Origin of the sequence: Streptomyces sp. NPDC048479 (genome assembly GCF_040651435.1) — a bacterium.
Classification (GTDB): Bacteria; Actinomycetota; Actinomycetes; order Streptomycetales; family Streptomycetaceae; genus Streptomyces.
This window is the reverse complement of sequence record NZ_JBEZKA010000002.1, coordinates 56551-171893: the sequence shown is the minus strand read 5'-3', so window position 1 is coordinate 171893 and position 115343 is coordinate 56551. Positions and strand designations below refer to the sequence as shown.

The window sequence follows — 115343 nt, the reverse complement described above, 5'->3', positions numbered from 1 at the left end:
TGGGTCGTGCTGGTCTCGCTCGGCCTTTGGGCGCTGGCCGTTTCCGCAGGCAGGGCCGCACTTGTGGACGACACTTCGCCAAGCATGCCGGAGCGCTCCGTCAGCCGGGCCGAGCGACCGTTCCTGATCATGAATCCGCTCTCAGGCGGCGGAAAGGTCGAGAAGTTCCACCTGGCGGAGCGAGCCAGAACTCTTGGTGCGGAGGTCGTCGTGCTGGATCCGGCTCAACGGCAGGATGTGGCCGAGCTGGCGCGGCGGGCCGTCCGGAGTGGAGCCGACCTGCTCGGCGTCGCGGGTGGTGACGGTACGCAGGCCTCGGTCGCCGGTGTGGCTGCAGAGCACGACATTCCCTTCATGGTGATCAGCGCCGGCACCCGCAACCACTTCGCCATGGATCTGGGTCTGGACCGGCAGGATCCCTCCAGATGTCTGGAGGCACTGACCGACGGCGTCGAACTGCGCGTCGACCTCGGCTACCTCCATGCGGGGGAGCCTGTGGACGTGAGCCCGGGGCAGGTCTTCATCAACAACGCCTCGTTCGGCGTGTACGCGGAAGTCGTGCAGAGTCCCGCCTATCGCGACGACAAGGCCCGCACGATCCTGGAGATGCTGCCGGATCTGCTGACTCACCACAGCGGCGCGCGGCTGAGTGTCCGTGCCGGTTCGCTGACCATGGACGGTCCCCAGGCCGTACTGGTGAGCAACAACCCCTATGAGAGGGGCGACTCGGCGGGACTGGGGCGCCGAGAGCGACTGGACTCCGGCGAGCTGGGAGTGCTTTGTGTCGGCGTCGGCAACGCCGCCGAAGCTACGGAGCTCCTGCTGCGTGGCGGGCAGGGCCGCGGGCTGACCGCGGCCACCGCCCGAGAGGTCGTCGTCGACGCCGACGCTCTCCTCATCCCGGTCGGTGTCGACGGCGAGGCCCTGATGTTGCCCACCCCGGTGCACTGTCGCCTCGCGGCCGGCGCTCTGCGCATGCGCGTGCCCCGGCACCGCCCCGGCGTGCCGCACGGCGCCCCGCCGATGGACTGGCGCCGGGTGCGGCGCCTGGCGCTGACGATGGGGCGGGTCGCGGCAGGACGCGGTGCCGCTTGATCAACGGCTGGTGTCGGTCCGGCCGCGACGTTGACGAGGGCCAATCTGCGAAGGGCGGATTTGACGGGGGCCTACCTGGTCGGGGCGACGCTGACGGGGGCCAAGTTGGGCAAAGCGACGTTAACGGATGCCGCCCTGAAGGAGGCGACGTTGACGAAGGCCGCCCTGCCCGAGGCGACGTTGACGGGGGCTGACCTGTCCGGGGCGATGCTTAGGGGGGCCGACCTGTCCAGGGCGGTTACGACAGGCATCGTGACTGACAAGCGCACGAAGATGCCGGAGGGGTGGGCCCCGGAGGCGTAGCGGTGGCGAATGGCGGTCAGGGCCGGGTGGCGCCGTAGTAGGCCCCGGAGTCCTGGCCCAGACACCAGGGAGCAAGTAACCCACCGGTAGGTTTCAGGGCCTCATGACGGTGGTCTTCTTCGGCTGCCGGAGGACGGTCTCGACCATGATCAATCTCAGCGGCACTTTCTGTACCGCAACTACTCACACCCGGAAACCGGGGGCGCGCCCGCCGCTGCTCGGTGGCGCGTCCGGTGTGGCCGGGGCACGTGCCTTCGGTGGGGTCGGGGTCAGCGGGCGAGGGAGACGGCGAAGGGGGTGAAGCCGTTGCGGCGCATGATGTGGGGGACGACGAGGATCATGGATTCGGTGGCGCGGGCGGTGGTGATGTCGCCGAGGTCCTCGATCCAGGCGGGCTGCCAGCCCAGGTCGCCGAGGAGGCCGGTGACGGTCTTCTTTGCCTGCTCGTCGTCTCCGGAGAGGTAGGCGGTGGGCGGGGTGGTCAGCGTTCCTGGGGCGGTCATGACCATGAACAGCATGGTGTTGAGGGTCTTGACGACGTGGGTGTCGGGCAGGGCGGCCTGGAGCTGTTCGGCGAGGCTGCTGCCTGGGTAGCACAGGTCGCCGGGCAGCCCGTCGGCGGCGTCGTGGGTGGCATTGGAGACATCGATGAGGATCTTGTCCGCGAGTTCGGCCCGCAGGGCGGTGAGCCGGCTCAGGGTGCTGTCGCCGGGGGTGGCGTTGATCACGATGTCCGCAGCGCGGGCGGTGGTGGAGTGATCGGCGTAGCGGATTGCGGTTCCCTCCATGAGCGGCGTGCCCGTCTCGTCGCCGTTCTCGCGGCGGCCGAGGGTGACGTGGTGTCCCGCCGCGGCGAGGGTGCGAGCGAGGTTGGTGCCGACGCGGCCGGCGCCCAGAATGCCGATGCTGGTCATGATGGGGTGCTCCTTGCGGACTGGGTGGTTTGGGTGAGGGGCCGGTCAGATCGAGGACAGGACGTCGAGCGCGGCGGTGTGGATGTGGGGGGCGGCGGCCAGGAAGTCGCGGCTGGCCGCACTCCAGGGCTTGCCGTCCAGGTCGGTGACGGTACCTCCGGCCTCGGTGACCAGCAGGGCGCCGGCGACGAGGCCGGAGCGGACGTCGGAGAACTGCCAGAAGGCGTCCATGCGTCCGGCGGCGACGTGGATAAGCTGCAGCGTGGCCGGGACGGATACGCGCACGACGAGGCCGGCGGTGAGCATGGCGGTGACCGATGCGCCGATCCGGCGGAAGGTGCCGGTGCTCTCGCCGGGCCGGGCCTGTCCGGTGCCGATCAGCGCGGCACCCAGGTCGCTCTTGGCCGACACGGCCAGGGGACGGCCGTTGAGGTGGGCGCCGCCGCCGGCGGTGGCGGTGTAGATGTCGCCGGTCAGCGGGAGGTGAACGACCGTGAGGACCGGCTGGTTGTCGCGCACCAGGGTGGCGGTGACGGCCCAGTCCGGCATGCCGTGGACGTGGTTGATGTTGCCCTCGGCCGGGTCGACGACCCACCACTCGCCCGGCGGGAGTGCCCCGCCGGCCAGCTCGTCCTCCGCCCATTGCGACCCCGGCCTCGCCTTCAGCAGCGGCTCACGCATTACGGCGAGGACCGCGTCGTCATTCGCGTGGATCTCGCCGACGACCTCCTCCAGGCTCACGCCCCGGGCATGGGTCGTGTAGCGCTCCCGCAGGGTGACCCCGGCGTCCTTCGCCGCGGCGGTCACCGCGGACTGGAGCGCGGCGTCGAGGTCAAAAGGCATGGCTGTGGTCATGGCGTGCTCCCTGGATTCGGCAGAAGCGGGGCGACTGTGGGTGCTTCCCTCGGCCCCGCACCTCGAAGGTAGAAGCCTCAAGCGTTAACAACAAGTGCATGGTATTCACTCGTACAGTTACTGTCATGCAACTGGATTTGAATCTGCTCACCGCCCTGGACGCCCTGCTGGAAGAGGGCAGCGTGGCCGGGGCTGCAGCGCGCCTCCACGTCACCGCACCGGCGATGAGCCGCTCGCTGGGCCGTATCCGCAAAGCCACCGGCGACCAGATCCTGGTCCGCACCGGACGCCACATGACCCCCACCACCCGCGCGCTGGCCATGCGCACCCAGGTCCACGCCCTGGTGCAACAGGCCCACCAACTGCTGTCCGCTCAGACGGAACTAGATCTGGCGGCTCTGGAGCGGGTGTTCACCGTCCGCTGGCACGACGCCCTCACCACCACCTGCGGGACCGCCCTGATCGCCGCTGTGCACCGCCAGGCCCCCGGCGTGCAATTGCGTCTGACCGCCGAGCCAGGCGACGACACCCCCGAGCTGCGCCGCGGCGAGGTCGACCTCGCCTCCAGTGCCGGCCCGCCGTCCCTGCCCGATATCCGCCACCGCCTCATCGGCCGTGACCGGCTCGCCCTGGCCGTCCGCCCAGGCCACCCGCTCACCGAACAGCCCGTGACCGCCGAGAGGTACGCGGCGGCAGAACACCTCACTGTCTCCCGGCGCGGACGCCTGCACAACCGGATCGACGACGCCCTGACCGCACTCGGCCACCGGCGCCGCGTCATCGCCTCCGCCCCCACCACGGCCACCGCACTGCAACTCGCCCGCGACACCGACCTCGTGGTCACCCTCCCCGACGCAGCCACCCGCTCCATCCGCCACCAGCTCGGCCTGACCACACTGCCGGTGCCACTCGAACTGCCCGATGTACCCCTCCACCTGCTGTGGCACCAGCGCCACGACAACGACCCCGCCCACACCTGGCTGCGCGAAACAGCCACCCGAACCCTCCGGGCCCTGTTCACCCCACCACTCACCCCTAACCAGTAGCGGGCCTGGCAGGTCACACCCGGTGGACCTTGCAACCCCACGCTGCGTAGACACGCCCACGACGTCTACCGCGAACAGGTCCGTTCCCGCGTTGTCGTGCTGGCCAGTAGGGGCGCCGTTAACGAACGGCGAACCACGGAGGACCTGTATCCGGCGGACAAGTGCGGCAGGATCACCGCCAAGGGCGGGGCGACCGAGTGGATTCACTGGCAGTGCGGCACCGCCCAGGTGCTGTCCCGCCTGATCGCCCGCCGCACCCGCGGCCCGCTGTTCCTCACCGGCCGCAAGGCCCCGGCCGGAACGCCGACGCTCGATGTGTGCCGGGAGACCGGCCGGGCCCAGCTCTCCTACCGCCGGGCTGAGGAGATCTTCGAGGAGTACCCCCGGCTGCCGGCCAGCCCGCTCGCCTCACCGGAGGACATCGAGGACCTGGACGGCTGGACCCTGCACCGGCTCCGCCACAGCGCCCTGACGCACGACGCCGAGGACGGCACCTCCAGGCCGATGCTGCCGGCCCGCTCCCGCCATGCCTCCGTCCGCTCCCTGGAGCGGTACGCCCGCCCCGGCATCGACGCGGTCGCCCGGCACGTCGCCGAACGCGACCCCGCCGCCGCGGGTGAGTGCGAGTACATCAGGGCTCCAAGATCATCTCGTTGCCCCTTTGACGTGCATCTCGGTCACACCCCATCCTTGACCGAGGGGAGTAAGCGTCGACAGGATATTGTCTACAGTATGCTTTCTAGGGCCAAGGGTCGTCGTACTCTTGGGGAAGCTCCAAAGTCTGGGCCCCGAAGCTGTGGGATCACATGTCCCCGTACCGGGTGGTAGCAGCCAAGACTGGGTGGTTCCTGACTTCTGTACGAGGAGAACGCCATCCATGACCGGTTCACGGATCGTCGCGCTCGGGCACTACCAGCCCGCCAAGGTGCTCACCAACGCGGACCTGGCGGCCATGGTCGACACCAGCGACGAGTGGATCCGCAGCCGCGTCGGGATCGAGACCCGGCATGTGGCGGGACCCGATGAGCCGGTCGACGAGCTGGCCGCGCACGCCGGCGCCAAGGCGCTGGCCTCCGCCGGTCTGACGCCCGCCGACATCGATCTCGTGCTGGTGGCCACCTCCACGGCGATCGACCGCTCCCCGAACACGGCGGCCCGGGTCGCGGCCCGTCTCGGCATGGGCTCGCCCGCCGTCATGGACCTCAATGTCGTCTGCGCGGGCTTCACGCACGCGCTCGCCACGGCCGACCACACCGTACGGGCCGGGGCCGCGAGCCGCGCCCTGGTGATCGGCGCCGACAAAATGGCCGACATCACCGACTGGACCGACCGCACCACCTGTGTGCTCGTCGGCGACGGCGCGGGCGCCGCGGTCATCGAGGCGACCAGGCCGGGCGAGGAGCCCGGGATCGGCCCCGTCCTGTGGGGCTCGGTCCCGGAGATGGGCCATGCCGTACGTATCGAAGGCACCCCGCCGCGGTTCGCGCAGGAGGGCCAGTCCGTCTACCGCTGGGCCACCACCCAGCTTCCGCCCATCGCCCGGAAGGTCTGCGAGCGGGCGGGCGTCACCCCGGAGGAGCTCGCCGCGGTCGTCCTGCACCAGGCGAATCTGCGGATCATCGAGCCCGTCGCCCAGAAGATCGGCGCCGTCAACGCCGTGATCGCCCGCGATGTGGTGGAGTCCGGCAACACCTCGGCCGGTTCGATCCCGATGGCGCTCTCCAAGCTCGTCGAGCGCGGCGAGATCGAGTCGGGCGATCCGGTGCTGCTCTTCGGCTTCGGCGGCAATCTCTCGTACGCGGGTCAGGTCATCCGCTGCCCCTGAGCCCTCGGGGTGCTGACGACCGGAAGGCGGCGCGCGTATCGGATGGCGGCGCGCATTACCCGTGGCAACGGGGACGTGCTGCTCGGGCTGACTGTCGCTGAAGCGGGGCAAACTAACCCGCATGACGGCGAAGCGAAGCGCGGGTCTGCTGCTGTTCCGCAGGCGGGGTACGGACATCGAGGTCCTCATCGGCCATATGGGAGGGCCGTTCTGGCAGGCACGTGACGAGGCCGCCTGGTCGGTACCGAAGGGTGAGTACACCCCGGAGGAGGAGCCGATGGCCGCCGCGCGGCGGGAGTTCGAGGAGGAGCTCGGTCTGGCGCCGCCCGACGGCAGTTGGCTGCCGCTCGGCGAAGCCCGCCAGCCCAAAGGAAAGATCGTCACCGTCTGGACGCTCGAGGGCGACCTCGACACGGACCTCGTCGTGCCGGGCACCTTCACCATGGAGTGGCCTCCGAGATCGGGCCGTATACAGGAGTTCCCGGAGATCGACCGAGCCGAGTGGTTGGGCGTCGAAGCGGCGAGGGAGAAGCTGGTCGCCGGTCAGCGGGTCTTCCTCGATCGGCTGACCGAGCTTCTTGACTCCGGCCGGAGGTGATCAGGATCCCGGCACAGGAGGGATTGCGTTCGGTAGACTGTAGACAATAGCCAATTGTCGCTCGCCGCTGTGTGCCAGAGGGGGAACCGCGATGGTGTCCGCAGGACTGCCGCAGGGAACCGTGCCCAAGCTGGAACGACCCGGTCCACTGCGTGAGCGGGTCTACGAGGCACTGCTCGAACTGATCACGGCCCGCGCGCTGCGCCCCGGCCAGCACCTGGTCGAGAGTGAACTCGCCGGCCATCTCGGCGTGTCCCGCCAGCCCGTGCGCGAGGCACTGCAACGTCTCAACTCCGAGGGCTGGGTCGATCTGCGCCCGGCGCAGGGCGCGTTCGTCCATGAGCCGACCGAAGCGGAGGCGGACCAGCTGCTCTCGGTCCGTACGCTTCTGGAGGCGGAGGCCGCCCGGCTGGCCGCCGCGAACTCCGGTTCCGCGGGCATCGCCGCGCTCGAAGAGCTCTGCGCGCAGGGCGAACAGGCCGTCGCGGACGACGACGTGGACATGGCGGTGGCCACCAACGCCCGCTTCCACGCCAAGGTGATGGAGCTCGCCGGCAATCTCGTCCTGGCCGAGCTGTCCGGACAGGTGGACCGGCGGGTCCGCTGGTACTACACGCCCGTCGCGCGGCAGCGCGGGCGGCAGTCCTGGATCGAGCACCGGGAGCTGATCGCGGCGATCTCGGCCCGCGACGAGCAGCGTGCGACGGAGGTCATGCGGGCGCACACGGAGCACACGCGCGCGACGTACCACCAGCGCGAGCAGCCCTGACCGGGGCTCCGCCCCGGACCCCGCGCCTCAATCGCCGGCGAGGGCTCTTGTTGGGGCTCCGCCCCAAGCCCCGCTCCTCAAACGCCGGAGGGGCTGAGTTTCGCCGCCGGAGGCTGGACTCGGCCCCGTCTCCACGGGCGATCAGACCTTTGTCCCGACTGTGGAGAAAGTCGTACCGGAACTCTGCGCAAGTCCTTCCCAGTTGAGCAAAGCGCTGCTACGTTCCCCTCGAAAGACCGACGGAGGCCGATCAGGCGGGGAGGGGCACGTGAGACGTATGACCGCTCGACCCGCGAACGCGCACCAGGCGCGACTGCTCAGGCTGCTGCGCGACGGCGGGCCCAACTCCCGTGCCCAGCTCGGCGATCAGGTCGATCTGTCGCGCTCCAAGCTTGCCGTGGAGGTCGACCGTCTCCTGGAGACCGGGCTCGTGGTCGCGGACGGTCTGGCCGCCTCGCGCGGCGGGCGCCGCTCGCACAACATCCGGCTCGCGCCCGCGCTCCGCTTCCTCGGCGTCGACATCGGCGCCACCTCGATCGATGTGGCCATCACCAACGCCGAGCTCGAGGTGCTCGGTCATCTCAACCACCCGATGGATGTACGCGAGGGCCCGGTCGCCGTCTTCGAGCAGGTGCTGTCGATGGCGGCCAAGCTCAGGGCCTCCGGACTCGCCGAAGGCTTCGACGGTGCGGGCATCGGCGTCCCCGGACCGGTCCGCTTCCCCGAAGGTGTGCCGGTCGCGCCCCCGATCATGCCGGGCTGGGACGGTTTCCCGGTACGCGAGGCACTCAGCCAGGACCTCGGCTGCCCGGTCATGGTCGACAACGACGTGAACCTGATGGCGATGGGGGAGCAGCACGCGGGCGTCGCGCGCTCCGTGGGCGACTTCCTGTGCGTCAAGATCGGTACGGGCATCGGCTGCGGCATTGTCGTCGGCGGCGAGGTCTACCGCGGTACGACCGGCAGCGCCGGCGACATCGGTCATATCCAGGTCGAACCGGACGGCCGTGCCTGCGCCTGCGGCAACAAGGGGTGCCTGGAGGCCCACTTCAGCGGTGCCGCGCTGGCCCGCGACGCCGAGGACGCGGCGCGCACCGGCCGGTCGGAGGAGCTCGCCGCCCGGCTGGAGACCGCCGGGAGGCTCACCGCCGTCGATGTGGCCGCCGCCGCGGCCGCCGGCGACGCCACCTCGCTCGATCTCATCCGTGACGGCGGCAACCGCGTAGGCCAGGTCATCGCCGGACTCGTCAGCTTCTTCAACCCGGGTCTCGTGGTGATCGGCGGCGGAGTGACCGGCCTCGGCCACACGTTGCTGGCCAGCGTACGTACCCAGGTCTACCGGCAGTCGTTGCCGCTGGCCACCGGCAACCTCCCCATCGTGCTGGGCGAGTTGGGGCCGACCGCCGGAGTGATCGGCGCGGCCCGGCTCATCAGCGACCACCTGTTCTCGCCGGCCTGACCGGGCCGGTCGATCGCAGGACGCCAGACGCGCCGCAAGGCGCGAGCACCACCAGCGCCGCCAGCACCTCCAGCACCGCAAGGCGCGAGCACCACCAGCACCTCCAGCGCCGCGAGCACTAACGAGCACCTCCAGCGCCGCCGGCACCACGAGTGCCACCGCACAGCACGACCACCACGCCCTGCCCGCTCACCGGCCGCACCCGCCGAGGGGATTTGTCATGGCACCAGAACCACCCCTGCTCACCATGTCCGGTATCACCAAGTCGTTCCCGGGCGTCCGCGCCCTCGACGGCGTGGACCTGGAGGTCCAGGCCGGCGAGGTCCACTGCCTCCTCGGCCAGAACGGCGCCGGCAAATCCACCCTGATCAAAGTGCTCGCCGGAGCCCATCAGCCGGACGGCGGACAGATCACCTGGCGCGGCGGAGCGGTCTCCCTCACATCGCCCATCGCCGCCATGCGGCTCGGCATCGCCACCATCTACCAGGAGCTCGACCTGGTGGAAGGTCTCTCGGTCGCCGAGAACGTCTTCCTCGGACACGAACCGACAGCAGCCGGTTTCGTCGTACGGGGCAGGGAGGCCCGCTCGGCAACGGCCGGGCTGCTGAAGCGACTTGGCCACTCCGAGATCGAACCCGCCCGCCGTGTCGGCGACCTCTCGGCCGCGCAGCAGCAGATCGTCTCCATGGCCCGCGCCCTCTCCCACGAGGTACGCCTCATCGTGATGGACGAGCCCTCGGCGGCCCTCGACCCCGACGAGGTCGACAACCTCTTCCGTATCGTCGGCGACCTGACCGCCGACGGGGTGGCCGTCGTCTACATCTCCCACCGACTCGAGGAAATCCGGCGCATCGGCGACCGCGTGACCGTACTCAAGGACGGCCGGGCGGTCGCCGTCGGACTGCCCGCCAAGTCCACGCCGACCGGCGAGGTCGTCGCGCTGATGACCGGACGGAACGTCGAATACGTCTTCCCCGAGCGGCCCGCAGGCGACCGCGCGGGGATCCGCGAACCGGTCCTGCGGGTCGAAGGACTCGCCAGGTACGGGGAGTTCGCGCCCGTCGACCTGGAACTGCGGCCCGGCGAGATCGTCGGGCTCGCCGGACTCGTCGGCTCGGGACGCTCCGAGATCCTGGAGACGATCTACGGCGCCCGTAGGCCCAGCGCGGGCCGCGTTCTCGTCGACGGCAGCCCCCTGCGCCCCGGCAGCGTCCGGGCGGCCGTCCGCGCCGGAGTCGGACTCGCCCCCGAGGAGCGCAAGGCGCAGGGGCTGCTGATGCTGGAGTCCGTCACCCGCAATGTCTCGGTCTCCACGCTCTCCCGCTTCTCCCGGGTCGGCTGGCTCGATCGCAAGGAGGAGCGCAGGGCGGCGCAGCAGGCGACCAGGGAACTCTCCCTGCGACCCGACAACCCCGACGCCCGAATCCGTACGCTCTCCGGCGGCAACCAGCAGAAGGCCGTGCTCGCCCGCTGGCTGCTGCGCGGCTGCCGGGTGCTGCTGCTCGACGAGCCCACCCGCGGTGTCGACGTCGGCGCACGCGCCGAGCTCTACGCCGTGATCCGTCGGCTGGCCGACGAAGGCCTCGCCGTACTCCTCGTATCCAGCGAAGTGCCCGAAGTACTGGGCCTCGCCGACCGGGTGCTGGTGCTCCGCGAGGGCAGCGTCGTGCACACGGCCGACGCCCGGGAGCTCGATGAGCATCGCGTACTCGACCTTGTGATGGAAGGGAGCCCGACGGCATGACGCAGCCAGTTTCTCCGGCGCAGCGGGACGCGCCGATGGCCACCGCCAAGTCCGCACCGAACAACGAGGGTTGGCGTCGACCGCTCGGACTGCGTGCCGATGTCCGCAATCTCTCGCTGCTCGGTGTCCTCGGCGTCCTGATCGCCGTCGGCGGCATCACCAAGCCGGATGAATTCCTCGATACGAGCAACCTTCAACTCGTGCTGACCCAGGCCTCGATCATCGGCGTGGTCACCGTCGGTATGACCTTTGTGATCACCAGCGGCGGCATCGACCTGTCGGTCGGCGCGATCGTCGCGCTCGCCTCGGTATGGGCGACAACGTTGGCAACACAGGAGTACGGCTTCGCGGGCATCCTCTTCACCGCGGTCGTCGTCGGGCTGGGCTGCGGTCTGGTGAACGGTCTGCTCATCGCGTACGGCGGGATGGTGCCGTTCATCGCGACCCTCGCCATGCTCGCCTCCGCCCGCGGACTCGCACTCCAGATCACCGGCGGCAAGACGCAGATGGTCACCGTCAACTCCGTACTCGACCTCGGTATCAAGGACGCCTACATCCTCGGCATCCCTCCGCTGGTGCTGGTCTTCGCGGCGGTGACGGTTGTCGGCTGGCTGCTGCTGAACCGTACGACCTTCGGACGGCGCACCGTCGCCGTCGGCGGCAACGCCGAAGCGGCCCGCCTCGCCGGCATCGATGTACGGCGGCAGCGGCTCTATCTGTATCTGCTCTCCGGACTGTGCTGCGGAATCGCCGCCTTCATGCTGATCGTCCTCGCCGGATCCGGACAGAACACCAACGGAAATCTCTACGAACTCGACGCCATCGCCGCGGCAATCATCGGCGGCACGCTGCTCAGCGGCGGCCGCGGCACCATCGTCGGCTCGGTCCTCGGCGTCCTCGTCTTCACCACCATCACCAACATCTTCGCCCTCAACAATCTGGAGAGCGCCGTCCAGCAGATCGCCAAGGGCGCGATCATCGTCGCCGCGGTTCTGGTCCAGCACCGCACGCTGCGAGGCGCGGAGGCCTGACCCGGCCGGCCGTTCCCTCCCGCTTCCCTCATCTGTCGCACCCCCATCCCTCGCACCGCCCAGCCGAAGGGTTGATCCGTCATGCCAGAAATCCCAGCCACCAGCCGCAGAGGCCTGCTCTTCGGGACTGCCGCGGTCTCCGCCGGCGCGCTGCTGACCGCCTGCACCAGCAACGAGCCCAAGAAGTCGGAAGCGGCGACGAACAATGCGCCGGCCGCCGACGACAAGCCGGGCAAGGCCGTCACCATCGGCTTCGCCGGACCGCAGGCCGACCACGGCTGGCTGAACGCCATCAACGAGAATGCCAAATCCCGGGCGAAGAAGTACTCCGAGGTGACCCTTGAGATCACCGAAGGGTCCAACGACACCGCGGCCCAGATCGGCCAGGTCCAGACGCTGATCAACAAGAAGGTCGACGTCCTGGTGATCCTGCCGGCCGACGGCAAGGCCCTCACCCAGGTCGGTCTGCAGGCCATGAAGGCCGGGATCCCCGTCATCAACCTGGACCGGATCTTCGCCTCGCCGCAGGCGTACCGCTGCTGGATCGGCGGCGACAACTACGGCATGGGACTCAACGCCGGCAACTACATCGGCGAGCAGCTCAAGAACAAGCCCAACGCCAAGGTCATCGAGCTTGCCGGGCTCGACAACCTGGAACTCACCAAGCAGCGCACCCAGGGCTTCGACGACGCGCTGAAGAACTACCCCAACATCAAGAAGGTGGCCCGCCAGGCGGCCGATTTCACCGTCGAGTCCGGCCAGGCGAAGATGGCCCAACTCCTCCAGGCCCAGAAGCAGTTCGATGCGCTGTGGAACCACGACGACGACCAGGGCGTGGGCGCGCTGCGTGCCATCGCGCAGGCCGGCCGCAAGGACTTCCTGATGGTCGGCGGCGCCGGCGCCAAGTCTGCGATGGATGCCATCAAGGCCGACAGCAGCGTGCTGAAGGCCACCGTTCTGTACCCGCCCACGATGGCCGCCTCCGCCGTCGACCTCGCCCGCGCGCTGGGCCAGTCGAAGGGCGTCAGCGGGATGTCCGAACTGGAGATCCCCGCCTCGATCACCCTCTACTCGGCCGTCGTGACCAAGGAGAACGTCGACGAGTATCTGCCCACCGGCTTCAGCTGACCGGCCTGCCCGCCCCCACCGAGCAACCGATGAGGAGGAACCCGTATGGAACAGAGGGACAGTGAGGCCGCTCCGCCGACGCTGGGCGTCGGCATGGTCGGCTACGCGTTCATGGGCGCCGCCCACTCCCAGGGGTGGCGCACCGCGGGACGCGTCTTCGACCTGCCGATGCGGCCGGTCCTCGCCGCGATCGCCGGCCGTGACGCGACAGCCGTGCGGGCCGCCGCCGCCAAGCACGGCTGGGCCGCGGCGGAGACCGACTGGCGCGACCTCGTGACCCGCGACGACGTTCAGCTCGTCGACATCTGCACACCGGGGGACAGCCATGCGGAGATAGCCGTCGCGGCGCTGGAGGCGGGCAAGCACGTCCTGTGCGAGAAGCCGCTCGCCAACTCCGTCGCCGAGGCGGAGTCGATGGTTGCGGCGTCCGAACGAGTCCGGGAACGCGGCCAGTTGGCCATGGTCGGCTTCAACTACCGGCGGGTGCCGGCCATCGCGTACGCCCGTCGGCTGATCGCCGACGGCAGGCTCGGGACGCTGCGGCATGTGCGCTTCACCTATCTGCAGGACTGGCTGGTCGACCCGGACTTCCCGCTCACCTGGCGGCTCGAGCGCGAGCACGCCGGTTCAGGGGCGCTCGGTGACCTGGGCGCGCACATCGTGGACCTCGCGCAGTACCTGGCGGGGGAGCCGCTGGTCGGGGTCTCGGCGTTGTCGGAGACCTTCGTACGGGAGCGGCCCCTGCTCGCCGGGGCGGCGGCCGGACTCTCCGCCTCCGGCGGTATCGAAAGGGGGCCGGTCACCGTCGACGACGCGGCGCTGTTCACCGGGCGGCTGGCGTCGGGCGCGCTCGCCTCCTTCGAGGCCACCAGGATGGCCTCGGGCCGCAAGAACGCCCTGCGCCTGGAAATCAACGGTGAGCTGGGGTCGTTGGCGTTCGACCTCGAGCGGCTCAACGAGCTGTCCTTCCACGACCACACCGAGCCCGCCCCCTCGTCCGGCTTCCGGCGGATCCTGGTCACCGAGCCGGAGCATCCGTATCTGGAGGCGTGGTGGCCGCCCGGCCATGCCCTCGGCTACGAGCACACCTTCGCCCACCAGGCGCGCGATCTGGTCGAGGCGATCGCGGCGGGCAGCGACCCCGCGCCGTCGTTCGCCGACGGGCTGCAGGTGCAGCGGGTGCTCGCGGCAGTGGAGGAGAGCGCGCAAAGGAACGCGGTCTACACACCCGTGGAGACGTCCGTACAGACGGCCGCGAGGACGGCCGCGAGGACGGCCGCGGGGACAGCCGCGAAGGCACCCGCGGAGACGCCCGTACAGGCACAGGCTTAGGAGGTCCGATGCCACGTCCGTTCACACTCTTCACCGGCCAGTGGGCCGATCTGCCGCTGGAGGAGGTCTGCAGGCTCGCCCGCGACTTCGGCTACGACGGCCTTGAACTGGCCTGCTGGGGCGACCACTTCGAGGTCGACAAGGCGCTCACGGACCCTTCGTACCTCGACGGGCGGCACGCATTGCTCGACAAGTACGGACTCACATGCTGGGCGATCTCCAACCATCTGGTCGGCCAGGCGGTCTGCGACAGCATCATCGACGAACGCCACCAGGCGATACTGCCCGCCCGGATCTGGGGCGACGGCGAACCCGAGGGCGTACGTCAGCGAGCCGCCGCCGAGATCAAGGACACCGCACGGGCCGCGGCCGCCTTCGGGGTCCGTACCGTCATCGGCTTCACCGGCTCGTCGATCTGGCATCTGGTGGCGATGTTCCCGCCGGTTCCGGAACGGATGATCGAGCGTGGCTACGAGGACTTCGCCGAGCGCTGGAACCCGATCCTCGACGTCTTCGACACGGAGGGCGTGCGCTTCGCCCACGAAGTGCACCCCAGCGAGATCGCGTACGACTACTGGACCACGAAGCGGGCGCTGGAGGCCGTCGGCAACCGGCCGGCCTTCGGGCTCAACTTCGATCCGAGCCACTTCGTCTGGCAGGACCTGGACCCGGTCGGCTTCCTCTACGACTTCCGGGACCGGATCTACCACGTGGACTGCAAGGAAGCCCGTAAGCGTCTCGACGGCCGCAACGGCCGGCTCGGCTCCCATCTGCCGTGGGGCGATCCGCGGCGCGGCTGGGACTTCGTGTCGGCGGGCCACGGTGACGTCCCGTGGGAGGACGTCTTCCGGATGCTGCGCTCGATCGGCTACGACGGGCCGATCTCGGTGGAGTGGGAGGACGCGGGCATGGACCGGCTGGCAGGCGCTCCGGAAGCGCTTGCAGACCTGAAGCGCTTCGATTTCGATCCGCCCACGGCCTCCTTCGACGCGGCATTCGGAGGCGGCGACTAGCTCAACGGGCCAGCTCCGGGCCCGGTGGCTGACACGCCACCGGGCCGGTCCGGCCTGCCCGGATCCGTCTTTGTCCTGCGGTAGGAAAAAGTTGAACTTCCCTTCTGCACAAGGGCTTTCCGTCCCCGACGAACCCGGATACCGTCCATGAGGTGTACAGGACATAGGTGGTCCCCGGTGTGACGGCGCACTCCGGATTCCACGGCGATCAGCCCGGTGCGCGGTGCAGGACGAGCACCGCCCCGAGAGCACGGAACCATGCGCTCCACCCCCAGCCCGCACGGCGATTGAGGGCAGAACACCGCCCCGCCCGTTCGACCGGCCACTCCCGGAGGACATTCGTGCACAGGAAAAGGCTCAGAGCCCGCAAGGCGCTCGCACTCCTCACCGGCAGTCTTCTCGCCGCCACCTCGCTCGCCCTCACCGCGCCGCAGATCGCGGCCGCAGCCGACCCCGAACCGGACGCGACCGCAGAGGAATTCCAGCAGGTCACTCTCGCCAAGGGCGGTGAGGAGACCGGTGAGCCGATGTCCCTGGCCGTACTGCCCGACCGCAGCGTGCTGCACACCTCGCGCAACGGCGAGCTGCGGATGACCGACAGCGCCGGCAACACCCGCGTCGTCGGCACCATCCCCGTCTACTCGCACGACGAGGAAGGTCTCCAGGGCGTCGGCCTGGACCCCGAGTTCAGCGAGAACCGCTTCATCTATCTCTACTACGCACCGCCACTGAACACCCCCGCGGGCGACGCCCCCAACACGGGCACACCTGCGGACTTCGCGAAGTTCGACGGCGTCAACCGTCTCTCGCGCTTCGTCCTGAAGGCCGACGGCACCCTCGACAACGCCAGCGAGAAGAAGGTCATCGACATCCCGGCGACCCGTGGCATCTGCTGCCACGTCGGCGGCGACATCGACTTCGACGCGCAGGGAAATCTGTATCTGTCGACCGGTGACGACTCCAACCCCTTCGCCTCCGACGGATACACACCGATCGACGAGACGCCTGGCCGCAACCCGGCCTACGACGCCCGCCGCACCTCCGGCAACACCAACGACCTGCGCGGCAAGCTTCTGCGGATCAAGGTCAACGACGACGCGTCGTACTCCATCCCCGACGGCAACCTCTTCGCGCCAGGGACCGACAAGACCCGGCCCGAGATCTACGCCATGGGTTTCCGCAACCCCTTCCGGTTCAGCGTCGACAAGAAGACCGGCATCGTCTACATCGGTGACTACGGCCCCGACGCGGGAGCGGCCGACCCCAAGCGCGGACCGGCCGGACAGGTCGAGTTCGCGCGGGTCACGAAACCGGGTAACTTCGGCTGGCCGTTCTGCACCGGCAAGAACGACCCGTACGTCGACTACGACTTCGCGACCAAGACATCCGGAGCGACCTTCAACTGTGCGGCTCCCAAGAACGAGTCGCCGTACAACACCGGCCTCGTCGATCTGCCGCCCGCGCAGCCGGCCTGGATTCCGTACGACGGCGGTTCCGTGCCCGAGTTCGGCACCGGCTCGGAGTCCCCGATGGGCGGACCCGTCTACCGTTACGACGCCGCCTCGACCTCCCCGGTGAAGTTCCCGGAGGCGTACGACGGGGACTTCTTCGCCGGTGAGTTCGGCCGGCGCTGGATCAAGCGCATCGAACAGGGCGAGGACGGCGCGGTCCAGTCCATCAACCCCGTCCCGTGGACCGGCACCCAGATCATGGACATGGCCTTCGGCCCGGACGGTGCGCTGTACGTACTCGACTACGGCACCGCCTGGTTCGGCGGTGACGAGAACTCCGGGCTCTACCGGATCGAGAACGCCACCGGCGGACGCTCCCCGGTCGCCGAGGCCGCCGCGAACAGGGCCTCCGGCAAGGCGCCGCTCAAGGTCGCCTTCTCCTCGGCCGGCACCAGCGACGGCGACGGCGACACCCTCACCTATGCCTGGGACTTCGGCGACGGCGGCACATCCACCGAGGCCAACCCCACATACACGTACAAGAAGAACGGCACCTACACGGCGACCGTCACCGCCAAGGACCCCAGCGGCCGCACCGGCTCGGCCAGTGTCCATGTGGTCGTCGGCAACACAGCGCCCAAGGTGACCCTGGAACTCCCGGCAGAAGGGGCCCTGTTCAGCTTCGGCGACGAGATCCCGTTCAAGGTAACGGTCACCGACCCGGAGGACGGGACGATCGACTGCGCCAAGGTGAAGGTGACCTACATCCTCGGCCATGACAGCCACGGCCACCCCATCACCTCAGCCAACGGCTGCACCGGCACCATCAAGACCTCCGCCGACGGCGGGCACGACGCAGACGCCAACATCTTCGGAGTCTTCGACGCCGAGTACACCGACGGCGGTGGCGGCGGCCAGGCCGCGCTCACCAGCCACGACCAGGCGCAGCTTCAGCCGCGCCACCGGCAGGCCGAGCACCACAACAACTCCTTGGGCATCAAGATCTACGACAAGGCGAGCGCCCACGGAGGCAAGACGGTCGGCGACATCAACAACAACGACTGGATCTCCTTCAAGCCGTACAACCTGACCGGGTCCACCAAGCTCACCGCCCGGATCTCCTCCGGCGGAACCGGCGGCTTCCTCGAGGTGCGCACCGGATCGGCGAACGGTCAGATCCTTGGCTCCGCGCCCGTCCCCGTCACCGGCAGCTGGGACACCTTCCAGGACATCGACATACCCCTGCGGGCCGTACCGAAGACGACCACCGAGCTCTTCCTGGTCTTCAAGGGCGGCGACGGAGCCCTCTTCGACGTGGACGATTTCGAGCTCTCCAACAGCGCACCGGACCGGACCGCCAAGCGCGTCCTGGTCTTCTCCAAGACCGCCGGCTTCCGCCACGACTCCATCCCGGCCGGTATCGCCGCGCTGAAGGAGCTCGGCAAGTCGAGCAACATAGCGGTCGACGCCACCGAGGAGGCGGCCCAGTTCACCACCAACACCGGCGGCGGTCACACCAAGGAGTCGTACGCCGAACCGGCCTTCCGCACGCACCTGCTGGGCGGACTGCGCTACGCCGCAGGACAGGTCAGGGCCGACTGCAAGCCGAAGGCGGGATACCGGCCGATCTTCAACGGCAGGACACTGGACGGCTGGAAGCAGGCCGGGCCCGGGAAGTTCAATGTCGTCGACGGCGAACTGCGCTCAGAGGGCGGCATGGGCATGCTCTGGTACCAGGCCAAGGAGCTGAAGTCGTACTCGCTGAAGCTCGACTGGAAGATGGCGGGCGACGACAACTCCGGTGTCTTCGTGGGCTTCCCGGCCTCCGACGATCCCTGGTCGGCGGTGAACAACGGGTACGAGGTGCAGATCGACGCCACCGACGCGCCTGATCGCACCACCGGCGCCGTCTACGGCTTCAAGTCCGCCGACCTCAAGGCCCGCGACCGCGTCCTGCGGCCACCCGGCCAGTGGAACAGCTACGAGATCCGGGTTCAGGGCGAACGCCTGCAGATCTTCCTCAACGGCGTGAAGATCAACGACTTCACCAACACCGACCCGGTGCGCAGCCTGAAGGACGGCTGCATCGGCATCCAGAACCACGGAGCCGACGATCAGGTGTCCTTCCGCGACATCCAGCTCAGGGAGTTGCCCTCCTAGGCGCGTCCCGTCAGACGGCGGCGGGCGGGGAGGCGCCGTACCCCCCGCCCGCCGTCCACCACACCGAATGGCAGGGAGGCAGCCCGTGTCCGCTGAAAGAAGTGGCCGTGTCGGAGTCTGGTTCGTCGGAGCACGAGGTTCCGTCGCCACCACCGCGGTGGCAGGATGCGCGGCGGTCACCGCCGGGCTGCACCCGCCGACCGGGATGGTGACCGAAACCCCGCCCTTCGCCGGCTCCGGGCTCCCCCCTCTGTCGTCGTTCGTCTTCGGCGGACACGACACCGCCCACTGTCCGCTGCCCAAGCGGGCCGAGGAGCTGACCTCGGCGGGCGTGCTGCCGCACGGCCTCGCGGCGGCGGTACGCGGTGAACTGACGGCAGCCGACGAGGAGATACGGGCGGGCGGGCCGCAGTCGTCCGGCGACACCAGGACCGACGGGGAACTCATCGGCGCCTTCACCGCTGACCTGTCCGACTTCCGGGAGCGGCAGCGGCTGGCCCGGGTCGTCGTCGTCAATGTCTCCTCCACCGAACCGCAGCCCGCGCCGGACGCGGTACGGCTGCCGCCCAGCTCCCTGTACGCGGCCGCGGCGCTCCGGGCCGGCTGCCCCTACGTCAACTTCACCCCCTCCACCGGGCTGCGCACCGTGGCCCTCACCGACGCCGTCGCGGCAAGTGGACTTCCCCACGCGGGCCGCGACGGCAAGACAGGCCAGACGCTGCTCCGCTCCGTGCTCGCCCCCATGTTTGTGCAACGCGCTCTGTCCGTACGGGCATGGTCGGGTACGAATCTGCTGGGCGGCGGGGACGGAGCGGCGCTGGCCGCCCCGGGCGCGGCGGCCGCGAAGAACGCCGGTAAGGAGCGCGTACTCTCCGACACGCTGGGCCACACGCCGGAGGGTGAGGTCCATATCGACGACGTAGCGGCGCTCGGCGACTGGAAGACCGCGTGGGACCACATCGCCTTCGACGGGTTCCTGGGCTCGCGGATGATCCTCCAGACCATCTGGCAGGGCTGCGACTCGGCGCTCGCGGCCCCGCTGGTCCTGGACCTGGCGAGGCTGGTGGCCCGCGCCCATGAGGCGGGCATCTCGGGTCCGCTCCCCGAGCTGGGCTTCTACTTCAAGGACCCGGACGGCGGCCCGGCGGGCCTTTCCGAACAGTTCGAGTCCCTGCTGACCTTCGCCGACCGGCTGCGGGAGGCCCGGTGACGGGGTTCCTCTCGATGCGCCTCTCGCGCGGGATGCGCCTCTCGCACGGCGGGTCCGGCGCCATGCGGGCCTGGGCCGAACTGCTGCGCGTCTCCGCGCTGTTCACGGTCCCGGGCGACGCACTGGCCGGCGCCGCCACCCTCGGCATCCGCCCGAACCGCGGCACGGCGCTCGCGGTGGGAACCTCGCTGTGCCTCTACGAGGCGGGCATGGCCCTCAACGACTGGGCGGACCGCGAAGAGGACGCGGTGGACCGCCCGCACCGTCCCATCCCCTCGGGCCGCATCACCCCGGCGGCCGCGCTCACGGCGGCCGGCGCGCTGACGGCGGCGGGCCTGGCGCTGGCGTCCCGCGCGGGCCGCCCTGCCTTGGTGGTGGCGACAGCGTTGTCAGCAACGGTGTGGTCGTACGACCTGCACGTCAAGCACACGGCCGGCGGCCCGGCGGCGATGGCTGCGGCGCGGGGGCTGGACCTGGTGCTGGGGGCGGTAGCGACGGGTACGGTGCCGCGGGGCGCGGGCGGGCGCGGTGTCCCCGGCGGGGTGGGGAGCGCCCTGCTGGGCGGGCGTTTGTCGTTGCTTGCGAAGCGCGGGCTGGGCAGGGGAGCAGGAGCAGCCGGCGCGCCCGGCGTGAGCGCGGGTTGGCCACCGCCCGGGGAGGCGCGCCGGCCCGGCGTGCCGGCTGCATGGAGTGCGGCCTCAGGCCCGCCGGGTGCCGGAACGGCAGCCCTGGCCCGGGTGCTTGCCGCAGGACCCGCAGGGCCGGCCCGGGTGCTTGCCGCAGGACCCGCAGGGCCGGTCCGGGTGCTTGCCGCAGGACCCGCAGGGCCGGTCCGGGTGCTTGCCGCAGGACCCGCAGGACCGGGCCGGGTGCTTGCCGCAGGACCAGAGCGGTTGACCGACCGTGCTGTATCGCGCCGGGCCCGTGGCGGCGCCGCTGCGCGTGGTGCGAGTGGCGCGGCGCTCGTCGCGCTGCCGTCCGCCGCCGTGCTCGCGGCGCACACCTACGCCGTCACCGCCGTATCGCGCCACGAGGCGCAGGGCGGCTCAACGGCCGTACCCCTCGCCGCACTTGCTGTGAACCTGGGGCTCGGCGCCCTCGTGTCCCGCGTCCAGCGAGTCTCAGTCTTCGCGCCGCGAAGCGCCGGCGCCGCGCAGCGGGGTCTGCCCCCGCTGCCCATCCCGGCCCCGAAGTCCGGGGGCTTGCCCCCCACGCGGCGGAGCCGCATATCGATACAGCCGGGAAGGGGCAGGTCCGGGGAAAACACCCCGCAGTCACCCCGGCCCCCCGCACCTATGGACCACCTCACCCCCGCCCGGCTCCTGGCCACCGCCCTCGCCGCCACATACATCCGCACCGCGGCCAAACCTCTCCTCCACGCCGCCCTCAACCCCTCCCCACCGCTCACCCAGCGTGCCGTCGGCGGCGGCATCCGGGCCATGATCCCGCTCCAGGCCGCCCTCGTCGCCCGCACCGGCGCCGGGGCCGGCGCCCTCGCGGTCATGGGACTCGTACCGCTCGCCCGCAAGCTCACACGGAAGGTGAGCCCGACATGAGCCCCGACACCAGCCACACCAACCTGCGCCTCGGCTACGGCACCAACGGTCTCACCGACCTCCGCCTCGACGACGCCCTCGCGCTCCTCGCCGACCTCGGCTACGACGGCGTCGGACTGACTCTCGACCATATGCACCTCGACCCGCTCGCCCCCGACCTCGCCGCCCGCACCCGCCACGTAGCCAAGAGACTCGGCGAGCTGGGCCTCGGCGTCACCATCGAGACCGGCGCCCGCTATGTCCTCGACCCCCGCCGCAAACACGGGCCTTCGCTGCTCGACCCAGACCCCGACGGCCGCGCCGCCCGCACCGACCTGTTGATCACTGCCGTGCGGGTCGCCGCCGACCTCGGCGCCCACGCCGTGCACTGCTTCAGCGGCATCACCCCTGCGGACACCCTCACCGACACCGCATGGAAGCGGCTCGAAGGGTCTCTCACCCCCGTCCTCGACACCGCCACCGACGCCGGCACCCCCCTCGCCGTCGAGCCCGAGCCCGGTCACCTCCTCGCCACGCTCGCCGACTTCCACCACCTCCGCGGCCTCCTCGGCGACCCGGAGCCCCTCGGGCTCACCCTCGACATCGGCCACTGCCAGTGCCTGGAACCCGACGCGCCCGCCGACTGCGTCCGCAATGCCGCGCCCTGGCTGCGGCATGTCCAGATTGAGGACATGCGCCGCGGCGTCCATGAACACCTTCCCTTCGGAGACGGGGAGATCGACTTCCCGCCTGTCCTGGAAGCCCTCGCCGCCACCGGCTACCAAGGCCTCACCGTCGTCGAACTGCCCCGCCACTCCCACGCGGGCCCCGAACTCGCCCGCGAATCGATCGAGTTCCTCCGCACACAGGTTCCGCCGAAGGGAGTACCGGCATGGTGACGCCGTCCCGCAAGGAACTCGAGGCACAGCTCGAGGCACAGCTCGACGGAGCCGCCCGCGCCTGGCTCGCCGACGCACTCGCCGAGGCCGCCCGCGCCGCCCGGACGCCACCGGTCGCCCCCTCCCCGTATGCCGCACACACCTGGGAGCTCCGGTTCGCCGCCGCCGGCCGGCACTGCGGCAAGAGCTGGGCCGACTCCGTACGCACCCTGCTCCTCATCGAGGCCCGCGCGGACCTGGACACCCTCACCCGCCTCTACCGGCAGGGCACCGCCGCCGAGCGCCGCGCCGTACTCCTCGTCCTGCACCATCTGGTCGTGGGCCCCGAAGTCCTGCCGCTCGTCGAGGACGCCCTGCGCACCAACGACACCCGGCTCGTGGCCGCGGCCGTCGGCCCGTACGCCGCCGCTCACCTCGATCCGCACTCCTGGCGGCACGCCGTCCTCAAGTGCCTGTTCACCGGCGTGCCCGTCGCCGCCGTCGCCGGACTGCACAGACGCGCCGCAGGCGACGGCGAGCTGGCCAGGATGCTCGCCGACTACGCCGCCGAGCGCACCGCCGCCGGCCGCGACGTGCCCCCCGACCTCAATCGCGTGCTGACCCTGACCGGCGAGCAGTCCGAGGAGTCCTGATGCGCATCTTCGACCCCCACATCCATATGACCTCCCGCACCACCGACGACTACCAGGCGATGTACGCCGCCGGTGTCCGCGCCCTCGTCGAACCGTCCTTCTGGCTCGGCCAGCCCCGCACCTCGCCCGCCAGCTTCTTCGACTACTTCGACGCCCTGCTCGGCTGGGAGCCCTTCCGCGCCGCCCAGTACGGCATAGCCCACCACTGCACGCTCGCCCTCAACCCCAAAGAGGCCAACGACCCCCGCTGCACACCTGTGCTCGACGCGCTGCCCCGCTATCTCGTCAAGGACTCCGTAGTCGCCGTCGGTGAGATCGGCTACGACTCCATGACGCCGGCCGAGGACACCGCGCTGGCCGCCCAGCTCCAGCTCGCCGCCGATCACGGACTGCCCGCCCTCGTCCACACTCCGCACCGGGACAAGCTCGCCGGACTGCACCGCACCGTCGACGTCGTCCGCGAATCGAACCTGCCCGCGGAACGCGTGCTGCTCGACCACCTCAATGAGACGACCGTAAAGCACGCCACTGACAGCGGCTGCTGGCTCGGCTTCTCCATCTACCCAGACACCAAGATGGACGAGGACCGGATGGTCGCGGTCCTCAAGGCGTACGGAACCGAGAAGGTCCTGGTCAACTCGGCTGCGGACTGGGGCAAGAGCGATCCGCTCACGACCCGCAGGGTCGGCGACGCGATGCTCGCCGCCGGTTTCACCGAGGACGACGTCGACCAGGTTCTGTGGCGCAACCCCGTCGCCTTCTACGGCCTCAGCGGCCGACTCCAGCTCGACATCCCGGATCCGGAGTCCCTCCACGAGGGCAACTCCATACTCCGCGGCGGGGAATGAGGAGGCAGACGTATGCGCTTCCGCCATCCCGACGGCGCCACCGTCCACCTCTCCTACTGCACCAACGTCCACCCCGCCGAGACCCTCGACGGCGTACTCGCCCAGCTCCGAGCCCACTGCGAGCCGGTACGCAAGCGACTCGGCCGCGACCGCCTCGGCATCGGCCTCTGGCTCGCCAAGGACGCCGCCCACGCCCTGATCACCGACCCGGCCGCGCTGCGCGCCCTGCGCGCCGAACTCGAACGCCGCGGCCTCGAGGTCGTCACCCTCAACGGCTTCCCGTACGAGGGATTCGGCGCCGAAGAGGTCAAGTACCGCGTCTACCAACCGGACTGGACCCAGCCCGAACGCCTCGCCCACACCACCGACTTGGCCCGTCTCCTCGCGGCCCTCCTCCCCGACGACATCACCGAGGGCACCATCTCCACCCTCCCGCTCGCCTGGCGCACCCCTTTCGACGACACGGCAGCCGGGGCCGCGCACACCGCCCTGACCACTCTCGCCGAACGCCTCGACGCCCTCGAGGAACTCACCGGCAAGTCGATTCGCATCGGCCTGGAGCCCGAGCCCGGCTGCATCGTTGAGACAACCGCGGACGCGATACGTCCCCTCAGCGCGATCGCATCGCACCGCATTGGCATCTGCATCGACACCTGCCATCTCGCCACCTCCTTCGAAGATCCGCAGGCTGCCCTTGCGGCGCTCACCGCGGCGGGCATCACCATCCCCAAGGCGCAGCTGTCCGCCGCACTCCACGCCGAAGAACCACATCTCCCCGAAGTGCGGGCGGCGTTAGCCCCCTTCGCCGAACCCCGCTTTCTGCATCAGACCCGCACCCTCCCCCGAGCTCTCCGAGCAGGGGAGACCCGATCCGCGGGCGGTCTGCGCGGCACCGACGATCTCGACGAAGCCCTCGCCGGCACGGCGCTGCCCGACGACGCCCCCTGGCGTGCCCACTTCCACGTCCCCCTGCACGCCCCGCCCGCCCCGCCCCTCACCTCCACCCTCTCCGTACTCCAGGACACGCTGAACCGGCTCGTCGGCGGCCCCAACCCGCGCACCCGACACCTTGAGGTCGAGACCTACACCTGGCAGGCCCTCCCGCCAGAGCTGCGCCCCCGCAACCGCACCCAGCTCGCCGACGGAATCGCCGCCGAACTCACCCTCGCCCGCGACCTGCTGGTCGACCTCGGCCTCAAGGAGCTGCCATGACCGACGCCGCCCACCCCACGCCCACCCCTCTCCTCGTCCTGGACGTCGTCGGTCTCACCCCCCAGCTCCTCGACCACATGCCGCACCTCAAGACCCTTGCCCAGTCCGGCTCCCAGGCCCCCCTCACCACCGTCCTCCCTGCCGTGACCTGCGCCGCCCAGTCCACCTTCCTCACCGGCACCCTCCCCGCCGAGCACGGCATCGTCGCCAACGGCTGGTACTTCCGCGACCTCGGCGAGGTCCTGCTCTGGCGCCAGCACAACGGCCTCGTCTCCGGCGACAAGATCTGGGACGCCGCCCGCCGCGCACACCCCGGCTACACCGTCGCCAACATCTGCTGGTGGTACGCCATGGGCGCGGACACCGACTTCACCGTCACCCCCCGTCCCGTCTACTACGCCGACGGTCGCAAGGAACCCGACTGCTACACCCGGCCCCCCGACCTGCACGACGAACTCACCGAGAAGCTCGGCACCTTCCCCCTGTTCCACTTCTGGGGCCCGGGCGCCGACATCGTCTCCAGCCAGTGGATCGTCGACGCGACCCGCCACATCACGCGCACCCGACACCCCGACCTGACCCTGTGCTACCTCCCGCACCTCGACTACGACCTGCAGCGCTACGGCCCCGACGACCCCCGCTCGTACCAGGCAGCCGCCGACCTCGACGCCGTCATCGCCCCGCTGCTGGGAGACGCCAGGCGGGAAGGCCGCACCGTCGTCGCCCTGTCCGAGTACGGGATCACCCGCGTCAGCCGCCCCGTCGACATCAACCGCGCCCTGCGCCGCGCCGGCCTGCTGGAAGTCCACACCCAGGACGGCATGGAGTACCTCGACCCGATGGCCTCCCGCGCCTTCGCCGTCGCCGACCACCAGCTCGCCCACGTGTACGTGCGCCGCCCCGAAGACCTCGACGCCACCCGCGCGGCACTCACCGGCCTGCCCGGCATCGAGCAACTCCTCGACGACGAGGGCAAGAAGAGCTACGGACTCGACCACCCGCGTTCCGGCGAACTCGTCGCCATCGCGGAGGCCGATGCCTGGTTCACGTACTACTACTGGCTCGACGACGACCGGGCTCCCGACTTCGCCCGGCTCGTCGAGATCCACCGCAAACCCGGCTACGACCCGGTCGAGCTCTTCATGGACCCTCTCGACCCGTACGTACGCCTCAAGGCGGCCAAGGCGATCGCCCGCAAGAGACTCGGCATGCGCTACCGCCTCGCGGTCGTACCCCTCGACCCCTCACCTATTCGCGGCAGCCACGGCCGCCTGCCCACGAGCGACGAAAGTGACACCGGGCCGCTCATCCTCTGCTCCACCCCCCGCGCTGTCAGCGGCCGCGTCGCGGCCACCGATGTGAAGTCCCTGCTGCTTCAACTCGCTGGACTCCACTCAAGCAGACACCACTGACAATCCGATCCCGGGAGATCCCATGAGCCGCACAAGCAAGGCCAACGACCCCGAACTCGCCCACAAGCTCAGCAGACGCGGCATGCTCGGCGTCGCCGCCGGCGCGACCGCCGCCGCCATCGTCGGCGCCGCTGCAGGCCCGGCCTCGGCAGCCGCGACGAGTGCCGCCGCCCCCGGCAGGGGCCGCCCCGTCCTGCCCCCCGGCCGCCTCGGCACCCAGCTCTACTCCCTGCGCGACAAGGTCGCCGGCCTCGGCTTCGCGAAGGTCTTCGCCGAGCTGGAGCGCTACGGCTACGACGAGATCGAGTACGCCGGCTACACCCAGGGCACCGGCCCCATCACCCTCGCCCAGCTGAAGCAGCTCGCCCGCGACCACGGGCTGCGCGGCATCGGCAGTCACGTCGGCTATTACTCCAGCGACCCGAACGCCTACACCTTCGCCCAGAACCTCGACAAGGTTCTCGACGACGCCCAGGCGCTCGGCCTGCCGCACATCGGCACCGCATCGGGACCCTTCCGCTACGGCTCCACCGTCGATGCCTGGAAGCGGGCCGCCGAGGAGTTCAACACCTATGGAGCCGCCGCCAAGAAGCGCGGTCTGAAGTTCTACCAGCACAACCACGCCGAGGAGTTCTCCTTCGCCACCGACCAGCCGAACGTCCGTCTCTACGATGTGCTGCTCGCCGAGACCGACCCCGATCTGGTCTACCTCGAAATGGACATCTACTGGGCGTTCGTGGGCCAGTTCCGCTTCGGCAAGCGCGTCGACGGCACCCCAGCCCCCTTCGACCCTCTGCGCTATGTCCTCAAGCAGCCCCACCGCTACCCGCTTTTCCACGTCAAGGACGGCACGCACGACGAGTCCGCCCGCGACGGCTACCGGATGGTGGACGTCGGGGACGGAGACATCGACTACAAGCGCTTCATATCCGCGGTGAACAAGACCCACGGCGGCTACCGCGACCACCACTGGCAGACCGAACACGACAACCCGGTCGAGTCGTTCGCCTTCGCCCGCAAGTCCAGCGACCACCTTCACTCGCTGCGCGAGAAGGGCTGCTGAGGGTTCGTACGGCACCGATTCGGGTCCGTACGGCACCGATTCGGGTCCGCGCGGCGCCGATCCCGCATCGGCGCGGAATCCTGCTACCGGCCAGTAGAGGGAACGTAAGGTTCCGTCCATCATGGGACGCGAACATGCCAAAGGCCCTCCGTCCGTACGGGACGGAGGGCTTCCCCTGAGCTGTTCCGAGACGCAGGAGACCCCCCATGCATGCAGGCAAGTGGAGAATCCGGTCGGTGGCCGCCGCCACCGCGCTGGCGTTCACCATGGCCGCCCCGGTGGCGACGGCCGCGGACTCGACCGGGTCGGACCGCCCGGCGACCCCGGCCGCCACCGCGGCGCAGCAGTCCGGCCGCGCCGGTACGCTGCTCGCCGACGTCGACTACGGGACCTGGCAGCGTGATGTCGCCGACGTCATCGCCGTCGCTCGCCCCTACATCGAGCAGCGCACCGCGAACACCTCCGGTGCGAAGCAGGCGATCGTCCTCGACATCGACAACACTTCGCTCGAGACGGACTTCCACCCTTTCTGGGAGTACCCGACCCCCGCGGTCAAGCCGGTTCTCGACCTGGTGCGATACGCGAAGTCCCGCGGTGTGGACATCTACTTCGTCACCGCCCGCCCGGGCATCATCTACTCGCTCACCGATTACAACCTGAAGAAGGTCGGGTACCCGGTCGACGGCCTTTACGTACGGGATCTGCCCGACCTCTTCGACGAGGTCAGCGCGTACAAGACGGGCAAGCGGGCCGCGATCGAGGCGAAGGGCTACACGATCATCGCCAACATCGGCAACAACGCGACCGATCTCGTGGGCGGCCACGCCGAGAAGACGTTCAAGCTGCCCGACTACAACGGCGACCTGTCGTAGCCGTCGGCACAACCGGGCACACAACGGCGGGGTGGCCGTCACGATCGACAACGGTCGTGTCGGCCACCCCGCGCTCATGGTGCTCATCCCGGGGTGCAGGGGTCGCCTCGACGCCACTGGGACGGCGAGGCTCGTCCACGACCGGCTCGCGACGTCACGCGACATCACGCGACATCACGTGACGTCACCCACAATTGACACCGCGTGCGCTGCCACGCCGTCCCACGTTCACTACCGTCCAGTACGAGACATGAGCCATTGCACCTCCCGCCCCGACTGTGCACCGAGAGCGGAGACCTTCTCATGGCACCCACCCTCACCCTCAAGCCCGGCACCGCATGGGCCGACGCCTGGCAGCGCTGCCTGACCGTCGCCCCCGAGTCCTTCCGTGACGACCGCGTACTGAACCTCTGGGCCGCCCAGTGGCAGGCGGACGGCCGCGCCCTGCCCGCCACCAGCCCGGTCGACGGCAGCCCGATCGCGGGACCGCCGCGCCTGGACGCGGCAGCCGCCCGGCAGGCGGTACGCGCCTCGCTCGACCAGCACCGGGCCTGGTGCCACGTTCCTCTGAGCGATCGCAGGGCCCGCGTCGCCGCCGCCCTCGACTCCCTCACCGAACACCGCGAACTGCTCGCCCTGCTCCTGGTCTGGGAGATCGGCAAGCCGTGGCGGCTCGCCCAGGCCGACGTCGACCGCGCGATCGACGGAGTGCGCTGGTACGTCGACGGCGCCGAGCCCATGCTCGAAGGCCGTACGCCGCTGCCCGGGCCGGTCTCCAACATCGCCAGCTGGAACTACCCGATGTCCGTCCTGGTCCACGCGATGCTCGCGCAGGCCCTGGCCGGGAACGCGGTGATCGCGAAGACCCCGACCGACGGCGGTGTCGCCTGCCTCACCCTGGCCTCCGCTCTCGCCGCCCGTGAAGGCATCCCGATCACCCTGGTCAGCGGCAGCGGCGGCGAGCTCTCCGAGGCCCTGGTCCGCTCCCCGGAGATCGGCTGTGTCTCCTTCGTCGGCGGACGCGACACCGGGGCGCGTATCGCCACGGCTGTGGCCGACCTCGGCAAGCGCCACATCCTGGAACAGGAGGGCCTGAACACCTGGGGCATCTGGAACCACAGTGACTGGGACGCGCTCACCGCGGTGATCCCCAAGCTCTTCGACTACGGCAAGCAGCGGTGCACGGCGTATCCGCGCTTCGTGGTCCAGCGCGAGCTGTTCGCCGACTTCCTGGCGGCCTACCTGCCCGCCGTACGCTCCGTCCGTACGGGCCACCCGCTGGCGGTCGAGCACCCGGACGACTCTCTGCCCACCCTTGACTTCGGCCCCCTGATCAACGCGACGAAGGCCAAGGAACTGGGCGACCAGGTCGCCGAGGCGATCGACCGCGGGGCCGTCCCGCTCCACCGGGGCACCTTGGCGGAAGGCCGTTTCCTGCCCGGCCAGGACACGTCCGCCTACCTCCCGCCGGTCACCCTCCTGGGCCCGCCGCCGTCCTCGCCACTGCACCACGCGGAACCGTTCGGCCCGGTCGACACGATCGTCCTGGTCGACACGGAGGCGGAGCTGCTCGCCGCGATGAACGCCTCCAACGGCGCTCTGGTCGCGACGCTGTCGACCGACGACCCGGCGACGTACGAGCGACTGGCCCCGCAGATCCGCGCCTTCAAGGTCGGCCACGGAAAGCCACGCTCGCGCGGTGACCGCGACGAGCTGTTCGGCGGCTTCGGGGCGTCCTGGCGGGGCGCCTTCGTCGGCGGCGAGCTCCTGATCCGGGCCGTGACGGACGGCCCGGCGGGAGAGCGTCTGCCGGGCAACTTCCCCGACTACCACCTGATGGCGTGACCGCCTAGCCGATGCCCTGGCGGTCGGGCTCCAGCGCGAACGCGCGCTCGGCCGCCTCGGGCACCGTGCGCTCCACGGCCTGAACCAGGAGCGTGCGGTGCCGGAGCAGCGGCTCTCTCCGCTCCTCCGGCGCGAGCAGCAGGAGATCGTCGATCCCGGCCACCAGCCGCCGGGTCACCTGCGGATGCCCCGGCGCGTACAACCGCACCTCCGCCAGCCCCAGATCCACCAGATCGGTCCACCCGGGCACGTCCTGCACGAGGCGAACGTCGCCCTGCCGGTCCCGGTGCTGCACCGTCCCGAGCGGCATCCTCACCACCGCAGCCAGAAACTGCACGATCCGGTCAAGGCACTGCACGGCGGTCGTCGGATCGTTCACGGCGGGCGAGAGCGCACGCAGCGCGATGTCCGACAGCTGCCGCAGCCCGAACCCGAGATCCTGGTGAAAGGAGCGCTCCACCCCCACGGACACGGTGTACCGCAAGGCCTGTCGCGACGGCCAACCCTCCCCGTGCACAGCCAGCACCGGCATGCCGGGCACCACGTAGTCCCCGATCCGCGGAATCAGCCGCAGCACGACGCCGTGCCGCCTGGCCACTCGCACCAGCCGCGCGACATTCACATCCCGCAGCACACCCGCCCGCCCGTGATGCGCGACCCACGCCGTCTCGGGAGCGAGCGGCGCCAGGTCATGGCCGCCGGCCGGCTGCCGGCGCAGCATCTGGAAGGACTCCCGGGCGATGTGGTCGACGACCGGCCCGACCTGCATCAGCCGCAGCATGGCGCTCACATAGGCGACGAAGAGCAGCAGACTCAGCCCGACCAGCGCCATGGTCAGCAGACTCTGCACCAGCGGCACCGAGGTGACCCGCTTCGGATCGGTCTCGCTCTCGTACGAGGTCAGCACCAGCAGCGAGAACAGAAAGGTCGCCAGGAACACCGTCAGCGTCAGCTTGCTGATCCGGCTCCTGACGAAGATCCGCACCACCCGCGGGGTGAGCTGGCCACTCGCCATCTGCACGGCGACCAGCGAGATGCTGAAGACGACACCGATGAAGGTCATCATCGCGGCGCTGACCGTCGTCACGATGGTCTTGCTGTCGTCGGCGATCGCGATGAGATCGCTGATCGTTTCGTATGCCTGCTCGCGCTGCAGATACGCGATGATCTCCGTATCCAGCGCGGAGGCTCCCCACCACAGCGCCAAGGCGCACAGCAGCCCGGCGGCCGGCGCGAACCAGAAGGTGTCCCGCAGATGCTCGCGCAGCAGCGAGAGCGCGCGGGGCGGTCGATAGCGGCGATCACTCACGCACGCGAAGGTATGTCCTGCACTGCGCGTATGCGTGCTGCAACAGACCGTGAGCAGGGCGCCGAGTGGTTGTCGAGATCGTCGCGAACGAGTGAGCGGCACCCCACTGACCACCGGATATACAGGTGAGAGGCACCTCGAAGCCCTGGTATTGTTGTCCATGTCGCCACGGGAAACCGGGGCCGACCACCTAGTCCGGGTGGCGGAATGGCAGACGCGCTAGCTTGAGGTGCTAGTGCCCTTTATCGGGCGTGGGGGTTCAAGTCCCCCCTCGGACACCATTACATTGCGGGATATGCGGATCGTGACTCACTTGTCACGATCCGCTTCTGCGTTGTGCCGCCGGTCGGCTGTAGCGGGCTGGTGCAAAGCATCTGCAAGCGGTTCAACTGATCGATACGGTGATCCCTCGTATGTCGAGGGAGGGGCGCACATGCGTGCAGACACGGTCGATCTCAAGCGGATTTTCGGCAGGGACATCCGGTACAGGGTCCCCCTGTTCCAGCGTCCGTACGTGTGGAACAGGGACGACAACTGGACCGCGCTCTGGGAGGACATCCGCCGCACAGCGGAACACGCTGAGCTGGCGGCCGAGACGGGGGACGCCGTTTTTCCGCACTTCCTCGGGGCCGTGGTCTTCGATGAGATCCCCTACCTGTCATCGAATCTGGAAGCCCGTCAGGTCATCGACGGACAGCAGCGGCTGACGACCCTTCAATTATTCGTGTGTGCCCTCAGGCTGGTGGCCCAGGAGCTGAAGCACGACCGTTCCGTACGCCTCCTCAGCAAGTTCCTCGAGAACGACCAGGATCTGTACGACAGCGTCAAGGACCCCGACCACCGGTTCAAGGTGTGGCCCACAAACGCCGACCGGGATGAATTCCGCTCGGTCATGCGTGGAGATGGCGGCACGGGCCGCCTGGCCGGGGCGGTGCTCTACTTCCAGCAGGGCATCAGCAGCTGGGTTACGGAAGTCTCCCGACCCGAGGAGCGGATCGACGGCCTCGTGCAGACCCTGCGCGAACATCTGCGTCTTGTCATCATTGATCTTGAGGAACACGATGACGCCCAGGTGGTCTTCGAGACGCTCAACAGCCGCGGTACGCCGTTGGAGCACGCGGACCTGGTGAAGAACCTGCTCTTTCGCGAGGCAGAACATGGCGGTGCCGACGTACACCGCCTCTACGACTCGTACTGGGCGCCGTTCGACCAGGACGAGTGGCGGACCGACCAGACCACCGGACGGATCACCCGCAGCCGCCTTGACGTCTTCCTCACCCACTGGCTGAGCATGCGCACGCAGCGGGAGTTCACGTTCCCGGCCCTGTTCAAGGAGTTCGAGCGCTGGCAGCGCACTCGCAAGGGGGCTGTCGAGGACATCTTTGCCGAGCTGTCACACTATGCGGGCATCTACGACGAGCTCGATTCGCACACCCCGCACGGGGTCGAGGGCCGATTTCTCTACCGCATGAAGGTCATGCAGGTCTCCACGCCCATGCCGCTGCTCCTCTGTCTGTACGGACTCGGTGACCAGCTCTCCGTACCGCGCCGGCGACGGGCTGTTCGGGCCCTCGACAGCTATCTGGTGAGACGCGCCGTCCTCAACCTCAGCAACAAGGACTACAACCACGTCTTCCGGGAGCTCGTGACGGCGGCGTCTCTGCAGCCGGAACGGGCGGACGAAGCCATCGTCAAGACGCTGGCAGGCATGCAGGGCCACCACCGTCAGTGGCCATCGGACGAGGCCTTCCAGTCCGTCCTCGAAAACGATCCGATCTATGCGCGCCTGTACCGGCACCGTGTCCGCATCCTCCTTGAGGCGCTGGAGGATGCGCTGCGTTCGGATCTGACGGAACAGCTCACCGTCCCGGACGGGGAACACTTCGGCGCCAAGCTCACCATCGAGCACGTCATGCCACAGAGTTGGCAGGACCACTGGCCCATCAGCGACGACAGCACCGAAGGGTGGGCGGTTCGTGATGAGCTCGTTCACACCCTGGGCAACCTCACCCTTGCCACCGGCAAGCTCAATCCGGCGCTCGGCAACATGGGATGGGACGACAAGCGGAACTGGCTCAGCGAGCACAGCCTGCTGCGGCTCACTCACGGCACTCTGCTCACCCCACCGCCCGGCGCCGCCAAGGAGCATTGGGGGCAAGGGTGGGACGAGCAACTCATCCGGCAGCGAGGCCACTACCTCGCGGGGATCGCGCGTCGGGTCTGGCCATCGGCGGCTGAACTGCTCGCCGAGGACGGCATCAGTGGGTAGGGGAGGCCCTGACGTCGTTGTGGGTGTCCACTGGCCGGCATCTCTCACGACGGCCCGTCTGGTTCTGCGTCCCATCGAGACCTCTGATGTGCCGGCCATCTCGCGTCTGTGGACGGATCCAGAGGTGCGCCGCCATCTCGGCGGGCCCGTCGCCGAGGACGAAGTCCGCGTCCGGGAGCAGCGCTGCGTCGCTGCCCCAGGTGCGTTCAGCGTGGTGCGGCGTGCGGACGGCGTCGTCGTCGGACTGGTGACGGTGCAGCCGGGAGCACGGGACGGCCGGACGGAGGTCTCGTATCAACTGCTCCCGGAGTACTGGGGCTGTGGTTATGCCCGCGAAGCAGTGGCCGCCTCCGTCGACTGGGCGCTGGACGAGGTGCCTTCGGTCGCCGCCGCTGTGGTGGCGGTGACCCAGGAGGCCAACCGCCGCTCCCGGCGGTTGCTCGAAGGACTCGGCGCCGTCCTGGTCGACACGTTCGTCGAATGGGGTGAACAGCAGGTGCTGTACGTCCTCGAGAGGCAGAGCATGCCCGCCGCCGACTGACCGCGAGGGCTGAGGCGGCCGCGCGGACGACCGTTCTCAGGCAGGTCTGTGTTCAGGCAGAAAAGGAGGTCGGTCAAGGCCGCTCCGGAGTCCCGTCCCGATCGCTCAACTACGCCGACTCAGGCGCCTGGTTCACGGGGGAGGGGGGCTCCTGGCCGCCGGCCGTGATCCGGTGGCCTGGGGTATGGGCGACGAACAGCAGGCACCGTTCGGACATCATGTCCGCCTCGTGCTGAAGCCGGTCCACATCGATCGGGGTGACCGCACGCGGGAAGGGCAAGACCCCGTCGTCGACGCCGATGACGGGCGGCGATCCGGCGAGGGCGCTGCCTCACCGACTTTGGGTCCGGCCCCTACACGACCTCAGGGTTGAGCGTGTCGAAGTAGACGCAGTCGCTGCTTTGGTCAAAGTGGAATTGCCCCTGGTAGACCGATTTGGTTATATACCGGTCATAGCGGGGGCTGCTCATCCACTCAGGGTGTTCAGGAAGGAATTGCTCCAGCATTTCCGGCACCTTTGGCGGGCTGCCGAGGGCAAAGCCGTACGCCGGACTCCCGACGATCGATGTGGCTGCGCCTGCCGGCAGCTGCGCGATTCCGACAACTCGGATCTGAGGATCCTGGTCGGGGATGGGCTCACGTCCGGAGTCGTTCGGGTTGAAGCCGAGCCAACGTGGATCGGAGAGCTGCCCGACGGGGCGGAATCGACGCAGCAGTGGTTCAGTGTCTTTGCGCACTCTCACGCGATCAGGGACGGGCGAGTCACCGGTGGCGGCATAGACGCCAGTCCCGCCGCCCAGCACAGCCACCCCACTCAGGACGAACAGCATGCGGCGGCTCAGAAAGCTAGGTCTGGTCACTCGCGTTGCCCCCTAGTCCGGAGGGCGGATCTTATCCCGTCACCCAAGTCTCAACCCCGGGACGAACAGATCAGCAGCCCAATCAGGCGCCGCCCTCCCCGGCGAGGCTGTCAAGCCTGTCCAGTTCGTCCAGTACGAGGGCGGCATGCAGCGCGGCGTCCGGGACCGGGTGCAGCAGCGCCCGTACTTCTCCCGAGCGGTCGAGGACAACGGCGGCCCTGGCGAACAGGATCCGGTCGCCCACCTGGACCTCGGGCGCCCCCACCGCGCGGCCGAGCGTCAGTTGGCTGTCACCGACGAGCGGATAGCCGAGGTCGCGCTCCTTTGCGAAGGCGGACAAATGGCCCGGTGTGTGAGCACTGACGCCGAGTACACGGGCGTCGGCCCGTGCGAAACGCGCCGCAGCGTCGCGCACGGAGCACAGCCCGGTCGTGCAGCCGGCCAGCTCAGGGAGCACCTCCCCGATGCCCGGCTCTGTGATGAAGAACAACACGGTCCACCTGTGATCCGGTGAGGGAACAGCAACTGAGCCTTCGGAGGTCTCGACGATGTGGTCCATGAAGGTCCTTGCTGGTGGTTGTTCGGATGGCGGAACGGAATCAGACCGTCTCCGCCTGCTGCCCAGGTTCTCAGGGGTGAGCATGCAGTGCCGGTTGGATGTCCCGTTCGAATCCGGACCATAAACGACAAGATCAGCGCGTGTACAGCGCGTCGATGTCCGCCGCGTACGCCCCCGCGATCGCCCGCCGCTTGAGCTTCAGCGTCGGTGTCATCAGACCGGCGTCCAGACTGAATTCGTTCGGCAGGATCCGGAACGCCCGGATGGACTCCGCCCTCGAAACCCGGGTGTTGGCCCGCGAGACGGCCCGCTGGATCTGCGCCCGCAGGTCCTGGTCGTCCGTCATCGCCGTTGTGTCCGACGGCTGCTTCCCCTTCAGCGCCTGCCAGTGCGCCAGCGCCTCAGGGTCCACCGTGATGAGCGCCGCGATGTACGGCTGGTCGTCGCCCACGATCAGACACTGCGAGATCAGCGGATGGTGGCGCAGCTGCTCCTCCAGGGGCAACGGGGCCACACTCTTGCCGCCGCTGGTGATGATGACGTCTTTCTTGCGCCCCGTGATGACGAGATAGCCCTCGTCGTCGAGGTGGCCCATGTCGCCGGTGGCGAACCACCCGTCGCGCAGCACCGCTTCGGTGGCCTTGGGGTTGTTGAGGTAGCCGGCGAAGACCGTGTCGCCGCGTACCCACACCTCGCCGTCAGTCGCGATGTGTACCGCGCAGCCCGGAATCGGCCGGCCCACCGTGCCGAATCTGACCGCTCCCGGCGGCTGGGCCGTGATCCCGCCCGCGGTCTCCGTGAGGCCGTACCCGTCGTACACGGTGACGCCCATGCCCGCGAAGAACAGCCCCAGCTCCCTCCGCAGCGTCGAGCCGCCGGACACCGCGTTGCGTACCTGGCCGCCCAGTACGGCGCGCAGTTTGCTGTACACCAGGTGGTCGTAAACGGAGTGCAGGACCTTCAGGGTCGGGCTCGGGCCGTGGCCCGAGCCGATGGAGTGGCGTTCCACGGCCTCGGCGTAGCGCACCGCGACGGCCGCGGCCTTGTCGAAGAGGCTGACGCGACCCGCATCCTCGGCGGTGCGGCGGGCCTTGTGGAAGATCTTCTCGAAGATGTACGGCACGGCGAAGAGGAACGTGGGCTGGAAGGACGCCAGGGCGGGGAGCAGCGTCTCGGGCGTCAGATCCGGCTGGTGGCCGAGGCGGACGCCGCCACGCAGACAGGCGACCACGACCATCAGTCCGTAGATATGGGCTACGGGGAGGAAGTTGAGGATCGCCGGCTGCACACCCGGCTCGGCGATGATCCCGCCCCAGCCTTCGAGGAGGATGTCGCATTCGGCGGCGAGATTGGCGTGGGTGATGAGGCAGCCCTTGGGCGTTCCGGTGGTGCCGGAGGTGTAGCAGATCGCGGCGACCTGGTCCGGCAGTACGGCGGCGCGGTGACGGTGGATCAGGTCGTCGTCCATGCCGAGGCCCTGGTGGATCAGGGCCGGCACACAGCCCAGGTCCATCTGCCAGATCGCGGACAGCTGGATCTCCGCGTCGGATGCCGCCGCCACGGTCATCGCATGGTTCTCGTGCTCGACCACGATGGCCCGGACCTGGGCGTCGTACAGGATCCAGCGCACCTGCTCGATGGACGACGTGGGGTAGACCGGAACGATCTCTGCGCCGACGGACCACAGGGCGTACGCCAGAACCGTCCACTCATAGCGCGTACGGGACATCAGCGCGACCCGGTCGCCGAACCGGATGCCGTTGGCCAGGAAACCCTTGGCCACGGCCAGGACTTCGTCGCGGAACTGCTTCGCGGTCGTCGGTTCCCAGTCGCCCGACGGTGTCGACGTCCGGCGGGAGAACTGCACCAGGGAGGGGTCGTGCTCAGCGGTTTCGTAGACCGAGTCGGCGAGACTCCCCGACCGCGGAGGTTCGGCACGGCGCGGAGGACCGATACCCGGCATATGGCGTCTCCCTTCCCCGAGTTGGGGCGCCGCACTGTTCAACTCAGGGAGCGAAAGGTACCTGTCGGAAGCACTTTTGCCTAGTTTCGGGGCACATCGAGCGTCAGCCGGCGGTCGGCTCCTGGACCCTGACGCGCCACAGCCACCGTATGTCCCGTCCGAAGGACCAGATCAGCAGCACCAGTGCCATGAGGACCGCCGCGAAAGCCGGCAGAGGCGGGAGGATCCCCGCGCCGGCCACGAGCAGCACGATCCCTTGCAGCGCGGCCACTGTCTTACGGGCCGTGCTCGGGGGCAGCGGCCCGTACGACAGCCACGGCATCACCCGGGCCGCCGCCACGAAGGCGTACCGCAGGGCGCCGATCAGCAGCACCCATGGGCCCATCGAGGTGGCGACATAGATGCTGAGCACCAGGATGAGGAACGCGTCGACCTCCATGTCGAAGCGTGCCCCCAGGGCGGACGAGGTGCCGGTGCGCCGGGCGACCTTGCCGTCGACCGCGTCGAGGATCAGCGCCACCGTCGTGAGAGCGACCAGAACCGTGACCGGCGGCGGACTCTCGAAGGAGTCCGCGACCAGCGCGGTCACACCCCCGACGAGCGTCGCGCGGGCCAGTGTGACGCGGTTGGCCGCTCCGAAGGACTGGAGCCACGACCGGCGCAGGGCGCGGGTGAGCACGGCCCAGGTGCCGACCGCGAAGGCCAGGCCCGTCAGCCAGCCCGCGGGCCCCAGACCGATTGCCGTGCCGAGCAGGGCCAACAGGAGGACCTGGGCGCCCGCTCCCACGGCGGTCTCGTGCCGCAGCAGCCTCGTGTCGTACGCGTTGTTCAAGGCCACCGTGCATCCTCCGGCCGAGTGACAGATCCATGAGCGCCGCGTACCGTGTGCGCGGCTTCTTAAAGATCAGTACGCGAATCGTCGCCCGATTGCTCAGGAGACGCCAATGGAACGTGAGGCCCGAGCCTTCTGGCTTCGTTCGCCCGGTCATGGCGAGATACGGGATGTCCGCCTGCCGGAGCCCGGCGATGGCGACGTTGTGGTGCGCACCCTCTGTTCCGGTGTGAGTCGTGGAACGGAGACCCTTGTCTTCCGTGGCGGCGTGCCGGAGAGCCAGCACTCCACGATGCGGGCACCGTTCCAGGACGGCGACTTCCCCGGGCCCGTCAAGTACGGCTATCTCAATGTCGGCCTTGTCGAAGAAGGACCGCGGCACCTGCTGGGCCGAACGGTATTCTGCCTCTACCCGCACCAGACCCGGTACGTCGTACCCGCCGGCGCCGTGACGCCCGTCCCGGACAGCGTCCCCGCCCCGCGAGCGGTGCTGGCCGGCACGGTGGAGACCGCGGTGAACGCCCTGTGGGACGCCGCGCCGCTGATCGGCGACCGTATCGCCGTCGTGGGCGGGGGCATGGTCGGCTGCAGCGTCGCCGCCGTCCTGGCCCAGTACCCGGCCGTGCGCGTCCAACTGGTCGACGCGGATCCTCAGCGCGCCGGCATCGCCAGGGCGCTCGGCGTCGACTTCGCGCTCCCCGAGGAGGCCGCGGACGACTGCGATCTTGTCGTCCACGCCAGCGCCACGGAGGCAGGACTCGCGCGCTCGCTGGAACTCCTCGCCCCGGAGGGGACGGTTCTCGAACTGAGCTGGTATGGCGACCGGCGGATCAGCCTGCCGCTGGGCGAGGCCTTCCACTCCCGCCGCCTGGTCGTGCGCAGCAGCCAGGTGGGGACGGTGTCCCCGGCCCGGAGCTCCCGCCGGTCCTTCGCCGACCGGCTCGCGATCGCGCTCGACCTGCTCGCCGACCCCGCCTTCGACGCACTGGTCACCGGTGAATGCGCCTTCGACGAACTGCTGGAGGTGCTGCCGAGGCTCGCCTCCGGAGAGCTGCCCGGGCTGTGCCACCGCGTTCTGTACGACGCAGCCGCAGATCCGGCCTGAACAAGCTGCAGATCTGGCCTGAACAAGGAGGCCAGGTCGGCCGTACTACACGACAGGCCCGGCAAAAAAGGGCCGGACGCGCCGCACCTGGAGGGTCGCCCGTTGTTCAGCATCACCGTCCGTGATCACATCATGATCGCTCACAGCTTCCACGGAGAGGTCTTCGGACCCGCGCAGCGCCTGCACGGAGCGACGTTCCTCGTGGACGCCACCTTCCGCCGCGCCGAGCTGGACGCCGACAACATCGTCGTCGACATCGGACTGGCCACTCAGGAGCTCGGGACCGTCGTCGGCGAGCTGAACTACCGCAATCTCGACGACGAACCCGACTTCGCCGGCACCAACACCAGTACGGAATTCCTGGCCAAGATCATCGCCGACCGCCTCGCCGACCGGGTGCACGCAGGAGCACTGGGCGAGGGCGCCCGCGATCTGGCCGGCGTCGCGGTCACCCTGCACGAATCGCACATCGCCTGGGCGAGTTACGAGCGGACCCTGTGAACCGCGCCGCCGTTACCACCGTGACCGCACGCTCCGTGCACATCGTGATGCCCGGCGGCGTCGACGACCCGGCCGCGCCGAGTGGCGGCAATGTCTACGACCGCCGGTTGTGCCGGGACCTGCCCGGCATCGGCTGGCAGGTCCACGAACACACCGTCGCGGGCACCTGGCCACAGCCCGGAGCGGCCGCTCGCGCCGAGCTGTCCCGCATCCTGGCGGAGTCGGCGGACGGCACCGTCGTCCTCCTCGACGGACTCGTCGCCTGCGCCGTTCCCGACATCGTCGTCCGCGAGACCGAACGGCTGCGCCTGGTGGTACTGGTGCACCTGCCGCTGGGCGACGAGACAGGACTCGTCCCCGCCCGGGCGGCGGACCTGGACGCCCTGGAGCGCGAAACTCTGCGCGCCGTTCCGGCGGTCGTGGCGACCAGCAACTGGGCGGCCCGCCGGCTCGTGGCCCACCACCGGCTCGCCTCCGGCCGGGTCCATGTCGCCGCCCCCGGCGCCGACATCGAGCCTTCGGCGCCCGGCACCGACGGAGCCTCGCGGCTGCTGTGCGTCGCCTCCGTGACCCCGCGCAAGGGGCAGTACCGGCTGGTGAAGGCACTTGCGGCCGTCGCGGACCTGCCCTGGACCTGTGAATGCGTCGGCGGCCTCGACCAGGATCCCGGATATGTCGCCAGTCTGAGGGAGCTGATCGAGAAGTCCGGTCTCGGCGACCGGGTCCACCTCGCCGGACCGCAGGCCGGCGCGGAGCTGGACGCGAGTTACGCCGCCGCCGACCTCATGGTGCTCACCTCGTACGCCGAAACGTACGGCATGGCCGTGACCGAGGCACTCGCGCGCGGTATTCCCGTGCTGGCGACGGCCGTCGGCGGGCTCCCGGAGGCCGTCGGGCGCGCGCCCGACGGCAGCGTGCCGGGCATGCTCGTACCGTCGGAAGACCCCGCGGCACTCCCGACGGCGCTGCGTCGCTGGTTCGGAGAGCCCGGCCTGCGGCGCCGGTTGAAGACGGCCGCACGCGACCGGCGCACCGCGCTGGACGGTTGGGAGACGACGGCGCGGAATCTGGCCGGCGCGCTCGAACAACTCCGACTCGAACCCCGGAGGGCCGCGTGAGTACGACCGACGCGCCTGGATATGCACCCGAGTGGCTGGAGCTGCGGGAGGGCGCCGACGCGGCCGCCCGCGCAGCCGGACTCCTCGAGCCGCTCCAACACTGGTTGACGGGTCAGGAGCGAGGGGCCGACGGGATCGTGATCCGCGATCTCGGCTGCGGCACCGGCTCCATGGGACGCTGGCTCGCACCCCGGCTGAACGGTCCCCAGCACTGGATCCTGCACGACCACGACCCCGGTCTGCTCGACCTGGCCGCCGTGCGAACGCCCCGTACGGCGGCAGACGGCAGCTGCGTGACGGTGGCGACGGAACGAGGTGACATCGCACGCCTGACCGCGGAAGACCTGGACGGAGCCTCGCTGTTGACGGCCTCCGCTCTGCTGGACGTGCTCACCCGCGACGAGGTGGACGGGATCGCCGCGGCCTGCGCGGAAGCCGGCTGCCCGGCCCTGCTGGCCCTCTCCGTGGTGGGGCGGGTCGAGCTGACACCGGCCGATCCGCTGGACGCGGAGTTCGCCGAAGCGTTCGACGCCCACCAGCGCCGCAGCGGGCTGCTCGGACCCGATGCCGTGTCGGTGGCCTCCGTGGCCTTCGCACGGCAAGGGGCGATGGTACGGGTGCTGGCCAGCCCGTGGCGGCTCGGCGCCGATGAGTCGGCGTTGATGGCGGAGTGGCTACGGGGCTGGGTCGGCGCGGCCTGTGAGGAGCGCCCGGCCCTGGCGCAGCGCGCCGACGCGTATCTGCGCCGCCGCCTGGAGGCGTGCGCGGCGGGGGAGTTGCGGGTGGTGGTGTACCACAGCGATCTCCTGGCGCTGCCCCGGCCTGCGGGCGGGACATCATGAGCGCGCAGACGGTCCGGGCCCGGGTCGGCACGATCGCCGGAGCGGGCATCCTCGCGGTGCTGGTGTGGCGTCTTGGCACCGGCGCCTTCCTGGACGGGCTGAGCAGGATCGACGGCCCGACCCTCCTTGCCGCTCTCGGACTCGGCCTGCTCACCACCGTGTTCAGCGCCTGGCGCTGGCGCCTCGTCGCTCACGGCCTGAGCATCCGGCTGCCACTGGGCCGGGCCGTCGCCGACTACTACCGAGCCCTGTTCCTGAACGCGGCGCTGCCCGGCGGCGTACTCGGCGATGTGCACCGCGCGGTGCGGCACGGGCAGAACACGGGTGACGTCGGCCGCGGCGTGCGCGCGGTCGTCCTCGAACGGACCGCGGGCCAGCTGGTCCTGATCGCGGTCGGTGTGACGGTACTGGTCGCCCAGCCGTCCCCGGCCCTGGCGGATACCCATCACCTCGCCACGTCGCCGGTGATCGCTCTGGCCCTCGCCGTGGTGGGCGGGCTGATGGTCACCGTCGCCGTACGTCTCGGCAGGAAGCCGGGCACATCCCGATGGCGTCGGGCGGTCCGAGCCGCGCTGGCCGAAGCGCGGCTCGGACTGCTCGCCCGCAGAAGCTGGCCGGGAGTGGTGGTGTCGTCCGTCGTGGTGCTCGCGGGGCACCTCGGCACATTCCTTCTCGCCGCCCGGGCAGCCGGGTCAACGGCTCCGTTCGCCCAGCTCGTGCCCCTGATGGTGCTGGCCCTGCTCGCCATGGCGCTGCCGCTGAACGTTGGTGGCTGGGGCCCCAGGGAAGGCGTCACCGCCTGGGCCTTCGGCGCCGCCGGCCTGGGCGCCGCCCAGGGGCTGACCGTCGCCGTGGTCTACGGAGTGCTCACCTTCGCCGCGAGCCTGCCCGGTATCGGGGTGATCGCCGGTCAGTGGCTCGCCCGTCTGCGGCGCCCGCAGCTCCAGCTCGAACAGCGTGTCCTCGCCGAGGACGGCGCGTCGCACCGGCGGGCGAAGGGCGTTCCGCATCACCGGCTGACCGGCGAAGCGGAGCCCCGGGATGCCGTCGCCGAGCAGGACCGGTGCCACGGTGACGTAGAGCCGGTGCAGGGCCCCCTCGCCCAGGAAACGCGACACGGTGACACCGCCGCCCTCGATCAGCACCCGGCCAAGGCCGCGCCGGGCGAGCGCCTGCACCAGCCGGTTCGGGGCGAACGCGTCGCTGTCCGGCAGCGTCAGGATGTCGACGCCGTCCGGAACGGCCTCGCGGTGGTCACTGCCCGCGCCCACCACCCACAGGGTCGGTGCTGCCCCGTCGGTGAACACCCGGTGACTCAGCGGTACGCGGCCGTGCGGATCGACGACGACGCGCACCGGGTTGGCCCCGGGGCAGGCACGCACGGTCAGTTGGGGGTCGTCGGCGACAGCGGTGCCTGCCCCGACGACCACCGCGTCGGCGAGCGCACGCAGGCGGTGCAGATGGCAGCGGTCCTCCTCGCCGGTGACATAGTCGGCGTCGCCGGTACGGGTCGCGATGAACCCGTCCAGGCTCTGCCCGAGTTGGGCGAAAGTGAGGTGCGGACCGGCCAGGCACAGCGGCAGATAGCGGTCGGCGAGCAACTCCGCCTCGGGCGAGGCCTCCTGCCTCCAGCGCCGTCCGCCGTCCGCTCCCCGGACCAGCCCGGCGGCCTCGGCGTCCGGCTCGGACCGGATGCCCCGCAGCCGCTCCCAGGCCTCTGCAGCGTCGAGTACGGTGCTGCGGTCGGTCATCGCGTCTCCCGCGGGGTGAGAAGTGAGACGTACTCACCGAAGGAGTCGACAAGTCCGGCCAGCAACTCCTTCCCCTTCTCGGCGGAGGCCATTGACGGACGGCCGATGACACCGGACTCCGTATAGGAAGGCATGCCCAGAGTGAGTAGGTGCTTACGGTCGTCGGCAAGGAAGTCGGCGGTTTCATAACCGGAGCGGACGAGTTCGGGGTGGGCGTGCAGCAGAATCGATGTCTCTACTTCACCCGCGTGCATATCGCTGTGCGACGGGGTCTGGACACCAGCCCTGACCCGTGCCGCATCCCAGTCCGCCGAGCCCGGGAAAAGCGCCATACGGATCCCGCTGCCGGCGGATTCCTGAACCACATTGCGCAGTACGTAATTTCCGCCGTGCCCGTTCACCAGAATCAGGGCGCCGACACCGGACCGGCGGAGCGAGTCGGCTATATCCCGTACGACGGCGTAGAGGGTCGCGGCGGAAATGCTCACGGTTCCGGGCCAGGCAGCATGCTCGTGCGAGCAGGAGAACGTCAGCGGAGGAAGGAGGTGAACCGGATGGGCGGCAGCGACCTCCCCGGCGATGGTGGAGGCGATGACCGTGTCTGTCACCAGGGGGAGAAACGCCCCGTGCTGCTCGAAGCTGCCGATGGGAAGGACGGCGACATCGGCCTGCCGGGTCCTCACGTCCTCCGTGGAGTCCAGTGGCCACAGGCCCCATGGCTGTGGCGTTCCCGAACCGCTCATGTCTTTCCGGCCTTTCGTTGTGCACTCTGCGCGCCCGTGGTCGAACGTGATGAAACGGGCAGCCAGTTGATGTACCTTCGCCATTTTCCCTCACACTGCCGGAAGTTTGCCAGATAGGATCAGGGTCATGACAGAAAGTGATGGCGTGCTCGTTGACAGTGTTCGTCCATCAGGTGTCGAACGAGTGGTGGAAGTGCGGCTGGCCACCATGCACGGCGAGTTTCTCGCTATCGGCTACCTGGACCGCGAAAGCGGCGATGAACAAATGGTGCTGGTATACGGCGATATCGAGAGAGACGGAGCGCTGACCCGTGTGCATTCCGAGTGTCTGACCGGAGATGTCTTCGGGTCCAAGCACTGTGAATGCGGCGACCAGCTGTCCGCCGCGCTGCACACCATCGTGACGGAGGGGCGCGGCATTCTCGTCTATCTCCAGGGGCACGAGGGCCGAGGAATCGGTCTGTTGGGCAAGCTCCGGGCGATGAAGCTCCAAGCGGAGGGTCTTGACACGGTTGAGGCGAATCTCGCCCTCGGGTTCCCGGCCGACGCCCGCGACTACCGGGTCGCGGCGGACATCCTGCACGACCTCGGTGTGCACTCCGTGCGGCTGCTGTCGAACAACCCGCTCAAGAGCGAAGCGCTGCTGCGGTACGGCATCAAAATCGCCGAGCCGGTTCCGCTGCTGATCCCGCCGCGCGAAGAGAACATGGCCTACTTGTGGACCAAGCGGGAACGCCTCGATCATTTCTTGCCGCACTTGGACGGCGCAGCCGACGGTTAGGGGTGCCTCGCGGCTACTCGAACCGCGTGGTGTCGCCGGCCCCTCGGCGTACGATCTCCAGTTCGCCGCCGGAGAAGTCGATGACCGTGGTCGGCTCGGTGCCGCAGTCGCCCGAGTCGACCACGGCGTCCACCACATGGTCGAGTCGTTCCTTGATCTCCCAGCCCTGTGTCATCGGCTCGTCCTCGTCGGGCAGGAGCAGGGTGCTGGAGAGCAGCGGCTCGCCGAGGTCGGCGAGCAGAGCCTGAGCAACGACATGGTCAGGAATCCGGACTCCTACCGTCTTCTTCTTCGGGTGCAGCAACTGGCGCGGCACCTCCTTCGTCGCAGGCAGGATGAAGGTGTAACGGCCGGGCGTCGCCGCCTTGATCGCGCGGAACACGTCGTTGTCGATGTGCACGAACTGACCCAGCTGCGCGAAGTTCTGGCACACAAGGGTGAAGTGGTGACGATCGTCGAGGTTCCGGATCGACCGGATCCGGCTGATGCCGTCACGACTGCCCAGCTGGCATCCCAATGCGTAGCAGGAGTCTGTCGGGTACGCGACGAGCGCGCCGGATCGGATGCTGTCGGCCACATTGCTGATGGTGCGCCGCTGAGGATTCTCGGGGTGCACGTCGAAGTACTTCGCCATTCACCAAGTCTAATGGCCCGTCCCGTAAATGATCTCCGACTGGGTGCGGGCACGGCCGAGTGGTTGGTGATCGGGCTGTCTGTCCGGCGAGATTCCCGGGCACCGCGACCAGCAGCAGCATGTCCTCCAGGGGCCGGCCCCAAAGCCTGCCCCTGGAGGACAGCGCTAGCTCCCTCGCGCCGCAGAACGGTCTCCGGCTTGCGGAACTGACGACAGAGAACTGTGCACCTTCGAGGTTTCGAGGTCTGCCGTCACAAACGGACCAACAGGACCCTTGCTTCATGCGCGGTCAGACGTCGGACGTACTCGGCTAGTCCCGGAAGACGTCCTTGATCTTCTCCTTCGCCTGGCGGGCGTCACCCTTGACCTGATCGGCACGGCCTTCGGCGGTCATCCGCTCGTTGCCCACCGTCCGGCCCGCCGTCTCCTTGGTCTTGCCCTTGGCCTGCTCGGCCTTCGCCTTGGCCTTCTCATCGGCAGCCACAGTGCTCACATCCCAACAATCGACATCAGCAGTTCGTCCTTCGTGTGACCTCAATACGTGGTCGCAAACTCGCGCAGCCCGCGCTTCTGGTAATCGAGGCGAGATCCGGCCATGCGGGTAGCCCAGTGCACACGGGGACGCGCCCAGGGGATCTGCGCCTCCAACGCACCGCCGCCCCGGCCGCTTCAGAAAGAATCTCGTTCTTCCGTGTGAGGAAGAGGATGCAGGGAACTCGGTCGGAGTCGCCGCACCGAAAGGCAGCGCGTCTTATCGGCGTGATGCGCGGCGGTTATCGATTCAACTGTTTTCCCGCGTCTTCAATGTGAGGGAGTTTCTATGAGTGAGCACATCTGGGGCTACGTTCCGACCGCAGGCCACACCCCGGACGACGATCTGACGGGCTACAAGGTCGAGGCCACCGACGGGCACATCGGCAAGGTCGACAAGCACTCCACCGAGGTCGGCTCGCAGTACATCGTCGTCGACACCGGTGTCTGGATCTTCGGCAAGGAGGTCATGCTCCCGGCCGGCACGATCACCACCATCGACCACGCGGACAAGACGATCCGGGTCTCCCGCTCCAAGGACGAGATCAAGGCCTCGCCCGAGTTCGACAAGGAAAAGCACCTCGGTGACCCCGCCTACCGCGATCAGCTCGGCGGCTACTACAGCTCCGGTCACTGACGGAAAATGCATGCGGCCCGGTCCGGGCGCGGATTCCTGACGGGGTCCGCGCCCGGCGCATGCGCAGCCGCGGAACGAAAGGCGTTTCTGACGTTACGGAGGGTGCGTTCGCCTTCAGCTCTGCCTGACCAGCTGATGTGCGCCACATCAGACATAGCACTTCTGGATTGGGATGAAGAGAAGCAGCAGGCGAATTACCAGACCATGTCAAAGGGGCGGTTCGCTGTTGTCGCCGCCGGCCCACGGATTCTGGCCCTGCGCGGCAGGCAGGGAATGAGACCTCCGAACGCAGCTCGGTCATGGAGCCGGTGGCGCCACTCATTGGCGTCCGGAGCGGGCTGGGCCGTCAGCACCGGGTTCGGGCCCGCGATGAAGGCCCGCACTTCGGGTCTCATCTTCGAATGATCGGCCGCTGTGGCCGGCCATCACGCCATCTGGCGGCGCACCAGTTCGTGCAGATGGCCGCCCGCACGCGCAAGCAGTTCGGACGGTGCGCCCTCCTCGACGACCCGGCCGTCCGACATGACGATCACGCGGTCGGCGTCCATGACCGTGGAGAGCCGGTGGGCGATCACCAGCCGGCTCGCGCTCAGCCTGCGGGTGCTCTCGATCACGATGCGCTGGGTCTCGTTGTCCAGCGCGCTGGTGGCCTCGTCGAAGAAGAGGATGCGCGGGCGGCGAATGAGGGCCTGGGCGATCATCAGGCGTTGGCGCTGGCCGCCGGAGATCGCACCGCTGCCGGCGATCATGGTGTGCAGACCCATCGGCATGCGCTTGATGTCCTCGGCGAGGCCGGCCATCTCGGCGGCCTCCCACGCCTCTTCCTGGCTGAAGGCCTCGGCGCCGCAGATGCAGTCCAGGATCGATCCGGTGAGCGGCTGCGCGTTCTGCAGGACCACCCCGCACTGACGGCGTACCGCCGACTGGTCCAGAGCGGCCAGATCCTGGCCGTCGTAGAGCACGCTGCCCGAGGCCGGCTTGTCGAAGCCGATCAGGAGCCGGAGCAGTGTCGACTTCCCGCAGCCGCTGGGGCCGACGATCGCCACGAACTCGCCCGGCTGCACCTGAAGCGACACGTCGTCGAGGACGAGTGGGCCGTCGTCGGAGTAGCGGAAGGAGAGCTTTCGGGCCTCGATCCCGCCGGAGAGTGCGCCGGGCTGCGCGCTGGTGCCGCGGACCTCCGGCGCCTCGTCCAGGACCGGCTTGACCTGTTCGAACATGGGCAGGACGGCAGCGGCCGAGACCAGCGCCCCGGAGATCTGCGTGACCGAGGTCAGCAGCATCGTCACCGAGGTGTTGAAGGTGAGGAACTCGCCGGCCGACATGCTGCCGCGGGCGGGACCGGCCAGCAGCATGAACATGAGGAGCGAACAGAGCGGCAGGTAGACCGCGTCGAGGACCGTGGTCAGGTTCCTGATCCGGCCCGCCCGCTGCTGCAGTTCGCGGGAGCGGGCGAACTCCCGGGCCCAGGCGGCGTACGCGAAGCTTTCCGCCGCGGCGACGCGCAGCTTGGGAAGTCCGCGCAGGGTCTGGAACGCCTGGTTGTTCAGCTTGTTGCCGAGCTCGACCAGCTGCCGCTGCCACCGCAGCTGCCACATGCCCATCCCGAGGAACACGGCTCCGATGACGACCAGCATGGCGATCGCCGCCAGCGCCAGCGGCACGCTGTAGCAGAGCAGCAGAACGAGGTTCATCGCACCGACCGTGCCTGCCTGTACGGCCACCGGGCCGATGCCGGACAGCACCCGCCGGATGGTGCTGATCCCCATCGCCGCACTGGCCAGCTCTCCGGTGGAGCGCTCGGTGAAGAACTTCGTCGGCAGCCGCAACAGCCGGTCCCATACGGCCGGCTGGAGCGCGCTCTCCATACGCCCTTCCATCCGCAGCACGGTCAGGTTCTGCAACAGCATGAAAGCGGCGGAGACAATGCTGGCGATCATGACGGCCAGTGAGAGCTGGACGATGAGGCTTCTCTCGGCCGTCGGTACGTACACGCCGAGCACCTGGCCGGTCGCGATCGGCACCAGCGCACCGAGAGCGACCGTCACCAGCCCGGCCAGGGCCAGATTGCGCACGTCGGTGCCGGAGTCGCGCATGCTGAAGCGGAGCAGCCGCCACGGGGTCATGGGACGTTCCGGCAGCGGGCGGTAGAACATCACGGCGCGCGGCTCGAACTCGTCCGCGCAGTCCTTGCCGATGCGCCGTCGCAGACCCGATGCCGGGTTCACCGCCTCGTACCGCCCACGGCGCCACAGCAGCGCCACCGGTGCTCCGGACTTCGCCCAATGGCCCACCAGGGGACCGGAGTTCGTACGCCACCAGCGGCCGTCGAGCCTGACCGGGCGGGTACGGATCCGTGAGCCGACCGCGATCCGCTCGACCGGACTGACGCGGTCGTTGACCGCGCCGCTCTTCGGGGGCTCGGTGAGGGTGATCCCGGCTGCCTCCGCGACCCGGCGGCAGACGGCGAACGTGGCGTCGTCGGCGGCCCGGTCCACGGCGGCAGTTGCCCGCCCGGCCCGGTCCCGCCTGCCGATGGACGCCAGCAGCGCCTGGTCGGCCCGTGCGCGGACGGCTTCGCCCGCCTTGATGCCGGCCGCCGTACGGTCCTCGTGAGCTCGCTCGAGCTGCTCGATCCAGCGGTCCACCGCGGACAGCAGCCGGTACTGCTGGTTGACCATCTGCTGCCACATCGCGCCGTCGACCAGGAGGTCGCCCGCCGCCTCGGCGCTGTAGGAGGCGCCGTACTGCACGCTGCCCGGCGGGACCGGCATCCACAGGATGTCGTCGTCGGCCACGGCCTCGTCGATGGCCGGGCGGTCCTCCAGCGGGGCCTCGAACAGGACGCCCAGGCTGCGGCCGATGCCGAGCGCGAAGGCATGCTCCAGCGGAGTCGGCGCCTGGTACTGGGTGTCGTACTGCGTTGCGTACGGGTCGTACCCGTCGTACCCGCCGCCGTATTCGCCGTACTCGGGCCGGTACAGCTCCCGCAGCGCGATCCGGCGCAGCAGACAGTCCTGCGAGGGCCTGCCGAGCAGCGTGTGCTGCGGGCCTTCGACCGGGCCGAGCAGCAGAGTTCCCGCCTCGAGACGGCCGAGGAAGTGCCAGTGCCCCTGCTGAGCGGTGTCGACCGCGAACAGATCCAGGGACCCGCCCACGACGAGCCACAGCACGAGCGGCCCCTCCAGCGGCACGCTGCGCAGGCCGGAGCAGTCGACGGGCGTGCCGAGGCCACCGAGCGCGTACGTCACCGCGTCGGCCACGCCCGGCCCCAGGACCCCCGACGGGTGAGTGGACGGTTGAGCGGACGGGTGACTGGACGGTTGAGCGGACGGATGTACGGATGACACGTCAGTGCTCCTTGACCAGCTCGGCGTACGGGCCCCCGGCGGCGACCAGGTCCTCGTGCCGGCCACGCTCGACGACCGAACCGTGGTCGAGGACCACGATCTCGTCGCTGTCGCGCACCGTGCTCAGCCGGTGGGCGATCACGACGCACGCGCAGCCGCGCCGCCGCAGATTGTCGATGATGGTCTGCTCCGTCTGCGCGTCCAGAGCGCTCGTCACCTCGTCGAGGACCAGGATGCTCGGCCGCCGGACCAGCGCCCGGGCGATCTCCAGACGCTGCCGCTGCCCGCCGGAGAAGTTGCGGCCGTCCTGCTCGACCCGGCTGTGGATGCCGTCGGGCCGCCGTGCGATCACGTCTTCGAAGAGGGCGGCGTCCTTCAGGGCGGTGACGACCGCCTCGTCGGTTATCGACGGGTCCCACAGCGCCACGTTGTCCCGGACGGTGCCTTCGAAGAGGAAGACGTCCTGGTCGACGAAGGAGACCGAGGCGGCCAGCGCGCTGCGGGAAATGTCCTCCAGGCGCTGCCCGTCGATCCGGATGGTCCCCTCCCACGGGCTGTAGAGGCCGGAGATCAGCCGCGAGACGGTGGACTTGCCGCTCCCGGATCCGCCGACGAGGGCGACCTGCCGACCCGGACCGACGGTCAGCGAGAAGCCGCTGAGCAGCGGTTTGTCCAGTGGGCTGTAGCCGAAGGTGATGTTCTCCAGCGTCACATGGCCCTTGAGCCTGCGCGTGCTCGCATCCCGCTCCCGGCGCGAGTACAGCGAGTCGACCGGGAAGCTCTCGACGTCCTTCAGCCGGGCCACATCGGCCGCGAAGTCCTGAATCCTGCCCGCCACTCCGTTCAGCCGGGTGATCGGCGCGGTGAAGCGGGTCACCAGCGCCTGGAAGGCGACGAGCAGACCGATCGAGATATGGCCTTCCACCGCCCGCAGTCCGCCGATCCAGAGGATCAGCGCACTGTTGAGCGCCGCGAGGGTGGGGGCGACGACGGCCAGGGCCGCGCTCGGCACGCCCAGCCGCTGCTGTTCCTCCAGCGTGGTGGCGTGCTGGCCGGCCCAGCGCCGGAAGTAGCCGTTCTCACCGCCGGTGGCCTTCATGGTCTCGATCAGCTGAAGGCCGGTGTACGAGGTGTTGGTCAGCCTGGCGCTGTCCGCGCGCAGCTTCTGGGTGTGAGTGGCCCGCAGCCGGATCACGATGCGCATCGCGACCACATTGAGCAGTGCGATCAGCACGCCGATGACGGTCAGTTGAGGGTCGTACGTCCACAGTAGGACGGCGTAGAGGATCACCACGACCCCGTCGACACCCGCGGCGGCGAGGTCTCTCGCCAGTGTTTCGGCCACCGCGTCGTTGGACTGCAGACGCTGGACCAGATCTGCCGGGCTGCGCTGGGCGAAGAACGTGACCGGCAGTCTCAGCAGATGCCGCAGGAACCGGGCGCTGCTGAGCGTGGACGAGATGATGCGTCCGCGCAGCAGGTTCGCCTGCTGGAGACCGGTCAGTACGGCGGTGAGCCCGATCATCGCGGCCATCGACGCGAAGAGTGGTCCCAGCAGCGAGGTCTGATTGCCGATCAGGAACATGTCGATGTACGTGCGGCTCAGCGCGGGCACCGCCGCGCCGACCGCGACGAGCAGGAGGCTGGCCAGCAACGAGGCCAGCAGGGTGCCCTTTGTGCCCCGCAGCCTCGCGGGCACGGCGCCCATGACTCCCGGCTTGCGGCCGCCGCGGCGGAAGCCGTCGGCGGGCTCGAAGACCAGGGCGACACCCGTGAAGCTGGTGTCGAAGTCCTCCATCGCCACAAAGCGGCGGCCCTTGTCGGGGTCGTTGATGTGAACGCCCCGGCGGCCGAACTTGCGTCCCATGCCGTCGTAGACGACATAGTGGTTGAACTCCCAGAACAGGATGGCCGGCGCCTGCACCTCGGCGAGCGCGGTCGGTTCCATCTGCATGCCCTTGGCCTGCAGACCGTAACTGCGCGCGGCCTTCAGCAGATTGCTGGCCCGCGAGCCGTCGCGGGAGACGCCGCACGCGATACGCAGCTCCTCGAGCGGGACATGCCGCCCGTAGTGCGCGAGCACCATGGCCAGCGAGGCGGCACCGCACTCCAGGGCCTCCATCTGGAGGACGGTGGGCGTACGAACGGCCCTCCGCTTCTTGACCTTGGGGGCAGGGGCGGGGGCACGGCGCGCACGGCGCCCAGGGGCCGGCGCGCTCTCGGGGCGGTGCCGGCCGCGGCCCGCCGGTGGCAGTTGCTGCTGCGCGGTCATGGAAGCAGCCAATCGATCGGATGCTGCTCGGCCAGATGGATGGCGCCGGTGGCCAGGGTCATGGAGTCGACCGCGTACGGCGGACCGTCCGAAGAGGACCAGGCGTAACCGGACTTGGTGTGCGACGACCGGTCCAGGCGCACCAGGACCGCGACGGGCTGGCCGTGCTGCGAGAACTGCTCGCCCAGCTGGCTGCTGCCGAGGAGGGCGGTGATCCGCTGGCGGGTCTGGGCGGTCCGGCCGACGGCCTTCACCTTGCCGCGCAGCACGCCGTACTGCTGCGTCGGCACCGACTGGACAGTGATATCCACCGTCGCGCCCACGGGCACCGTCGATCCGCTGTCGGCCGGCACGTACAGCACCGCCATCAGGGGATCGTCGGCCTTGCCGACCCGCTCCACGGCCGCCACATCCGATCCGGTCGTGACCACGGAGCCGATCGTGGCGGCGAGTGTGGTCAGCCGGCCTGCGGCGATCGTGCGGACGACCGTGCTGCCCTGCGCCGTACGGACCTTGACCAGGGGCGTGTTGGCGGGAACCCGCTGGCCTTCCTCGGCGAGTACGTCGGTGACCTGGCCCGCGACGGGGCTCTGCAGGACATAGCTGCCCTGCGCATGAGTGAGGATTCCGGGTGCGCCGATGGTGGACGACACGGAGCCGGTCAGTGCCCAGACGGATGCGGCGATCATGACGATGACCGTGACGGTCAGGACGAGCCAGCCCTGTGGCCGGGCGAAACGCACCGGCAGATCGATGTCCTCGGGCGACTGCAGCTTGGAAAGGGCCTGTTGGCGGAACTGCACGACACTCTTCCCTCAACTGCACTGGTTCTTTGGGGGATCAGCGCGCACCCATGGTGGCGCGCAGGCGGCGGCCGCATGCCCCGGACCCGTGGGGGATCCGGGGCATGAGGTCCGGCGCGTCGGCAGGAGGGGAACGCCGACGAGCCGTAGTCACCGCTTGGCTGTGCCGCTGTCAGCGGCACAGGACCGGCTCAGAGACCGGCGACGAGGCCCGTGACGCCGGCGGTGTTCAGACCGGTGAGGCCCTCGGCGGTGCCGACGACGGAGCCGACGGTGCCGGAGGCGGCGCCGATGACACCGGAGACCGGGACGACGGAGTCGAGGGTGCCGGTGAGGGCGCCCGCAGCCTGGCCCACCAGACCACCGGACACGTTGTCCAGGTCGGCGTCGGAGATTACCTGGGTCTCAACCTGGGGGGTGGAGTTCATGATGAGCTTCCCTTCGCATGACTAACTCGAATTGCTGCGATGGAGTCTTTCGACTCCCGCAGTGCGAAGGATCAAAGCACGCAGGCGCGTTGTGCGGCGAATCGGACAGCTCCAGATCTGGGCGGTACGGGGCCCTTGAATAACGTCGCGTGCACGCGCATCCATGGATTGGGGTCATCTTCTTCACGTATCCGCACAGCTCAATTGCGCTGAACCGGCGCTCCCTTGGCGCCGAAGGGGACATTCCCGCATCAAACGACGGATGGGCAGGTCAGCGCGGGGAGGGCTCGCTGGAGGCCGTGTGACGCCTGCGTATTCCGTGTGCAGATTCACTGAAGAACCCCTCCTTGTGTCAGGTGTCGCACGCGCCGCAGGCGTCTATGTGTAGGGAGTGTTTCCGGCAGGTGTTGAGAGGGTGTTACTCGGTCTTATGGGTGCCCATTCCGGAGAAAGTGGTTCGGCCGCCCGGAGAAGTGAAATAGCCGTATAACGGAGCTGCGCCGGACCCGGGTGGAATGGTCGATTCCGGTCGAAAGTGCGGTGTGTGGGGGTCTCGACACCATTGACAATCTGACGGACCGTCAAGATTGTGGTGGGCATGTCGAAGATGCGCATGCGTCTGATCGGTGTCCTCATCCTGCTGACCGCGTCCCTGACCATCGAAGGCGCGCCGTCCGCCGCCGCGCCGTCCGCTGCCGTGCCGCTGCCCGGCTCACTCTGGTTCGACGAGCAGGCGGCCGCGGCGTTCACGGTCGACCACGGACGCTTCACCGACGGCCTCGGTCGCGAGGTGGTACTCCGTGGCTACAACGTCTCCGGCGAGACCAAGCTGGAGGAGAACGGCGGACTGCCCTTCGCCTCGGTCGCCGACGCCGAGAAGTCCGCGACCGCGTTGCGCGCACTCGGCGGTGGCAACAGCGCGCGCTTCCTGCTGTCGTGGGCCCACGCCGAACCCGTACGAGGCCAGGTGGACCGCGCGTACCTCACCGCCGCCACCGCACAGATGCGGGCCTTCCTGAAGGCCGGCATCCGCGTCTACCCCGACTTCCACCAGGACCTCTACTCCCGGCACCTGTTCAACGAAGGCAGCTGGTACACGGGCGACGGAGCTCCCAAATGGGTGGTGGAGGCGGGTGGCTATCCACGCGAGTCGTGCGGGATCTGTCTCTTCTGGGGTCAGAACATCACTCAGAACGAGGCCGTGAAGCGGGCGGCGTACGACTTCTGGCACAACCGCGGCGGGGTCCAGGACGCCTTCCTGGCGACGGCTCAGGCGACGATGACCTACTTCGCCGAGCACCTCGACGGCGCCGAGTTCGCGGCGGTGGCGGGCTTCGACCCGTACAACGAGCCGCACGCCGGCTCGTACGACTCCGGTCAGAGCAGCCGCATGTGGGAGCGGGACGTGCTCTGGCCCTTCTATACGAGGTTCCGGGCGCGCATGGACGCGGCCGGGTGGCAGAACAAGCCCGCCTTCGTGGAGCCGAACCTCTTCTGGAACTCCAATCTCTTCTTCCAGAAGCAGGAGGGCGGCCTCCTCGACGCCGGCACGCTCGGCTCGCGGTATGTCTTCAACACCCATTTCTACGACCAGAAGGCGATCTCCGGCGTCTTCATGTGGGGCAAAGCCGCCGACGGCCAGTACGCCGGCGACTTCGGGGCCGTACGAGACCGGGCGGCCGCCTCCGCGACAGCGGCGGTCGTCAGCGAATTCGGCCATCCGCTGACCGGGACGGTCTCCGACAAGGCCCCGACGGTCGGCAAAGCGATGTACCAGGCCCTGGACTCCCGGCTGCCGGGGGCGAGCTGGTGGTTGAAGCCCGAGCAGTCGGGACCGGTGCTGTCCGGTTCGCAATGGCAGTGGGACATCTACCACGGCCGCCACCACGAGCTGATGAACGGCAACCCCGACAAGGTCCTGACCGCCGCGGACGCCTGGAACGAGGAGGACCTGTCGGCCGTCCGCCTCGACGACTCGGGCACGGCGGTACTGCGCCAGGACGCCCGGCTGCTGGACCGCCTCTATCCCAGCGCCACCGCGGGCCGCGCGCTCGCCTTCAGCTACGAGGACCGCTCACGCGACGGCTCGACGACCCTGACGTGGAACCCCGTACCGAAGTCGCTGCCGCGGGTCGCCGAGCTCGTCGGCTCCGGCCAGTACGGCGTCCTGCTGTGGCGCTCGGACGGCACCGCCGCCCCCACCGAATTGCACCTTCCGGCCTCCTTCGAGACTCCCCGCACGACGGTGGTCTCCGACCTCGGCGCGGTCACCGGACCTCCGTCGTACACGAGAAGCACACCGATCGCCGTCGCCCCCGAGCCCGGCGGAACGGGCAGCCGTCGCCTTCTGCTCACCGCCGGGGACTCCGGCAGCCTGCACTACGCCCTGGTTACCAACGGCGCGACGGCGCCCTCCGCCGAGCTGCTGCGAGCGGCGCGAGAGGAACTGGCGGAGTGGTCGGAGGGCCGTGGGTGAAGTCCTGATGTCCTCCGGCTGGGACAGGGTGTCGGCGGCGGTGACCAACTCGGCCGGCGCCGAGGCGAGCGCGGTGAGCCCAGGCCCCCACGACCGGCCACCGGCCACGCGGAGCAGCACTTGGCGCGGGAACCGCTGTGGTCTGCTGAGCGGCGGGTTGCGGGAAGACCCCCTGGGGGATGGGGCATTCTGGCGTGACCATGCGGATGCTCATTCTGGCCGTTGTGGTGCTCGCGGCCGCGAATACGCTCGTCAACCGGCTCGGGCCCGTCCTGTACGTCCCTGTCTGCGTGACCACGGCCGCCGCGCTCGTGCTGATCGCCCGGCGGGCCGGGACTACATGGGACGAGCTGGGGCTCGGCCGTTCGTCGGCGTGGAGAGGCCTGCGCTGGGGACTGGTCCTGGCCGGAGCCGTCGTTCTGATCTATCTGGTGGCACTTGCCCTGCCGTTCACCCGTGAGGCATTCCAGGACGAGCGCGTCGCGGAACTGTCGGGCGGGCAGCTGGTGTACCGCGTGCTGGTGCGGGTGCCGTTCGGGACCGTGCTGCTGGAGGAGATCGCGTTCCGGGGAGTGCTGTGGGCCATGATGCGGAGACGGTGGGGCGCCGCCTGGGCCACCGCCGTCTCCGCGGCGCTCTTCGGGCTGTGGCACATTCAGCCGTCCCGCGGGCTCACACGCTCGAACGCGGCAGCGGAAGCGGTCTTCGGTACGGGTGGGACCGGGGTCGCGCTGTCGGTGGCCGCGGCGGTCGTCGGCACTGCCCTCGCCGGTGTCGTGTTCTGCGAGCTGCGTCGCCGGTCGGGCAGCCTGATCCCGCCGGTGGCGCTGCACTGCGCCCTCAACAGCGCCGGTTATGCCCTGGCGTGGGCAGTCGGTCGCTGGTGGGGGGAGTGACTCAAGCGTGCGGCGGAAGGCAGGAGTTCCGCCGCACCGCGGTGTCGGCGGCCGACCGGCGGGCCGGGTTCCGGGCCGTTCAGATCCGGCTGCCCGAGGCCCTGTCGCTCGCCAGGCGCTGGGCGACGTGGATCGGGATTGCCGACAGCAGCACGAGCACGGCGGCAACGACATTGACCACCGGAGCCTGCTGGGGACGGGCCATGTTCGAGAAGGTCCAGACCGGCAGCGTCTGTGCCGAGCTGGACCCCTTCCGGCACCGCGTCCAGCACCTCGTTGCATGCCTGCTCGGCAGCGGACATGCGGGACTGGCCGTCGATGTCGCGTGCGCGCATGAAATTCGGCCGGGTGGCGCTGTCCGCCTGCTCGTCGTCGCCCGGGGTCGAACCACACTCCCGGCCGTCGCCGCGGCGCCCGTTCCGCGCTGAACTCCCGCCGAACGACCCCGTCAGCCGCCAACAGCCGCATCGAAAAGCACGCCCGGGTTGAGAATTCCGGCAGGGTCGAGCGACTGCTTCACGGCCCGGAGGGCGTGGGCGAACGGCTCAGGACGCTGGCGGTCGTAGCCCGGCCGGTGGTCGCGGCCGACCGCGTGATGGTGGGTGACGGTCGCGCCGTGGTCGGTGAGGATCTGCATCGCCGCGGACTTGATCTCGTCCCACATCGCGACTTCCTCGCCGCGCCGCCCCGGCGCGATGACGGTGAAGTACGGCGCGGGCCCGTCCGGATAGACATGGGTGAAGCGGCAGTTGATGGTGCCCGCGGTGCCCGTCACCTCCCGTACGACGTCCCCCAGGTCCCTGCGCACCGACTCGTACAGTCCCGGTGCACGGTCCCAGGTGCAGGCAGTCTCGAACGTCTCGGTGATCACGCTCATCCGGGCGAGCGCGTCACGAAGGTACGGCATCCGCAGGAATGCCGAGCGCCAGGTGCCGGCGGCGGCGTCCTCGGCCGCGTCCGCCGCGTCGGGGGCAGCCGGAGCGGGTGAGCCGCCGTGGTCGCGGGCCAGGGTGACGAGTTCGGCGAGGCGCTCGCCGACGGGGGAGTGGGCCGCCTCCACACCGAGGACGAGCACGCTCTCGCCGTCCCGAGCGACACCTGCCAGTGCGGCTTCCCCGGGGTCGAGCAGCCGGCAGTTGGCCGGGTGCAGGCCCGACTGCGCGATGGCGCGTACGGCGTTCATCGCGGCGTGGACGTCGCTGAACAGCACCGTGGCCGACGCCTTGTGCCGCGGGCGGTCCTGGAGCCGCATCCAGGCCTCGGTGATCACGCCGAGCGTGCCCTCGGACCCCAGGAACATCCGGTCGGGGGAGGGGCCCGCTCCCGAACCGGGCAGCCGCAGCGACTCGTTGACCCCTACGGGCGTCACCACGCGCAGCGACTCCACCAGGTCGTCGATGTGGGTGTAGAGCGTGGCGTAGTGCCCGCCGGCACGGGTGGCCAGCCAGCCGCCCAGGGTGGAGAACTCGAAGCTCTGCGGGAAGTGGCGCAGGGTGAGTCCGTGCGGCCGCAGTTGCGCTTCGAGGTCGGGGCCGAGGGCGCCGGCCTGGATCCGGGCGGCCCGGCTGACAGGGTCGATCTCCAGTACGCGGCCCAGGGACGAGAGATCCAGTGACACCACACCGCGGTGCCGGTCCGCGCGGTACTCGACCCCGCCGACGACCGAACTGCCCGCTCCGTACGGCACGACGGCGACGTCCGCGTCCGCCGCCCAGTCGAGGACATCGATCACATCCTGCTCCGTGCGTGGGTGGGCGACCTGGTCGGGCGCGGCTGAGAGGTCTCCGTTCAGGGCCCGGACCACATCGCGGTACGCCTTGCCGTAGGTGTGCGCTGCCCGGTCCCGTGGAGCGGCCGACATCAGAGGGGCGAGCGCGGAGGGCGGCTCGATGCGCACCTTGGGCAGTTCGAGGGCGGAGATGTCCGGCACCGGCAGCGGGGTGGCCGCCGAGCCCGGGACCAGCCCGCCGAGTGCGGTGCATTCGGTGTCGGGCAGTGCCTTGTCCGCGGTACCCCAGCCCCACCAGGAGCGGTTCCGTGAGGAGTTGGAGCGGGACACGGGCGGAGTCACGGGCGAAGCGCTGTCGACCACGTGTATTGACCTCTCGGTAATTTACCTCTTGGTAAGTTACCGCAACGTATAGTCTCCGCCATGACCACTGCAAGAGCCTCGGCCGCACCTGATCCGGCAGACTCCGTCGCGTCCGCCGGTGGCGGTGCGAATGGAACCCAGGGCCGGAGCCGCGGCGCGGGGACCAAGGGCGTCCCGCGCGCCCGCCGCGAGGAACAGATCGTGGCCGCGGCCCTGGAGGAGTTCGGCAGGCACGGCCACGCCGCGGCGTCGATGGCCGCGATCGCCCGGCGCGTCGGCGTCACCAAGCCGATGCTCTACACGTACTTCGGCTCCAAGGACGGCCTCTACGCGGCCTGTCTCGAACACATCGGCCACCGCCTCCTCGCGGCAATCAACGCGGCCATGACGTCGAGCCCGTCGGGGGACCGGCTGCCCCACGCGGTCCTCACCGCGGTCTTCGAAACGCTGGAAGAACAGCGGCACGCCTGGTTCGTGCTGTACGACCGGACCCTGCCACCCGGCTCCGAACCGTGGCGCGCCGCCCACCGGCACCGCGAGGCCGTCGACGACCTGGCGGCCTCCGGCACCGCCGCGCTGCTGCGCCGCCAGGGCAATGACGACGCCCTCGACGCGGACGCCCTCAAGCATGTGTGGACGGGCACGGTGGGCGCACTCGTCGGCTGGTGGGTCTCTCACCCCGACCTGTCCGCGCACGACATGAGCGCACGCTGTGCCCGTCTGCTCTCCGCCATCCGCGACGGAGCCTGAGACCGCAGGCAGGTGGTCGCCGAGGACCGCTCCCGCGACGGCTCTCCACCACCCTGACCTGGAATCCGGTCCCGAAGTCGCTGCCGCGGGTCGCCGAGCGTCGGCTCCGGCCAGTACGGCGTCCTGCTGTGGCGCTCGGACGTCCCTACCGAATTGCACCTCCCGGAGTCGTTCGCCACATCGGGGACCACTGTTGTCTCCGACCTCGGCGCGGTCACCGGACCTCCGTCGTACACGAGAAGCACACCGATTGCCGTCGCCCCCGAGCCCGGCGGAACCGGCAGCCGTCGCCTCCTGCTCACCGCGCAGCACGCGGCAGCGTGCACTACGCCCTGGTGACGAACGGCGCGACCGCACCCTCGGCCGAGCTACTGCGTGCAGCGCGGGCGGAACGTGCTGCCCGGGCGGCGGGTCACGGCTGAGGCCCCGCCTCGACTACTCGGCGCCCCCTTGAGCGCCCAGCCCGGCGAATGCGGCTGCCGCCAACGGGACAATGAATCGAAGTGGCTGGGAAGGCGCGGGGAATGACCATTTCGGGCAGGTGGTCGCCGGAAGCTGGATGGCAGAGTGACGCCATGGACTATGCCGCGCACTTCCACCGCGAGATCCTTGCGTTCGAGGCCGCCGCCCGCACGGCCGTCGGCGCGGATGAAGCACCCGCGGTCCCGAGCTGCCCCGACTGGACGATGTCCGATCTGGTCCAGCATCTCGGCGGAGTGCACCGATACGTGATCCGCGTCCTCGAAGAACGGCCCACGCAGGCCCTTGATCCCATGGACCCCGTGATCTACCGGCTGCCCGACGACCGCGAGGGCTGGCCGGTCCTGGGCGCGGCCCCCAACCACGGACCGCTGGCGGAGAGCCTGATCGACTGGTTCGCGGACGGAGCCGCCGCCCTGGAGCCGCACTTCAGGAGCAGCGATCCGGGCGAAGCGGTGTGGACATGGTCCCAGGAGCAGACTGTCGGTTTCTGGCTGCGGATGCAGGTCATCGAGGCGGCGGTGCACCGCTGGGACGCCGAAGGCGCGACGGGCGAGCCCGGCCCGGTCGACCCGGAGCTCGCGACGGACGCGATCGCCCAGACCTTCGAGGTCATGGTGCCGGCCGGCCGAAGCCGCAACTCCGCCCCGCGCGGATCGGGCGAGCGATACCGCTTCAGCCGTACCGACGGCACGGACTCCTGGACGGTGCAGTTCGAGGGCGACGACATCCTGGTCACGGACGGCGGCGATCCGTGCGACGTCGAGGTGTCCGGCACGGCGTCGGACCTGATGCTGTTCCTTTGGCAGCGGATCCCGGCGACGCGGATCGACGTAAAGGGCGACCGGGAGGTACTCGACCGCTACTTTACGCTGGTGCCGCGCGTATGACGGCGCCGCACTACACCCGGGACACGGCGTCGACCAGGCCGGCCACGGCGCCGGCGAGTGCCCTGAGGCCCGAACCCGCCGGGCCGCCCGGCTCTGTCATGTAGACGTCCCGCCGGATCTCGATCATCAGGGCGCTGACGCGCGGGTCCTTGCCGTAGTACTTCAGCGGTACGTAGGTGCCTGCGAATGGGCTGTTGATCCCCGTGCCGCCGAAGTTGGCGAACACCTTCTCTGCGTGGGCCAGCAGCTGCGGGGAAGTGTGGAAGTCGTCGGTGCCGAGGCACACCGGCGGACGTGGTCCGTCACCGTGCAGCTCGTAGGGCAGGGGCTCGGTGGGATACGAGTGGATGTCGATGATGACGGCACGTCCGGTGGTTGCCAGCCGCTCGCCGACCGCCGCGGTCATCGCCTCCGCATAGGGACGGAAGTAGCGCTCGATCAGCGGCCGGGGGTCCGCGCCCGGCGGCCGGAGCCGCTCGCGGTGCGTGGTCTGCGTATAGACCGCGCCCATGCCGACGGCCAGCATCTCCTCGCGCTCGTCCGGAAAACGCTCGGGATCGATCACCAGGCGGGACAGGCCGTTGACGAACCGCCAGGGGTGACGGTCGCGGCCTCCGCTGCGGCGGCGGCGATCTCGGCCGTGTGGGAGTCGGTGATGTGGTCCAGCTCCAACTCGAGCGTGCGGTCGTCCAGCATGATTCCGTCGCGCACCGACTCGGGAATGATCCGCGAGGAGTGCGGGACGTGAAGGATTACCGGCGAGTCGGCGGCGCCGGGCAAGAGTTGAAACGAGTCGTCAGCGTCGTACATGGTCGTCCCTGTTGCTGTGTGAGTTGAGCCGGACCATAGGAGATGCGGCACCGCTGGCGGTCGGCCACCAGGAGGGCAGGTCCGGCCGGTTGGTACCGCAGCCGCATCAGCGGGTGTCCGTCGGGACGAGTTGAAGAAGCGGATCCGAGGTCATGCGCACCAGCTGGGTCACAGTCTTAAGCATGTGCCCACCTCTAGCTGACAAAGCCGGGAGATGACAGCCCGTCCACCTCGTGGGTGGATTCCCCTGCTGTGTTCGGCGGCTGATAGCTTCTGCGAACACTTGGCGGGGCACGGGGAGCACGGGGATCGCATGAGCCACCATGAGCAGGACCGGGCAGGCACCCGGCTGCCCGAAGGTGTACCGCCGATACGGCCACGGTGGCTGCCAAGGGTGCCGCCGGTACACGGTCAGGGGCCCTGGCGCGCCCGGGGCAACAAGCTGCTCTGCGCGGTCGCCTTCCTCGGGATGGGGGCGAGCCTGTGGGCGTTCTGGCTCACGTATACAGATGTGCGGGACCGGGCCGCGAGCGAGGAGCGGATTGCCGAGGCCTGCGCCGGGATCGTGGACGCCGAAGCGGTGATGGACCTGCGGGGCGGGGTCGTCAGGGCCAAGCCGGGCAGTGGGGAAAATGACGAGATCCAGCTCGATGCGCTGCCGGAATCGTGTCGGATCTACTGGGTGCCCGGGCCGGGTAAGACCGACTATCTATTCTCACTTGTCGTTCGCACCTCCGCCGACGACGTGCCCATGAACCTGGTGGGTGACGAGTCATGGCTCGAACCATTCGGCCGCCGCGGAGACCTGGCGTCCCGCCCGGACGACGTGACCCGTCATGCCGACCACGCAGAGCCCCGTCCACTGGGCGACGGCACCCTCGGCCGCTACAGCGATGATTCCGTCACGGTCCGGGCCGACTGCGCATCCGGGAAGCCCGCTTCCTTGCAGGTCACGGCCAGAGCCGACTACGACGAGGTGTCGGACGAGGACCGCGGAATTCTTGCCGAGCTGGCCCGCGGATCTGCGGTACAAGCTGCCGCAAGACTGAAGTGCGACTCTCAACTCGAGCAAATTCCGGAGCGGTTGACGACGCCCGCACGAGAGCTCCGCGCACCGAAGTCCGCGAAGGCCTCCTGTGCCTGGTACGGCAGGCACCTCGGAGGCTCCCGGCGTGGACGGCTGCCGGACCGCATGCTGGAGGCACCCACTGGTGACAAGAGCGCGACGGAAACCTGCCTGCTGGCCGTCAGCCCTGCCGGCGTGCGCGAGATCGCCCAGCACTTGGGTGGATCCGAGCGTGAGTACGCGGACAGTGCACTCACGCACTCTCCCTGGTGGATGAGGACCGCCTCGTTCTTCGGTGCCGAGGCGGAGTCGGTCGCCATGGCGGACATCGATGACCACGAGTACCTCAAACCGGGCACCGCAGGTGGCGGGGAGGGGCCCGGCGTCTGGTGGGCCTCGTCAGTCTGTGACGGGCGGCCCGCCATCCACGCCCTCACCGTCAGCTACACCTACGACAGCGTCGTGCTTGACCGCCTGCCTGCTCTCTTCCGGGCGTACGTCAACGACATCACCGAACGTCGCGGCTGCACCGACGTGAAATTCCCCGCGCCCTCTGCCTTCAAGGCGGACAGTAGGTGATGATGACGCCGACGGCGGAGCGGAGGGCCGACCCGCTGGTCGCCGAAGGCGTTGGAGAGCCGGATCCGCAGTCCGCCGACGCCGGTACGGACGAGAGGCGGTAGGTCCGCTCCTGCGCGGCCACCGTACCGAGCCGGTCGGTGCCGACGGCCCAGGTGACGACGGGCGAGGTGCGAGGCGGTGGGAGTGGGGGGCGGGGCGGCGTGTGCTGCCCCGGCCGTGAGGACCGCGCTGATCGTGACGGCGGTAGCAGCACGCCCTTGTAGGCAGGACCTCTTCATGTGGGCATGAACATGCCAGTGGGGTTGCATTCGCTCCCGTACCCGCACCCGGTGTCCATACCGCCTGTCACGGACCGAACGGTCGTGAACTCCCCACGGCACACGAGGAGTTATTTGCCGCCGGAGATTCCTGCTGCGAGGATCGCGTGATCGATCAACCTTTGACACCTTGAGCATCTGGGGGCTTCGTATGACCGGGACCGAGCCGGCTGCCGCGCGGATCGACACCAGCAAGCCGCATCCGGCCCGGGTGTACGACTGGTTCCTGGGCGGCAAGGACAACTACCCGGTCGACGAGGAACTCGGCCGCCACATCATGGGCATCGACAACCGCGCCAAGCATGTCGCCCGGACCAACCGGTGGTTCATGCACCGTGCCACCCGGTGGCTGGTCGGCGAGGCGGGCGTGCGCCAGTACCTGGACATCGGCACCGGCATCCCCACCGAGCCCAATCTGCACCAGATAGCCCAGACCGCCGCCCCCGAGTCACGCGTCGTCTACACCGACAACGACCCGATCGTGCTCACCCATGCGGCAGCACTGCTGCGCAGCACCCCGGAAGGCGTCACCGACTACATCCAGGCGGATGTGCGCGAACCCGGCCGCATCCTCGAACAGGCCAGGAAGATCCTGGACTTCGAGCGGCCGATCGCCCTCTCGCTCGTGGCGCTGCTGCACTTCGTCGGCGACGACGACAGCCCGTACGAGCTGGTGCGCCGGCTCGTGGACGCGCTGCCGTCCGGCAGCTACCTCGTACTGTCACAGCTCACCGCCGACTTCGACCCGCTGGCCGTCCAGCGGGGCGTCGACATGTACGCGGCCGGCGGCGTCACGCTGGTGCCGCGCCCGTATGCCGAGATCGGCCGCTTCTTCGAGGACCTCGAGCTGACGGAGCCCGGCATCGTCCAGTTGACGCAGTGGCACCCGGAGTTCGGCGTGGACGAAGTCACCGAAGGGAACGAGGCGGCCTCGCTGTACGCGGGAGTGGCACGCAAGCCGTAGCCGTAGCCGTAGCCGTAGCCGTAGCCCGCTCGGGCGGGAGCGGGAGTCCCGGTCCCGCGGTACCCAAATTCTGCTTATGATGCGCGTGTGTTCGATTCCCGGCACATCAAAACGTTCCATGAAGTGGTCCGCACCGGTTCGTACTCCGCGGCCGCTCGCGCGCTCGGCTATACACAGCCGGCGATCACGCAGCAGATGAAGGCTCTCGAACGGGACGTCGGCACACCGCTGTTCATCCGGGTCGGCCGCGGCATGCGCCTCACCGAGGCCGGAGAGGCGCTGTCGCGGCACGCCGCGGTCATCCTCGACAGCATGTCCGCGGCCCAGCAGCAGATGGGCGCACTCACCCGGCTGCGCGCCGGACGCGTCCGTGTCTGTGCCTTCCCCAGCGCCAACGCCACCATCATCCCCGAGGCGATGGCCCGGCTGGCCGCCGGCCATCCCGGGGTCCGCGTCGAACTGCTGGAGAACGAGCCGCCGGAGTCGCTGCAGCGGCTGGTGCGCGGCGAGTGCGACATCACGCTCGCGTTCACCTATCCCGGGCTGCACGAACACGTACCCGACGAGCTGGTGGAGATCCCGCTCCTCGAGGACCAGCTGACGGTGCTGCTGCCGGCCGGGCATCCGCTGGCGCGGCGGCGGGCGGTGCAGCTGGCGGATCTGGCGGAGGAGCGGTGGATAGCGGGGTGTCTGCGCTGCCGGGCCAACCTCCTCCACGAGTGCGCGGAACAGGGATTCGCGCCGGACATCGCGTTCACCACGGACGACAATCTTGTGGTGCAGAGCCTGGTCGCCGAAGGTCTCGGCGTCGCCATGATCCCGGCGCTCGTACTGAACTTCCTCTGTCACCGGAAGGTCACCGGGCGGGCGCTGCAGCCCGCCAGGCGGCGGCAGATCTCGGCGTACATCCTGCGGGAGCATCTGCGGATTCCGGCGACGGCTCTGGTTCTCGAGGAACTCAAGGCTGTCGCGGCGAACAAGGTCGGCTGCTGAAGTCATGCGCTGAGCTCATGCGCTGAGCTCATGAGCTGAACTCATAAGCGGGGCTTGGGAAGTCGCGAAGAAACCCTCGTTGGACGTGATGGATCAGGGGGCACGACGCTGCCCGTATGACCACTTCGACCACTTCGACGGCATCGAGTGCATCCGCAGCTTTCCGGGTGACGCGTACGACCGACCGTCTCGACACGCTGATCGCCGAGGTGCGCGAGGCCGTCGGGCGCGGACTGCCACCGGACCTGACGGCGTATCTGGTCGGTGAACGCCTGGCGCCGCATCTCGGAGCGGACGATCTGCTCACACCGGAGCAGTGCGAGAGCGACTCCGCGTGCTACCGCCAGCATCTGCTGCACGCCGAGCACGACGGGAGCTTCTCGGTCGTCGCACTGGTCTGGCTGCCGGGACAGGGCACGTCCGTGCACGACCATGTGTCGTGGTGTACGACGGGTGTGCACGAGGGCGAGGAGCGCGAGCGGCGCTACCGCCTCCTCCCGTCCCCGACGACCGGCACGGCCGCGCGCCTGGTCGCCACCGGCGATGTGATCAACGCGCAGGGCGATGTATGCGGCTTCGCTCCGCCCGGCGACATCCACCGGGTCTGGAACGCGGGCGCGGACCGGGCGATATCGCTCCACGTCTACGGAGCGGACATCTCCCGTCTCGGCACGAGCGTCCGCCGGGTCTACGAACTGCCGGCCGACCGCTGATGGCGCTGCTCCGGGAACGGGCGGCCACAGCCTCACCGTCAGGCTCCGTCTCGGCGCCGACTCGCCGGCGCGGGCTCGCGCTCGCGGTGTTCGGCGTCGCCGTGGCCTGGTCCGTGCATCAACTGGTGCCGGACATACCGATGCTGACCGCTGCCGTGGTGCTGGGCATCGTGGCCGCGCATCTGCCGGTGGCGCGCTCGATCGTCCGGGGAGCGGCCCGCCCGGGACTCTCGTACGCCGCGAAACGCCTGATGCGCATCGGCATTGTGCTGCTCGGACTGAAGCTGAGCCTGAACGATGTGCTCGGACTCGGCTGGGCGACAGTCACGATGGTCCTCGGAGTCGTCACGCTGACCTTCTTCGGCACCTGGTGGCTGGGCCGCCGGATGGGGCTGCCCGGCGACCAGCCGCTGCTGATCGCCGCCGGGTACTCGATCTGCGGCGCGTCCGCGATCGGCGCGGTGAGCGAGGCGACGGACAGCGACGAGCGCGACGCGGCGACATCGGTGGCGCTGGTGACCCTGTGCGGGACCCTCGCCATCGCCGTACTGCCGCTGCTGCAGCAGCCGTTGGGGCTGAGCGACGCGGAATTCGGCCGGTGGGTCGGCGCGAGCGTGCATGACGTGGGCCAGGTCGTCGCCACCGCGCAGACCGCCGGTCCCGGCGCGCTCGGTGAGGCGGTCCTGGTCAAGCTGATGCGGGTGGCGCTGCTCGCGCCGCTCGTCGCTGCGGTGGCCGTGTCCGTACGCCGCCGGCGACGGGCCGGCGCGACATCGGGCTCCGGTACGGCAGGCAGGAAGCGGCTTCCGCTCGTCCCGCTCTTCGTGGTCGGCTTCCTGGCGATGGTGGCCCTGCGTAGCACGGGCCTGCTCCCGACGGCCGCGATCGACGCGGCGCAGCGGGTGCAGGAACTGCTGCTGGCCGCCGCGCTGTTCGGCCTGGGCAGCGCGGTCGACCTGCCGTCGTTGACACGAACGGGCGTGCGGGTCGCGGCGCTCGGACTGTGCGCGTGGGCGGTGGTGGCGGGGGTTTCGTACGCGGGAGTGCTGCTGGTGATGGGCTGAGCCTCGCGCGGACGTGCTTCGTGAAGCCGCCGTGCGTCGCCTTTCGTGCGTCGCCTTTCGTGCGTCGTGCGCCGCGCGTCGTGCGTCCGTGTCCGTCCCGCGTCAGCGCTCGGAGCCTTTGCCGAGCAGCGGTTTCACGTCGATGACGGGTGTGCCGTCCAAGGCTTCCAGGTTGAGCACACGGACCCGTAGCCCCTCGATGGCGACGATCTCCACGCGGTGCAGCCCCACCGGATTGGGACGGTCGGGGGAGCGCGTGCTGAACACGCCCGTCTCCGGCCGCGACCGATCATCGCGCGGGCGCACCGCCAGCACGTCCCGGCGGGCGCGGTCGAGCCAGGTCAGCACGAGCACCTCGGTCCCGGCCCGCAGGTCGCGAATACCCTCCGCCACGCCTTGCTCGAACACCAGCCACGCCTCGGGCGAACCCTCGTCACCCTGCTTCGGAGCCTCGGCGCGACGCAGCAAGGGAGACTCGACCCAGCCGATGGGCTGCAGAACGTACGGCGGCCGCTCAGGGGCGTTCTCGCCGCTCATTCGGGGGTGAGCCATTGTCCGTCGCGCATGAGCTCGCGGCCCTTGAGCTCGTTCTCTTCGCGCCAGGCCTGGAGCCGCTGGGGGTGAATGCGGAAGTAGAGATAGGTGCTGCTGAGCCGGCGCGGGTCGAAGCCGGTTCTGTCGGCGAAGGCGTCGCCGGTCCCGTCCGGGAGATCGGTGGCCGCCAGCGCCTGCACCGTTCCCTCGATGAGGACGACATCGCGGGTGGGCCCGACGGCGAGGCGGACCTTGCCGGTGGCCTGGAGATTGCGGGCGGTCGGGCTGGAAGCTGCTGTGGCCACCAGCAGGGTGGCGCCGTCCCAGAGGAACGACAGCGGAATCAGATAAGGGGTCCCGCTGTCTGCGTCGGCCGTGGCCACCCATACATCGATGTCCTGCTCGAGCCGGCTCAGCACGTCCTGCTTGCGTTGTTTCGCGGTCCGGGCGGGCGGGGTCATCGGGAGCAGCCTCCTGATTGCCGATAGAGATCGAGTCCGGGCGTGATGACGGGCGTGACGACGGTGGTGATGAACGGCGGTACGACGGGCGGGATGACGGGCGGCGCGGTCCTCGCGAGTCTGTCACGATGACCGCGTTCCACGGTGCTGTCCGGCCCAAAGAGCCCGGATCGGACCCGCGTCCACTCTCTCTGGGCCGTCGCCGATCAGCTGAGCAACGTCGGCGCCGCCCGCTCCAGTACTGCGGAGACCCGCTCCCATGTCACCATGTCCCGTTCCACCGGCGGCAGTTCGGCCGCATTTCCGACCTGCCAGCTGCCCGCCACCGCCACCGGATCCTGGCCGGTCGCTGCGCCCGCGGCGAGCGCCGCCGCGCCGAGGGCGACCAGTTCGCCGCTCTCGGGAATCAGCAGGGGGCGGCCGGAGAGGCGGCGTACGGTCTCCACCCAGTGCCGCCCCTTGGCCCCGCCGCCCACCAGTCGCAGCGGGCGGGCGGCGACTTCCCCGTCGTTCGGATCGAGGCCGCAGGTGCGCAGCACCTCGTCGAGAGCGCGCAGTACTGTCACGACCGCGCCTTCGTAGGCGGCGCCGAGGAGTTGCTGGCGGCTGGTGGTGTGGCGCAGCCCGGTGAGCAGACCGGAGGCGGCGGGCAGATCAGGGGAGCGCTCGCCGTCGAGGTAGGGCAGCAGCACGACCTCACCGCCCGCCTCGGCGGTGTCGCGGTGCAGGCCCAGCAGGGCGGCGATCTTGTCGACCGCGAGCGTGCAGTTCAGCGTGCAGGCCAGCGGGAGGTACGTACCGTCGGCTGCGGCGAACCCGGCGAGTGCCGTGGACGCCGGCCGGGTGCGGCTGGCGGCGAAGACCGTGCCGGAGGTGCCGAGGCTGAGGGCCGGATGGTCCAGTAGCCCGGCGCCGCCGAGCCCGAGGCCGACCGCGGCGGCCATGTTGTCGCCGGTGCCCGCGGCGACCGCGATGCCGGCGGGCAGGCCGAGTTCCGCGGCGGCAGCGGCGGTCAGCGAGCCGATATGGGCCGCGCCGGTGGCGGCCACCTCGGGCAGCAAGTCGGCGTCCAGGCCGATCAGTTGGAGGAGTTCGGGGTCGTACGCTCCGATGGCGGTGGAGTACCAGCAGGTGCCCGATGCGTCGCCGGGGTCGGTGGCCGCGATGCCCGCCAGCCGTTCGGTGAGGAAGTCGTGGGGAAGGCGGACCGCGGCCGCTGCCTTGGCCGCACGCGGTTCGTGCTCACGCAGCCACTGCCACTTCGCGGCCGTCATCGAGGCCACCGGCACCGATCCGGTACGCGCCGTCCAGGCGTCCGGGCCGCCCAGCGCCTCGGTCAGGGCGGCGGCCTGCGGAGCCGAGCGGGTGTCGTTCCAGAGCAGCGCGGGACGCACCGGATGCCCGGCGCGGTCGAGGACGACCAGGCCGTGCTGCTGCCCGGCGACCGCGATGCCGGTCACGGCCGACGCGGCGAGACCGGACTCCTTGAGGCCCATGGCGACGGCCTCGCGCAGCGCGTGCCACCACACTTCGGGATCGCTCTCGCGTGCGCCGCTCTCGCCGGTGACCTGGTGCGCGGCCCGGCCGACGGCGAGCGTACGGCCGGTGGCGGCGTCGATGAACGCGGCCTTGGCGGACTGGGTCGAGCTGTCCACGCCGATGACGACCGTCTGGGTCGGCATTGCCTCACCTCTCCCTCCCGGCCTATTTTGGCCGACGCCCAACAAATTACGTCACCCGGTCCCGCGCGAACAGATCAAGAACAGGTACTGATGGGCCCCTGTGATCACATGGGCGGGTGCAGTATTAGTAAGGTAAGAAAACAAACCCTGGATCGAAGGCGGTCATGGCGATGTCGGAACGCTTCACACCCACCCCCGAGGACAGGTTCAGCTTTGGCCTCTGGACGGTCGGCTGGCAGGGCAGGGACCCCTTCGGAGAGGCGACCCGGGCGCCGCTGGACCCCGTTGAATCCGTGCAGTACCTCGCCGGGCTCGGCGCGTACGGCGTCACGTTCCACGACGACGACCTGATTCCCTTCGGCGCTACCGAGGCCGAGCGTGAATCGCACATCAAGCGCTTCCGGCAGGCGCTGGACGCGACCGGTCTGGTGGTGCCGATGGCCACCACCAATCTTTTCACCCACCCCGTCTTCAAGGACGGCGGCTTCACCGCCAACGACCGGGACGTACGTCGTTACGCGATGCGCAAGACCATCCGCAACATCGACCTCGCCGCCGAGCTCGGGGCCCGTACCTACGTCGCCTGGGGCGGCCGCGAGGGCGCGGAGTCGGGCGCGGCGAAAGACGTACGCACCGCTCTGGACCGGATGAAGGAAGCCTTCGACCTGCTGGGGGAGTATGTCACCGAGCAGGGGTACGACCTGCGGTTCGCCATCGAGCCCAAGCCCAATGAGCCGCGCGGGGACATCCTGCTGCCCACCGTCGGCCACGCGCTGGCCTTCATCGAGCGCCTGGAGCGGCCGGAGTTGTACGGGGTGAACCCGGAGGTCGGCCATGAGCAGATGGCCGGGCTGAACTTCACGCACTCCATAGCCCAGGCGATGTGGGCCGACAAGCTCTTCCACATCGACCTCAACGGGCAGAGCGGCATCAAGTACGACCAGGACCTGCGCTTCGGCGCCGGTGATCTGCGCTCCGCGTTCTGGCTGGTCGATCTGTTGGAGACAGGCGGCTACGAAGGGCCGCGGCACTTCGACTTCAAGCCCCCGCGTACCGAGGACTTCGACGGGGTGTGGGTATCGGCGGCCGGCTGTATGCGCAACTATCTGATCCTCAAGGAGCGGGCCGCCGCCTTCCGCGCGGATCCGCGGGTACAGGAGGCGCTGCGGGCCGCGCGCCTCGACGAGCTGGCCCGGCCCACCGCCGAGGACGGGTTGTCCGGGTTGCTCGCCGACCGTGCGTCGTTCGAGGAGTTCGACGTCGAGTCGGCGGCCGAGCGGGGCATGGCCTTCGAGTACCTGGACCAGCTGGCCATGGACCACCTTCTCGGCGTGCGCTGACAGCCCGGGTGCTTGCCGGGACTCCGCCCCGGACCCCGTGCCTCAAACGCCGGCGGGGCTGGATTCCCCTTAGGACACCGCGTACGCCACCGGGTCGGCCAGCACGTCCCGCACCACGAGAGCAGCCGCGCCGCGCGCCGCGTCCGCAGCCGCCGACGAGGCGCGCAACCGCCCGCTGCCCTCGGGCCACAGCCCCGACACCACCCGGTCGGCCAGCTCGCCGCCGGCCGGCGGCGACAGCCAGGGCAGTAGCGGCCGGTAGATCCCGCCGAGCACCACCGCGTCCGGGTCGAAGAGGTTCACCGCGCCGGACAGCACCCGGCCCAGCATCAGCCCGGCCTGTCCGATCGCCGTCACCGCGCGCTCGTCGCCGGCGCCGGCCCGGCGCTCCAGTTCGGCCACGCCCGCCGCGCCGGTGGACTCGTCGATGCCCGCGGCCCGCAGCAACGCGGACTGACCCGCGTACTGCTCCAGACAGCCCCGCGAGCCACAGCGGCACTCGGGACCGTCCGCGGACACCACGACATGGCCGATCTCCCCGGCGAATCCGTGCGCCCCGCGCAGCAGTTCACCGTCCAGGACCAGCGCGCCGCCGACGCCGATCTCGCCCGACAGATAGAGAAAGCTGCGCACCTCGCCCAGACCGCCGAACCACAGCTCGGCCAGGGCCGCCAGATTGGCCTCGTTCTCCGCGTGCACCGGCAGCGCGGGCAGGCCGGGCCGCAGCGCTGCGAGCGCCTCCGCGAACGGAGTCTCGGCCGCGACCCCGGTCCAGCCCAGATTGGGCGCCTGCCGGACCGTACCCGCCGAGATGAGCCCCGGCAGCGCCAGCTCCGCGCCGACCGGCCGCAGCTCCTGCTCGGCGGCCGACGTCAGCGCCCGGGCGGCGATCCCGGCAGCCCGGGCGAGTACCTGGGCGGGCGGTGCGCCACGATGGTCGAGGTGCTCGACCAGACGCACCCGGTCGGTGCCCGCCAGATCCACCACACACACCGACACATAGTCGACGTTGATCTCGACCCCGATGCCCGCGACGCCGGTACGGGCCACTTTCAGTACCGTGCCGGGCCGGCCGGCCTGACCGCTGAACGTCTTCCCGGACTCGGACAGGAAGCCGCTCTCCAGGAGTTGCTCGACCAGCGAGGAGACGGCCGCACGGGTCAGCCCCACCCGCGCCGAGACACCGGCCCGTGTCACCTCGCCCTCGTCGCGGACAGCCCGCAGCACCAGGCTGAGATTGTGCCGTCGCACCGTCTCCCGGTCGGCCTTGGGCTCCAGCGGTGTGTGATTGCCCGCGGAGCCGTTCGTGTCATTGCCGTTCATCTCGCGGCCGAGCCTAGGCGATCGGCTTCCGATCTCACGCCTGGGCCGGGTCGGTCTCCGGCTCGCTGTGGGGTTCCTCGGCGATCTGCAGCTCCTCGTCGGTCAGCGGCGGCCCCGGCAGGCGCGGCAGCCGGGGTCCGCGCAGCGCGGCCAGCACGACCCGTGGCCCGACCAGCGAGGTGAGCGGTGCGGAGAGCGTCATCACATCCGTCAGAGCAGTGGTGACCAGGAAGTTTCCTGTCGAGGTCAGCATCAGACGGTCGACGTAGCGGCCGAGCAGCCGGTCCACCGCGCCCGGCTGCTTGCCGGTCGCCCCCGGGTAGAAGATGTCCTGTCCCGTGGCCAGGTCCCAGGCCGTTCCGGTGGACTTGGAGATGGCCCGCTGTGCCCGCCGGGCCAGCCCCGCCGAGGTGGGCCCGTGCGTCCGGATCTGGTCGCGCAAGGCCCGTACGCCCTGCGCCGCCACGGACATTCCGTGGCCGTAGACGGGATTGAAGGTGGCCACCGAGTCACCCACCGCGACGAAACCGTCGGGCCAGCCGGCGACCTTCTCGAAGTACCTGCGCCGGTTGGATGTGTTGCCGAACGTGACCACGTCGCTGATTGGCTCGGCACGCGAGATGAGCTCACCGACTATGGGGTGCCGCACTCCGCGCGCGAATGCCTCGAAGGCATCGGCCGCTTTGGTGGGCTGCCCGCCCCGGGTGCCGGACAGTGTCACGAGCCAGCGCCCGTCCTCGACCGGGAGGACGAGTGCGGCCTGGCCGGGCCGCTGCTCGCGCGCGTTGGACTGCACATTGACGATGGGGAACTCCGCCGTGCCCCGTGGAGCACGGAAGAGGCGGCTGGCGTACACCAGGCCGGCGTCCACCTGGTCCTCGTGCACCGCATCGACGCCCAGCGCCCGCAGCATTTCCGGCGCGCGAGTGCCGCGGCCGCTGCAGTCGACGACCAGATCGGCAGCCAGAACAAGCTCACCGCCTTCGGGGGTCCGTACCCGCACCCCCGTCACACGGGCGGAACTTCCTTCGAGGGCGAGCAGTTTGGTGTGCTCGAGCAGGGTGATGCGCGGTTCTGCCAGGACCTGCTCGCGTATGACCCAGTCGAGCAGATCGCGGCTGCAGGCGATCAGGTAGTGAGTCTCGGTCCAGCGCCGGTACCAGCCCTGCGGAGACAGTCCGACCATGCCCGTCGGCAGTGGGATGCGGCGGGCGCCGGCCGCCAGCCAGCGAGCGGTGACACCGGGCAGCAGGGACTCGATCGCCTCGACTCCTCCGCACCACAGTATGTGGGCATGAGCTGCCTGAGGCAGGTGCTTACGGGGCTCGGGGCCGGCCGGGAGAGAGTCGCGTTCCACGACGGTGACCTCGTCGGCGAACTCGCCCAGTGCGGCGGCCGCCAGCATCCCGGCCAGTCCTCCGCCGACGACGACGGCGTGACGGAGGGCAGGGCCCGTGCCGGGTCTGTGTGGTTGGCTCATGGGTGGCTGCTCTCCGACCTGGCCGCACAACGGCGGGCTGCTGCAACGACAGGTGAGTGACGCAACGCTTGGGACATCCCGACGAGATCGCGCTGGGCCTGCTCGGGTGCGGCGGAACGGGTGTCCGCCGCGGTGATGATCATCCCCTGTGGGTCGGCGTCCCGGGCGATCACCGCGGCGGCCAGCATCGCCGCCTCGGCGACGGCCTCCGCCTGGTGCGTATCGGTCCCCGAAGCGAGCGCCGCGGCATGGGACTCCGCCCGCAGGCCGTGGTCGAAGTACGGGTCCAGAGCGAGGATGCCGTCATGGATGAACGCTTCCCGCTGGGTCAGCCGGAGGTCGAGGGACGACCACCGGGAGATCGGGACCGCCATGGCACCTTCAGGAGCGGTGGAGCGCAGTTCGCGCCAGAGCGCGCCCAGCTTCCAGTAGGTGGACCAACTCTGCCAGGACTCGGAGAGTCGCTGTCCGGCCACCGGGAGAATGAACCCGGCGGCGATGATCAGAGCGGAGGCGGACGCCAGCGGCGGTGCCACGCGGGTGCTCAGGGCGTCCCAGTTGTGCCCGGCCCACCGAGCGGATACGGCGGAGTACTTGGCCGCGTCGAAGCCGAGGTTGAGGAAGTAGCCGATCATGATGAGCACCAGACCGGTGCGCAGCCAGCCGTGGACCCGCAACGACCAGCGCCAGCACAGGACGGTCATCACGACCGCCGCCACCGTGTGCGCCACAAGATAGAGGACGATCATCTCGCGCATGTACGGAGTGTTCGCGTAGTACGTGTCCAGGTCCCGCAGCCGCTCGACGGGAGCGTCACCGAGGGCGAAGAGGACGATCATCGCCACGATGACCGTGCCGTACGCGGTGATGCAGCGGCGGGACGCACGCCGGGTGACTTCGGGCGGGCCTCCGCGCCAGTTGATGATGAGCACAAGGCAGGAAGCGCTGAAGGCCGTGAGGATGCAGTAGACGAGCGGCGCGGAGAAGTTGGGTACACCGGTGATGCGGTTCACCGCGGCGATGGTGGGCGGCGCCGCGAAGAAGAACACCGAGACGGCCACCAGCAACAGCGCGCTGACGGACCGCAGCAGCGGATCACGCCAGGTGCGGCTGATTCCGGGCAGCCGGAACGCGAACGCGACGGCGAGCGCGGCCCCGGGTATGTAGAAGTCCAGACCCTCCACGCATCAGCCCTGCGGCTTTCGGTACCCCAGCGACGCTTCGATACGGCCTTCGATCGCATCCCGGCCGGGAACGCGGCCGCGTGTGTGCGAACCGGTCAGCCAAGAACGGCATTTGGTGCTCAGCAGCAGTCCGAAGGTCTCCGCCTCGTTCTCCTCGGCCGCGTCGAAGCGCGTACGGGCGGCGACCTTGAGCACGGTGTCCTGCAGATCGGCGCCGTCCGTCAGCAGCCGCGCCGCGACGGCCGCGCCTTCGACATGGTGGCTGCAGTGACCGGCCTGCATATGCCACAACTCATGTCCGAGGATCACCAGTTGGTGGTCGGGGGCGGTACGTTCCTCAATGACGATCAGGTCCTGGTCGGCCATGTCGAGCCACAGCCCGCTGGCGGTTCCCGGCGGGAACGAAGCCACGCGGAACTGGACCGGCCGGCCCCGGCGGCTGCCCATCTTCTTGCACAGCGCCGCATAGAGATCTGCCGGTTCCGCAGGGACGGGCAGGTCGATCCCGGCCATGAGCTCGCCGCACAACCGCCGCATCTCTTTACCTATGCTCACCGTTCTCCCGTCGGCGCAGAGTTCATTTCAGGACTCCGTCGGCTTGACGCTCTCCAGGAGCATGTCGAGCCACTCGGTGACCTTGTCCCGGTGTTTGTCGGTGGGGAGTTGGGCCGCACGCCAGGCGATGCCCCGTACCCCGTGGTCCTGCAGCAGACGCTCCAGCGGATCGCCGTCACCGGCGAAGTCCTGCAGCAGGGTCTGCTCGGTGCGCTGCAGGGCGCCGTCGAGTGCGTCGGCGTCCTCGGCGGTCAGGAATCCGGCGTGGACCTTGAAGAACCGCTGGATCGCGTCGCAGTGTTCCATGGTCGGCCGGCGGTCGCCGTTGATGAGGGCCCCCGCCTGCTGCCGTGACATGCCCGCGCCGTCGGCGATCTCCTGCTGGGTGTAGCGGCGGCCGTTGGGCTTCAGCCGTGTTCTGCGCAACAGATCGAAGCGCTGCAGAAAGCGTGCCTGGAGGTCGGGTTCGCCGGCCCGCTGCCCGGCGAGCAGGGCGCCGATCACGTCGGCGGGGACGCCCGAGGCCTCGGACAGCTGATGGACGTCGAATACCTCGCCATGGGTCAGCCCGAGCTTGTCCGCGAGCTCGGCGACACGGGCAACGGATGCCGCCAGGGGGACTGTGGCCGTCGAACCCGGAACCGAGAAGCCGTCTGTCACCAGTAGGTCTCCTAGATCACGCGAGGCAGCCCCGCATACAGTGGCGCTGCCGGGAGATTATCCGTTTAGGGAGAGCGTAGCCAGGTCTTGCCACAGCTGTGGCGCGAATTGAGCGGTCAACGGCGGGCAATGCCACGATAGTTGACATGGTCGTTGTTGCGGTAGCAGGATCGCCACGCGGTGATGATGATCCAAATGGCCCTGCCGCAGCGGGACTTCGAGAAGGGTGGCGTTCTCGATGACACATGAGGCAGGCGTGGAACGGCCTGGTGTCCAAGGGCGCCGAGGGTGTGCCGGAACGGCCCGTGGCGCGGTGCGGGCGAGACGGGTCACCGATGTCCTTCGACGGCGCCGTGAGGAGCTCGGCCTGAGCGTGGAGGACGTCGCCGCGCGGCTCGAGATCAGCACGGGCGCGTACGGCAGCTGGGAGCGGACACCCGCCCAGGAGTGGACCGACGAGACGCTCTGTGCCCTGGTCAAGGCTCTCGAGATGAGCGATCAGCAGGGAGGATGGCTCTTCCGCCTCGCCGTCGACCGTGATCCGCCGCCGCCCTGGAAGACCCCTGCCGGGGCGTCCGTTCCGGCGCCTCCGCTGGGGCCCGCGCGTCCGTCCGGTCCCGCGTTTCCGTCCGGTCCCGTACGTCCGTACATCCCTGTGTCCCCGTCGCTGCCCGCGAGCCCGTCCGATCCCGCGGATCGGGCTGATCCCGCGGAGAGTTCCGACCCCGAGACACGGGCCTATCTGCGTGACTACGCCGTGATGATGGACGCCGTGCCGCTGCCCTCCGTGCTCTTCGACCGGCGCTGGGAGGTGGCGCACGCCAACCCGGCCTTCGACACGCTCTTCCGCGGCATCGGGCCGCACCCCACGGCCATGCCGGACCAGAACTTCCTCCGGTTCGTGCTCTTCCACCCGGACGCGGGCACGGTGCTCGCCGACCGCGAGACGAGCTGGTGCCTGCCATTGCTGGCGCAGTTGGAGTCGGCCCTGGAGAGCGACGACGAGGACCGAGTTCTTCAGGCCATTCGTCACGACATCGCCGAGGACCCGATCATGGACGCCGCCTACCGGTGCGGTCTCCCGCACTGGATGCGCGCCGCGGGCGCGGCCGCCGTCCATCACGATGGTGCCCTGCGGCCGCTCCATCACCCCGATCCCCGCCGGGGGCGCACCGAGTGCCGGATCGTCGACGAGACCCCCGCGAGCCTTCAGGGCCGGGGGTTCACCAGGATGACGCTGGTACTGCGCGAAACGCGCGTAGCCGAACCGGTGCTGCGGCGGGGCAAATCGCATCTGAGGGCCGTCTCCAGCGGCTGAGCCGGGACCGGGGGCCGACGCCGGTGGCAGCGGCCCCTCACCCTTGTCAGGGGTTGGCGCGTCCATGACGATGCACTCATGTCGCAGCAGACCTCAGGAAACGCAGGCGGCCCCACCAACCCCTTTGGCGCCGGCCGGAGAGCGGTTCTGGCGGCCGCAGCCGGAACCGCCGCGCTCGGCGCGGCGCTGACCGGCGTCGGCGCACCGCCCGCGGCCGCCGGGGCGCGCACCCCCGACCGGGACCGCCCCGCCACCGCCCAGCTCCCCTCCCGCGAACTGCGCGCGCTCCTGCGGGAGATCGACCGGGACCGTATCGAGGCGACGGTGCGCAAGCTCGCCTCCTTCGGCACCCGGCACACCCTCTCCGGCCAGGACGACCCGAAGCGCGGGATCGGCGCGGCCCGCGACTGGATCCTCGCCGAGCTGAAGCGGTACGCCACGGGCAGCGGCGGCCGGATGACGGTCGAGCTGCAGTCGTACATCCAGGAACCGGTACGAAGTGGTGTGGCGCGATACCACCGCGCCCGAGTGGACCCATGTCGTCCCGGCCGGTGACACGACCAGCCACACGGTCGATCTCTCCAAGGACAACGTCTTCTTCGGAGTCCGCGCCGTGAACCGGGCCGGGCTGCGCAGCCCGGTGGCATTCCCCGCTCCCCAGCGCTGATTCGGCGGCCAGCCGAGACTTGAGGTGTCACGCGTAACGTGCCCGGATCCCCTGCGTTCCGCGGGGGAGACGGGGGTCCGCCTCCGGAAGACGGCTGCGACGGTGTTCCGGGAGTTCGTGTGGCTGCGCTCATCGAGGACTATGCACTGATCGGGGACATGCAGACCGCCGCCCTGATCGCCAGGGACGGATCGGTCGACTGGTTCTGTCTGCCGCGCTTCGACTCGCCCGCGGTCTTCGCCGGGCTGCTCGGCACCGAGGACCACGGCTTCTGGCGGCTGGCGCCCGCGGGGCCCGCCGACGGCGCGGGCGCCGCCACCCGCCGCCGCTACCGCGGTGACTCACTTGTCCTGGAATCGGAGTGGGACACCCCGGAAGGAACGGTTCGGCTGATTGACTTCATGCCGCCCAGGGGTGCGGGCCGCGGTAGGCCGGATGCCGCACCGTGTCTCGTACGAATAGTGGAGGGCGTCTCAGGCCGGGTCCGCATGAGTTCCGCACTGCGGATGCGCTTCAGCTACGGCCGGATCGTCCCGTGGGTGCAGCGCGAGCACGGACCCGGCGGCCGGGACCGGCTCGTCGCCGTGGCTGGCCCGGACGCGCTCTGGCTCGACGCGGACGTCGGCACCTATGGCAGCGATCTGACCACCCACGCCGCCTTCACCGTCGGCGCGGGTGAGCGAGTCACCCTCACCCTGAGCTGGCAGCCCTCCCACGGCGACGCGCCGCCCCGGCCCGACGCCACCCAACTCCTCACCGACACCGAGAACTTCTGGTCCCACTGGACCGGCCAGTGCAGCTACTCGGGACCCTGGCGCGAGGCCGTGGTCCGCTCGCTGATCACCCTCAAGGCGCTCACCTACGCCCCGACCGGCGGAATCGTCGCCGCGCCCACCACCTCCCTGCCCGAGGAGATCGGCGGCGTACGCAACTGGGACTACCGCTACGCATGGCTGCGCGACGCCGCCATGACCCTCACCGCCCTGCTGCGCACCGGCTACCGCGAGGAGGCTCGCCGGTGGCGGGAGTGGCTGCTGCGGGCCGTGGCCGGGGACGCGCAGAACCTCCAGATCATGTACGGAGTCGCGGGGGAGCGCGAACTGCCGGAGGCCGAGCTCCCGTGGCTGCCCGGCTACGAGAAGTCAGGACCGGTTCGCATCGGCAACGGTGCCGCCAACCAGCTCCAGCTCGATGTGTACGGCGAGGTCGTGGACGCCCTCTGGCTGGGCCAGACCTCGGGACTCTCCCGCGACGACAGCACCCACATCCTCCAGATGAAGCTGATGAACCACCTCGAGTCCAACTGGCGGGAGCCGGACGAGGGCATCTGGGAAGTGCGCGGCCCACGCCGCGACTTCGTCCACTCCAAGGTGATGACCTGGGTCGCCGCGGACCGCACCGTACGCAGACTGTCGAGGCTGCCACTGGAGAGCCCGGTGCAGCGCTGGCGAGCGCTGCGCGACGAGATACACCGCGACGTCTGCGCCCACGGCTACGACCCCGAGCGCAACACCTTCACGCAGTACTACGGCTCCAGCGAACTGGACGCTTCGCTACTGCTCATCCCGCAGATGGGCTTTCTGCCGCCCGACGACCCGCGTGTGGTCGGCACCATCGAAGCCGTACAGCGGGAGCTGTGCGACGACGGCTTCGTACGCCGCTATCCGGTGCCCGGGGGCGGTTCGGACACGCTCGGCGGAGACGGACTGCCCGGCGGCGAAGGCGTCTTCCTGGCCTGCTCCTTCTGGCTCGCGCACGATCTGGCGCTGATCGGCCGCAGGTCCGAGGCACGCCGACTGTTCGAACGGCTGCTGGCGCTGCGTACGGATCTCGGTCTGCTGGCCGAGGAGTGGGACACCCGGCGCGGCCGGCTGGTGGGGAACTTCCCCCAGGCCTTCAGCCATGTGCCACTGATCGACACGGCTCTGCGGCTGTCCTGAACGCAGGTCCGCGGCCCGCGCCTAGAGCGAGAGTCGACCGGCCCGGCGCATGGTCGTACGGCACTTGCATTTCCGCGCAGAGGAGAGTGGCCATGTCGTCATTAAGAAGTCTCGTCCTCGTCAATGTGCTGCGTCCGATGGGCCGGGCACTGATCGCCTACGGGATGTACTGGGTGTGGATCCCGGGCGTCAACCATGAGGAAATCATGCCGCGAGACAGTTTCCCCCGAGAAGACAGCCAGGAATATCTCAGTCTTTTCGATCAGATCGAGCCGCCTTCAAGGCGGTCTTGAGACGCATTTCCCAAGCTCTGGCCATAAGTACGCGGCTCTGGGGGAAAAGATGGCTGCACACCGGAACTTCACCGAACTCGCGTTGCACAGAGCATCGGAACTCGCGCGCCAGGAGGCCTATTTCTGCGTCCGCGCGAATCAGCAGGGAGAGCTGGAATCCGATGTGCTCAGCTATGGCGAACTCGATGAAAAGGCGAAACGGCTGGCCTCCTGGCTCCAGGAACACGGATCGCACGGCCACCGGGTGCTCATCCTCCAGAGCGGCGTACGGGAATTCATGAGCAGCTTCCTCGGCTGTCTCTACGCCGGGGCCGTGGCCGTGCCCGCACCGGCACCCGTCGGATCCCGGCAGAACGTCGAACGGGTTGCCAACATCGTCCGCGACGCCTCCGTCAGCTACATCCTGACCGACGCCGCGATGGCGTCGACCGTCTCCCAGCTGCTGGCCAACATCGGCCACCCCGAGATCGCGTGCCTGGCCACCGACCGCGCGGAGGTCGGCGACCCGGGCGCCTGGCAGGAGCCCGGCCTGTACCCCGACGATGTGGCCTTCCTGCAGTACACCTCGGGATCGGTGAGCGATCCCAAGGGCGTCATGGTCACCCACCGCAATCTGCTCGCCAATCAGCGCGCCATCCAGCAGGCAATGCGCACGACCCGTGACTCCCGGGTGGGCGGCTGGCTGCCGTTCCACCACGACATGGGACTCGTCGGGCATCTGCTGCACCCGCTGTGGCTCGGCGGCGCCGGAGTGCTGCTGCCGCCGATGACCTTTGTGAAGCGCCCGCTGCGCTGGCTGCAGATGGTCGACCAGTTCGGCATCACCACCGGCGGCGGCCCCAACCTGGCGTACGACCTGTGCCTGCGCCGCATCAAGGACGACCAGATAGAGCAGCTCGACCTCTCCCGCTGGGAGACGGCCGTCAACGGCGCGGAGCCGGTACGGGCCGAGACCATGGAGGCCTTCGCCGAGCGCTTCGCACCCGCCGGCTTCCGCAAGGAGGCCTTCTACCCCTGCTACGGACTCGCCGAGTCCACCCTGCTGGTCACAGGTGGGGAACCCGGGCGAAAGGCCAACTCCCGGATCGTGGACGCCGTCGACCTCGAACACCACCGGCTGAGTCCCGCCCCGGCGGGCCGGCCGGCCAGGACACTGGTCAGCTCGGGCAGGCCGCAGCAGTGCGAGGTGGCCATAGTCGACCCCGCGAACTGCAGAAAGCTGCCCGGCGGCGAGGTGGGCGAGGTCTGGTTGCGCGGCGAGAGCATCGCCCCCGGCTACTGGAACCGCCCGCTGGAGAACGCCCACGCCTTCAAGGCCACCACCGAGGACGGCGACGAGGGCTATCTGCGCACCGGAGACCTCGGCGCCATGGTCGGCGACGAGCTCTACATCACCGGGCGGATGAAGGACATCATGATCGTGGCGGGCCGCAACCTCTACCCGCAGGACATCGAGCGCAGCGTCCAGCGGGTGAGCGCCCTCTTCGGCTCCAGCGCCGCCTTCGCCGTCGAGTCCGACCGGGACCATGTCGTCGTCGTCCAGGAGGTGCGCACCGGATCCGGCTTCGAGGCCGAACTGGCCTCGCTCTCCGCCGCGGTACGGATGTGTGTGTCCAAGGAGTTCGAGGTCGCGGCCGAGAACGTACTGCTGGTCCGCCCCGGCACCGTACGCCGCACTACCAGCGGGAAACTCCAGCGCACCGCCATGCGGCAGCTGTTCCTCGACGGAAGGATCCAGCCGCTGCACGAAGTGCTGCACCCGGAGGTACGCGAGCTGGTCTCGGTGAGCGGCGGCCAGGACGGCCCTGACGGGACCGGCGGATGACGGCGATCACCGAACCGGCGGAGGCGGTACGGGCCGAGGCCGTACGGACCGAGGACGCCTTGGCCGCGGAGGCCGCCGCGGACGCTTCTGCCGCCGTGGACGCCGCGGACTCCGACACGGCCCCCGGCCTGCGCTGGCAGCTCGCGGAACAGCTGGACCGGCGGCTCGGCGACCCCAACGCCGCGGGTCCGCTCTCCTACGCCCGCGCCGCCGGCGACGACGCCGCCGAGGAGTTCCCGGCGGCCGCGTGCGAACTGCTGAGCGCCCTCGGCGTCCACCACTACTACATCCCCGCGGAGTACGGCGGTTCGCTCACCGGCTTCCCGCAACTGCTCGAAATCGTGCGCACCATCGCCCGCCGCGATCTGACCACCGCCATCGGACACGGCAAGACGTTCCTCGGCGCCGTCTGCGTCTGGGTCGCCGAGGACCGCGCCGGGGCCGAACGCCTCGCCTCCCTGGTACGGGCCGGTGAACCGGTCTCCCTCGGACTCACCGAACGGACCCACGGCAGCGATCTGATGGCCGGCGAGGTCGTCGCGGAACACACCGACGGCGGCTACCTCATCAGCGGCGAGAAGTGGCTCATCAACAACGCCACCCGGGGCCGGCTCGTCTGCCTCCTCGCGCGCACCGCCGTCGAGGGCGGCCCGCGCGGCTTCAGCCTGCTGCTCGTCGACAAGGACGAACTGCCGGACGACACCTACCGCACCCTGCCGAAAGTGCACACCCTCGGCATCCGCGGCGCGGACATCAGCGGCATCGCCTTCGACCGGGCGCCCGTCGACGCCTGCGGCCTGGTCGGCCGCGAGGGCGAAGGCCCCGAGACCGTACTCAAGGCCCTGCAGATCACCCGTTCGCTCTGCACCGCACTCTCGCTCGGCGCGGCCGACCACGGACTGCGTGTCGCCTACGGCTTCGCCGCCGAGCGCGAGCTGTACGGACGCAAGCTGCTCGACCTCCCCGCGGCCCGCCGGACCCTGGCCGAGACCTACGCCGATCTGCTCGCGATGGAAGCCCTGAGCACCGTCGCCGCACGCTCCATCCACACTCTGCCCGACGAGCTCAGCGTCACCTCCGCGGTGGCCAAGTATCTGGTGCCGACCGTGGCCGACGACATCCTGAACCGGCTGCGCGGGGTGCTCGGCGCACGCGCCTTCCTCACCGACTACTACGCACACGGCCGGTTCCAGAAGCTGGAGCGCGACCACCGCATCGTCGGGATCTTCGACGGCAACACCATGGTCAACCTCTATGCCCTCACCGCCCAGTTCCGCACCCTGGCCCGCCGCCACCCCGTCCACGACCGCGACCCGGACACCGTCGCCGCCACCTTCTGCTACGCCCACGAGCTGCACGGGCTGCGCCCCGGCCGGCTCAGCCTGCTCGCGCGGCGCGGCAGCACCGTACTCGGAACGCTGCCGAAGACCGCGGAGGTGCTCGGCGCGCAGGCGTCCCGGGAGCCCGAGCTCGGCCGGGCCGCCGCGCTCGCCCACACGCTGGCGCGGGCGGCGGCCGAACTGCACACCAGGATGCGGGCCGCACGCCCCGTGCCCGGCGGCGCACCGGTCGAGAGCTTCGACCTGGCGCGCGGCTACAGCATCTGCTTCGCCGCCGCCTGCTGCCTCGGCGTATGGCAGCACAACCGGCGCCTCGTCCGCGAGGTGCGCACCGCCGGGCTGTGGACGTCGGGCCTCTGGCTCGAAGCCGTACTGGCCCGGCTCGTGGACCGGCTCGAGCAGGCGGTGCCAGGGATCACGGGCCCGCAGCCACGGCGGCCCGCGGCCTACGACGCCGGACTGGAGTCGCTGTTCGAGCGGTTGCTCGGCCGGCTGACCGCACAGTACGAAGCCGGAGACCTCTTCTCGCTGCTGCCAGGCCGTATCGCAGAAGGACCGCCATGCTGACCCCGAACGCGGAAGAAGTCCTCATCCAGCAGCGCGTCGCCGACCTGGAGAGGCGCCTCGGCGACCCCGGAGACCCGGGCAACCCGCTCGGCCTGGCCGCGCTGCTCGCCGCCGACGAGCGCGGCGAACTGCTCGCCGAGGCCGAGCAGGCCCTGGCGGAGTTCCGGCTCAACGCCGAATTCGTACCGACGGAGCTCGGCGGCAGATTGGAGCGGATCGACACGCTCGGCCGGGTGCTGCGCGGAGTCTTCCGCAGGGACGCCAGCCTGGGCCTCGGCTACGGCGCCACCACCTTCCTCGCGGCGATCGCGGTCTGGGCGGGCGGCACCCCCGAACAGCAGCGGAAGGTCGCCGATCTGCTGCTCGGCGGTGGTCGGCTGGCCATCGCGTACCACGAACTCGCGCACGGCAACGACTTCGTACGCAATGAGTTCCGGGCCATGCCGACCGACGACGGCTTTGTGATGTCCGGCGCCAAACACGTCATCAACAACGTCGAACGGGCCGAAGCGCTGGTGCTGTTCAGCCGCACCGAGGAGACCGTCGGCAGCCGCAGCCACTCCGTGCTCCTCGTCGACAAGGCCGCCGTACCCGCCGACCGCTACAGCTATCTGCCGCGGTACGAGACCGTCGGCGTACGCGGCTGCCAGAACGCGGGCGTGGAGTTCACCGACTGCCCGCTGCCCGCCGACGCGCTGGTCGGCAAGCTCGGCGACGGAGTCGAACTGGCCCTGCGCTCCTTCCAGATCACCCGCAGCGTGCTGCCTTCCATGATCCTCGGCGGCGGTGACACGGCACTGCGCACCGCGGTCGGCTTCGCACAGGACCGCAAGCTCTACCACCGCTCCGTGCTGGAGATCCCGCACGCCCGCGCCACCATCGTCGGCGCCTTCACCGAACTGCTGATCAGCGACTGCCTGGCGCTGACCGCCACCCGGGCCGTACATCTGGTCCCGGAGGCCACCAGCGTCTACGCGGCCGCCGTGAAGTATCTGCTGCCCAAACTGCTCACCGAGACCGCCTACGACCTGTCCATCGTCCTCGGCGCCAACTTCTATGTACGCGACGGGGCTTATGGAGCCTTCCAGAAGCATGTGCGCGATCTGCCCATGATCAGCCTCGGTCACGCGGGCACCGCAGCCTGCCAGGCCACGATCATCCCGCAGTTGCCGAGGCTCGCCCGCACCGCCTGGTTCTCCGGCAAGCCGGCACCCGAGGGGCTGTTCCGGGTCCGGGACGGACTCCCGCCGCTCGACCCGGCCCGGCTGGTACTGGTCGCCGGAAGCGATGCGCTCGTCAGCTCGCTGGAAGGCGCGGCGGAGACCATCGCGGGCGCCGCCGGCTCCCGGGCCGGCGAGTACACCGAGGCGCTCACCGCCCTGGCCGCGGCGCTCGAGGACGAACTGCGCAGCCTCCAGGCCGAATGCCGGGACATGCCACCGAAGGACCGCACCGTCCTGGCAAGCCCCAAGGCGTACGCCATCGCGGACCGCTACACGCTGCTGCTGGCCGGCGCGGCCTGCCTCGGCGTATGGCTGCACCAGGACCCTGACGACGAGCCGTTCCTCGCCTCGCCCGCCTGGCTCGCCGCCGCGCTCACCCGGCTGGTGAAGCGGCTGGGCCATCCGCTGCCCGGGCTTCCGGACGGCTGGGACGACCAGCTGCTCCACGAAGTCCTGAACCGCTATCACGAAGCACGCAGTTACGACCTGTACGACACCCCGATCGCCGGCTGACCGCAGACACGTTGTTGAGGAGCATCAGATGGTGCTGCATTCCACCGGGGGAGAAGCCCCGGGTCCCTGGTCGACCAAGCCTGTGGCCGAGTTCGACGAACGCGACTTCCGCAACTGGCTGATCACCCGGCTGAGCGAGTATCTGCAGCGCCCCGCCGAGGAGATCGGCCCGCGCACACCCTTCGCGGAGTACGGGCTGGACTCGGTGGCGGCGCTCAGCCTCTACGGGGACATCGAGGAGGAGTTCGGTCTCTTCCTCGAACCGACCGTCGCCTGGGACCACCCCACGGCCGACGATCTGGCCCGTCACCTTGCCGAGGAGTTCACGAAGGCCGGCGGCGAGCATCGGGAGGTGTGACCATGGGCCGTTCATCAGGCCCGTCCCGGCACCCGGTCGCGGTGGTGGGTGTGGACTGCAGATTCCCCGGCGCGCCAGGACCGGAGGCGTACTGGAGGCTGCTGCTGAGCGGGGCGCACGCCATCGGCGAACGTCCCGCGTCACGCGGCCCCTCGGCCGTGCCCGGTGGCTTCCTGACCGACGCCGACGCCTTCGACCGTTCCTTCTTCGGCGTGCCCACCGCCGACGCGAAAGCCATGGATCCGCAGCAGCGGCTGCTGCTCGAATGCTCCTGGCGAGCCGTCGAGGACGCCGGGATCTCCCCGACGCGCCTGGCGGGCGGCTCGGTGGGCACCTATGTGGGCTCCATGTCCGACGACTGGATGCGGCTCAGCCTCGCCTCGCCCGACGGGGTCACCCCGAGGACCGGCACCGGCAGCGGCCGCTCCATGCTCGCCAACCGCATCGCCTACCAGCTCGATCTGCGCGGCCCCAGCCTCACCGTGGACACCGCGTGCTCCTCCTCCCTGGTCGCCGTGCACCTCGCCTGCACCGCCCTGCGCTCCGGCGAGTGCGACCTGGCGCTCGCCGGCGGCGTCAATATCGTCGTCGGTTCGGTCCTCGACGAGATCTACGCCCAGGCGGGGCTCGCCGCCCCCGACGGTCGGTGCAAACCGTTCTCCGAAGCCGCCAACGGCATCGGGCGCGGCGAGGGCGTGGGCGTGGTGGCGCTGCGCCTGCTCGAGGACGCGGTACGCGACGGCGACCCCGTCCACGCGGTCATCCTCGGCAGTGCCGTCAACCAGGACGGCCGCAGCAACGGCATCATGGCGCCGCACCGCGCATCCCAGCGCGAGGTGATCGCCACCGCCTGCCGCCGGGCCGCGGTCGCGCCCCACGAGATCCGCTTCATCGAGGCGCACGGCACCGGCACACCGCTCGGCGACCAGATCGAAGTGCTGTCGCTCGGCGACGTGTTCCGCGACGAACACGGCGTACGGGAGTGGCCCCTGGCCATCGGCGCGGTCAAGGGCGCGATCGGGCACACCGAGGGCGCGGCCGGGATCGCCGGACTGATCAAGACCGTGCTGTCGCTGCGGCACGGAGTCGTGCCCGGCGGTCCGTGGTGCGGTCAGGAGAATCCGCGGCTCGGGCTGGCCCGCCGCTCCATGGAACTGATCAACGAGCCGCTCGCGCTGCCAGCCGACGGCTGCCGGGCGGGCGTCTCCAGCTTCGGCATGGGCGGCACCAACGCCCATGTGGTCCTCGCGACGGCCCCGCAGTCGGCGGCACCCGCCGTCGAACCCGGCCCGCGCGTCGGCGTGTTCACGCTGTCCGCCGACACCCCGCGGGCCCTGCGCCGCAATCTGCGGCTCCAGGCCGTTGATGTCGCGGGCCGCACCGGCGCCGAACTGGCCCGGCTCTGCTGGACCAGCAACCGCTCCCGCGCCGCCCTGCCGTACCGCTTCGCCACCGCCGCCGACGGACCCGAGGAACTCGCCTCCCGGCTGTTCGCCGGGGCGGAGCTGGAGACCGCATACGCCGAACCCGCAGCGGCCGCCGAAGAACCCGTGCTGGCCTTCGCGTTCACCGGACAGGGCGCCCAGTACCCGCGGATGACCGCCCGGCTGTACGAGCAGTCCGCCGTCTACCGGACCTTCCTCGAGGAGGCGTCCAAAGCCCTGCAGCCGTACACCGTCACCCCCGTCCACGAGTCGATCCTCGCCGGGGATCCTGCCGTCCACCGGACCGGTACCACTCAGCCCGCTCTCTTCGCCGTGCAGTACGCGCTGTCCCGCACGCTGATGGAGCTCGGCGTGCGGCCGGCGGCGGTCGTCGGGCACAGTATCGGCGAGTTCGCCGCGGCCGTCGTCGCCGAGGCGCTCGACCTGGCGGACGCGGCACGGCTCGTGGCCGTCCGCGGCGCCTTTATGCAGCAACTGCCCGAGGGCGGCGGGATGCTGGCGACCAGGGCCCGTCCCGCGGAGGCCGCCGCACTTGTCGCCGACGAGCCCACCGTCGGCATCGGCGCACTCAACGGGCCCGGCGCCACGGTTCTCTCCGGCGACCTTGCGGCTCTGAGCCGGATCCGCGCCCGGCTCGAGGAGCGGGGCCTTGTCTGCACGCCGCTGCGGGTCTCGCATGCGTTCCACTCGCCACTGATGACACCCATGCTGCGCCGCTTCGAGCGGGTCGCCTCACGTATCCCGGGCGGCCGGCCCCGGCTGCCGTTCCACTCGACAGTACGCGGCCGACTGCTGGCGCCCGGCGAGGAACTGGACGCCGCCTACTGGACGGAGCACATCTCGGCGACCGTACGGTTCGAGAGCGCTGTCACCTCCCTCTGCGACCGGCCGCCCACCCATATCGTCGAGATCGGCCCCAAACCGGTGCTCAGCAATCTGATCCGGCGGATCGGGCCGGCTCGTGACGTGCCCGCCATCGGCGTCTGCCGCAACGAGGACTCCGGGCTGCGGGAGCTCGGTGAACTCCTCGCCCACCTGCACCAGGACGGCCTCGACCCCGCCTGGGACGCCTTCTACCCGGACGCGGCGAAACGGGCCGTGCGGATGCCCGCCCATGTCTTCTCCACCGAATGGCGCTCCTGGCAGCAGCAGCTCACGGTGACGGGCCCGGCTCCGCAGCCGGCCGGCGCACCCGCCCGCGCTGCCACCGACGCCGCCGCGCCCGACCGCGTACGCCAGGTAGTGCACGAGGCCGTCGCCATGGTCGGGGGCATCCGGCAGGACGAACTCGACGACGCCCTGCGCTTCTACGACGACCTCGGCTTCGACTCCGTGATGCTGATGGAGCTCAAGTACCGGCTGGAGGTCCGCTTCCCCGAGATCGGCGAACTGTCCATGCCGGAGATGCTCTCCAGCCTGGTCAGCGTCGAGTCACTCATCGGGTATCTGGGCGAGCAGCTGCTGTGTCTTCCCGGGGGACAACCCCCGGACCCCCGGGCGCTGTGCCTTCCCGGGGGACAACCCCCGGACCCCCGGGCGCTGTGTCTTCCCGGGGGACAACCCCCGGACCCCCGGCCGAAGAGCGGGTCGGCAGGGCGGGCCGGACCGCTCTCGCGAGGTGAGTCCGAGTGAACGCGTCCGGTGGCGCGGTGAGCCGGTCCGGCGGCCGGGGCGGACCGGTCCTGCTGGCCGGTGTCGGCACCGCCCTGCCCGGCGAGCCCGTCGACAACGCCGCGCTGTCCCTCCGCCTCGGTATCGCCCCGGAGTGGATGGAGACATTCATCGGCACCAGGACCCGGCACTTCGCGCTCGACCTCGACGGCGGAACGGTCCGCTGGACCCTCGAGGACCTGTGCACCGACGCCGCCGACCGGGCGCTCGCCGACGCCGGGGCCGACCCCGACGACGTGGCGTTCATCGTCCTCGCCACCGCGACCCCGGACGCCCTGATGCCGACCACGGCCGCGCTGGTGGCCGACCGGCTCGGCATCGACGGGGTGCCCGTGTACCAGCTCCAGTCCGGCTGCTCGGGCGCCGTCCAGGCGATGGCGCTCGCCTCGTCGCTCCTCGTGGGCGGGGCGCGCGGCCAAAGACCGGTCGGCCTGGTGATCGGCGGCGACGTCTGCAGCAAACACCTCGATCTGCGCCAGGACTTCCGGGAGATGCCGCCCTCCCAGCTGGTCAACTATGTGCTGTTCGGCGACGGCGCGGGAGCCGTCGCCCTCAGCCGTGCACCCGGCACCGCCCGTGCCGTGCTCAGCAGGGCCGACCACCGGCTCAGCGGTCTCGGCAGCGCGCCGGGCCAGCGCGTCGAGTGGTTCGGACAGGCGGACCGCCACTCCGGCCGGCCCGCCGTCACGGAGGACTACAAGGCCGTCGAGGCCCGGGTGCCGGTCATGGCCCAGGAGATGCTCGACACCCTGCTCGACACGCTCGGCTGGCCCGCCGAGTCCCTCGGCCATGTCCTTCCGCCTCAGCTCAGCGGTCGGATGACCGAGCGGATCACGAGGGGTCTGAGGCAGGGCCTCGAGTGGGAGGAGGTCTCCTGTGTCGCGGAGACCGGAAACAACGGGAACGCGCTGGTCTTCCTCCAGCTGGAGCGGCTTCTGCCACGGCTGGCGGCAGGGGGTCGCGCGGTCGGTATCGCGATCGAGTCCAGCAAATGGATCAAGTCCGGCTTCGCAGTGGAGGCGACGGGATGAGCGCGCGGGGCGGAGCACAGCAAGAATTCCGGGCGCTGCACTCGGCGGGCCGGCTCGTCGACGCGTATGCCCGGATCCCCGAGCTGCTCGCCCGGCTCGACGACGGTGAACTCGACCTCGCGGGACGGCTGCTCGCCCGACTGGACCCCTCGGACGTGCTCGCGGCCCACCCCGGCACCCCGTCGGTACGGATCGCGGTGACCGGTCGCTCCACCACGGCCGGGCTCGTCCCAGCGCTCACCGCCCAGCTGGCCCGGCACGGACTGCTGCTGATCCCGTACGCCGGCGGCAGCGGCGGCTATGTCCAGGACCTGGCCGACCCTGCCTCCGGACTGTACGCACACGAGCCGGACCTCACCCTGTGCGTACTGGACCCGTTCACCGTCTGGGACCGGGTGCGGCCGCCCTGGCAGCCGTACGACACGGCCCTCGAGGCCGAGCGCCAGCGGCTGCTGCTGGCCGAACTCGGCGGCGCCCACGCGGCACACGCCCCGGCCGGCGCGACCTTGGTACTGAACACCGTGCCGCTGCTGCGGCGCTTCACCCACCAGCTCACCGGACTCGCGCAGCGCGCCGAACTGGGCGCCATCTGGCGCGAGTTCAATGCCGACCTGCTGCGGATGACCGACCCGGCGGCAGGTGTGGCCGTACTCGACCTGGAACCGCTGACCGCTGCCGGAGTGCGCGCCGACGATCCGCGCCTGGGCGCGTACGCCGACGCGCACTGCACCGCCGAGCTGCTCGCCGGGTACGCCCGCGAGGCCGCGCACCTCGCCCGGGCGCAGCGCGGCGACGCCAAGAAGTGCCTGGTGCTCGACCTCGACGGCACGCTGTGGGACGGGATACTCGCCGAGGACGGCCCCGAGAAGGTACGGGCCGCGGACTCGCTGCGCGCGGGCGCGTTCGCCGGCTTCAGACGTACCGTCGAACAGCTCGCCTCCCAGGGCGTACTGCTCGCCGTGTGCAGCAAAAACGATCCGGTACCGGTGGCCCGCGCCCTGGCGGCCCACCCCGACTGGCCGCTGAGCACGGATGACTTCGTCAGCATCGTCGCCGACTGGGGCTCCAAGGCCGAAGGCGTCCGCAGGATCGCGTCGGACCTGGGCATCTCGCCGTCCGCCGTGGTCTTCGCCGACGACAGCCACTTCGAGCGGGAGGTCGTGCGGGCAGGAGTGCCCGGCGCTGCCGTCGTTCCCCTGGACGGCGAGCCCGCCCACCACACCGAACGCCTGCTGGCCGACGCCTGGTTCGACGTACCCTCCGTCACCGAGGAGGACCGAGGCCGGGCCGCCCGCTACCGGGAACGCGAACAGCGCGAGCGCCGGCGGGCCGCGTCGAAGGACTACGAGAGCTTCCTGAGGAACCTGGACATCGAGGTCGACGCCGGCCCCGCCGCCAGCCATGAGACCGCAAGAATCGCCCAGTTGAGCCTGCGGACCAACCGCTTCAACCTCACCGGGGAACGGCTGACCGGCGCACAGATCCAGCACATCGCGCAGGACCCGGACGCGCTCGTGCTCGCGGTACGGGCCATCGACCGCTTCGGCGACGACGGAGTGGTCGGCGCGGTGTTCGCCCGAACGGACGGCGCGGGACTGCATCTGGAGAACATGGTCGTCAGCTGCCGGGTGCTCGGTCGCGGGATCGAGAACGCCGTACTGGCCGGGCTGCTGCACGCGGCCCGCGAGGCCCACCTGCCCGCCGTACACGCAGCGTGGCGGCCGACTGTGGCCAACGAGGCGCAGCGCGCCTTCTGTCCCGCGCACGGCTTCCGGACCACGCACGAGAGCAGTGGCGAGGTCCGCTACCTGCACGCTCTGGAGGAGCTGCCGCCCGTCCCGTCCCATGTGCGGCTGCGGCTGCGCCTCACGCACGACCGGGCCCAGGAGGTGGAGTCATGCACACCGTCGTCGATCTGATCTCTCTCGCCAACGAACACCTGGGTACCGATCTCGAGCCGGCCGACGCGGAACGTGAGCTGACCGAGCTGCCCTGCTGGGACTCGGTGAGTCTGCTGCGGCTCGTCAGCCTGCTGGAGCGGGAGCTGGGCAGGGCGGTGCCGGTAGCCGAGCTGCTCGAGGCGCGCAGCCTGGGCGAGATCTGGACCGTAGCGGTGGGGACATGAGCGTGTCCGGTGACCGGGCGAGGCGCCATACGCGCTACTACCTGAACTGGGCACGGGCAGCGGCCCCCGTGCATCTGGGCGCCGATGTCGACATGACCCGCGTCGAGGAGCACCGCGCGGCCGCGCGCCGGGCGGACCTGCGGTACTCGGTGGTGAGTTATCTGCTGTATGCCGCCGGTCGGGTCGTCGCCCGGCATCCCGAGGCCCGCGCGATCGCGCGGGGCGTTCTGTGGCCGCGCACCGCGCCGCTGCCGGACGTGGCGGCCAAACTCGCCCTCGACCGCAGGACCGAAGCGGGCGAGCGCGTGGTGCTCACCGCCGTACTGCCGCGCATGGACGTGGCGTCACTGACGGAGATCCAGGATTTGGTGGACCTGTGCCGCGAGAGCGACCCGCACGACCTTCCCGGTGCCGCCGCGGTGCGGCTGCTGAACCAGCTGCCGCCGCCCGTCGGGGAGTTGGTGTTCCGGCTCGGAGTACGGAGTCCGGGCACCAGGGCCCAGCGGCTCGGGACCTTCGCGGTGAGCTCGCTCGGGCACCGCGCTGTCGACATCTTCCACTCCTACGGCGGCACGGCGGTCACCTTCTGCGCGGGACGGGTGGTCGACCGTGCCGTGGTGCGTGGTGGCGGGGTGACGGCAGCGCCGGTCATGCGCCTCGGCCTGACCTTCGATCACAGAGTGCTCGACGGAGCTGCCGCGGCGGACGTACTCGACGGAGTGGTGAAGCGGTTGGAGGGCTGGCATGGTGATCTTTCCGGGACCCGTGGCGAACCCCGCGACGGAGCAGGGATTCGCGCGGCCCGTGCGGGTGACCGGCCCCGAGGGCCCCTGGGAGCAAGTCCGTGACGCGGTACGGGAGTACGGCAGCGTGGTGGTCCACGCCCAGCTCGACGACTGGCTGCCGGGCGACCTGGACGCGCCGGAGCTGCGCCCGCTGCTGGGCCGCGACTACGCGCGCTTCGCCGCCATGACGCACTATCAGATCCGGTCCCGTTTCGTGGCGTCCAGGCTGCTGCTCAAACATGTCGCGTGCGCGGTCATCGAGGCCGAACCGCAGAGTGTCGAACTCGCCTACAAGCCGGGCGGACGCCCCTATCTGCGCGGCCTCGACCAGATCGACATCAGCCTCAGCCACACCGACACGCTGCTCCTGGTCGGGCTGACCCGCCGGGGCTGGATCGGTGTGGACGCCGAGCTCAGGGACCGGCCGATGCTCGGACTCGGCACCGAGAACCAGGTGTGTACGCCGCACGAGCGCACGGCCCTCGCGCAGATCGCCGACGAGCGGCGCAACGGCGCGCTGGTACGCCTGTGGACGCTGAAGGAGGCGTACAGCAAAGCGATCGGACAGGGCATGCGGTTCCGTTTCACCGAGTTCGGCTTCGGACCCCAGGAGCGCAGAGTGCAGGTCCTGAGACCGGACGGATCGCGGGGGACCGGCGACGAATGGACCTTCCACACCTGCCTGGTGGACCGCCGGTACACGGTGAGCGTGGCGCTGTTCGACGCGGGCTTCGGGGACACCAGCGACACCGCGGCCTCCACCATGCTCGACGCCGGCCTCCTGGAGGCGCTGGCGAACACGGGACAGGACGAGTCACCGGCATGACGATCACGACAGAGGTCTGTGTGGTGGGTGGCGGCCCCGGGGGCCGCGCTCTCGCTCTCGCGCTGGTACGCCTCGGGCGCCGGGTGGTCCTGCTGGAACAGCGCACGGGCGGAGCACGAGTCTTCCGCGGCGAGTCCGTCTCGCCCGACGGGGTGCGCCTGCTGGCCGGCCTGGACGTGCTGGAACGCGTGCGGGAGCACACGCACGAGGTGCACCGGCTGGAGATCGCCGACAAAGGCGCCCGCGTCCTCGACGTACGGTTCGAGACCTTCCCGTACGCCTATCGCCATCCGGTGGAGCTGGCCCAGCCCGTACTGCTGTCCGCGCTGGCCGAGGCGGCCGCGGAGCAGGGCGGCTGTACCGTCGTCGAACCGGCCTCGGCGGCCGAGCTGCTGCTGGACGGGTGCGCGGTGCGCGGAGTGCGCGCCAGGACGCCCGACGGGCTGATGGAGATACGGGCCGAGATAACCGTCGGCGCGGACGGCCGCTACAGCTCCGTACGCCGGCTCTCCGGCCTCGACCGCGTCGCGAAGCGCACGCCGCTGGAACGGGACGTGATCTGGATGAAGCTGCCGTTCCCGGCCGCCTGGGACCGGCGCGCCTACCGGGTACGGATCAGCTCGGGCCGCCACGGACTCTTCCTGCCCAGCACCGACGGCACTCTGCGGGTGGGCCTCAACATCCCCAAGGGCGGTCTGCGTGAACTGCGTTCGGGCGGGCTCGGGCAGCTGCACGCGCGGCTCGCGGAGCTCGCGCCCGAGCTCGAGAAGGAGGCTGTCGACGGCATACGCGGCTGGTCCGACACCACTCTGCTGGACATCTTCACCACCGATGTACGGCGCTGGTCGGCGCCCGGAGTCGTACTGATCGGCGATGCCGCGCACACTCTCTCGCCCGTACTCGGCCAGGGCGTCAACCACGCTCTGGCCGACGCGGTCGCACTCGCTCCGCTGCTCGCCGATGCTCTCGGTGCGCCCCGCAGCGGCCGTCCGGCCGCCCTCGCCGCCGCCGTGCTCGCCTTCCAGCAGACCAGGGAGGGCGCGGTCCGGCGCTCCCGGGGGCTGCAGCTGCGCCAGGAGCGGATGTTCAGCCTCTCCGCGCGGCCGGCGGCGGCGCTACGGCGCACCGTGTACCGGGCGATGAACGCGAGCCCCGCCCTCCAGCGCCGGGTACTCGCACCGGCGTACTTTCCCGGTCAGCGGCCCGGGCCCGCTGCGGTCCTGCGCCGGACGGAGCAGCGGACATGAACGATCCGCACAGGCCCTCGCTGTCGCTGCAGGAGTTGCGCCGCTATGTGCTGCTGCACGCCCGCGCACAGGGCCTCGCACCCGCCCACTGCCGCCGGCTGCTGGCCGGGGTGGCGACCGCGTACGGAGCGGGGCGCGACTCCTGGCCGGCCGTCTGGAGCCGCGCGGGGGACCGGCTGGCCGGCCGCGGCAAATGGCTGCAGGCCTGCCGCCACTACGGCCTCGCCCGCTTCCCGTACGCCGCCGCCGACGATGTCGTACGCCGTCGCGCGCAGCTGCTGTGCGTCCAGTCCTTCGACCAGTGGCGCCGGACGCGCCCCGGCATGGACCGTATCGACATCGCCCTGCCCGAGGGCAGGTTCGCCTGCTGGACGGCCGGACTTTCCGCCACCCGGCCCCGTCCGTTGATCGTCGTCATGGGCGGCATCGTCAGCGTCAAGGAACAGTGGGCACCGATCCTGGCGCGCGCCGACGCCCTCGGCGTGGCCCTGGCAGTCACCGAGATGCCGGGCGTCGGTGAGAACACGCTGCCGTACCGCGCGGACAGCCATCGCATGCTCAGCGCGGTGCTCGACGCGGTGGCGGACCGGGCCGAGGTACGGCGGACGTGCGCCATCGCGCTGAGCTTCGGCGGCCATCTGGCACTGCGCGCGGCCCTTGTCGACGAGCGGGTGCGCGGGGTCGCCACCGTGGGCGCACCGCTGCGTCATTTCTTTCTCGACCGGGAGTGGCAGCGCCGGGTCCCCGGCACGACCGTGCTCACGCTCGCCCATCTCATCGGCTGCAAGCCGGATGACGTCCTCGACGCCGTACGTGAATGGGCGCTGACCGAGAACGAGTTGAGACGGCTGGACATCCCGGTCACCTACGCAGCCGCGCTGCGCGACGACATCGTGCCGCTCGCCGAAACGGCCGCGCTGCTGCGCGACCGCACGGCTCGGCGGGAGGTGCTGCTGCTCGACGACGAGCACGGCGCGCCGGCCGAGCTCGGCCGGGTGCGCGTGGCCCTGCTCCGCGCCGCGCTTCGCACGGTGGGTGCGCATCCGGTGCCCAGAGGGCTGCTGGCCGCGGCGGACGGGACGCAGCGCCTGCTGAGCCGGAGAGGAAGGCTGGCTGTATGAACGACGCCCGTGGCAGGCGAACCGGGGCTCCGCCCCAGACCCCGCGCCTCAAACGTCGGCGAGGCTGGATTTTCCCGCCCGTCGGGCGGGAAGGCCAGCCCGTCCGGCGATTGAGGACACGCCCGAAGGGCGTCCGGGGGTCCGGGGGCTTGCCCCCAGTTGGGGGAAGGGGCGGGGAACGCTCCGGCTGGACCTATCACGCCCCCGCGGGGCGGACCCTCAGCGGCGTCGTCGGCGTGGCCGCCCTCGTCGCGGGCGCGCGCCTCGGAGGGGCCAGCAGCCGGGTGCTCTGGACGACCACCGTGCTCCCCGACATCGCCCTGCTCTACGGCATCGCGGCCGCGCCCGCCTTCGAGCGCCTGCCCTCCTACGCCGTACGCCCCTACAACGTGCTGCATTCGCCCGCCGTACCCGCCGCCCTGCTCACGCTCGCGGCCCTCACACGCAGCCGGCGCTTCGCGGTCGCCGGGCTCGGCTGGCTGGGCCATATCGCCGTCGACCGCGCCTTCGGGTACGGGCCCCGCAGGCCCGACGGTCTGCGGTACTGAACTCCTCGTTCCTCAGCCCCAGTTCACCGGCAGCGACTCCAGCCGGTTGACCAGCAGCCCGGTGTGCATCCGGACCTCCTCCACCGGCACGGCAAGTCGCAGCGAGGGAAGGCGGCGGGCCAGTGAGCCGAGGGCGATCTGCAGCTCGGCCCGTGCCAGCGGTGCGCCCAGGCAGTAGTGCGGGCCGTGTCCGAAGGCCAGATGCGAGGCGTCCCGGCGGCCCGGATCGAAGCGGTCCGCGTCCGGGAACCGGCTCTCGTCCCGATTGGCGGAGCAGATCGCTCCGATGACCGCGCTGCCCGCCGGCACGGCCGTGCCCCCCACCTCGATCTCGGCCGTGGTGACCCTGAGCGGACCGCCGTCCCCGATGGGATTGATCCGCAGCAGCTCCTCCACGAGCGTGGCCGCCGGCTCCGGCGACGTGGGCACCAGACCCATGCCGCCGCTGTGCCGCAGCAGCGTGAACACCGAAGTGCCCAGCACCCCCACCGTCGTCTCGTGCCCGGCGATCAGCAGCGTCATCGCCATGGTGATCAGCTCGTGCTCGGTCAGCGGGCCGGCCTCGTCCCGTACCTGGACGAGCGCGCTGAGAAGGTCGTCGCCGGGCTGCTGCCGCTTCTCGGCCACGAGATGCTGCAGATAGGTGACGAGCGCCAGCTTGCGCTCCAGCATCTGCTCGGGCGTGTGCGCGGTGAGCGAGAGGACCGCGTCCGACCAGCCCCTGAACAGCTCCCGGTCGGCGAAGGGCACACCCAGCAACTCGCAGATCACGGCAACGGGATAGGGGAAGGCGAAGGCCTCGTTGAAGTCGACCGGGCCACCCTCATCCGCCATCCGTTCCAGCAGCTCGTCCGCCAGCTCCTGGATACGGGGCCGCAACAGGTCAACCCGGCGCGCCGTAAAGGCACTCGAGACGAGGGAGCGCAGCCTGGTGTGCTCCGGCGGGTCCATGGTGAAAAGACCGCCCGCGTCGAACGGGACGGCTGTGAGCTTCGGCGACTCGGGAAGCACCGTGGCCGCTCTGCTGCACCGGGCGTCGGAGAGGACAGTACGTACATCGTCGTAGCGGCTGAACAGATACGCTCCGTCGCCGCTGGGCATGACGACGTCGGACACCGGGGCGTTGCTGCGCAGCCGCGCGTACTCCTCCGGAAGGTCGGTCGCCGAGTGACGAGGGGGCGGGTAGCTGCGCACCGCGGAGTCCTGAGGCATAACCACACCGTCCGACCTGGTACTCGGGATGTGCTCGAGCGGATGTTCAGGACGGGTCGGGGAGGTATCCTCAGCCTTCGCTGACGGCGGGTTGGGGGAGGCCGAGTGCTGCGGGATCCATCGCACATGATCAGAGTGGTCCTTGCCGAGGACATGCACATGGTGCGGGGAGCACTGGTCGCCCTGCTCAACCTCGAGGCCGACATACAGATAGTGGCGGAGGTCGGAACGGGACGTGACATTCTGCCCGCGGTGCTGCAGCACCATCCCCATGTGGCGGTGCTCGACATCGATCTGCCGGGTGTCGACGGGCTGTCCGCCGCCGCCGAGGTCCATGCCAAACAGCCGTCCTGCCGCACCCTGATCCTCACCGGACTCGGCCGACCCGGCAATCTGCGCCGGGCGCTGGAGGCCCAGGTGTCCGGGTTCATCCTCAAGGACGCGCCGCCGAGCCAACTCGCGGACGCCATCAGGCGGGTGTCCTCGGGTGAGCGGGTGATTGACCCGCAGCTCGCCCTCGACGCCTGGGCGGCCAGGGACAATCCCCTCACCGCCCGGGAGACCGAGGTGCTGCGGATGGCCGCGGGCGGGGCCGAGGCGCCCGACATCGCGGGACGGCTGTATCTGACCGTGGGGACCGTACGGAACTATCTGACGACAGTCGTCACCAAACTGGGCGCGCGCAACCGCGTCGACGCGATCCGCATCGCCCGGGAGCAGGGCTGGCTCTGAGCGCCCGCCCTAAATGATCTGCTTGTCCATGAGGACCAGGGCCGGCCGGTGCGCCCTCCGGCTGTCTCCGCAGTCCAGCGGCACCTTCGCCTCCAGATGGAAGCAGCCGTCCGCCCGTACACCGGCAGTGAGTTCACCGCCGATCACGCTGACACGGGTGGAGAGATTGCCGATTCCGCTGCCGTCGTACGAGGCCGGATCGCCGGACCCGCGGGCGACCCCGTCGTTCCTCACATGCAGCACCACCGTGCCATTGCCCATATCCCGTGCCGAGATGTGGCAGCGGCGGACCGTGCTGTGCCGCAGGATATTGGTGATCCCCTCCCGCAGTACGGTCGCCAGCACCGTGCCCACCCGGTCGGGCAGGTCCATCAGCGTGGAGTCGACCTCGATGCCTATGCCTGCCGCGCCGAACACCGAGCGGGCGGAGGCGAGTTCCGCGCAGAACGACATGTCCCGATAGCTGCGGGCGACCTGCCGGGTGTCGGCGAGCGCCTGACGGGAGATCTCCAGCACGGTGGAGAGCTCTTCGCGGGCCCGCGCCGGATGCTGATCGACCAGCCGCAGCGTCAGCTCGCTGCGGAGAGTGATCGCCGAGAGGCTGTATCCCAGCAGATCGTGCAGATCGCGGGCGAAGCGCAGCCGCTCCTGTTCCACCGCGAGCCGGGCGATCTCCTGTTGCGCGCTGCGCAGTTTGAGCACCATCTCGGAGAGCGACGTCAGTCCGTAGACCAGACTCGCGGTCGTGATGGTGGAGACGCCGATGTACGTGACGTCGAGGTAGGTCCTGCCGGACCAGGTCGTCGTCAGGCCCATGGTGGTGGCGACGCTGAGTCCTGCGCACACCCATGACCACGGTGAGCGCAGGACGAGCAGCAGTGATCCGGTGAGAAAGCCGGTGATCCCCACCCAAGCGGTACCCATCAGCAGGATCGGCGGATAGCTCAGCGCCAGTTGGATGACCAGGATCCAGTACTGCTGTCTGCGCTTGAGCCGTACCCGACGGGGTGCCGAGAGCACCACCTGGCACGCGAACATCCCGAGCAGGGCCAGCGCGCCCGCGATGAGTTGGAACAAGCTCTGCTGCACGGTGAGCAGATGCAGGGTCGCAGCGGCCAGCACGCCGCCGAGAGCAACCAGCAGGATGCCCAGGGCGATCTTGGGAGCCAGTCCTGCATCCCCTCCATCGCGACCGTACATGGCTGGATCGCGGTGGTCTGCGCTGTGCAAGTGTTGTCTCTCCTGGGTTCGATTCACGTCAAGCATGTGACCCCCCGTTGCACTGCGTAGCGTGGATTCAGATCCTAGGCGAGTGCAACGGGGCCGTGACTGTCATTACTAGACAAACAGCGGTATCGGATTGAGCTCCTCGTAGGGAATCGGCGTGGTGCGCCGCCCCAGACGCACAGGTACGTCATAGAGCCTGCCGGGACCGAAGCGTGTCCAGAAGTGGCGCAATCCGGGTACCAGAACCTTCACTGCCGGGAGCTCCAGATCCGGCCGGGTCTGATCGAGGACCAGCAGCTCCATGCCGTGTGCGCGGACCAGTTGCTCCGCGGCCCGGACGTCGTCCAGGAGGTCCGGGCGCAGGGTGTAGCCGTACTCGGTGCGGCGCTTCGCCGGGACCTTCGGATCGGGGCCCAGATAGGGCTGATTGGCAAGTGTGCGGCGGGTGCACCAGTCGAGGAGGGCGAAGTCGTCCTCGGCAGGCGCCTCCAGTACGGCGGGCAGCAGCTGATTCATCTCGGTGAGTGCGCGCCGGAGTGCGATATCGGGATCGAAGTGGCAGCCGAAGCCGAACATGATGTCCTCCTCCGGCTTGTCGGTCCGGCGCGAGATCGCGGCCATCGACGGAATGCCCAGGTCGGAGGTGAGATCGAGCACCCAGAACTCCCGTTTGAGCAAGGAGTACTCGGCGCGCATCCCGTCGATCCACGGGTCGGGGAACGAGTCCAGGTCCACTGCCGGCTGTGAGGTGCGGTTGTACCACCACAGCGCGACCGAGTCCCGCTCGACGAGCTCGAAAAAGCCTTGCAGGATGGCGTCCTCGAGACTGCTGCCCGCCGCGTTGCCATTGGAGTCGGCCACGGTGAAGCAGGGCCCCTTGGCGGGCGGTGGGGCGAAGTAGAGCATCCCGGTCGGCACCATCCGGTGCCTGCCGTGGGTGACCGACCAGACCGGCGTCCAGTCGACGGCCGCCTTCTCGTCGAACGGGTCGCAGATGTACTGGAACGGTGGCTGTACGGCGTTCCACTGCAGTCGGTCCGTGTACTGCCGCTCGTGGTACAGCTGGCACTCATTGGGGTGGATCGCCTCCCCGGCCAGCTCCCTGAGACTGGCGCGGATCCTCGGCTCGTCCCCGTGCATCGTTGCGGAGTAACGCTCCACCGCTTCGCAGAGCGCGCCGACCTTCGCATCCAGAGCGGTGACCCCCTTGCCACCGCTCTGGCTGCGCAATCCGGAGCGGAACGCCGCGAGACTGCGCGCGGTCCATGCTGGATTGGGCCCCGAGCGGTACGCGTTGAGGAAGTCGGGACCGCCGGGCGCGCGGTGCAGCGAGCTGACCACTCCGGTGACCGTGCCGACCAGGTGCTCGTAGCGTTCCATGACCTGTTCGGCCGTCAGGGCCCGGTGACCGTTTCCGCTGAAGGTCTTCTTGGGCCGCGACGTGAGGGTGACGGGCTGCTGCACGCGGTCCCCGACGAGCCGCGGGTCGCCGCATTCGGGGCATTGCGGCCGCTGACCGACCGGATGTGCCCGGATGGCGAGCTGAAGAGTGTCCAGAACTCGTATGGCCAGCTGGCTCTTGTCGCGGTAGCCGGCAACCCACTTGGCGGCTTCCACGGCGATCGCCTGCAGGGCCAGCGAGCGGCTCGCGGCGATGGTCGCGCGTGGCGGCGTCGGCGGCGACGACATGCCGAGCGCCTGCCCGACAAGCTGTTCCGGCTGGCGGTGGTGCTTGAGCCGGTAGGCCATACAGCTCCAGCAGGCCCCTTCGCCCGGCTGGAACACCGGGCCGATCCATGGTTCGACGCCATGTGGTTTGGCGAGCAGCCACGGACGTCCGCTACGGCGCTGTTCCTTGTCGATGTCACGCAGCTGAGGCAGGAGATAGTCGTCGCACAGGACGACCGTCAGATCACAGCCGCCGGGGCCGCTCAGCGCGACCCCGGCGGTGAAAAAGGCGTCCCGGGCGGTCGGCCCGCCGACGTCACCCAAATCCAGCAATCGGACCCGGCTTTCGGTCAGCGCCCTTCCGGCAAGCGTCGCCTCCAGACCGGCGGCTTCCCAGTACGCCGATGCGTCCTGGTCCGTCGATTCGGTTTGCGGCGCGGAATACCCGGTGACCAGATTCGCCTGCGTCAGCTTCCCCAGGAGACTGCCGAGTTCGGTGGGCGACAGCAGTCCCTGGGTGTCCCGCACAAGGGCGGGCAGGTCCCGGCTGCCGTCGAGTAGAGGAGCGATGGCTGCTACTGCGTCGCCCTCGATCGCGGTGACACCCTGTTCGGAGACCAGATAGGTCGCCTCGCCCGGTATGACAGCGGTGGTGAGGTGTCTCCTGAACCCGATCCGTGGCCATAGGGAATCCATGTGCGGCTCACACAGGCAGGGTGCCGACGGCGCCCTGTCGGGCTGCCGGCCCAGGGGGGTAGGGCTGCTCGGTGAAGCAGATGCAGGCACGTACCGCCCCACGCACGGAGTGCGCGGCGTCCGGTTCCCCCGAGGAACTGAGGTTGGTGATCGTGACTTCGATGTCGGCCTCCGCCGGCAGCGCGGGGACGGTGCTTTCCGGTGTCATCGGAATGCCGAATTCGGCGAGAACATTGCGCGGCTCCAGCGCGTACCGCAGGGCGAGTTCCGGCTGCAGAAAGCTCCGGGCGACGAGTTCGGCGAAACGCCAGTCGTGTTCCACGGAGGTGGTGCAGGCCCCTTGAGCTGCGGTTCCGCTGGACGCGTAACCAGACATCATCGTGCTCCCATCGTGATGTGAACGGTGCCGGGCGGATGTTTCCCCTGCGGATGTTCGGCTGCGCATACGAGAGCAGTGTGCTGTCGGGTGACTTGAATCGAACAGTGGGGGCGTCATCTCCCTGGATGTGAAGATTTCATAGGCCCGTTCCAGGTGATCTCCATGCGTGGCTTGTGAGTTGGTCACTGTTTCTGCACATGTGCTGCATGGGACCCTCCGTGAATCAGCTTCTCGCCACAGAGGAGCTGTCCGACGGGGTGAGGAAAAGACCATGCCGAACAGGGGGCGCCGAGTGCGCGTCGAGGTACTGGGAACTCTCTGCGGCGAGGCCGCGGGCGTCTCGGTCCTTCCCAGCGCCTCCAAACCGCGGCAGATCCTTGCTCTTCTCGCCCTCAACGCGCAGCACATCGTGCCCGTCCCGGTCCTCATGGAAGAGCTCTGGGGCGCGGGCCCGCCGCGCAGCGCGCCCACCACGCTGCAGACGTACATCCTGCAACTGCGCCGCAGACTGCGTGCCGCGATTCCCGAAACGACGGGGGTCTGGGACAAGAACGTGCTGGTGACACGGCACGGCGGCTATCTGCTCGACGCGGATCCCGCCGATGTCGATGCCCTGGAGTTCGACAGGCTCACCTGTGCCGGCCACACGGCCTTCGAAGTCGGCGACATGGCCGCGGCATCGGGCAGTCTCACCGCGGCTCTTGAGCTGTGGCGCGGCCCGGCGCTGGCCGACGTACCCCATGGGCGGCATCTGGGTATCGAGGTGACCCGCCTGCAGGAGAGCCGCCTCGGCGCGCTGGAGCGACGCATCGGCGCGGATGTACGGCTCGGCAGGCACCGGGAAGTGCTCGGTGAGTTGTGCGCGCTGTGCGAACGCCACCCCTTGCACGAGAGTCTGCGGGCGCTGCAGATGCTCGCCTACTGTGCGGACGGCAGGTCATCCGACGCACTGATCGCCTACAAGCGCCTTCGCGAAACCCTGATCGAGGAACTGGGCCTTGAGCCTTCTCCCCGAATTCAGCGGCTTCACCAGGCAATCCTCCGCGGTGAGGAAGCCATGGAAGTGTGGAGCGGCTCTTGCCGCCCGGGTGGTGCCGGCGTTCTCACCGGCTGACGCCGTACCCGGGTGAACCCGCTCCACCTCACTCCAGCTCTGATCAAGCGGCCTTCCAGTGGTGGTCGTGACGATCGGGACCCGCGTAGTCGAAACCGGTGCGGTGTGAGGAGGCGGCGTGAACCACTATCTCGCGGTGTCGCCCGGAATCTCGGAGTTGCCGGACCCGGCGCTCCGGCTGTTCTGCTTCCATCATGCGGGCGCCGGGGCTCTGACGTTCGCCCGCTGGCGTGCCCGTTTCCCGGCGGACGTGCAGGTCCTTCCCGTACGGCTGCCGGGCCGGGAGACCCGACTGCGGGAGCCGCGCATCACCGACTCCGGGCAACTGCTCGCCGAACTCGACACATATCTGGGCCCGTTGCTCGATGTGCCGCATGCCTTCTACGGGCACAGTCTCGGCGCCCTGGTCGCCTACCGGTTCGCGCTCCACCGGGTCCGGGCCGGGCAGCGGCCGCCGCTGCTGGTCGGCGTCGGCGCCTGTGCCGCGCCCCATCTGCCCACCCCGCTCGTCGAGCAGTCGGATCTGCCCGACGAGGGACTGCTGGCCGCGCTCGCGCGGTACGGCACGCTGCCGCCCTATCTTTTCGAGCGGCCCAAGTGGCTGAGCATCCTGCTCTCCACCATGCGTGACGATCTCCGGCTCGCACGGAGCCTGCGGGACGGGGCCGGCGAACGGCTGCCAAGCCCGTTGTATGCCTTCGCGGGTGCCGAGGACCTGGTCGCGACCGCTCCGGCGGTCGCCGCATGGAGCCGCTACACCAGCGCCGCCTTCGATCTGCGGACGGTCCCGGGCGGTCACTTCTTCGTCCGTGACGCCGAGCTGCCCACCTTGCTCGCGGCACAACTGCGCCATCTCGCACCACATCCGATCGCCTGAGCTTCAACGCCTCGAAGGGAGTAGCGGATATGGACATCAGCGTGCTGGGGCCCTGCCGGGTCATCCAGTCGGGAGTCTCTGTCGTCCCCACTGCAGTCAAACCACGCAAGGTCCTCGCCCTGCTCGCCATGCACCCGGACCAAGTGGTCTCGGTCGGCACGCTGGTGGAGGAGCTGTGGGGTGAAGCCCCGCCACGCAGCGTCCAGACCACCTTGCAGACCTACATTCTTCAGCTACGCAACCTCATAGGCACCGCACTCGGCGGGGCCCTCCGGCCCGAGCTGCCGAACGGCGCCAAGAGCATCCTCGTCACGGAGTCGGGCGGCTATCTGCTCGACACCCAGGGCGGGGTGGTCGATGTCTCCGAGTACGAACGGCTCGCCGGGACCGGGCATCGCGCCCTGGAGAGCGGCAACTGCCCGGTGGCGTCCGACTCCTTCCGCAGGGCGCTCGCCCTGTGGCGCGGCCCCGCACTCGTCGACGTACAGTGCGGACCGCTGCTGGAGATCGAGGCGACCCGGCTCGAGGAGTCGCGCCTGAGCATCCTCAACCAGCGTATCGAGGCCGATCTGCGGCTCGGACGCCACCACGAACTCGTGGGTGAGCTGTCCGGACTCGCCGCCCAGCATCCGATGCACGAGGACACCCAGGGGCAGCTGATGCTCGCGCTGTACCGCTCCGGACGGCGCGGCAACGCGCTCGAGGTGTACCAGCGACTGCGTTCGGTCCTCTCTCATGAGCTGGGCCTCGACCCGTCCCCCCGGCTCCAGCATCTGCAGCGCGCGATGCTGGAATCCTCACTCGACCTGGAGGTCTCGTCCGAGCCCGTCCGGGTGGGAGTGGGCGCCGGAGCCGGCGCAGGCATCGAGCGCGCCTTGCGGGCGCGCTGACAGCTCACGCCCGGTGGCATGCAAGCCGCCGTCCACATGCACGATCTCCCCAGTGGTGCGGGGGAACCAGTCGGAGAGCAGTGCGACGCACGCCCGGGCCACCGGCTCCGGGTCGGACGAGTCCCAGCCGAGCGGGGCGCGCTTCGCCCACAGCGCCTCGAACGACTCGGCTCCGGGAATTCCCCGGGCCGCGAGCGTACGGACCGGGCCCGACGCCACCAGATTCACGGTGACGCCGGCCGGGCCGAGGTCCCGCGCCAGATAGCGGGCCGTCGACTCAAGGGCCGCCTTGGCAACGCCCATCCAGTCGTAGTCGGGCCAGGTCACGGATGCGTCGAAGTCCAGGCCGACGACGGACGAGCCCCGGCCGAGCAGCGGAGGACAGGCCGCGGTCAGTGACTGCAGCGAGTACGTGGAGACTGCAGCGCCTGCGCCACCTGGGGCCGGCCGGCCGTGAGGAAGCCGCCGCCCATCGCCTCCGCGGGCGCGTACGCGATCGCGTGCAGAATGCCGTCGAGCCCGTCCACATGGCTGCGGAGCCGGTCCGGCAGCGCTGCCAGATCGTCGGTGGACGTCACATCCAGCTCCACGACCGGGGCCGGAGCAGGCAGCCGCGCGGCCGTACGAGCGGTGTGGCCGGCCGTGGCCCCCGGAGCCGAGAGCACCACCGTGGCCCCCTCGGTCTGAGCGAGCGCGGCGGTGTGGAAGGCCAGCGAGAAGCGGTTGAGCACGCCCGTCACCAGAATCCGCCGGCCCTCCAGCAGCCCGTTCCCCATCCGTGTCACCCCTCATCGCCGTTCGCGGCATTCCGCGCGTACACGGCATCGGCCGGATCCTCCCGGCGCCGCAGCAGCTGCGCCGCCTGCCACATCTGTGCCGCCGCCCGGGCGGTGTCCTTCGCGCGGAAGCCCTCGCACAACTGGGGCAGATGGGGCCGGAGCGCGTCCTGGACGGAGGGCGCGAACTGCACATCCCCGTCCGGGGCGATACGTACCCCCTCGGCGAAGGTGAGCCGTTCGTTGTAGGTGACGGCCTCGCTCAGCGTGAGACCGTGCGGCAGATCGAGTTCGACCCGCCGTCGCGAGACCCGCGCGGGATATCCGCCGGGCAGCCCCTGCGGTCCCGGCACGGCGGTGCGCAGCTCGGGGCCGCCGTGCAGCGCCGTGAGCAAGCGGGCCACCGTGTGCGCGGTGACCGGGTTGAGTGCCTCGCGCGGTACGCCGCGCTGCTGGGCCAGGAGCTGTCCGACACCGCCCAGTTCATGGTCGCCGAGCCAGACCCTGGCCTCGTCGTCCGGGTGGTCGGGCCGGTGCAGATGGCGATGGTGTGCCAGCACCCGCAGGCCCCGCCGGGCCGCCGGGCCGAGCGCCGTCTGTACCGAAGTGGTGATCAGCGTTCCGTTGCCCACCCCGCACACGACCGGGAGTCCGAGCCGGTACAGCAGCGGATTGACCGCGTCCGGATAGCAGGCGTTGACCAACTTGGCCTGGGAGTCCACCTGTTGGAGTGCGCGGCCGACGCGCAGGGCGACGGCCGCCTGGAGCGGAAGGGTCGCGGCGAAGCCGCAGCGGTCCAGCACTCTCGTCCAGGCGGACGGTGTACGGTCTCGCTCCCACGGCGAGTGCCACGAGGCGCACACGAGCACTGTGCCCGTCCCCACCGCCGCCAGCCGCTCCCTCAGAACCGCGTCGTCGGAGTCCAGCTCACCGGGGAGGAACCGGCGCGGCACCCGGCAGAGTGCCGCCTCGGCGCGCGCCAGACAGCAGACCGAGGAGGCACGCCGGCTGTCGCGGCCAAGGACATGCACCTGGCTGGGGCCCTGCGCCGCGGGGGTGCGGGCCAGTGCCACACAGACGGCGCGGGCGAGCGAGCCCGTGCCGACGACGACGAGCGTGGGCGGGTTCTGTCGTCGGATCACCGGCGCTCCTCCTCGGTACCGGCGGCAGGGCGCGCAGTCGGGTCGGCCCAGGTGAGCACGGCGTTCTCCGATGCGCCGGCCCCGCCGACGCTGATCACACCGCGGGAGGCGGACCCACTGGCGCCGTCGGTGAGGAAGCGTGCCCAGCATCCGCCGGGCCGGTCGCCGAAGAGCATCGGGCTGAGGACGGGGGCGACCTGGGCGGTGAACGTGCTGGTGCCGTCGGTGAGTTCGAGAGCGCAGGTGGCGGGCTCGACGTACTCCTGGACGATGCTGTCGCCGGCGGCGAAGGCCGACTCGACCGCCTGCCGCCAGTCGACGGGCTCGGTGTAGCGGCCGACGAGGACCTCGCGGCCCATCATGCCGATGGCCTTCTTGAGGACGAACCGCTCCCGCCGGACGAGCAGCAGTTCCAGGAGTTCATGTTCCTGTCCCTCCCAGCGGGTGCGGCCGGGGAGAGTGATACGGGTCCAGGGAAGATGCCGTTCGGCGAGTCGGCGTTCGGCGCGGGTCATCCAGGGGCGGCCCTCCGAGACCAGCGCGAGGGCCTTCTTGTTGGCGAGCAGCCCGCTGCTCTGCGGTGGCAGGAGAAGCAGCCCCGCGCGCTGGGCGTCATGCACAGGGCGCAGGCTCTGACCGCGTTCGCGCCAGTCGGCCGGGGCGAAGTTGCGCAGTCCGAGCGGGTAGCGCAGATTGCCGGGGCGGCCGAGTGCCTCCGGCAGCCGGTCGGGTTCGAGGAAGTCGGCGGTGAAGCCGCGGCGGCGGAACTGCTCCAGTTCGCGTTCCTGGAAGCGGATGTCGGCGTCGTCGCCCTCGAGATCGCCGAGACTTCCGATGATCGCGATCGCCCTGGGCAGCCGGCGGCTCGCGCACACGTCCTCGAAGGCGCGCACCCTGGTGGCGAGCGGATCGTGTCCGAAGAAGCGTTCGCGATGCGTGTGCTGCCAGACCTCGGTCAGACCGTGGGACTCATTGGGGCCGCCGAAGGTGCCGCTGACGTTGAACTCCAGCAGCTGCGGGCCGTTTTCCCCGATGACGATGTCCGGGCGGGCCATCATCGAGCAGTACGCGGTCTCGGTGTTGTCCTGCCCGGACAGCAGCGGATAGTCGTGCGGATCCGCGCCGAGCGCCTCCGCACGGGCGGGCCATCCGGTACCGAGGGCGAGGACAGCCCGGCGTACCAGGGCCAGCAGCGTACGGGCGATGCCGAACAGCTCGTCGTAGGACTGCCGTGGCAGTACGAACGGCTGTGCCGGCACCCAGGGCCCCGGAAGCGACACGCTCAGCCCCGCCAGCTCTTCCCGCAGCAGCGCGGTCACCTCACTCGGCGACGCCGTCCGCAGAGCGGAAGGTGCGGGCCGCTCGTCGTCCAGGAACCACGGATGGGAGCTGCCCGTCCGCAGGGACGCGGTACCGGTCATGGCCGCCGTCCCCGGTGCGACGACGCGGGCCCCATGGCACGGACCACGACAGGATGCAGCTCGGCGGGGTGCTCCGCCCTCTGCAGCCGCTGGGCCGATATCGGCGAGAAGTCCGTCTCCGCGTACGACCCCGAGCCGTGTACGAGCACTTCCGGCTCGGTCAGCAGCCCGCGGTCGACGGCCTCCATGACACCCGTGAAGACCATGACGAGCGACCACTCGCGCAGCATGCGCGGATCGTGCGGGAGCTCGACCCCGGCCGGCCGCAGCATCTCGCGGATCTGGGGGTAGCGGGTCAGGCACTCGTGCAGCGAGACGACCATGCCCCCGCCGCCGTTCGCCCGGATCAGCGGCGTCATGACCTGGCTGGTCATGGGCGTACGCGTGTAGAAGGTCGGGTCGATGACCTCGTCGGGATGGTGGGCGGTGCGCGGGAAGTGCGGGTCGCTGCTCTGGTGGTACAGCCCGGTGGCCGCCTCCAGGGTGTAGCGGGGCATCCGGTCGTGGGAGGAATCCCCGTGCAGCAGATCCAGGACCATGTCAGGGGTGTTGAGGTGCTGTACGAGGAAGTAGCGCGGAGGCACCCGCTCTTGGCCGCCACCGGTGAACGACATTCCGTAGTGGTGGCCGAGCAGACCGAAGGCGCTGGACACGGCGTGCGCGTGCAGGCGGCCGCCGGCCGGCGGCGGGGGCAGCAGCTCCTCCTCCATCAGCGCTCTGACCGTGTCCGCGGCCTGGTAGTTGGCGATGTCGAGGGTGTACCACAGGGCGCCGCCGTACCGGGTGCGCAGCATGTCCGCGTTCTCGTCGTAGTAGCTGCGGGCGAGTTCCTTGACTCCCGCGGGGTCCGGTCCCGGGTAGGTCACCACGGGGTTGCGGCGGCGCAGTTCGGGGTCGGAGCTGAGCGGCGAGTCCCACAGTTTGACGCGGGAGCGCTCCGGCACGACGCTCACGATCCGCAGCTGGTCCCGGTCCGCGAGCCCGGCCCGGTGCGCGCGCAGCACGGCGTCGCGCAGCGCGGTGGCCTTGTTGCCGGACGAGGGGGTGAGAAGGGTGACGGGCTCGCCGGTACGCCGGATGTATGCCACGGCCCTGGCCACCATCACCAGAGAACCGAAGGTCTTGGTGGTACGGGTACCGGGATTGCGGCGCAGATCCAGCAGCCGCATCCGGGTGCCGCGGTAGTCGGGAAGCCGGACGACGGCGGCCTCGGAGGCTTCGAGGTAGCGCAGCACCGCGCCGTCGAGCGGCGGCAGCTCGGCGCCGGGGGTGAAGTCGCCGGGCAGGGACCTGTGTTCATGCATGGCCCGGACGGCTCGGCCCACCGTCTCCCAGTACCGGGACAGGGCGGGGACCACTGCCGTATCGGCGTGCTGGAACCGGTCGGTTGTCTCAGTGCTGTTCATGTCCGGCTGACTCCTGACTCTGCTGAGGAAGGGAAGAAGAAGAGGTGGGGGGTGATCGGCGCGGGTTCATGTCCAGTGCTGCCGGATCCTCCGGTACGCCGCGGCGAGCGGCCGGCCGGGCCGCCGGTCCGCGGCCCGCACCACGCCGAGAGCGGCGTCGAGGAACGGTGTGCCGTCCGGCAGAACACGCGGGTCGTGCTCGATACGGAAGATCAGCGGGGCGTCCATGTCCTGGACCAGCCGGACGCGCAGCGCGAAGCGCGCGGTCTGGTCCTCGGGCTCCATCTCCGCGGCCAGTTCGGGCGGGCAGGGCAGGACTCGCAGCCCGGCGGCGGTCAGCCTGCCGAGGGGCGGAAGGAAGTTGAAGACGGCGATCCGGTTGTCCTCGGTGGCCGGTGTCTCCAGCTCCCGCAGCGAGAGGCCGTGGAAGGGCGGCGCTGCGGCATTGGCGCGGACGAAGCCCGCCAGCCAGTCGCCGAGCAGACGTGGCTCCTGCTGTGGAGGCACGGTGACGGCATGCTCGGCGAGCGGGCCGGGGACATTGAGCCAGTCGCGCCGGTGGCGGCCGTTGCGGAAGTAGTTGAAGGGTACGAAGAGCGGCTCGGCTTCATCGCTCCAGGCGGAGAGGACCAGCTGGGTCGCGGCGAGCAGCAGCCGGTGGCGGTCGCTGCCCACCGTTTGCGCAAGCCGGTTGATGACGGCGAGGTCTTCGTCGCCGAGGGCCAGCTGTGCGGCGGCGTCGGTGCTGTACGAAGTGACCTCGCTGTCCTTGGCGCCGGGGAAGCGCGGCCGTCGGTGTCCGTCCGCGGCCCGGCCGAGCGCCTTCTGCCAGTACGCCCGGGTGGCCGTCCGCTCGGCGGATTCGCCGAACGGCCGGGCGAAGGCGTGGAACGAAGGGAACGACGCCGGCGCGTGGGCGGTCTCTCCCGCCAATACCGCATATTGGTCCAGCAGATGACGAATGATCAGTACCAGGGTGCGTCCGTCGGCGCATGAATGGTCGAGGGCGATCAGCAGCAGATGCTCGTCGGGGCCGGTGCGGGCGAGCAGGACGCGCGCGGCCGGATCGTCCTGGAGATGGAACGACGCCTCGGCGGCCTCCCGCAGCGAAGCCCGGATGACCTGGCGCGCCGGTCCCGGCTCGATCTCCTCCAGACGGGCCGGCGGGCGGCCCCGGTCCGGCACCCAGCACACCGTGCCGTCACCGCGGGCGCGCAGCCGCCCGCGCAGCACATCCACATCCTCCGTGGCCCGACGCACGGCACGGCCCAGCAATGCGGTGTCCAACGGGCCGCGCAGCAGCAGGAGTTCATGCACCGGCGGATAGCGGTGCACAACCGGATGGCCGTCGGCCCCGAACTCCGCGCGCAGCAGCATCTCCCGTTGCAGACCGTACGGTTCGGCGTCCATCGGCTATCGCTCCTCGGCTGTGAAGGCTGCGGCGGGCTCCGGATCCGGCTCCGGCTCGCGCGCCCGGCCGCTCAGCAGGCCGGGGGCGAGCAGCAGCGCGGGACCTGCCATGACCAACGCGATCAGAGCGGCCAGCCCCAGCTCGCCGAAGCCCGTCAGCGCTCCGGAGACCCAGACGCCGAGCACCAGGAAGGCATCGCACAGCGGGACGAGAAGGGCGAAGTAGCGTCCGGTCATCCGGGCCGCGAGCCGGCTCTGCACCTCCGCGTAGAAGACCACCGTGCCGACCGCCTCGAAGGCCCCCGCCAGTACCAGTACGACGATCGCAGGCGCCGGATGGTCAAGCACCGGAAGCATCAGCCAGCAGACTCCCTCGACCACATTCACCGTCATATAGACGGCGCCCTGGCGGAAGCGGCCGAATGCGGCAGCGAGAAATCCTCCGAGCGAGGCCCCGAGACCTATTCCGGCGGAGAGATAGCCGAACATCCCGGGAACGCCGGAGTAATGGTGAAGGGCGTAGAGGGGGAGGAAGAGTTTGCTGATTCCAAAGCCGAACATGTACGTGAAGGAGGTGAGCGTCATCACCGCCAGGAAGCGGTCCTTGGTGACGATCCGCGTCAATTCCCGCACATTGTCGACGAACATCCGGCGCAGGGTGAGGGCCAGCAGCGCGGCCCGACCCGACGGCGCGGCCGCGACAGACGCCTGATCGTCCGGGGTTACGGGCGCGGGCGCGGGCATGCCGATCAGCAGCAGGGCCGCGACCAGGGCGAAGGCCGCGTCCGTGAAGAACAGCAGGGACAGCCCGAAGGGCACCAGCACACCGGCGACCGCGGGCCCGATCAGATTCGGCAGCCGCTGCGCCGACACCAGTAGCGCGTTGCCGCGCAGCTCGGATCCGGCGGGGACGGCCACGGTGCGCAGGGACATCCGGGCCGGCACCCCGAAGGCGTAGGCGATGCCGGAGGCGATGGCCAGCACCTGGACCTGCCACAGTTCGTCCGCGGCCGGTAGCAGTGGGATCACCAGGGCGCCGCCCAGCGCGCCTCCCATCGCATACCGGCGTGGGTCGCCGCGGTCGACCAGATCTCCGACCACGGCCCCGAACAGCACGTTCGGCAGCAGCTCCAGAGCGAGCGTGAGCGCCGCCTGGAGGCCTGACCCGTACCGCTGGAGCACCAGCAGGGGCAGTCCGACGGCCGTCATGGTGGCGCCGAGTCGCAGGGCGAACAGGGACAGAGCCAGTCGGAGAAGCGGCCAGTTCCGCAGTGACTCACGCATAGTGGCGCTCCTGTTGAACGATGCGGACGGCCGCCGCACGTTAGCGGGACGGTCTTGAGGACAACTGGAGGCGAAGACTCAGCCCCAGGTGAGCACGGCGTTCTCGGAGGCGCCGTAGGCGCTGACACTCACCACTCCGCCTGCCTCGGGCTTCGGTGTGGCGTAGTAGCGGGCCATGCATCCGCCCGGCCGGTCGCCGAAGAGCATCGGGCTGAGGACGGGGGCGACGTGGGCGGTGAATGTGCTGGTGCCGTCGGTGAGTTCGAGAGGGCAGGTGGCGGGCTCGACGTACTCCTGGACGATGCTGTCGCGTGCGGTGAAGGCCGACTCGATCGCCTGTCTCCAGTCGGCGGCCCCGGCGTGCCGGCCGACGAGGACCTCGCGGCCCGTCAGCGGACGAACTCGCCGCGCAGGGTGCCGGCGGCCGGCCGGGATCCGGTACCCAGCGCACCGTGCCGGCGAACGACCGCAGTCGGCCGCGCAGCACATCGACGTCCTCGGTGGCCGGCCGCACCGCAGTGGCGAGCAGTTCGCGGTCCAACGGGCCGTGCCACTGGATCAGTTCATGGACGGGCGGATATCGATGGAGGGTGGGATGGCCGTCGTCGTCGAATGTGGCTCGCAGCAGCATCGCCCTCTGCAGCCCGTAGGGTTCAACTCCGGGAAGCGCGCTGCGAGCGGGAATCGAGCGCATTGCTATTTCTTTCGAGAGTAATTCTCCGCCCCGCTCCTTCTCCTTCTCTCTTCTGGACACGTATTCCTTCTTCTGTTTATTCTGTCATCCATCGCTGCACCGGGCTGAGTTCCGGGCTCTCGTGCGAAGAGCCGCAGGAAAGTTAGTCGGACGGTCTCGAGAACCACTGGAGACCCTCCG

96 protein-coding genes, 1 tRNA gene and 7 pseudogenes (1 of these 104 running past the window's edge) are annotated in these 115343 nt (G+C 69.9%); 66 read left to right on the top strand and 38 right to left on the bottom strand.

What is annotated here, in order from left to right; translation table 11 throughout:
- Together AB0D12_RS03575 and AB0D12_RS03570 are read left to right on the top strand one after the other, a co-directional pair.
- On the top strand, positions 1-1095 hold the 3' portion of the coding sequence (locus AB0D12_RS03575; protein WP_362676668.1) for a diacylglycerol kinase family protein. The gene continues 246 nt to the left of window position 1, outside the view; the window shows 1095 of its 1341 coding nt (coding positions 247-1341); the start codon falls outside the window, past its left edge; the stop codon is at positions 1093-1095.
- A 30-nt stretch (positions 1096-1125) separates the two neighbouring features.
- On the top strand, positions 1126-1398 hold the full coding sequence (locus tag AB0D12_RS03570; protein WP_362676666.1) for a pentapeptide repeat-containing protein: 273 nt from the start codon (positions 1126-1128) through the stop codon (positions 1396-1398).
- A gap of 269 nt (positions 1399-1667) precedes the next feature.
- Here AB0D12_RS03570 and AB0D12_RS03565 read toward each other — a convergent pair whose 3' ends face one another.
- A complete protein-coding gene (locus AB0D12_RS03565; RefSeq protein WP_362676664.1) occupies positions 1668-2312 on the bottom strand; it encodes an NAD(P)-binding domain-containing protein in 645 nt (214 codons plus the stop codon).
- A 45-nt stretch (positions 2313-2357) separates the two neighbouring features.
- Positions 2358-3167 carry an inositol monophosphatase gene (locus tag AB0D12_RS03560; RefSeq protein WP_362676662.1) on the bottom strand — a complete coding sequence of 270 codons (810 nt, stop codon included), beginning with the start codon at positions 3165-3167 and terminating at the stop codon, positions 2358-2360.
- A gap of 125 nt (positions 3168-3292) precedes the next feature.
- Between AB0D12_RS03560 and AB0D12_RS03555 the strand changes: the two genes are divergently transcribed.
- The 22 genes from AB0D12_RS03555 to AB0D12_RS03450 all read left to right on the top strand — a co-directional run bounded on the left by AB0D12_RS03555 (position 3293) and on the right by AB0D12_RS03450 (position 30251).
- Positions 3293-4213, top strand: a complete 921-nt coding sequence (locus tag AB0D12_RS03555; protein WP_362676660.1) for a LysR family transcriptional regulator — start codon at positions 3293-3295, stop codon at positions 4211-4213.
- 96 nt (positions 4214-4309) lie between these two features.
- The gene (locus tag AB0D12_RS03550; RefSeq protein ID WP_362676658.1) at positions 4310-5041 is read left to right on the top strand and encodes a hypothetical protein; all 732 of its coding nucleotides are present in this window, start codon (positions 4310-4312) and stop codon (positions 5039-5041) included.
- A gap of 49 nt (positions 5042-5090) precedes the next feature.
- Complete coding sequence (locus AB0D12_RS03545) at positions 5091-6038, top strand: beta-ketoacyl-ACP synthase III (RefSeq protein ID WP_327327040.1); 948 nt, start codon at positions 5091-5093, stop codon at positions 6036-6038.
- A gap of 121 nt (positions 6039-6159) precedes the next feature.
- Positions 6160-6636, top strand: a complete 477-nt coding sequence (locus AB0D12_RS03540) for an NUDIX domain-containing protein (RefSeq protein ID WP_362676656.1) — start codon at positions 6160-6162, stop codon at positions 6634-6636.
- 91 nt (positions 6637-6727) lie between these two features.
- Positions 6728-7405 (top strand): GntR family transcriptional regulator, encoded by a 678-nt coding sequence (locus tag AB0D12_RS03535; protein ID WP_362676654.1) that lies wholly within the window; start codon positions 6728-6730, stop codon positions 7403-7405.
- Positions 7406-7682: 277 nt separating this feature from the next.
- Positions 7683-8864 carry an ROK family transcriptional regulator gene (locus AB0D12_RS03530; protein ID WP_362676652.1) on the top strand — a complete coding sequence of 394 codons (1182 nt, stop codon included), beginning with the start codon at positions 7683-7685 and terminating at the stop codon, positions 8862-8864.
- Between the two features lie 220 nt (positions 8865-9084).
- Entirely contained in the window at positions 9085-10608 is a 1524-nt protein-coding gene (locus AB0D12_RS03525; protein WP_362676650.1) for a sugar ABC transporter ATP-binding protein, read from the top strand.
- Positions 10605-11639, top strand: coding sequence for an ABC transporter permease (locus AB0D12_RS03520; RefSeq protein WP_362676648.1), 1035 nt, complete (start codon positions 10605-10607; stop codon positions 11637-11639). The genes AB0D12_RS03525 and AB0D12_RS03520 overlap by 4 nt, the downstream gene beginning before the upstream one ends.
- 90 nt (positions 11640-11729) lie before the next feature.
- Positions 11730-12767, top strand: a complete 1038-nt coding sequence (locus AB0D12_RS03515) for a substrate-binding domain-containing protein (RefSeq protein ID WP_362677248.1) — start codon at positions 11730-11732, stop codon at positions 12765-12767.
- 45 nt (positions 12768-12812) lie between these two features.
- Positions 12813-14099: a Gfo/Idh/MocA family oxidoreductase gene (locus AB0D12_RS03510; RefSeq protein WP_362676646.1), complete on the top strand. Its 1287-nt coding sequence runs from the start codon at positions 12813-12815 to the stop codon at positions 14097-14099.
- A gap of 8 nt (positions 14100-14107) precedes the next feature.
- The gene (locus AB0D12_RS03505) at positions 14108-15112 is read left to right on the top strand and encodes a sugar phosphate isomerase/epimerase family protein (protein ID WP_362676644.1); all 1005 of its coding nucleotides are present in this window, start codon (positions 14108-14110) and stop codon (positions 15110-15112) included.
- Between the two features lie 341 nt (positions 15113-15453).
- Positions 15454-18723, top strand: coding sequence for a family 16 glycoside hydrolase (locus AB0D12_RS03500; protein ID WP_362676642.1), 3270 nt, complete (start codon positions 15454-15456; stop codon positions 18721-18723).
- 67 nt (positions 18724-18790) lie between these two features.
- On the top strand, positions 18791-19933 hold the full coding sequence (locus AB0D12_RS03495; protein ID WP_362676640.1) for an inositol-3-phosphate synthase: 1143 nt from the start codon (positions 18791-18793) through the stop codon (positions 19931-19933).
- The gene (locus tag AB0D12_RS03490) at positions 19930-21489 is read left to right on the top strand and encodes a UbiA family prenyltransferase (RefSeq protein ID WP_362676638.1); all 1560 of its coding nucleotides are present in this window, start codon (positions 19930-19932) and stop codon (positions 21487-21489) included. The genes AB0D12_RS03495 and AB0D12_RS03490 overlap by 4 nt, the downstream gene beginning before the upstream one ends.
- Positions 21486-22367: a sugar phosphate isomerase/epimerase family protein gene (locus AB0D12_RS03485; RefSeq protein ID WP_362676636.1), complete on the top strand. Its 882-nt coding sequence runs from the start codon at positions 21486-21488 to the stop codon at positions 22365-22367. Before AB0D12_RS03490 ends, AB0D12_RS03485 begins: the two co-directional genes overlap by 4 nt.
- Complete coding sequence (locus AB0D12_RS03480) at positions 22361-22999, top strand: EboA domain-containing protein (RefSeq protein WP_362676634.1); 639 nt, start codon at positions 22361-22363, stop codon at positions 22997-22999. Before AB0D12_RS03485 ends, AB0D12_RS03480 begins: the two co-directional genes overlap by 7 nt.
- A complete protein-coding gene (locus AB0D12_RS03475; protein ID WP_362676632.1) occupies positions 22999-23847 on the top strand; it encodes a TatD family hydrolase in 849 nt (282 codons plus the stop codon). The genes AB0D12_RS03480 and AB0D12_RS03475 overlap by 1 nt, the downstream gene beginning before the upstream one ends.
- Positions 23848-23859: 12 nt before the next feature.
- Positions 23860-25059 (top strand): metabolite traffic protein EboE, encoded by a 1200-nt coding sequence (gene eboE / locus AB0D12_RS03470; protein WP_362676630.1) that lies wholly within the window; start codon positions 23860-23862, stop codon positions 25057-25059.
- Entirely contained in the window at positions 25056-26471 is a 1416-nt protein-coding gene (locus tag AB0D12_RS03465; protein ID WP_362676628.1) for a nucleotide pyrophosphatase/phosphodiesterase family protein, read from the top strand. Before eboE ends, AB0D12_RS03465 begins: the two co-directional genes overlap by 4 nt.
- Positions 26472-26493: 22 nt before the next feature.
- On the top strand, positions 26494-27534 hold the full coding sequence (locus AB0D12_RS03460) for a sugar phosphate isomerase/epimerase (RefSeq protein WP_362676626.1): 1041 nt from the start codon (positions 26494-26496) through the stop codon (positions 27532-27534).
- Between the two features lie 206 nt (positions 27535-27740).
- On the top strand, positions 27741-28406 hold the full coding sequence (locus AB0D12_RS03455) for an HAD family acid phosphatase (protein WP_362676624.1): 666 nt from the start codon (positions 27741-27743) through the stop codon (positions 28404-28406).
- A 303-nt stretch (positions 28407-28709) separates the two neighbouring features.
- Positions 28710-30251: an aldehyde dehydrogenase family protein gene (locus AB0D12_RS03450; protein ID WP_362676622.1), complete on the top strand. Its 1542-nt coding sequence runs from the start codon at positions 28710-28712 to the stop codon at positions 30249-30251.
- Between the two features lie 4 nt (positions 30252-30255).
- Here the strand turns inward: AB0D12_RS03450 and AB0D12_RS03445 are convergent, their stop codons facing one another.
- The gene (locus AB0D12_RS03445; RefSeq protein WP_362676620.1) at positions 30256-31560 is read right to left on the bottom strand and encodes a DUF2254 domain-containing protein; all 1305 of its coding nucleotides are present in this window, start codon (positions 31558-31560) and stop codon (positions 30256-30258) included.
- A 193-nt stretch (positions 31561-31753) separates the two neighbouring features.
- On the opposite strand from AB0D12_RS03445, the gene AB0D12_RS03440 reads away from it, so the two are divergent.
- The 3 genes from AB0D12_RS03440 to AB0D12_RS03430 all read left to right on the top strand — a co-directional run bounded on the left by AB0D12_RS03440 (position 31754) and on the right by AB0D12_RS03430 (position 34370).
- A tRNA-Leu gene (locus AB0D12_RS03440) sits at positions 31754-31841 on the top strand.
- Between the two features lie 152 nt (positions 31842-31993).
- Positions 31994-33829: a DUF262 domain-containing protein gene (locus AB0D12_RS03435; protein ID WP_362676618.1), complete on the top strand. Its 1836-nt coding sequence runs from the start codon at positions 31994-31996 to the stop codon at positions 33827-33829.
- The gene (locus AB0D12_RS03430; protein ID WP_362676616.1) at positions 33822-34370 is read left to right on the top strand and encodes a GNAT family N-acetyltransferase; all 549 of its coding nucleotides are present in this window, start codon (positions 33822-33824) and stop codon (positions 34368-34370) included. Before AB0D12_RS03435 ends, AB0D12_RS03430 begins: the two co-directional genes overlap by 8 nt.
- Before the next feature lie 109 nt (positions 34371-34479).
- Here AB0D12_RS03430 and AB0D12_RS03425 read toward each other — a convergent pair.
- The 5 genes and pseudogenes from AB0D12_RS03425 to AB0D12_RS03405 form a co-directional block, all read right to left on the bottom strand.
- Positions 34480-34674 (bottom strand): annotated as a pseudogene (locus AB0D12_RS03425) (hypothetical protein); the annotation flags it as partial.
- Between the two features lie 49 nt (positions 34675-34723).
- Positions 34724-35200, bottom strand: a complete 477-nt coding sequence (locus AB0D12_RS03420) for a hypothetical protein (RefSeq protein ID WP_362676614.1) — start codon at positions 35198-35200, stop codon at positions 34724-34726.
- 112 nt (positions 35201-35312) lie between these two features.
- Entirely contained in the window at positions 35313-35720 is a 408-nt protein-coding gene (locus AB0D12_RS03415; protein ID WP_362676612.1) for a redoxin domain-containing protein, read from the bottom strand.
- A gap of 202 nt (positions 35721-35922) precedes the next feature.
- Positions 35923-37752, bottom strand: coding sequence for an AMP-dependent synthetase/ligase (locus tag AB0D12_RS03410; RefSeq protein ID WP_362676610.1), 1830 nt, complete (start codon positions 37750-37752; stop codon positions 35923-35925).
- A 103-nt stretch (positions 37753-37855) separates the two neighbouring features.
- Positions 37856-38590 carry a CDP-alcohol phosphatidyltransferase family protein gene (locus tag AB0D12_RS03405; RefSeq protein WP_362676608.1) on the bottom strand — a complete coding sequence of 245 codons (735 nt, stop codon included), beginning with the start codon at positions 38588-38590 and terminating at the stop codon, positions 37856-37858.
- Between the two features lie 106 nt (positions 38591-38696).
- Here AB0D12_RS03405 and AB0D12_RS03400 point away from each other — a divergent pair, with 106 nt between their 5' ends.
- From AB0D12_RS03400 to AB0D12_RS03380, 5 genes and pseudogenes are all read left to right on the top strand, one after another.
- The gene (locus AB0D12_RS03400) at positions 38697-39689 is read left to right on the top strand and encodes a zinc-binding alcohol dehydrogenase (protein ID WP_362676606.1); all 993 of its coding nucleotides are present in this window, start codon (positions 38697-38699) and stop codon (positions 39687-39689) included.
- 102 nt (positions 39690-39791) lie between these two features.
- The gene (locus tag AB0D12_RS03395; RefSeq protein ID WP_362676605.1) at positions 39792-40190 is read left to right on the top strand and encodes a 6-carboxytetrahydropterin synthase; all 399 of its coding nucleotides are present in this window, start codon (positions 39792-39794) and stop codon (positions 40188-40190) included.
- Positions 40191-40237: 47 nt separating this feature from the next.
- The gene (locus tag AB0D12_RS03390) at positions 40238-41308 is read left to right on the top strand and encodes a glycosyltransferase family 4 protein (protein ID WP_362677246.1); all 1071 of its coding nucleotides are present in this window, start codon (positions 40238-40240) and stop codon (positions 41306-41308) included.
- Positions 41305-42150 (top strand): class I SAM-dependent methyltransferase, encoded by an 846-nt coding sequence (locus AB0D12_RS03385; protein ID WP_362676603.1) that lies wholly within the window; start codon positions 41305-41307, stop codon positions 42148-42150. The genes AB0D12_RS03390 and AB0D12_RS03385 overlap by 4 nt, the downstream gene beginning before the upstream one ends.
- Positions 42147-43076, top strand: a pseudogene (locus tag AB0D12_RS03380) (lysylphosphatidylglycerol synthase transmembrane domain-containing protein); the annotation flags it as partial. The gene AB0D12_RS03385 and the pseudogene AB0D12_RS03380, both read left to right, overlap by 4 nt.
- Positions 43077-43253: 177 nt before the next feature.
- Here the strand turns inward: AB0D12_RS03380 and AB0D12_RS03375 are convergent.
- Positions 43254-43901, bottom strand: a pseudogene (locus AB0D12_RS03375) (RibD family protein); the annotation flags it as partial.
- A complete protein-coding gene (locus AB0D12_RS03370) occupies positions 43898-44644 on the bottom strand; it encodes a creatininase family protein (protein ID WP_362676601.1) in 747 nt (248 codons plus the stop codon). The gene AB0D12_RS03370 and the pseudogene AB0D12_RS03375, both read right to left, overlap by 4 nt.
- A 127-nt stretch (positions 44645-44771) precedes the next feature.
- Between AB0D12_RS03370 and ribA the strand changes: the two genes are divergently transcribed.
- Positions 44772-45425, top strand: coding sequence for a GTP cyclohydrolase II (gene ribA / locus AB0D12_RS03365; RefSeq protein WP_362676599.1), 654 nt, complete (start codon positions 44772-44774; stop codon positions 45423-45425).
- Positions 45426-45438: 13 nt separating this feature from the next.
- On the opposite strand, the gene AB0D12_RS03360 is transcribed toward ribA, so the two are convergent.
- Positions 45439-46059 carry an L-threonylcarbamoyladenylate synthase gene (locus AB0D12_RS03360; protein ID WP_362676597.1) on the bottom strand — a complete coding sequence of 207 codons (621 nt, stop codon included), beginning with the start codon at positions 46057-46059 and terminating at the stop codon, positions 45439-45441.
- A gap of 310 nt (positions 46060-46369) precedes the next feature.
- The gene (locus tag AB0D12_RS03355; protein WP_362677244.1) at positions 46370-46543 is read right to left on the bottom strand and encodes a CsbD family protein; all 174 of its coding nucleotides are present in this window, start codon (positions 46541-46543) and stop codon (positions 46370-46372) included.
- Between the two features lie 336 nt (positions 46544-46879).
- On the opposite strand from AB0D12_RS03355, the gene AB0D12_RS03350 reads away from it, so the two are divergent.
- Positions 46880-47227, top strand: a complete 348-nt coding sequence (locus AB0D12_RS03350; RefSeq protein ID WP_362676595.1) for a PRC-barrel domain containing protein — start codon at positions 46880-46882, stop codon at positions 47225-47227.
- Positions 47228-47652: 425 nt separating this feature from the next.
- Here AB0D12_RS03350 and AB0D12_RS03345 read toward each other — a convergent pair whose 3' ends face one another.
- The 4 genes from AB0D12_RS03345 to AB0D12_RS03330 form a co-directional block, all read right to left on the bottom strand.
- On the bottom strand, positions 47653-50490 hold the full coding sequence (locus tag AB0D12_RS03345) for an NHLP bacteriocin export ABC transporter permease/ATPase subunit (protein ID WP_362676593.1): 2838 nt from the start codon (positions 50488-50490) through the stop codon (positions 47653-47655).
- Between the two features lie 88 nt (positions 50491-50578).
- Positions 50579-52849: an NHLP family bacteriocin export ABC transporter peptidase/permease/ATPase subunit gene (locus AB0D12_RS03340; RefSeq protein ID WP_362676591.1), complete on the bottom strand. Its 2271-nt coding sequence runs from the start codon at positions 52847-52849 to the stop codon at positions 50579-50581.
- Positions 52846-53652, bottom strand: coding sequence for an HlyD family efflux transporter periplasmic adaptor subunit (locus AB0D12_RS03335; RefSeq protein ID WP_362676589.1), 807 nt, complete (start codon positions 53650-53652; stop codon positions 52846-52848). The genes AB0D12_RS03340 and AB0D12_RS03335 overlap by 4 nt, the downstream gene beginning before the upstream one ends.
- Before the next feature lie 191 nt (positions 53653-53843).
- Positions 53844-54080 carry a type A2 lantipeptide gene (locus AB0D12_RS03330; protein ID WP_362676587.1) on the bottom strand — a complete coding sequence of 79 codons (237 nt, stop codon included), beginning with the start codon at positions 54078-54080 and terminating at the stop codon, positions 53844-53846.
- Positions 54081-54678: 598 nt separating this feature from the next.
- Here AB0D12_RS03330 and AB0D12_RS03325 point away from each other — a divergent pair.
- Positions 54679-56556, top strand: coding sequence for an endoglycosylceramidase (locus tag AB0D12_RS03325; protein ID WP_362676585.1), 1878 nt, complete (start codon positions 54679-54681; stop codon positions 56554-56556).
- Positions 56557-56756: 200 nt separating this feature from the next.
- Entirely contained in the window at positions 56757-57452 is a 696-nt protein-coding gene (locus AB0D12_RS03320) for a CPBP family intramembrane glutamic endopeptidase (protein ID WP_362676583.1), read from the top strand.
- 79 nt (positions 57453-57531) lie between these two features.
- Here AB0D12_RS03320 and AB0D12_RS03315 read toward each other — a convergent pair.
- Positions 57532-57687 (bottom strand): annotated as a pseudogene (locus tag AB0D12_RS03315) (ABC transporter permease); the annotation flags it as partial.
- A gap of 213 nt (positions 57688-57900) precedes the next feature.
- On the bottom strand, positions 57901-59523 hold the full coding sequence (locus AB0D12_RS03310; protein ID WP_362676581.1) for an FAD-binding oxidoreductase: 1623 nt from the start codon (positions 59521-59523) through the stop codon (positions 57901-57903).
- Positions 59524-59604: 81 nt separating this feature from the next.
- Here AB0D12_RS03310 and AB0D12_RS03305 point away from each other — a divergent pair, with 81 nt between their 5' ends.
- From AB0D12_RS03305 to AB0D12_RS03295, 3 genes and pseudogenes are all read left to right on the top strand, one after another.
- The gene (locus AB0D12_RS03305) at positions 59605-60294 is read left to right on the top strand and encodes a TetR/AcrR family transcriptional regulator (protein ID WP_362676579.1); all 690 of its coding nucleotides are present in this window, start codon (positions 59605-59607) and stop codon (positions 60292-60294) included.
- Between the two features lie 21 nt (positions 60295-60315).
- Positions 60316-60716: pseudogene (locus tag AB0D12_RS03300) on the top strand (endoglycosylceramidase); the annotation flags it as partial.
- Between the two features lie 153 nt (positions 60717-60869).
- A complete protein-coding gene (locus AB0D12_RS03295) occupies positions 60870-61664 on the top strand; it encodes a maleylpyruvate isomerase family mycothiol-dependent enzyme (protein ID WP_362676577.1) in 795 nt (264 codons plus the stop codon).
- 10 nt (positions 61665-61674) lie between these two features.
- On the opposite strand, the pseudogene AB0D12_RS03290 reads toward AB0D12_RS03295, so the two are convergent.
- Positions 61675-62474, bottom strand: a pseudogene (locus AB0D12_RS03290) (N-formylglutamate amidohydrolase).
- Positions 62475-62787: 313 nt separating this feature from the next.
- On the opposite strand from AB0D12_RS03290, the gene AB0D12_RS03285 reads away from it, so the two are divergent.
- The 5 genes from AB0D12_RS03285 (at position 62788) to AB0D12_RS03265 (ending at position 68173) form a co-directional block, all read left to right on the top strand.
- On the top strand, positions 62788-64119 hold the full coding sequence (locus AB0D12_RS03285; RefSeq protein ID WP_362676575.1) for a hypothetical protein: 1332 nt from the start codon (positions 62788-62790) through the stop codon (positions 64117-64119).
- Between the two features lie 471 nt (positions 64120-64590).
- Positions 64591-65403 carry an SAM-dependent methyltransferase gene (locus AB0D12_RS03280; protein WP_362676573.1) on the top strand — a complete coding sequence of 271 codons (813 nt, stop codon included), beginning with the start codon at positions 64591-64593 and terminating at the stop codon, positions 65401-65403.
- Positions 65404-65490: 87 nt separating this feature from the next.
- Positions 65491-66396 carry a LysR family transcriptional regulator gene (locus AB0D12_RS03275; protein ID WP_362676571.1) on the top strand — a complete coding sequence of 302 codons (906 nt, stop codon included), beginning with the start codon at positions 65491-65493 and terminating at the stop codon, positions 66394-66396.
- Positions 66397-66512: 116 nt separating this feature from the next.
- Positions 66513-67109, top strand: coding sequence for a cysteine dioxygenase family protein (locus AB0D12_RS03270; RefSeq protein ID WP_362676569.1), 597 nt, complete (start codon positions 66513-66515; stop codon positions 67107-67109).
- Complete coding sequence (locus AB0D12_RS03265; RefSeq protein ID WP_362676567.1) at positions 67109-68173, top strand: putative sulfate exporter family transporter; 1065 nt, start codon at positions 67109-67111, stop codon at positions 68171-68173. Before AB0D12_RS03270 ends, AB0D12_RS03265 begins: the two co-directional genes overlap by 1 nt.
- 102 nt (positions 68174-68275) lie before the next feature.
- Here AB0D12_RS03265 and tsaA read toward each other — a convergent pair whose 3' ends face one another.
- The 3 genes from tsaA to xylB form a co-directional block, all read right to left on the bottom strand.
- The gene (gene tsaA / locus AB0D12_RS03260; protein WP_362676565.1) at positions 68276-68710 is read right to left on the bottom strand and encodes a tRNA (N6-threonylcarbamoyladenosine(37)-N6)-methyltransferase TrmO; all 435 of its coding nucleotides are present in this window, start codon (positions 68708-68710) and stop codon (positions 68276-68278) included.
- A complete protein-coding gene (locus AB0D12_RS03255; RefSeq protein WP_362676563.1) occupies positions 68707-69168 on the bottom strand; it encodes a pyridoxamine 5'-phosphate oxidase family protein in 462 nt (153 codons plus the stop codon). The genes tsaA and AB0D12_RS03255 overlap by 4 nt, the downstream gene beginning before the upstream one ends.
- 206 nt (positions 69169-69374) lie before the next feature.
- On the bottom strand, positions 69375-70850 hold the full coding sequence (xylB, locus tag AB0D12_RS03250; protein ID WP_362676561.1) for a xylulokinase: 1476 nt from the start codon (positions 70848-70850) through the stop codon (positions 69375-69377).
- A 170-nt stretch (positions 70851-71020) separates the two neighbouring features.
- Between xylB and xylA the strand changes: the two genes are divergently transcribed.
- The gene (xylA, locus tag AB0D12_RS03245; RefSeq protein ID WP_362676559.1) at positions 71021-72190 is read left to right on the top strand and encodes a xylose isomerase; all 1170 of its coding nucleotides are present in this window, start codon (positions 71021-71023) and stop codon (positions 72188-72190) included.
- 69 nt (positions 72191-72259) lie between these two features.
- Here xylA and AB0D12_RS03240 read toward each other — a convergent pair whose 3' ends face one another.
- From AB0D12_RS03240 to AB0D12_RS03220, 5 genes are read right to left on the bottom strand one after another with little or no spacing between them, the layout of a single operon-like run.
- Positions 72260-73513: an ROK family protein gene (locus AB0D12_RS03240; RefSeq protein ID WP_362676557.1), complete on the bottom strand. Its 1254-nt coding sequence runs from the start codon at positions 73511-73513 to the stop codon at positions 72260-72262.
- A gap of 34 nt (positions 73514-73547) precedes the next feature.
- A complete protein-coding gene (locus AB0D12_RS03235) occupies positions 73548-74993 on the bottom strand; it encodes an FAD-dependent oxidoreductase (protein WP_362676555.1) in 1446 nt (481 codons plus the stop codon).
- Complete coding sequence (locus tag AB0D12_RS03230; protein WP_362676554.1) at positions 74990-76177, bottom strand: MAB_1171c family putative transporter; 1188 nt, start codon at positions 76175-76177, stop codon at positions 74990-74992. The genes AB0D12_RS03235 and AB0D12_RS03230 overlap by 4 nt, the downstream gene beginning before the upstream one ends.
- A 3-nt stretch (positions 76178-76180) precedes the next feature.
- On the bottom strand, positions 76181-76714 hold the full coding sequence (locus AB0D12_RS03225) for a toxin-antitoxin system, toxin component (protein ID WP_362677242.1): 534 nt from the start codon (positions 76712-76714) through the stop codon (positions 76181-76183).
- A 45-nt stretch (positions 76715-76759) separates the two neighbouring features.
- On the bottom strand, positions 76760-77392 hold the full coding sequence (locus AB0D12_RS03220; protein ID WP_362676552.1) for a helix-turn-helix transcriptional regulator: 633 nt from the start codon (positions 77390-77392) through the stop codon (positions 76760-76762).
- Between the two features lie 373 nt (positions 77393-77765).
- On the opposite strand from AB0D12_RS03220, the gene AB0D12_RS03215 reads away from it, so the two are divergent.
- The 17 genes from AB0D12_RS03215 to AB0D12_RS03135 all read left to right on the top strand — a co-directional run bounded on the left by AB0D12_RS03215 (position 77766) and on the right by AB0D12_RS03135 (position 98235).
- Entirely contained in the window at positions 77766-78710 is a 945-nt protein-coding gene (locus tag AB0D12_RS03215) for a transcriptional regulator (protein WP_362676550.1), read from the top strand.
- Between the two features lie 78 nt (positions 78711-78788).
- Entirely contained in the window at positions 78789-79265 is a 477-nt protein-coding gene (locus AB0D12_RS03210) for a hypothetical protein (protein ID WP_362676548.1), read from the top strand.
- Between the two features lie 231 nt (positions 79266-79496).
- Complete coding sequence (locus AB0D12_RS03205; RefSeq protein ID WP_362676546.1) at positions 79497-81317, top strand: glycoside hydrolase family 15 protein; 1821 nt, start codon at positions 79497-79499, stop codon at positions 81315-81317.
- Positions 81318-81409: 92 nt separating this feature from the next.
- Positions 81410-81610, top strand: coding sequence for a hypothetical protein (locus AB0D12_RS03200; RefSeq protein ID WP_362676544.1), 201 nt, complete (start codon positions 81410-81412; stop codon positions 81608-81610).
- Between the two features lie 49 nt (positions 81611-81659).
- Positions 81660-83435: a fatty acyl-AMP ligase gene (locus tag AB0D12_RS03195; RefSeq protein WP_362676542.1), complete on the top strand. Its 1776-nt coding sequence runs from the start codon at positions 81660-81662 to the stop codon at positions 83433-83435.
- On the top strand, positions 83432-85342 hold the full coding sequence (locus AB0D12_RS03190; protein ID WP_362676540.1) for an acyl-CoA dehydrogenase family protein: 1911 nt from the start codon (positions 83432-83434) through the stop codon (positions 85340-85342). Before AB0D12_RS03195 ends, AB0D12_RS03190 begins: the two co-directional genes overlap by 4 nt.
- Complete coding sequence (locus AB0D12_RS03185; protein ID WP_362676538.1) at positions 85336-87078, top strand: acyl-CoA dehydrogenase; 1743 nt, start codon at positions 85336-85338, stop codon at positions 87076-87078. Before AB0D12_RS03190 ends, AB0D12_RS03185 begins: the two co-directional genes overlap by 7 nt.
- 28 nt (positions 87079-87106) lie before the next feature.
- Positions 87107-87436, top strand: coding sequence for an acyl carrier protein (locus AB0D12_RS03180; protein ID WP_362676536.1), 330 nt, complete (start codon positions 87107-87109; stop codon positions 87434-87436).
- Positions 87437-87438: 2 nt separating this feature from the next.
- Positions 87439-90513, top strand: a complete 3075-nt coding sequence (locus AB0D12_RS03175; RefSeq protein ID WP_362676534.1) for a beta-ketoacyl synthase N-terminal-like domain-containing protein — start codon at positions 87439-87441, stop codon at positions 90511-90513.
- Positions 90510-91583: a 3-oxoacyl-ACP synthase III family protein gene (locus AB0D12_RS03170; protein WP_362676532.1), complete on the top strand. Its 1074-nt coding sequence runs from the start codon at positions 90510-90512 to the stop codon at positions 91581-91583. Before AB0D12_RS03175 ends, AB0D12_RS03170 begins: the two co-directional genes overlap by 4 nt.
- Complete coding sequence (locus AB0D12_RS03165; protein WP_362676530.1) at positions 91580-93502, top strand: HAD-IIIC family phosphatase; 1923 nt, start codon at positions 91580-91582, stop codon at positions 93500-93502. The genes AB0D12_RS03170 and AB0D12_RS03165 overlap by 4 nt, the downstream gene beginning before the upstream one ends.
- A complete protein-coding gene (locus tag AB0D12_RS03160) occupies positions 93481-93708 on the top strand; it encodes a phosphopantetheine-binding protein (protein ID WP_362676529.1) in 228 nt (75 codons plus the stop codon). Before AB0D12_RS03165 ends, AB0D12_RS03160 begins: the two co-directional genes overlap by 22 nt.
- The gene (locus tag AB0D12_RS03155; RefSeq protein WP_362676527.1) at positions 93705-94556 is read left to right on the top strand and encodes a 2-oxo acid dehydrogenase subunit E2; all 852 of its coding nucleotides are present in this window, start codon (positions 93705-93707) and stop codon (positions 94554-94556) included. Before AB0D12_RS03160 ends, AB0D12_RS03155 begins: the two co-directional genes overlap by 4 nt.
- Positions 94453-95319 carry a 4'-phosphopantetheinyl transferase superfamily protein gene (locus AB0D12_RS03150; RefSeq protein ID WP_362676525.1) on the top strand — a complete coding sequence of 289 codons (867 nt, stop codon included), beginning with the start codon at positions 94453-94455 and terminating at the stop codon, positions 95317-95319. Before AB0D12_RS03155 ends, AB0D12_RS03150 begins: the two co-directional genes overlap by 104 nt.
- Entirely contained in the window at positions 95316-96566 is a 1251-nt protein-coding gene (locus tag AB0D12_RS03145; protein WP_362676523.1) for an FAD-dependent monooxygenase, read from the top strand. The genes AB0D12_RS03150 and AB0D12_RS03145 overlap by 4 nt, the downstream gene beginning before the upstream one ends.
- On the top strand, positions 96563-97687 hold the full coding sequence (locus AB0D12_RS03140) for an alpha/beta fold hydrolase (protein WP_362676521.1): 1125 nt from the start codon (positions 96563-96565) through the stop codon (positions 97685-97687). Before AB0D12_RS03145 ends, AB0D12_RS03140 begins: the two co-directional genes overlap by 4 nt.
- Positions 97688-97923: 236 nt before the next feature.
- Entirely contained in the window at positions 97924-98235 is a 312-nt protein-coding gene (locus AB0D12_RS03135; protein ID WP_362676519.1) for a DUF4260 family protein, read from the top strand.
- Between the two features lie 12 nt (positions 98236-98247).
- Here AB0D12_RS03135 and AB0D12_RS03130 read toward each other — a convergent pair whose 3' ends face one another.
- Positions 98248-99447, bottom strand: a complete 1200-nt coding sequence (locus tag AB0D12_RS03130) for a cytochrome P450 (protein ID WP_362676517.1) — start codon at positions 99445-99447, stop codon at positions 98248-98250.
- Positions 99448-99573: 126 nt separating this feature from the next.
- On the opposite strand from AB0D12_RS03130, the gene AB0D12_RS03125 reads away from it, so the two are divergent.
- On the top strand, positions 99574-100179 hold the full coding sequence (locus tag AB0D12_RS03125) for a response regulator transcription factor (protein WP_362676515.1): 606 nt from the start codon (positions 99574-99576) through the stop codon (positions 100177-100179).
- Between the two features lie 9 nt (positions 100180-100188).
- On the opposite strand, the gene AB0D12_RS03120 is transcribed toward AB0D12_RS03125, so the two are convergent.
- From AB0D12_RS03120 to AB0D12_RS03110, 3 genes are all read right to left on the bottom strand, one after another.
- Positions 100189-101379, bottom strand: a complete 1191-nt coding sequence (locus AB0D12_RS03120) for a histidine kinase (protein WP_362676513.1) — start codon at positions 101377-101379, stop codon at positions 100189-100191.
- A 138-nt stretch (positions 101380-101517) separates the two neighbouring features.
- Positions 101518-103770, bottom strand: coding sequence for a TOMM precursor leader peptide-binding protein (locus AB0D12_RS03115; protein WP_362676511.1), 2253 nt, complete (start codon positions 103768-103770; stop codon positions 101518-101520).
- 7 nt (positions 103771-103777) lie between these two features.
- Positions 103778-104092, bottom strand: coding sequence for a hypothetical protein (locus AB0D12_RS03110; RefSeq protein WP_362676509.1), 315 nt, complete (start codon positions 104090-104092; stop codon positions 103778-103780).
- A 328-nt stretch (positions 104093-104420) separates the two neighbouring features.
- Here AB0D12_RS03110 and AB0D12_RS03105 point away from each other — a divergent pair, with 328 nt between their 5' ends.
- The 3 genes from AB0D12_RS03105 to AB0D12_RS03095 all read left to right on the top strand — a co-directional run bounded on the left by AB0D12_RS03105 (position 104421) and on the right by AB0D12_RS03095 (position 107030).
- Entirely contained in the window at positions 104421-105263 is an 843-nt protein-coding gene (locus AB0D12_RS03105) for an AfsR/SARP family transcriptional regulator (RefSeq protein ID WP_362676507.1), read from the top strand.
- Between the two features lie 118 nt (positions 105264-105381).
- Positions 105382-106140 (top strand): thioesterase domain-containing protein, encoded by a 759-nt coding sequence (locus AB0D12_RS03100; protein WP_362676505.1) that lies wholly within the window; start codon positions 105382-105384, stop codon positions 106138-106140.
- 29 nt (positions 106141-106169) lie between these two features.
- Positions 106170-107030 carry an AfsR/SARP family transcriptional regulator gene (locus AB0D12_RS03095; RefSeq protein WP_362676503.1) on the top strand — a complete coding sequence of 287 codons (861 nt, stop codon included), beginning with the start codon at positions 106170-106172 and terminating at the stop codon, positions 107028-107030.
- A gap of 18 nt (positions 107031-107048) precedes the next feature.
- On the opposite strand, the pseudogene fabI reads toward AB0D12_RS03095, so the two are convergent.
- The 7 genes and pseudogenes from fabI to AB0D12_RS03060 form a co-directional block, all read right to left on the bottom strand.
- Positions 107049-107806: pseudogene (gene fabI / locus AB0D12_RS03090) on the bottom strand (enoyl-ACP reductase FabI); the annotation flags it as partial.
- Between the two features lie 5 nt (positions 107807-107811).
- The gene (locus AB0D12_RS03085; RefSeq protein ID WP_362676501.1) at positions 107812-108948 is read right to left on the bottom strand and encodes a hypothetical protein; all 1137 of its coding nucleotides are present in this window, start codon (positions 108946-108948) and stop codon (positions 107812-107814) included.
- Entirely contained in the window at positions 108945-110369 is a 1425-nt protein-coding gene (locus tag AB0D12_RS03080; RefSeq protein ID WP_362676500.1) for a hypothetical protein, read from the bottom strand. The genes AB0D12_RS03085 and AB0D12_RS03080 overlap by 4 nt, the downstream gene beginning before the upstream one ends.
- Positions 110366-111775 carry a DUF6002 family protein gene (locus tag AB0D12_RS03075; RefSeq protein ID WP_362676498.1) on the bottom strand — a complete coding sequence of 470 codons (1410 nt, stop codon included), beginning with the start codon at positions 111773-111775 and terminating at the stop codon, positions 110366-110368. Before AB0D12_RS03075 ends, AB0D12_RS03080 begins: the two co-directional genes overlap by 4 nt.
- Before the next feature lie 66 nt (positions 111776-111841).
- Complete coding sequence (locus AB0D12_RS03070) at positions 111842-113185, bottom strand: condensation domain-containing protein (protein ID WP_362676496.1); 1344 nt, start codon at positions 113183-113185, stop codon at positions 111842-111844.
- Positions 113186-113188: 3 nt separating this feature from the next.
- The gene (locus AB0D12_RS03065) at positions 113189-114469 is read right to left on the bottom strand and encodes an MFS transporter (protein WP_362676494.1); all 1281 of its coding nucleotides are present in this window, start codon (positions 114467-114469) and stop codon (positions 113189-113191) included.
- A 78-nt stretch (positions 114470-114547) separates the two neighbouring features.
- The gene (locus tag AB0D12_RS03060; protein ID WP_362676492.1) at positions 114548-114958 is read right to left on the bottom strand and encodes a hypothetical protein; all 411 of its coding nucleotides are present in this window, start codon (positions 114956-114958) and stop codon (positions 114548-114550) included.
- Positions 114959-115343 lie beyond the last annotated feature (385 nt).

Coding starts and splice junctions, on each gene's coding strand:
- AB0D12_RS03565 (WP_362676664.1), bottom strand. CDS start 2,312: ATGACCAGCATCGGCATTCTGGGCGCCGGCCGCGTCGGCACCAACCTC.
- AB0D12_RS03560 (WP_362676662.1), bottom strand. CDS start 3,167: ATGACCACAGCCATGCCTTTTGACCTCGACGCCGCGCTCCAGTCCGCG.
- AB0D12_RS03555 (WP_362676660.1), top strand. CDS start 3,293: ATGCAACTGGATTTGAATCTGCTCACCGCCCTGGACGCCCTGCTGGAA.
- AB0D12_RS03545 (WP_327327040.1), top strand. CDS start 5,091: ATGACCGGTTCACGGATCGTCGCGCTCGGGCACTACCAGCCCGCCAAG.
- AB0D12_RS03540 (WP_362676656.1), top strand. CDS start 6,160: ATGACGGCGAAGCGAAGCGCGGGTCTGCTGCTGTTCCGCAGGCGGGGT.
- AB0D12_RS03535 (WP_362676654.1), top strand. CDS start 6,728: ATGGTGTCCGCAGGACTGCCGCAGGGAACCGTGCCCAAGCTGGAACGA.
- AB0D12_RS03530 (WP_362676652.1), top strand. CDS start 7,683: ATGACCGCTCGACCCGCGAACGCGCACCAGGCGCGACTGCTCAGGCTG.
- AB0D12_RS03525 (WP_362676650.1), top strand. CDS start 9,085: ATGGCACCAGAACCACCCCTGCTCACCATGTCCGGTATCACCAAGTCG.
- AB0D12_RS03520 (WP_362676648.1), top strand. CDS start 10,605: ATGACGCAGCCAGTTTCTCCGGCGCAGCGGGACGCGCCGATGGCCACC.
- AB0D12_RS03510 (WP_362676646.1), top strand. CDS start 12,813: ATGGAACAGAGGGACAGTGAGGCCGCTCCGCCGACGCTGGGCGTCGGC.
- AB0D12_RS03505 (WP_362676644.1), top strand. CDS start 14,108: ATGCCACGTCCGTTCACACTCTTCACCGGCCAGTGGGCCGATCTGCCG.
- AB0D12_RS03495 (WP_362676640.1), top strand. CDS start 18,791: ATGGCAGGGAGGCAGCCCGTGTCCGCTGAAAGAAGTGGCCGTGTCGGA.
- AB0D12_RS03485 (WP_362676636.1), top strand. CDS start 21,486: ATGAGCCCCGACACCAGCCACACCAACCTGCGCCTCGGCTACGGCACC.
- AB0D12_RS03480 (WP_362676634.1), top strand. CDS start 22,361: ATGGTGACGCCGTCCCGCAAGGAACTCGAGGCACAGCTCGAGGCACAG.
- AB0D12_RS03475 (WP_362676632.1), top strand. CDS start 22,999: ATGCGCATCTTCGACCCCCACATCCATATGACCTCCCGCACCACCGAC.
- eboE (WP_362676630.1), top strand. CDS start 23,860: ATGCGCTTCCGCCATCCCGACGGCGCCACCGTCCACCTCTCCTACTGC.
- AB0D12_RS03465 (WP_362676628.1), top strand. CDS start 25,056: ATGACCGACGCCGCCCACCCCACGCCCACCCCTCTCCTCGTCCTGGAC.
- AB0D12_RS03460 (WP_362676626.1), top strand. CDS start 26,494: ATGAGCCGCACAAGCAAGGCCAACGACCCCGAACTCGCCCACAAGCTC.
- AB0D12_RS03455 (WP_362676624.1), top strand. CDS start 27,741: ATGCATGCAGGCAAGTGGAGAATCCGGTCGGTGGCCGCCGCCACCGCG.
- AB0D12_RS03450 (WP_362676622.1), top strand. CDS start 28,710: ATGGCACCCACCCTCACCCTCAAGCCCGGCACCGCATGGGCCGACGCC.
- AB0D12_RS03435 (WP_362676618.1), top strand. CDS start 31,994: ATGCGTGCAGACACGGTCGATCTCAAGCGGATTTTCGGCAGGGACATC.
- AB0D12_RS03420 (WP_362676614.1), bottom strand. CDS start 35,200: ATGCTGTTCGTCCTGAGTGGGGTGGCTGTGCTGGGCGGCGGGACTGGC.
- AB0D12_RS03410 (WP_362676610.1), bottom strand. CDS start 37,752: ATGCCGGGTATCGGTCCTCCGCGCCGTGCCGAACCTCCGCGGTCGGGG.
- AB0D12_RS03400 (WP_362676606.1), top strand. CDS start 38,697: ATGGAACGTGAGGCCCGAGCCTTCTGGCTTCGTTCGCCCGGTCATGGC.
- AB0D12_RS03390 (WP_362677246.1), top strand. CDS start 40,238: ATGCCCGGCGGCGTCGACGACCCGGCCGCGCCGAGTGGCGGCAATGTC.
- AB0D12_RS03370 (WP_362676601.1), bottom strand. CDS start 44,644: ATGAGCGGTTCGGGAACGCCACAGCCATGGGGCCTGTGGCCACTGGAC.
- ribA (WP_362676599.1), top strand. CDS start 44,772: ATGACAGAAAGTGATGGCGTGCTCGTTGACAGTGTTCGTCCATCAGGT.
- AB0D12_RS03360 (WP_362676597.1), bottom strand. CDS start 46,059: ATGGCGAAGTACTTCGACGTGCACCCCGAGAATCCTCAGCGGCGCACC.
- AB0D12_RS03350 (WP_362676595.1), top strand. CDS start 46,880: ATGAGTGAGCACATCTGGGGCTACGTTCCGACCGCAGGCCACACCCCG.
- AB0D12_RS03340 (WP_362676591.1), bottom strand. CDS start 52,849: ATGACCGCGCAGCAGCAACTGCCACCGGCGGGCCGCGGCCGGCACCGC.
- AB0D12_RS03330 (WP_362676587.1), bottom strand. CDS start 54,080: ATGAACTCCACCCCCCAGGTTGAGACCCAGGTAATCTCCGACGCCGAC.
- AB0D12_RS03325 (WP_362676585.1), top strand. CDS start 54,679: ATGTCGAAGATGCGCATGCGTCTGATCGGTGTCCTCATCCTGCTGACC.
- AB0D12_RS03320 (WP_362676583.1), top strand. CDS start 56,757: ATGCGGATGCTCATTCTGGCCGTTGTGGTGCTCGCGGCCGCGAATACG.
- AB0D12_RS03305 (WP_362676579.1), top strand. CDS start 59,605: ATGACCACTGCAAGAGCCTCGGCCGCACCTGATCCGGCAGACTCCGTC.
- AB0D12_RS03295 (WP_362676577.1), top strand. CDS start 60,870: ATGGACTATGCCGCGCACTTCCACCGCGAGATCCTTGCGTTCGAGGCC.
- AB0D12_RS03285 (WP_362676575.1), top strand. CDS start 62,788: ATGAGCCACCATGAGCAGGACCGGGCAGGCACCCGGCTGCCCGAAGGT.
- AB0D12_RS03280 (WP_362676573.1), top strand. CDS start 64,591: ATGACCGGGACCGAGCCGGCTGCCGCGCGGATCGACACCAGCAAGCCG.
- AB0D12_RS03270 (WP_362676569.1), top strand. CDS start 66,513: ATGACCACTTCGACCACTTCGACGGCATCGAGTGCATCCGCAGCTTTC.
- AB0D12_RS03265 (WP_362676567.1), top strand. CDS start 67,109: ATGGCGCTGCTCCGGGAACGGGCGGCCACAGCCTCACCGTCAGGCTCC.
- tsaA (WP_362676565.1), bottom strand. CDS start 68,710: ATGAGCGGCGAGAACGCCCCTGAGCGGCCGCCGTACGTTCTGCAGCCC.
- AB0D12_RS03255 (WP_362676563.1), bottom strand. CDS start 69,168: ATGACCCCGCCCGCCCGGACCGCGAAACAACGCAAGCAGGACGTGCTG.
- xylB (WP_362676561.1), bottom strand. CDS start 70,850: ATGCCGACCCAGACGGTCGTCATCGGCGTGGACAGCTCGACCCAGTCC.
- xylA (WP_362676559.1), top strand. CDS start 71,021: ATGTCGGAACGCTTCACACCCACCCCCGAGGACAGGTTCAGCTTTGGC.
- AB0D12_RS03240 (WP_362676557.1), bottom strand. CDS start 73,513: ATGAACGGCAATGACACGAACGGCTCCGCGGGCAATCACACACCGCTG.
- AB0D12_RS03235 (WP_362676555.1), bottom strand. CDS start 74,993: ATGAGCCAACCACACAGACCCGGCACGGGCCCTGCCCTCCGTCACGCC.
- AB0D12_RS03225 (WP_362677242.1), bottom strand. CDS start 76,714: ATGCGGCGGTTGTGCGGCGAGCTCATGGCCGGGATCGACCTGCCCGTC.
- AB0D12_RS03210 (WP_362676548.1), top strand. CDS start 78,789: ATGTCGCAGCAGACCTCAGGAAACGCAGGCGGCCCCACCAACCCCTTT.
- AB0D12_RS03200 (WP_362676544.1), top strand. CDS start 81,410: ATGTCGTCATTAAGAAGTCTCGTCCTCGTCAATGTGCTGCGTCCGATG.
- AB0D12_RS03195 (WP_362676542.1), top strand. CDS start 81,660: ATGGCTGCACACCGGAACTTCACCGAACTCGCGTTGCACAGAGCATCG.
- AB0D12_RS03190 (WP_362676540.1), top strand. CDS start 83,432: ATGACGGCGATCACCGAACCGGCGGAGGCGGTACGGGCCGAGGCCGTA.
- AB0D12_RS03185 (WP_362676538.1), top strand. CDS start 85,336: ATGCTGACCCCGAACGCGGAAGAAGTCCTCATCCAGCAGCGCGTCGCC.
- AB0D12_RS03180 (WP_362676536.1), top strand. CDS start 87,107: ATGGTGCTGCATTCCACCGGGGGAGAAGCCCCGGGTCCCTGGTCGACC.
- AB0D12_RS03175 (WP_362676534.1), top strand. CDS start 87,439: ATGGGCCGTTCATCAGGCCCGTCCCGGCACCCGGTCGCGGTGGTGGGT.
- AB0D12_RS03165 (WP_362676530.1), top strand. CDS start 91,580: ATGAGCGCGCGGGGCGGAGCACAGCAAGAATTCCGGGCGCTGCACTCG.
- AB0D12_RS03160 (WP_362676529.1), top strand. CDS start 93,481: ATGCACACCGTCGTCGATCTGATCTCTCTCGCCAACGAACACCTGGGT.
- AB0D12_RS03155 (WP_362676527.1), top strand. CDS start 93,705: ATGAGCGTGTCCGGTGACCGGGCGAGGCGCCATACGCGCTACTACCTG.
- AB0D12_RS03150 (WP_362676525.1), top strand. CDS start 94,453: ATGGTGATCTTTCCGGGACCCGTGGCGAACCCCGCGACGGAGCAGGGA.
- AB0D12_RS03145 (WP_362676523.1), top strand. CDS start 95,316: ATGACGATCACGACAGAGGTCTGTGTGGTGGGTGGCGGCCCCGGGGGC.
- AB0D12_RS03140 (WP_362676521.1), top strand. CDS start 96,563: ATGAACGATCCGCACAGGCCCTCGCTGTCGCTGCAGGAGTTGCGCCGC.
- AB0D12_RS03130 (WP_362676517.1), bottom strand. CDS start 99,447: ATGCCTCAGGACTCCGCGGTGCGCAGCTACCCGCCCCCTCGTCACTCG.
- AB0D12_RS03125 (WP_362676515.1), top strand. CDS start 99,574: ATGATCAGAGTGGTCCTTGCCGAGGACATGCACATGGTGCGGGGAGCA.
- AB0D12_RS03120 (WP_362676513.1), bottom strand. CDS start 101,379: ATGTACGGTCGCGATGGAGGGGATGCAGGACTGGCTCCCAAGATCGCC.
- AB0D12_RS03115 (WP_362676511.1), bottom strand. CDS start 103,770: ATGGATTCCCTATGGCCACGGATCGGGTTCAGGAGACACCTCACCACC.
- AB0D12_RS03105 (WP_362676507.1), top strand. CDS start 104,421: ATGCCGAACAGGGGGCGCCGAGTGCGCGTCGAGGTACTGGGAACTCTC.
- AB0D12_RS03095 (WP_362676503.1), top strand. CDS start 106,170: ATGGACATCAGCGTGCTGGGGCCCTGCCGGGTCATCCAGTCGGGAGTC.
- AB0D12_RS03080 (WP_362676500.1), bottom strand. CDS start 110,369: ATGACCGGTACCGCGTCCCTGCGGACGGGCAGCTCCCATCCGTGGTTC.
- AB0D12_RS03075 (WP_362676498.1), bottom strand. CDS start 111,775: ATGAACAGCACTGAGACAACCGACCGGTTCCAGCACGCCGATACGGCA.
- AB0D12_RS03070 (WP_362676496.1), bottom strand. CDS start 113,185: ATGGACGCCGAACCGTACGGTCTGCAACGGGAGATGCTGCTGCGCGCG.
- AB0D12_RS03065 (WP_362676494.1), bottom strand. CDS start 114,469: ATGCGTGAGTCACTGCGGAACTGGCCGCTTCTCCGACTGGCTCTGTCC.
- AB0D12_RS03060 (WP_362676492.1), bottom strand. CDS start 114,958: ATGTGCTGCGCGGCCGACTGCGGTCGTTCGCCGGCACGGTGCGCTGGG.